Genomic DNA, 115343 nt, shown 5'->3' with positions numbered 1-115343 from the left:
GCGTCTGGCGAACCGAAATCCGGTGAAGGCACTGACGGGACTGTTCGTCGTGCAGACGCTGGTGCTCATGCTTTTCGGCATGACGGCCGTCTCGCCCTGGCTGGCTATCCCGACATTGGCGGCGCTCGGCTTCCTCTCCTTCGCCAATGTTCCGGGCTTGCAGCTCTACGTGGTGCAGCTCGCCCGCCAGTTTCGTCCCGCGGCGGTTGACGTCGCTTCGGCTCTCAATATCGCAGCTTTCAATCTTGGCATCGCGGCCGGTGCCTGGGTCGGAGGGATAGTGGTCGACTCCTCGCTCGGCCTTGGCGCAACGCCGTGGGTCGGAGCCATTCTGGTCTTTGTCGCCCTGATCCTCACCCTTTGGAGCGGTGTGCTGGATCGCCGCTCCGTTGCCGTGGCCCAGCCGGCCTGAGTACGCGAAATCTCTGTTTGAAAGGAAAGACAATGCAATTTGTCAACGCCAACGGCGCGTCCATTCCGGCAATCGGCTTCGGTACATTCCGTATGTCTGGAGCCGATACGGAGCGGATGGTCAGTTGCGTTTTGAAGCATGGTTACCGCCATATCGATACCGCCCAGATCCACGGGAATGAGACCGAGGTCGGCGAAGGTCTCGTCCGGTCCGGCGCGGCTCGCGGTGATATCTTCCTGACCACGAAGGTCTGGATCGACAATAATCGCCACGATTCCTTCGTCGCATCGGTGGATGAAAGCCTGAAGAAGCTGAAGACGGATTATGTCGATCTGCTCCTGTTGCACTGGCCGAGTGGAGCGGTGCCGCTTGCGGAACAGGTGGGCGCGCTCAACGCGGTGCGCGCAGCCGGCAAGGTGCGCCACATCGGTGTTTCCAACTTCAATACGGCGCTCATGAATGAGGCGACGAAGCTGAGTGCTGCTCCGCTTGTCACGAACCAGGTCGAATATCATCCCTACCTCGACCAGACGCCGGTCATCGCAGCCGCAAGAGCTGCGGCATGGCAGTGACATCCTACTATGCGATGGCTGACGGGAAGGTTCTTGGCGATCCGGTCCTTAAGGATATCGCAGCGCATAGCGCCAAGACGGTCGCGCAGATCGTGCTCAGATGGTCATGCAGCAGGGCGGCTCGATTGTTCTCTCGAAGACCATATCGGAGGCGCGCGCCGCGGAAAATCTGGGGATTTTCGATTTCGAGCTTTCGGCCGATGAAATGGCGGCGATCCATGCGCTGGCAAGACCCAGCGGCCGCCTTGTCAGCCCGGATGGACTTGCGCCTGTTTGGGAAGACACAGGAAAAAATTGAGCGGCCGACGGAGCGGCATCATGCGATGCCGCTCGTCTTCCTTTTTTCGGTTTTTTCAGTTGCCAGCGGCAGTGGCTCCAAATGCAGTACGCGCGGCGCCAGAATTTCGAGATAGACCTCGGAGCGCCCGATATAGATCATCGCTGCATCCGGCAGGTCAGTCAGGACTTCCGCCAGTGTCCTCTGGGATTCCGGCTCCAGGCCTTCGAGCACCTCGTCGAAGACGATCCAGCGCGGTTTGGCGAGCAGCAGATGGGCAAAGGCGACGGCTTTCTGTTCATCGCCATCGAGAATCCTGTCCCATCTTGTCCGTGTATCGAGTTTCTCCTTCAGACGACCAAGGCCGACCTTTTCCAGGGCCGTTTCCGTGTCTGCGTCGCTATAGGCGCTGGCATCTTCCGGAAACGCGAGCGCCTGGCGCAGCGTACCGCCTGGCACGTAGGGGAGCTGCGCCATGAAGTGCATACCATCCTCCTCCGGCAGACCGATCGTGCCGCCGCCGCAGGGCCAGAGACCGGCAAGCGCCTGGAAGAGCAGCTTCCGATTCACGCCGTGATCCCCGTTGATCATCACGCGATCGCCGGCACGGATCGTGACATTGGTTTCGCGCAGCCGGAACCCGCCTTCGGACAGAACTTCGCCGGGCTTCACCGAAATCATGACATCCTTCAGGGTCAGCGTGTCGTCAGGCGTTTCTTCGTAGGAAATCGTGTCCGTGGAGCTAATCTCGTCTTCCATCTCCAGCAGCGCCTGGCGGAAATCCGTGACGCGCTGGAGGGTCGCCTTCCATTCCGCGATGGGACCAAAATTGGCGACGTACCAGCGCAGCGCCGTATTCACCTGGTTGAAGGCACCGACCGACATCATCAGTTCGCCGAAGGTCAGACCGCCTGAAAAATAGGCGGGAGCGGCGACCAGGATAGGAACGATCAATACCAGCCAGCCGTATCCGGCGGAGACCCAGGTAAGATTGGTATTGGCTATCGCCAAACGGCGAATGACGGCAAGGACCGAGCTGATGTCCGTGTTGATATGCCGCCGTTCGTTCTCCTCCCCTCGTGCGACGGTAATGGACGCCATGTTTTCATTGGCGTGCATGAGGGAAAAGCGAAGTTCCGCTTCCTTTGAAAAGCGGTCGGCATTCAGTTTCACCAGCTTCTGTCCGACGACCTGGCTCAACACAGAGGCGGAGCCGGCATAGAGTATGGCAGCCCACACCATATAGCCGGGAATGGAGAAGCTCCTTCCGCTGAATTCAAACACAAACCCGCTCGAGAGTTCCCAGAGCACGCCAATGAAGCTGACGAGCAGGATCGTCGCCTGCAACAGGCCGAGGACAAGCCCAGTGGTGCTTTCAGCAAGATTGCGGGCATCCTCATGCAGCCGCTGGTCCGGATTGACACCGATGAGTCCTGACGAAGCAAGCCTGAGCGCGCGCCTGTGCTTCAGCCATTGATCGACAAGATCTCTGGTCAGTCCCTCGCGCATGTAGAGCGCTGCCATCTGATTCAACCACGCCTGAACGACGTTCAGCAGGAGCAGCGCCCCGGCAATGATCCCGAAGATCTTAAGCTGGTAGAAGAACTCGGCGAGATCTCGTCTCTCCAGTGAATCGTAGAAAGGGGCATTCCACTGGTTCAGGACAACCTGCGCATAGGCCGTCGCCAGAATAACGAAGAGCAATGTAATTGCGAGTACGACGACCTTGCTTCGTACATCCGAGCCCCAGAATGCACTGAACATCATCCTGAGGCGGTAGCCCAGGCTTAGATCATATCCGACGCGATCCTGTTGGATGGCCGGCTTTGCCTGCAAGTCATCTGCCATCAACACCTTCCTATGCCATCAATAGCCTCTGATAACATGGTGATCCAGCTTGTCCATCGGCAGATTCAGCCAGTCATAAAAGCGTGATAGCCTTTTTATGGCCGCGATTTGCGAATCCGACGTTGATTCGATCAATAACCAGCGCTATTTAGTGCTTTCCGTGGTGATTTGGCCGGCCGGCTTGCAGCCACGTTAAAAAAGTCGCTAAAGGGCCGCGTGCGGACCGGTAGCGATTTTTCGCCGCCGGTTTTTTTGTTTTGATCGAGTGAATATCATGCCCATCAGGATCCCCGACACGCTGCCCGCCTTCGAGACGCTCGTCAACGAAGGTGTGCGGGTCATGACCGAAACCGTGGCAATCCGCCAGGACATTCGTCCACTGCAGATCGGGCTTCTCAACCTCATGCCGAACAAGATCAAGACGGAAGTGCAGATGGCGCGCCTGGTTGGCGCCTCGCCGCTGCAGGTCGAGCTATCGCTTATCCGCATCGGCGGCCATAAGGCCAAGAACACCTCCGAAGAACACCTCCTCTCCTTCTATCAGACCTGGGAAGAGGTGAAGCAGCGCAAGTTCGACGGCTTCATCATTACCGGTGCGCCTGTCGAAAAGCTTGCGTACGAGGAGGTGACCTATTGGGATGAGTTGCAGCAGATATTCGATTGGACGGCAACGAACGTCCATTCGACGATGAATGTCTGCTGGGGCGCCATGGCGGCGATCTATCATTTCCATAGCGTGCCGAAATACGACCTGAAGGAAAAGGCTTTCGGCGTCTACCGACATCAGAACCTCAAGCCTTCCTCCGTCTATCTCAACGGCTTTTCGGATGACTTTGCCGTGCCGGTGTCACGCTGGACGGAAGTTCGCCGCACGGATATCGCAAGGGTGCCGGGCCTGGAAATCCTGATGGATTCAAACGAAATGGGCGTATGTCTGGTGCACGAGCAGAAATCCAATCGTCTCTACATGTTCAACCATGTCGAATATGATTCCACATCACTTTCGGACGAGTATTTTCGCGACGTGAATGCCGGAATACCGATAAAACTGCCGCAGAATTATTTCCCGCATAACGATCCGGCGCTGCCGCCGCAAAACCGTTGGCGCAGCCATGCGCATCTGCTCTTCGGCAACTGGATCAATGAGATCTACCAGACGACGCCCTATGATCTGGAGGAGATCGGGGAGGTCTGACGTCATCATAGTGTCGCGGTGCTGGGGCTTGATCGACAGGAAGGCATTGTATCGCTGGCCGATTGCGGTTTTCGGCGAATGCGGGCAGTGTCCGCCTTGATCACGATGATTTTGGGTAGAATCAACCCAAAATCATCGTGATCTATACTAATAGGTTAGAGCGGGATGAGGAAAACCGCATACACTTTTCCTCATCCCGCTCAGGATTCAAACAGTGAGCAGGTGATGGCTATGGCGCAAGACACTTCGAAGCGTGAAGTATTCGGGCATACGGCGGCGGGTGAGCCTGTCTATCGTGTCGAGATCAAAGGCGGTGGGCTAACCGCCAAGGTCATGAGCTGGGGCGCGGTCATTCAGGACCTGCGTCTGGAAGGCCATGATGCGCCGCTTCTGCTGGGCTTCGACGATTTCGCGAGCTATCCATCCCATTCCTCTTATTTCGGCGCTACGCCGGGCCGATGTGCCAATCGCATCGGAGACGGGCGCTTTACACTCGACGGAAAGGACTATCAGCTCGAACTGAACGAGAAAGGTGTCACTCATCTTCACGGCGGCAGCGACAATATAGCCAAGCGCAACTGGACGATCGTCGAGCATGCGGACGACTACGTGGTGCTGAAAATCGTCGACCCGGACGGCCGTGCCGGATATCCGGGCAATTGCACGGTCCAGGTAACCTATCGAGTGCACGATAACGGCGTGCTTTCCGTCATCTATGAGACGACCACCGATCAACCCACGCTCGCGAACGTGTGCCAGCACGCCTACTTCAATCTCGATGGGCGCGAGAACGCGCTCGATCACGACATCATGATCGCCGCAGACCACTATCTTCCGACCAACGAGAAGCAGGTTCCGAGCGGTGAGGTGCGATCGGTTGCCGGTACATCGTTTGATTTCCGCGAGATGGCGCCGATGAAGCGCTTCGAAGGCGGCGAGCAGGTACTGTACGACCATAATTTTTGCTTTTCGACCGAGCGAGTCGCAAAGCGCTCGGTTGCGATCGCCCGCAGCCTCAATTCCGGCGTCTCCTTGGAGGTCCGGACCACCGAGCCTGGCGTACAGTTCTATACCGGCTTCAAGCTGAATGTGCCTGTACCTGGTCACGGCGGGCGCAAATACGGAGCTTTCGCGGGCTTCTGCCTGGAAACCCAGGTCTGGCCCGATGCGATCAACCATGACGGTTTCCCCAATGCGGTTCTGCGTCCCGGCGAGGTACTGCGGCAGGAAACGGATTATATTTTCACGAAAAGTTGAGCAGCAAACGTTTGCTGATCGCGTGATTTGAGACCTCGAAAGCTCGGCTCTTGAGGTCTTTTTGTTTGCCCCGGTAAATTTCCTTGCGAATGGTTCCAAATAGGTTCTATTATTAGAGCATGGATAGAACCAGTTTGATCGCGGAACTGAAGGGGCGGGCATTGAGCGACGGCGCAATGTCGGGGCCGCTGTACAAGCGACTTGCAACGGCGCTCACTGGACTGGTCAATGAAGGCTTGCTGAAACCGGGAGCCGCCCTGCCGGGGGAACGCGATCTCGCGGAAGCCTTGCAGGTCGGACGCGTTACCGTGCGCACCGCCTACCGCGAACTGATGACGGCAGGTGTCCTTGAATCGCGGCATGGCAGCGGCACCTTCGTATCGCAGAAGGTCGAGCGCATCGAGCAATCGCTCTGGCGGCTCTCCTCCTTCTCTGCCGATATGCGCTCGCGGGGGCGCTCGCCCGCCGCACGAATACTGTCGAGAACCGTCAACCAGCCGTCACCCGAGGAGGCTTTCCTTCTTGGCCTCGGACTGGATGAGCCCGTGCTGCGGCTCGACCGTCTGCGTCTTGCCGACGGCTTGCCGCTTGCCATCGAGCGGGCCGTCATTCCTGTCAAATTTGTGGGCGAGAATGCCGCCGGAGAAGGTTCGCTTTATGATGCTCTGGCTGAAAAAGGATTCCGGCCCGTGCGCGCGCTGCAGCGCCTGACGGCTGTCACGCTCGACCCGACGTCCGCATCGATGCTGGATGTCAAAGCCGGCGCTCCCGCGCTGCTCATCGAGCGGATTTCGCGCCTCGAAGACCAGCGTGTGGTCGAATACACCCGCTCGCATTATCGCGGCGATGCCTATGATTTCGTGGCCGAATTAAGAATTGGAGATGATCTATGAGTGAGAACCAATCCCTGATGCTGAAGGAAGCCGGCGAAGCGCCTGCGGTGGTTGCGACCCTCCTCGAAAAGGAAAAGCCGGTCTTTGTTGAAATCGCGAAACTATTCTCCTCAAGTCGGCCCGCGGTCGTGACCACCGCGGCGCGCGGTTCTTCCGACCACGCGGCGACGTTCTTCAAATATCTCTTCGAAATTTCCCATGGCATTCCGGTTGCGTCGATCGGACCGTCAATCGCCTCGGTCTATGGTTCGCCACTCAGCCTCAAGGGCGGCATCCATTTCACCGTTTCGCAGTCCGGTGCGAGCCCAGATATCGTGGCGCTGCAGGATGCGGCCAAACGCGGCGGCGCAGTTAGCATCGCGGTCGTCAACGTCACCGACAGCCCGCTTGCCAAGGAGGCAGACATCGTTCTCGGCCTTAACGCCGGACCGGAGAAGAGTGTGGCCGCAACAAAATCCTTCATTGCATCCGTTGCCGCTCTTTCCGGCGTGACGGCTGCCGTGACAGGCAAGGCGGCCTTGCAGTCGGCGCTTGAAAAGCTGCCCGAGGCTCTGGCAGAGACAGCGGGCATCGACGGTTCGGCGGCCGAAGACGTGCTCTTCAAGGCCGCCTCGCTCTATACGGCGGGTCGCGGTCCGTCTCTCGCAATCGCGCTGGAAGCGGCGTTAAAGGCAAAAGAGACTTCTGGTCTGCATGCCGAAGCCTTCTCGCTTGCCGAACTTATGCACGGGCCGATGCGCCTCGTTCAGCCTGGCTTTCCGATCGTCGCCTTCGTACCTAATGACGCGGCTTTCGCAAATAACGTGCAGGCGTTGGAGCGCCTGCAGAAACTGGGTGCGACGGTCGTTCCTTTCTCGGCAACGCCGGTTGCGGGTATCAATCTACGCATGCCGAGCACGGGCAACGGCCTGCTCGATCCGCTGGTGTCGTTGCTCTGCTACTATCGACTGATCGAATCGGTGACGCGCCGCAAGGGCTTCGATCCGGACAAGCCGGCTAACCTTCTGAAGGTGACGGAGACGATCTGATGAAATACGAGGTCTTCACCGGCGCACGGATTTTCGACGGCGAACGTTTCCATGAGGACAGCGCGCTCGTCACCGGCAATGGCCGGGTGCAGGCGATCGTCGGGCGGAACAGTATTCCTGACAAGGCTACGGTCATGGCTCTTGAGGGCGGGGTGCTGTCTGCGGGCTTCATCGATGCCCAGGTAAATGGCGGTGGCGGCCGCATGCTGAATGACGAACCCTCCGCGACCTCGATGTATATGATCGCGGAAGGGCATCGCCCCTACGGCACGACCGCGCTGCTCCCGACCTTGATCACCGATACGGCGGCTGCCACTGCGGCGGCCATTGAGGCCGCCGTCGAAGCGGTCAAGGCCAACAGGGGTGTTGCAGGCCTCCATCTCGAGGGTCCGCACCTCGCACCTGCTCGAAAGGGTGCGCATCTCGCTGAACTCATGCGTCCGGTGGAAGACGGCGACGTCAAGGCTTTCATCCGTGCCAAGGAAGCAATCGGGACGCTTCTCGTCACGATCGCGGCAGAGCAGGTGACTGCCCGTCAGGTGCAGGCATTGAGCGAGGCCGGCGTGATCGTTAGCATCGGCCATTCCGACTGCACGAGCGAAGCGGCAGAAGCGCTTTTCGATGCCGGTGCGCGTGGTGTCACCCATCTTTTCAATGCAATGAGCCAGCTCGGCCACCGTTCACCCGGTCTCGTCGGCGCCGCGATAGACCATCCTTTAACCTGGTGCGGCATCATTGCCGACGGCCACCATGTCGATCCCAAGGCGCTGCGAACGGCGCTCAGGGCCAAGCGCGGCGAGGGGCGGCTGTTCTTCGTGACCGATGCCATGTCGCTTGTCGGTTCGGATCAGGACACGTTCACATTGAACGGCCGCACCGTGCGCCGGGAAAGGGGCGGGTTCTGTTCGAAACTGGTTCTTGCCGATGGCACGCTTGCCGGTTCCGACGTCGATATGGCCTCGACGATCCGCTACGGCGTCACCTATCTGGAACTGACACTTGCGGAGGCATTGCGCATGGCGACGTCCTATCCTGCGCGCTTCCTTCGGCTTTCAGATCGCGGGCATCTTTCGCCTGGCGCACGCGCAGATCTCGTGCATCTGAACGACGCCATCGAGGTCACCACCACATGGATCGGCGGGCAACCGTCCGCGTAAACTTACACAACAGGAAACTTCGGGCATGACCGCGATCACCGATGCCTATTTCTCCGATCTCATCAGCCGGCTTGGCACTCTGAAGCAATCGCTTGCCGAACCGATGGCTAAGGCGGCTGCGACAATCTGCGAGGCGGCGAGGCAGGATCGGCGCGTCTATGTCTTTGGAACCGGGCATTCGCATATGCTGGCAGAAGAGGTCCACTATCGCGCCGGCGGTCTAGCGATCACCATCCCGGTGCTGGTGGGCTCGGCTATGTTGCATGAAGGGGCGGTGATCAGTTCTGTCTATGAGCGCACAGAGGGGCTGATCCGTCCGGTCTTCGAACGCTATGGCATACAGCCCGGTGACGTGCTGATCATTGCCTCCAATTCGGGGGTCAACGCCGCCCCGATCGAGGCTGCGGATTACGGGCGTGAGATCGGGGCGACGGTCATAGCAATCACTTCGATCGCCTATTCCACCGCGATCGCGAATGGCCGTAGACGGCTTGCGGACATCGCCGATATCGTTCTCGACAACGGTCTTCCGCCGGGCGATGCGGTGATCGATCTGCCGGGAAGCGGACTGAAGGTGGGACCGGTTTCGACAGCAATCGGCGCGACGGTGCTGAATGCGATCTTCGCCGAGGTCGCCGCCGAACTCGCCAAGGCCGGCGATCCGCCGGTCTATCTCAGCGCCAATATGCCGGGCGCAAAGGAGATCAACCAGAAGCTCGTGAAGAAATACCGTCCGCGCAATCCTCATCTTTGACGCGCAACGCACAGACATGAAAAAGGCCGGTCGCACCGGCCTTTTTGACTGAAACTGTGGTGGCAAGTCAGTCCTTGGCGCGCTCGACGTAGGAACCATCTTCCGTCATGATCACGACACGGGTGCCGGCCGTGATATGCGGCGGAACCATGGTGCGCACGCCGTTGGAAAGCATTGCCGGCTTATAGGAGGAGGATGCCGTCTGGCCCTTGACGACCGGCTCGGTCTCGGTGATCTCCAGCGTTACGTGACGCGGCAGCTCGATGGCCAATGGAACGCCTTCATGGATCGAGAGGATGGCTTCCATGCCTTCCTGGAGATAGGCCTTCTGGTCGCCCATGGTGTCGACATCGACGACGACCTGGTCATAGGTGGCCGGGTTCATGAAGTGGAAGCCTTCGCTGTCCTCGTAAAGGTACTGGAAGGTGGTGTCTTCGACGAAGGCGCGCTCGACCTGTTCCGTGGTGCGCCAGCGCTCGGAGACCTTCACGCCGTCGACGATGCGGCGCATGTCAACCTGGGTAACGGGCGTGCCCTTGCCGGGGTGAAAGTTCTGGGCGGTGAGAACGACATAAAGCTTGCCGTCGACGTCGACGACATTGCCCTTGCGGAGCGAAGAGGCGATGACCTTGACCATAAGACTTCCTTGTCACTTGACTTCCTGCGTCGTAGAGGACTGTCGATCTGCTCCTGAACGCACGCAATGCTTTTCTTGGGGCGCAACTATCCTAAAATTGCGGAAATAGCCACCCCCACCCGGCTGTTCCCCAAAGAAAGCCTTGAATGAAACCGAAGAGCAGCAAAGCATCTCCCTGGTGGACGCCCATAGTCCATGCCGACCGGCGGCCTTTTCTGCTCGGACGAAGCGCGATCCAGGCGACGCTCCGGGGCTTCTTCACGCAGGAGGATTTCATCGAGGTTGATACCGCCACACTGCAGGTGTCACCCGGTAACGAGGCGCATCTGCATGCTTTTCGCACGGAAGCAATTTCCACGGATGGGCGGACCGCACCCTTCTATCTCCATACATCGCCGGAATTTGCCTGCAAGAAGCTGCTGGCCGCCGGCGAGAGACGCATTGCCTGCTTCGCGCATGTCTATCGCAATCGGGAACGGGGACCGCTGCATCATCCTGAATTCACGATGCTGGAATGGTATAGGGCCGGCGAGACCTATGAAAGTCTGATGGCGGATTGCGTACGGATGCTGGCCTTGGCCGCCGAGACGGTCAAGGCGAAGAAATTCACTTATCGAAGCGCCGAAGTGGATCCCTTCGCCGGAGCCGAGCGGATCAGCGTCGCCGAAGCCTTCGAACGCTATGCCGATATCGATCTGCTCTCATCCGTAGCGAGCGACGGCACGACGGACCGCGACCATCTTGCAGCCGCGTTGAAGCGGGTCGGGATACGGGTTGCGGAAGACGATAGCTGGGCGGATCTTTTCAGCCGTGTCCTGGTTGAGAAGATCGAGCCGCATCTCGGCCATGGCCGGGCGACGATCCTTGACGAGTATCCGGTTTCGGAAGCAGCGCTCGCCCGGCCTTCGGCCGCCGATCCCCGCGTTGCGGAGCGTTTCGAACTCTATGCCTGCGGCGTCGAGCTTGCCAATGCCTTCGGCGAACTTACCAACGCGGTCGAGCAGCGCCGCCGCTTCGAAATCGAGATGGCGGAGAAGGCGCGCATCTATGGCGAAACCTATCCGCTTGACGAGGATTTTCTCGATGCCCTGGCACTGATGCCGGAAGCGAGCGGCATCGCACTCGGCTTCGACCGACTCGTGATGCTTGCGACCGGTGCTTCGCGGATCGAACAGGTGCTTTGGGCGCCCGTGGCGGAGTTTGGCCAATGAGCATCGCTCGCCCCATCAAATCCATCGAAGACCTGGCGAAGGCCGGATTGGTCGACGAGGCCGTGCGTTCCAGCCTGGAGGCCGTTGCGGAGCGCTACGCGATCGGATTGACGCCGCAAATCGTTAAGCTGATAAATCCAGCCGATCCTGCCGACCCCATTCGTCGACAGTTCATACCGGATGCCGCAGAACTCGTGGTCACGCCCGAGGAACGCGCCGATCCGATCGGCGATCACACCCATAGCCCGGTTGCAGGTATCGTGCACCGCTATCCTGACCGTGTGCTACTGAAGGCAGTCCATGTCTGTCCAGTCTATTGCCGTTTCTGTTTCCGACGCGAAATGGTTGGTCCGCATGGACTGGGCACGCTCGATTCCGCCGAGCTGAAAGCGGCGCTTGCCTATATTCGCGAGCATGACGAGATATGGGAAGTCATTCTGACCGGCGGCGATCCGCTTGTGCTGTCGCCGCGGCGGCTGGCGGAAATCGTCGAGGGTCTTGCTGAGATCGATCATGTGAAGATCGTGCGCTTCCACACGCGCGTGCCGGTCGTCGATCCGGCAAAGATCGATGGAGACCTGATCTCAGCCCTGAAGGCGAGCGGCAAGACGGTCTACATCGCGTTGCACGCGAATCATCCCCGCGAGATGACCGACGAGGCACGGGCTGCCTGCGCGCGCCTCGTCGATGCCGGCGTTGTCATGATCAGCCAGTCCGTATTGCTGAGGGGCGTCAATGACGATCCCGAAATCCTGGCCGCCCTGATGCGGGCTTTCGTCGAAACACGCATCAAGCCCTATTACCTGCATCATCCCGATCTCGCGCCGGGCACGAGCCATTTCCGGCTGTCGATCGCGGAAGGACAAAGAATTGTGGCGGCGTTGCGTGGCCGCATCTCCGGTCTCTGCCAGCCGACCTATATACTCGACATCCCGGGGGGCCATGGCAAGGCGCCGATAGGCGCAAGTGCCATTCGCGATAATGGTGAAGGTTGCTACTTGGTCTCCGACTATCGCGGCAACGATCATGTATATCCGCCGGGCAAATGAGACAGAGCCAGTATAGGTAAATTTTGACGCTCGCCGGTTAGTTATATTTAACTAAAACGGTTAGCGGAATGTTCTGCTTTCATCGTTACAAGACGATCCACGATAAGGCGATGCGGCCTGTCAGGATCATGAAAATCTTGGAGGGTGAAGGGATGAATCAAACAATCCGCGGTCTGGTGGCGAAGTTCGGCGGCCTTTCGATCGATGTCGGCCAGATTGCCGACGATGCCGATCTCTATGCGACAGGCCTCTCGTCTTTCGCATCGGTGCAGCTGATGCTGGCGCTCGAAGAGGCGTTCGATATTGAGTTTCCGGACAATCTCCTCAATCGCAAGTCCTTCGCGAGCATCGCCGCGATCGAGAAAACGCTGAACGTGATCGTGGAAGCCAGAAAGGTCGCCTGATGAACATGTCGGTGACAATCACGCAGGACAGCCTTGCGGCAAGAGCTGCCCGTGTGGCCCTGGTAGCCGCGAAGCACGCGGATGCCGTGGACGCCGAGGCTCGTTTCCCGCAGGAGGCAGTCGACGCGATGAAGGCCGAAAAGCTGATGGCAATCCAGGTCCCGCGGCATCTTGGAGGCGAGGGTGCCTCGCTGACCGAGATCGCGGAGCTATGCTCTATCCTGGCACAATCCTGTGCAGCGAGCGCCATGGTCTTCGCGATGCATCAAATCAAGCTTTCAAGCCTGGTTACGCACGGCGTCGAGAGCGAATGGCATTGCGGCTTCATGCGCCTCATCGTCGATGAGCAATTGCTGCTGGCTTCGGCTACGACCGAAGGCGGGATCGGTGGAAATCTCAGGAACAGCATTTGCGCGATCGAGAGCGATGGCGATATCTGCCGTCTGGAAAAGGATGCGACCGTCATCTCCTATGGCGCCCATGCGGACGCTATCCTGATCACATCGCGCAGCCACGCCGAGGCGGTTTCCTCCGACCAGGTGCTGACGGTCTTTCTCAAGGATCAGTACAGGCTCGAGCGGACCCAGGTGTGGGATACGCTCGGGATGCGCGGAACCTGCTCCGACGGCTTTTTGTTCAAGGGTGAGGCGCCGGCGGTGCAGATCCTGCCGAAGCCCTTCGTCGAGATTGCCGCGCAGTCGATGCTCGCGACCTCGCATCTGCTCTGGAGTGGAGTCTGGTATGGCATTGCCGCCGATGCGGTTGGCCGCGCTCAGGCATTCGTGCGTGCTGCAGCCCGCAAGGCTCCCGGTGCGACGCCGCCCGGCGCCTTGCGTCTCGCAGAGGTGTCTAATCTGCTGCAGATGGTCAAATCCAATGTCATTGCAGGCCTCAAGGCGTATGAGGAAGCAAAAGCCGACGCAGACAAGCTCTCTTCGATGGGTTTTGCCGTCGCCATGAACAATGTGAAGATCGCCTCGTCCGAGATGATCCTGCCGATCATAAATCACGCGATGCTGATCTGCGGCATCCAGGGTTACAAGAACGGCACGCCCTATAGCCTCGGCCGCCATCTGCGTGACGCGCATTCGGCGCAACTGATGATCTCGAATGACCGCATTCTCGGCAACACGTCGAGCATGCTCCTCGTCCATAAACAAGATACCAGCCTATTGGGGTGACAATCGTGGATATGCAGACCTCGTTTCTGGATCGGCTCTTTGAGGCCGGCCTGCTGATCGATACGGGTGTTGACGGGCTTTATGGCCGCAGCGGCCAGTTCGAAGATGTGATTGCAGCGTTCGAGCGCCTGATCGACAGATTTGGCGGGAAGGATGGCGCCGAAGCCATGCGTTTTCCGCCCGGCATGAACCGCCTCTTTTTCGAAAAGAGCGGCTATATGAAGAGCTTTCCGCAACTTGCCGGCACGGTTCACAGCTTTTGCGGCGGCGAGCTCGACCATATGAGCCTGCTCAAATGCATGGAGGTCGGGGAGGACTGGACGAAAGGTCAGGAAGCAACCGATATCGTGCTGACGCCGGCAGCCTGCTATCCGCTCTATCCGACGGTCGCCAAGCGTGGGCGCTTGCCCGCCGGAGGCGGTCTTTTCGATCTGCAGTCCTATTGCTTCCGCCATGAGCCGTCGAAGGATCCAGCGCGCCAGCAGCTTTTCCGCATGCGTGAATATGTCTGCATGGGCACCGAGCAGCATGTGACCGATTTCCGCCAGAGCTGGATGGACCGGGGCTTGAAGATGATGGAGGCCGTTGGCCTGGACGTCACCATCGATGTCGCCAACGACCCGTTCTTTGGCCGCGCCGGCAAGATGCTGGCTAACAATCAACGCGATCAGAACCTGAAATTCGAGCTCCTGATTCCAATCACTTCGACTGCAAAGCCGACTGCCTGCATGAGCTTCAACTATCATCAGGATGCCTTCGGCACGAAATGGGGCCTCCATCTCGAAGACGGCGGCATTGCGCATACCGCCTGCGTCGGCTTCGGCCTGGAGCGCATCGCGCTCGCCCTCTTCCATCACCACGGGCTTGACGTGAAGGAATGGCCGCAAAGGGTTCGCGAGGCGCTTTGGGGCTGAGCGGATCGATGACATCGGTATTCCCGGCGATCGATCCGGCGAGCTACCGGCCACATGCCCTGCATTCCAGCGAGCGCATGTGGCCGGAGACCAACTGCTATGTGGATCTGTGGATCGAGGTGCTGAACAGCCTTGGGGTTCCGCCTGAAGCCATGCTCGGCTTCACGTTGACACAGGATTTCGAAGGCGATCAGTTTACCTTTTTCAAGGTGCCGCTCGAAGATCTTGAGGCGCTCTACGGCATCCGCTGCACGGAACTTGCAATCTACGACCGGGTCGAACGGCACGTTGCCGAGCAGATCGGGCGTGGCCGGCTTTGTCTCGTGGAGATGGATTCCTACTTCATGCCCGACACCCAGGGTGTGGGCTACCGGCGCGAACATGGCAAGACGACCATCGCCATCAACCGGTTGGATATGGAAAAGCGCGAGCTCGACTATTTCCACAATGCCGGCTTCTTCCGTCTTTCCGGTGAAGATTTCGAGGGGCTTTTCCAGCTTCATCTGACGGAAGAAGATCTGCCCTTCCTGCCCTATACGGAATTCGCGAAATTTCCGGAGGAAACGGCCACGGACGAACATCTCGATGCCACCGGCCGCCGTCTGCTGGCGTTTCATTTCGCCCGGCGCCCGTCCGCCAATCCCATCCGGGCCTTTGCCAGGGTTTTTCCGGCACAGGTGGAGACCATAGCCGAGCGGCCCTTCGGCTTCTTCCACAAATATGCCTTCAACACGCTGAGGCAGATCGGCGCCAATTTCGAGCTGGCCGGCAGCCATCTCGATTGGCTGTCGCCGGATTTTGCCGAGCCTGCCGCGCAGGCGCGCCGCATTTCGGAAGTGGCGAAATCGGTGCAGTTCCAGCTCGCCCGCGCTATCAGCAGGCGGAAGTTCGAGCCATTGCAGACAGTACTTGATCCGGCGGCAGATGCATGGGATTTCATGATCGGGCTGCTGCAACGACGAATCTGAACCGGGGACCATCTATGGGGGGACGTTTAGCGAGCATCGGGGCCGCAGAGACGCTGCTGACCGAGGGGTGGAACCTTGTCCTGACCGAGGCGGATGCATGCGCACTGCCGTCGGATGTTGCCTTTTCCGCTCAATTCATTCCGGCGCAGGTTCCGGGAACCGTCGCGCAAACACTCGAAAGAGCGGGCCTGTTCGATCGTGAAAAACCCCATCCGCTCAACACCAGGGATGCCTGGTATCTTTGCCGACTCGTCGACGAGGAGGCTGGCGATGCGGTTCTACGCTTCCAGGGGCTCGCCACCCTATGTGATGTTTTCCTGAACGGAGAGAAGATCCTTTCTTCGGAAAGCATGTTTGAAACGCATGACGTTCCGGTCAACCTGTTTGGCAGCGACGAATTGGCGCTCTGTTTCCGGGCACTTGAGCCGCGATTTGCCGAGCCCGGTCCGCGCGCGCGGTGGCGGCCGCAGATGATCACGCCACAGGAATTGCGCAGCTGGCGCACGACGCTGCTTGGCTATATGCCCGGCTGGTGCCCTGAGGTCCATGCCGTCGGTCCGTGGCGACCGATCTCTCTGTTGCGCCCCGGCGCAGTCGTGGTCCGCGATCTTTCGGTCCGGTCGCATCTGACGGAGGAGAAGGAGGGCCGGCTCTATGCCTCCATGAGCATCCAGGGCGAGGTGGCCGATGTCGTGCTTCGCTGCGGCGAGGTGGAACAGGCATTCGAAAGAGACAATGGCGGACATTTCACGGCTATCCTGAAAATGCCGGAGGTCCGGCCCTGGTGGCCACATACACATGGCGCACCGCACCTCTACGATATGGCAATCGTCGTCAACGGGGTCGAATATTCGCTTGGTCGCACGGGATTTCGAAGCATAGCCGTCGATACCGGCGCCGACGGCCGAAATTTCTCTGTTGTGGTCAACGGTGAGCCTGTCTTTTGCCGCGGAGCGGTCTGGACCACTGCGGATATCGTGTCTCTGTCCGGCACCCAAGAGGATTATCTGCCTTGGCTGCGCCTTGCAGCAGACGCCGGCATGAACATGATCCGCATTGGCGGGACCATGGCTTACGAGACGGCAGATTTCTTCCGGCTGTGCGACGAGCTCGGAATTCTCGTCTGGCAGGACTTCATGCTCGCCAATTTCGACTATCCGAAGGCTGACAAGGCTTTCGCGACGCATGTCGAGGCAGAGGTCGCCCAATTGCTGGTGGCGACGCGAACCTCACCATCGCTTGCTCTTCTTTGCGGGGGCAGCGAGATGTATCAGCAGGCTGCGATGTTCGGCCTTCCGGAGCGCTTCTGGTCAAATCCGATCACGGAGGAGATTATTCCCGCCCTCGTTAGCCGGATTCGGCCGGATGTACCATACATCCCGAATTCGCCGCATGGCGGGGCCATGCCGTTTTCGCCGAATGCGGGCGTGACGCATTATTATGGTGTCGGCGCCTATTGCCGACCGCTTGAAGATGCACGTCGCGCCGATGTGCGTTTCGCCGCCGAAAGTCTCGCCTTTGCAAATGTGCCGCAACAGAAGCTGCTGGACAGGCGTCTTGCCGTCCCGGCAGTGCATAGCCCGCTCTGGAAAGAGCGGATACCACGCGATCGCGGCGCCTCCTGGGATTTCGAGGACATCCGCGATCATTATCTCGAAGTACTGTATGGCGCCGATCCGGCCCGGCTGCGGCGCGAAGATCCGGTGCGCTACCTCGATCTCTCGCGGGCCGTTACCGGCGAGGTAATCGAAATGGTCTTTGCAGAGTGGCGTCGCAAGGGTTCGGGGTGCAACGGCGCACTTGTCTGGACGCTGCAGGATCTCCTGCCGGGAGCAGGATGGGGCGTTATCGATTCCACGCGTGAACCGAAGCCCGTGTGGTATGCCGCGCGAAGGGCTTTCCGGCCGGTTCAGGTTTTCTTCAGCGACGAAGGCACGAACGGGCTCGATGCGCACGTCATCAACGAACTCGCGGATCCTCTGGAGCTCGAACTGGAGGTGCTCTGCTTCCGCAATGGCCAAAACGTCGTCGTGAGCGGCAGGCGCGAGTTTTCCCTTCCGCCCCGAGCGAAGGAGAGTTTCGCCTGCACGGATCTTTTCGGCGCATTCTTCGATACGGCCTATGCTTTCCGCTTCGGCCCCCCATCTCACGATGTTACGGTTGCACGGCTACGTTCTCTCCAGACCCACAGCGTCATTGCCGACTCTTTCCATTTTCCGCTCGGTCGGAGCGAGGCTTTCCACGATGCGGCCTTGGAAGCCGTGCTGTCGAATGAAGGCAGGGGATGGTTTCTCGATCTCGAGACGGACAGGCTTGCTCAATCCGTTCACATCGACGTCGAGGGGTACCGCCCTGAGGACGATTGGTTTCATCTCGCGCCGGGCGCAATTAAACGTATCGCCCTTATTCCACGTCAGGATACCGCGCCGGATGCCGTCCCCACGGGCGAAATCCAGATGGCCGGCAACTCGCGCACCGCTCATTTTTAAAATCAGATCCTTGCGACGTTCAGGCTTTTGGCGGAAACCGCAGCGCCATGGTTCTGACCGCCTCATGAAAGACCTGTCTGGCCTCAGGCGGTGTCAGATTGTGATCGGCGTCGGCAATCATCGTCAGCGTCGCATTGGGATAGTGCTTCAACCCGGCGCCATCGGCGCCAAAGTGATGGGAGAAATGCTGCAGTCCTACGTCGCTCTCCGAATAGATCAGTGACAGCGGAACTTTTCGCGCCTTGAGCTGGGCAAAGGACCTTTGAACCTCGCGAAACTCCTCCGGCATGAAAGGGAAATATTTCAAAATCGGCGAGACCTTCGCGATCGCTTTCTTGGAAAGCGCCTTGCCGATGTTGATGACGGCGTTCTTCAGCTTGATGTCGCCCTTCGCGATTCTTCTCCAGGTCTCGAGCCGCATCGCCTTCGGGCCGTAGCTGACGAGCGATTGCGGGACGAATTTCAAAAGGCTCTCGACCGATTGCCTGCCATCGAAATAAAAGGCGAAGGGATTGACGAGAACGGCCGCCTTGAATTCCTTGTTCAATACGGCGCTGCGGAACGCAAGAAAACCACCGCTGCAGCGGCCGACGGCAATCATGCCCTCATGTCCTTGGCGCTTCAAAAAGTCGAGCGCGTCCTTCACATCGAGGTTCTGCCATTCCGAATAGAGAACCTGCTCGGGGGCATCCGGCAGGGGAGGGCTGTCGGCAACATTGGCGTTGTCAAAGCGCAGCGAAGCAATGCCCGAGGAGGCCATATCGCGAGCAAGGTGGGTCATCAGCCGGCCCCAGCTCGCATGGCGTTCGTAGGCCGTCGTCATCATGACGAGGGTCGCTCCCTTGCGTTGGGCGAGCGGTTCACAGAGGACACCGAAGAGCCTGTCGTTTTCGCCGAAGCGAACCGGAGTTTCGCGAAAGCCGTTGCCGATGAGCGGCTCCGCCGAGGGAATGGCGGCGGGCGCGGAAATTTTCTCCGGCAGTCCACTGTTCGCCTTCACCCAGTCGACGATCCTCGCAATGGTATCCATCGGCGGCTTGGCATAGGTGACGTTCGAAATCATTTGTTCGAAGCCGTCGAAGGGGTACCGCTCCACGTGAGCGCCGCAGCTTTCGAGAGCCGCTGCAAATTCCGAATCTCCGGATCGTGCCGGCGACGAAAGAAGAAGGCACTTGACAGGTGGGGCTTCCCGGTAATCCGCGATATTGATCTTTTTGACGGCGGCAGCAACGGCCTCCGGCATTTTGAGGCCCGCGATCGAGATGCCGGTCATGTCGCGCTGCTCCTCTCGCAGACCGAGATTGTCGTCGATCATTCGCGACCAGATCGACAGCTCGCGCAGATAGGCACGGCCGGAAATGACCGGCGCCAGGAGCCCTAGACCGGCTACATCATGAAGCCTCTTGCAGGCTTCGAGCCCCAGCGGGACGCCGAGCCCTTCCGCCAGGACGATCAGCCGCGTGCAGCCTGAAAGCGTGCGCAGGCGCTCTGCGGCCGTCACGATGCGATTCTGCCAAAGGGTGAGCCCACCACTGAAATCCATGTCGTCGAGCGCATCGCCGGTGCCGGGATAATCGAAGCGCAGGCTCGCAATGCCCGCGAGCGCAAGATCATCGGCGATGATGCGCCAGAACTTCCGCGTGCACATCTCCTCGAAGCCCCATGATCCGACGATCAAGACACCGGTCGTCGAAGCCTGCGTCTGCGCGTCGGCCGGCATAAAGAGGCCCACCGTGCCAGCAAATGTCAACGGAATGGCCGCTGAGCGTATTGCAGCGTGTCGATCCGTATGATCCGCTATTCGGCGTGGTTCCATATTCATCGTCATTCCGGCAGTTCGGTCGCGAATTCAGGTGGTAACAAGGGCAAAGACCCGCTTTGCCTGCCGGCTCATCCGGCGCGGGAGCCGATCCATGATCGGCTCGATCATCGCGAAATCGGCCCTGGGCACGGCACGTACGAGCCTCAGGCAGATCGCGTAGACGACGGCGCCAGATGCTATGGCGACGATCAGCCCCATTATGCCTCCGATTTCATTACCAATAAGATAAGCGGTGGCGGCGCAGGCGAGCGCTGCGGCCGAGATCCTCAGGATCGACCAGTACATCGGCGCGAGCGAACCCTCGAAATCCATTCGGCGGACCATGAGAACGCTCATGAAAAGACCGACGACGATCCTCGTGATCGCTGCGCCTTCTCCGCCAAGGGCTGGGACAAGGACGATGCAGCCCACGACCATGACGATGGCCCCCAGCGCGCCGATCGTGGTGCGCTGCTTCTCGAGATCCGTGGCGAACATGTATTTTGTGCTGACGGAAGTGAAAACGGCAAGCGGTGCGCTCAACGCGAGCAGGGCGACGATTCCGGCTGCCGGCCGGAATGGTTCGCCGAAGATTGCCACGACAAGCTCCGGGGAAATGGCGGCTAGTCCGAAGCTCATCGGCATGGTGATGTAGGCGAGACTGCGCATGACGCCTGCAAAGAAGTGGACCGGCAATCGCCTGCTGCCCCGCGCCTGAAGCTGTTCCGTATAGTAGGGGACGAGGCTGCCCGTCGCCTGGACGGGAAGCTGCAGAGCGAGATTGGCGAGAGACAGCCCAATGGCATAGAAGCCGACGGACTCCACATTCAAAAATCTCTGCAGAAAGAGCAGCTCGATACGATTGAGGAAGATTGCCTCGATGAATATCTGCAGCGAGATGATGACCGACATTCTCGCGAGATAGGCCGGGCGGAGGCCGCAGGAATCCGCCCGCGTTCTCAAAAGATTGAGGGTGTAGAGGAAGAAAGCCGCCTGACCCAGGATATAGCCGATGAGGGCACCTTCGATGCTGTACAGGGAAGCTCCGGCAAAAACCGTTACCAGCTGAAGGATACAGGACAGCAGCGTCAGGCGAAAGAAAGTTTCGAGCCGTTGCTCTGCGATCAGAAAATTGATCGAGAGCATGCCGATAGCCTGGACGAAAAAGAGGATGCCGGTAACGAGCGCGACGCCAGGAGCAGACGGAGCCCAATGCAACCGCTCCGATTCCCAAAAACTCAGGATGTAAAGGCAAAGCAGGATGACGACTGCGGCGATGACGGCGCGGGCAAAATAAGCCGCAAACCCACGGCGGCGCGCATCCGCCATGCCCTGTGTCTTCAATTGCGGCAGAACACGGGGCAGGATGACATCGGCGCCCAAGCCGGCGATCAATGTGCCGCTCGTTGTCAGCCAATAGGAGAAGGCAATGACTCCGTTCGCTTCCGGCCCGAGAAGCCGCGCTGCGGCGATCGCGCTGACAAAGCCGGTGAGCAGCATGGTCATACCCGCGGCGGCATTCAGCGCCGAATTCGCCATGATGCTTTTCGCCATGGGAAGTCCGTTTCATTCAAGGCTGCGCCGGTGCAGCCGTAGCCCCTGAAGCTTCGTCTTCTATGCCAGAAATCTTAAGGTTTTTACTTATTTGGCGGTGCAAAATTTGTGATTCGATACTTTGCTGAGCCGGCTTTACGGGTTCTTAAACGGTAAGGAGCAATAGTCCGACAGCCTTCCCGCCTGTCACATTGGTGCGTCTTGGATATTGTTCTTCTTGTCACTTCGGCGCAGGGTGAAATGTGCGGCGTCGCAGACTATACGGCCCGGCTCGCCGCAGCATTTGACGCCATCGGCGCCAAAGCCACGGTGGAATTTCTCGACCAATGGTCATTTTCACGAATCCTCGAGATAAGGCGCCGATATCGCACCGACGGGCCAACGATATTCCACATGCAGTATCCTTCCCTGCGCTTGGGTTACTCGATCTCGCCGGGCTTTCTGCCGATTCTCTTGCCGAACACCTTCGTAACGCTGCACGAGTTCCGGCTTTTCAATATTCTACGGAAGCTGATCTTTTTCGCGCCGAGCTTTCTGTCCCGGAAGGTCATCTTTTCGAACGATGAGGAAAAGGCGCTCTTTCAGCGATATTTTCCCCATTCGGCAAAGCGTTTGACGGTCGTTCCGATTGGCAACAACATCGCCAATGTTTCGCCGCGGCCCGATGCGGCCCGGTCGGAACGGATCATCTATTTCGGTCAGATCTCGCATAACAAGGGTATCGAATTCTTTATCGAGACCATCGCCCTTCTGCGCGCACGGAAGGTAGAGATCGAAGCGGAGCTGATCGGTGCCCTTGTCGAGACGGATGTTGCCTTCATCGACTTCGTGAAAAGGTCCACCGAGCAGTATGACATCCGGCTGCGGCTGAATCTGCCGCCTGAGAAGGTATCCGAGGCTCTCAATGCGGCCACCATCGCGCTGCTGCCATTTCCCGACGGTATTTCGAACAAGCGCGGCTCGGCCCTTGCCTGCCTCGATCACGGTGTCAGCGTTCTGACGACGCATTCGCATCTCACCCCAGAATGGCTCGCCCAGGTCACGCATCCAATCTCTTCACCGGAAGATGCGGCAGGTCTTGTCTCAAGAATCATGTCGGGCGATGTAGCCCGAAGTCGGGCTGCCGATATTCTCGCCCGCGAGATGCACGCCCGTGACTGGAAGGAAATTGCCCGCGAACATCTGCGAATCTATCGGGCCGTTCCGGAGCGCGGCTGAGGTCGCGCGTTCAAGCGAACGCGCGATGGTACGCTCATCGGTGCTCCGCAAGCATCGTCCTATAGACATCGACATAGCGGTCAGCGACGGTGTTCCAGGAGTAGGGCTCCACCTCGCGCCTGATTGCTTCGCGAAGGTCGTCTCCATTGGCGAGGAGCGATTCGTAGGCGGCAGTTACTGCGTCCGCAGCAAGGCTTGGCGATGCAAAGTCCGCAAGCTTCACCGTCCTGTGACGCGAAGCCAAGCTGCGATAGGCGTCATTAGGATGCAGAATCGGCAGCAATCCCGCGCTCATCGCTTCGACAGCCACCAAGCCGAAACCTTCGTATTCGGAGGCGGAGGCGAATAGCGACCCACCGCCGATAATGCTGCGGATAGCGGCATTTTCGGGCGACACATGCAGCGACACGTGGTTGACCAGCCCGCGCTTTCCGACTTCCTGCCGGAGTGCGGCTTCATCGAGATCGTAGGCTGATCCGATAATATCCAAATGCCAGGCGGGATCACGCGCCGTCACGACCCTCATCATGTCGAGCATGCGGTCGAGACGCTTGTTGACGGAGAAGCGACCGATCGTGACGATCCTGCGTGCGGCCCCGGGCGAGGCGCCGCCGGCAAACTTTTCGGTATCGACACCGTTTTCGACGAGGATTGCACGATCGCCCGCAATTCCGGAAAACAGCTTGAAGTCGGGTTCGCTGCAGCAGATGAGGCGTCCGTAACCCATGGCAGAGAGCCGGGTGATCGATCGGAACCAGATCTTCTTGATGGCTGCATAATTGGGCGTGTGAAAGAAGCCACCATGCGTCGTCGCCACCATCGGCCGCCGATGCAGCATTCTTCCCCAGGCCAAGGCGTCGAAAAAGAAGTCGATGGCGTGCACGTGGATGAGATCGGCATCGCGAACATGCGCGAAAATCTGCGGCGCCAACGGATAGCGGCTGCTTCCGGACCAGGGTATGCGGACGATCTCAATGCCCTCCAGCGTCTCCCGCGATGGAAGTTTCCGGTCGGGGGCGGAAAACAGCCGGTCACAGGTGACGACACGCACGCGATAGCCGCGATCGAGCAGCTGCCGCGAAAGATTGCCGATCACGTCCTCGAAGCCACCTCGATTAGGCCAGAACTGGCGCACCACCTGGACGATCAGCGGTCGCGAACCAGCCTGCATCTTCAAAGATCCCATCGGCAGCCTTCGGCTTTCCAAAAATGGAAGACAGGCCCATCCCGTCCGGTCCATGCACAGGCCGGAACAGATCATTGCGCGAGTTAAAATGCGGTTTATGCAAGGCCTTCGATTCAGAAGGGCGTCAATACGAGGTTAATGACGTCCTCGTTCAGAATGCCCTGAACGTCAGGGTCGTCAGCGAGCGTACGATGCCGGGGATATTGGCGATGTTGTCGTTGATGAACTTGCCGATATCCTGACCTTCCTCCAGGTAGATTTTCAGAAGCAGATCGTAATCACCGCTGGTGGAATAGAGTTCGGACACCAGCTCTGTCTGGTATATCGCGTCGGCAACCTCATAGGTCTTGCCGGGTGCGCACTGGAGCTGAACAAAGATGGGCTTCATGGAGGTTACCTGTCGAAAATTTCGAGTAGGCGCATAATGGTCGAAAGCGACACCTGGATGCAAGCCGCCTCTCGAATGAACGCTTGAGACCACTGCCGGGGCACTTTTCGCCGGACCATCGTGGCGCTAAGTTGAGGGGCCTGCAATTCGATCGATTGGAATGTTTTCGATGCTGAACGATCCGCGTTCCCATGGTCTTTGGGAGAAGACTGCGCCCCCAGCGCCACAGAGCAACCCGCTTAAGGGCGCCGCTTCAGCGGATGTCGTCATCGTCGGAGGCGGCTATACGGGGCTTTCATCGGCCTTGCACCTCGCCGAGGCTGGCGCGCGTGTCATCCTTTTGGAAGCGAGAGAGATCGGTTTCGGCGGTGCGGGGCGTAATGTCGGCCTCATCAATGCGGGCATGTGGGTGATGCCTAACGATCTGCCCGGCGTGTTGGGGCCGGTTTACGGGGAGAGGCTGCTCGATCTCCTTGGGAATGCACCGAAACTGGTCATGGCGCTGATCGACAAGCATGCCATTGCCTGCGAACTGGAAAGAAACGGTACGTTGCATTGTGCGGCCGGCAGCGAAGGCTTGAAGGAAATCGAGGAGCGCGCGGCGCAATGGTCCGCGCGGGGAGCTCCCGTGAGCCTCCTCGATGCAGCGGAGACGGCACGTCGTGTCGGAAGCAGCGCTTATGCGGGTTCCTTGCTGGACATGCGCGCCGGAACATTGCAACCGCTTGCCTATGCACGCGGGCTCGCCGATGCGGTAATCAAGGCTGGGGTCGCGATCCATACCGGCAGCCCAGTTATCTCCACCGAACGCAGCGGTAATCGCTGGGCTGTCAGGACTGCAAACGGGCATGCAACGGCCGACTGGATCGTCGTTGCGACTGACGCCTATAGCATCGGTCCTTGGGAAGAAGTCCGGAAAGAGCAGGTTCATCTGCCCTATTTCAACTTTGCCACAGTGCCGCTCGGCGACAATCTCCGCAAGTCAATATTGCCCGGGCGCGAGGGGGCCTGGGATACCAAGGAGATTCTTTCCTCCTTCCGTATGGATCAGGCAGGGCGGCTGGTCTTCGGCAGCGTCGGGGCTCTGCGCAATACCGGTCACGCTGTTCACAAGGCATGGGCAAAGCGTTCGCTGAAGAAGCTCTTTCCGCAGCTGAGCGAGATTGAATTCGAATATGAATGGTACGGCAAGATCGGCATGACCGACAACGCGCTGCCGCGCTTCCATAAATTCGCGCCGAATGTCGTCGGCTTTTCAGGGTACAACGGGCGCGGCATAGCGCCGGGTACCGTTTTCGGAAAAACGCTTGCCGACCACATCCTCGGGACGCTGCCGGAAGCCGAGCTGCCATTGCCACTGACCGTTCCGAACGAGCCCGCCTTCCGTGCCGTCAAGGAAGTATGGTACGAAGCCGGGGCGCAGCTTGCCCATTTCGCCGATGCGCGATTCTGATTGCGCTGAGACAACGATAACGCAGGAAAGACGACGATGACCATCGCCACCCTCGATCTCGCTACCGAAACCAAGAAACTGCTGACGGAGCTCGGTGTCGCCTCCGACCGCTATACCAGCGGCACGCTGGTCGTGACCTCACCCGTGACAGGAGCCGAGATCGCCCGTGTGAAGGAGCATTCGGCCTCCGATGCGAAGGCGGCGATCGAGAAGGCACACGAGGCTTTCCTGCAATGGCGGCTCATTCCGGCGCCAAAGCGCGGTGAGTTGATCCGACTTCTCGGCGAGGAGCTGCGTGCCTCCAAGGCTGCCCTCGGACGCCTTGTTTCCATTGAAGTCGGCAAGATCACGTCCGAAGGGCTCGGTGAAGTGCAGGAAATGATCGACATCTGCGATTTCGCGGTCGGGCTGTCGCGCCAGCTTTACGGGCTGACGATTGCCACAGAGCGGTCCGACCATCGCATGATGGAAAGCTGGCATCCGCTCGGCGCCGTCGGCATCGTCTCCGCCTTCAACTTTCCGGTTGCCGTCTGGTCGTGGAATGCTGCACTTGCCATCGTCTGCGGCAATGCGACCGTCTGGAAGCCGTCCGAGAAAACGCCGCTGACGGCCCTGGCAACACAGGCTCTGTTTGAGAAGGCGCTGAAACGCTATGTCGCCGAAGGCGGCGCGGCGCCCACGAATCTCTCGACGCTGCTGATCGGCGGTCGCGATGTCGGCGAAGTGCTGGTCGACCATCCGAAGGTGCCACTGGTCTCGGCCACCGGCTCCACGGCGATGGGACGCGCCGTCGGTCCGCGGCTCGCTAGTCGTTTTGCCCGCGCCATCCTCGAGCTCGGCGGCAATAACGGCGCGATTGTCTGCCCGACGGCCGATCTCGACCTAACACTGCGCGGCGTCGCCTTTGCCGCCATGGGTACTGCCGGACAACGTTGCACCACGCTGCGCCGTCTGTTCGTGCATGAAAGTGTCTATGATCAGCTCGTGCCGCGCTTGCAGAAGGCCTACGGCTCCGTCACCATCGGCAATCCGCTCGAAAGCGGTACGCTCGTCGGCCCATTGATCGACCGGGCAGCCTTCGAGAAGATGCAGCATGCACTTGATGCGGCGAAGTCGGAGGGCGGCAAGGTAACGGGCGGCGAGCGTGTCGACCTGGCGAATGCCGACAACGCCTATTACGTTCGACCGGCCTTGGTGGAAATGCCGTCACAGACGGGGCCAGTGGTTGAGGAGACCTTTGCCCCGATCCTCTACGTCATCAAGTACAGTGATTTCGATAAGGTGCTGGAGCTGCACAATGCGGTGCCGCAGGGCCTCTCGTCCTCCATCTTCACCAATGACATGCGAGAGGCGGAAACCTTCGTCTCGGCGCGCGGGTCGGATTGCGGTATCGCCAACATCAATATCGGTCCCTCGGGTGCTGAAATCGGCGGAGCATTCGGTGGCGAGAAGGAAACCGGCGGCGGCCGCGAATCCGGTTCGGATGCTTGGAAGGCCTATATGCGGCGCTCGACCAATACCATCAATTACGGCAAGACGCTGCCGCTTGCGCAAGGCGTGAAATTCGACGTCGAGTGACCGGCTCCAAATTTTGCGGTTTCAGAGGGTGGCAGATCATTTTGCCACCCATTGATATATAAGCGCTTTCTTCAACTTTCTGTTACCGCTGATATTATAAACTTGAAACCGCCACTCCAGAAAAATATAGGGCTGCTATCGCCTGGCGAATCAGGCGAAACGCCATGGAGGGCCTTATGAAAAATTCCCTTAATCGTCTTTCCGGCGCGCTTGTGCTTGCCGCCTCGCTTTTCGCCGCGACGTCGCTGGCAACCAGTCTCGCCAGCGCACAGGAACCCGAAGGCATCGTTGTCTACAACGCACAGCACGAAAGCCTCGGCCGCGCCTGGATCGACGCCTTCACCAAGGCGACGGGCATCAAGGTCACGATGCGTCAGGGAAGCGACATGCAGTTCGCCAACCAGATCATTCAGGAAGGCGCTGCCTCTCCGGCCGACGTCTTCCTTACCGAGAACTCCCCTGCCATGACGCTTGTCGACGCGGCCGGTCTTTTCGCTCCTGTGAATGCGGACACGTTGGCGCAGGTGCCGGAAAGCTACCGCCCGGCTGATGGCAAGTGGATCGGTATTGCGGCGCGCACAACCGTTTTTGCCTACGACAAGACCAAGCTGACGGAAGATAAGCTGCCGAAATCCATGCTCGATCTCGCCGACCCCGCCTGGAAGGGGCGCTGGGGCGCGGCACCGGCAGGCGCGGACTTCCAGGCGATCGTCAGCGCGCTTCTGCAGCTGAAGGGCGAGGAAGCGACCGCCGCCTGGCTGAAGGGGCTGAAAGAGAACGCAACCCCCTACAAGGGCAACAGCGTCGCCATGAAGGCGGTGAATGCCGGCGAAGTTGAAGGCGCAATCATCTATCACTACTACTGGTTCGGCGATCAGGCGAAGACCGGCGAAAACAGCAAGAACGTTTCGCTGCACTATTTCAAAAACGAGGACCCGGGCGCTTTCGTCAGCGTTTCGGGCGGCGGCATCCTTGCCTCCAGCCAGCACCAGAAGGAAGCCCAAGCCTTCCTGAAGTGGCTCACCAGCAAGGAGGGCCAGCAGATCCTCAAGGACGGCGACTCCTATGAATATGCCGTCGGCAAGGACTCCGAGTCCAATGCGAAGCTCGTCCCGCTTGCCGATCTTCATGCGCCGAAGGTGGAGGCTTCGCAGCTCAACAGCAAGAAGGTCGTCGAGCTGATGACCGCCGTGGGTCTTCTCTAGAGCCGGATGATTTCAGGTCGATGCGACCTGAAATCTGAATCCGCCTCTACATCAAAAAGTTAGAGCGGGATGTCGCCCGAAAACCGCGCAAAGTCTTCGGCATCCCGCTCTAAGACGTTTCTGTCGCAAGCCTATCAAGCTAAAACTATTGCTTTTGGCTCAAGAAAACCTTAGGCCATTGCGCAACTCGGTGATGGCCTTTGGGCGGTCGCCTCCTGTTCCGGCGTGTAAAAGGCGGTTTCGGCCTTGCTGCAGAAAAGTACGTTTGCTGCATCCAATCGTAATGTTCCGGGCTTGAAACGGGCATTGAGGACCAGTCCCCTGGGGCGCCGGATTCCACACGCTTCCGTCGTCGCCGTCGCAAGCATGGTTTCGATCCTCAGCCTTGTACCGCTCGGCTTCATCGTCTGGATCACGTTCGATGTCGGCTGGGATACCGTCAGGACACTGGTTTTCCGGCCGCGTGTCGGGGAACTGCTGGTCAACACAGTGCTTCTCGAAGTCTGCACGATCCCCCTTTCCATTTTGTTGGCGACATCTCTTGCCTGGCTGACCGAGCGCAGCGACATTCCGGGCGCGCGCCTCTGGTCCTGGCTCGCCATCGCGCCGCTCGCCGTTCCCGCCTTCGTGCACAGCTACGCCTGGGTCAGCCTCTGGCCGGGAATGCGCGGACTTGCGAGCGGCGTCTTCGTTTCGGTGCTTGCCTACTATCCTTTTCTCTATCTGCCGATAGCCGTGACGTTTCGTCGGCTCGATCCCGCGATTGAAGATGCTGCCGCTTCGCTTGGTCTCGGTCCGTGGGCCGTGTTCTTCCGTGCGATCCTGCCGCAACTGCGTCTGGCAATCTGCGGAGGCTCGCTGCTGATCGCGCTTCATCTCCTGGCCGAATACGGCCTGTTTGTCATGATTCGTTTCGATACGTTCGCAACGGCGATCGTCGACCAATTCCAATCGGCCTATAACAGCCCGGCGGCCAACATGCTCGGCGGTGTGCTCGTCATCTGCTGCCTGTTCCTTCTCGGATTGGAAGTCCTGGTTCGCGGCAACGAGCGTTACGCCCGTGTGGGTTCCGGTGCCGCACGTCCCGCCGAGCCGCGGTCTCTCGGCTGGATGACCATTCCGGCTCTTCTTCTGCCGATCGCGACGGCGGTACTGACGCTCGGCGTGCCTTTCATGACGCTGACGCGATGGCTCGTGCTCGGCGGCGCGGGCATATGGCGAGTGGATACGGTCGGAAACGCTTTCCTTCAGACGATCGTTCTCGCCGTCGCCGGCGGCGTTCTCGCGACCATCGCCGCTGCCCCGATGGCGTGGCTGTCTGTGCGGGCGCCGGGCCGTTTCCAGCGGATCCTGGAGGCCTGTCATTACTATGTCGGCTCGCTGCCAGGCGTCGTGGTGGCGCTGGCGCTCGTGACGATAACCGTTCGTCTCGTTCTGCCCCTTTACCAGACCTTTGCGACGCTGCTGGTCGCCTATGTGCTGCTCTTCCTGCCGCGTGCAATGGTCGGGCTGCGGGCGAGCATCGCGCAGGCTCCGGTCGAACTGGAAAGGGCGGCCATGGCGCTCGGACGCACACCGGGACAGGCTGTCCGCCAGATCACGATGCGGCTTGCAGCACCGGGTGCCGCGGCAAGCGTTGCGCTCGCGGCGCTCGGCATCACCAATGAACTGACCGCCACGCTGATGCTCTCGCCGAACGGGGTCGACACATTGGCAACGAAGTTCTGGTCGCTGACGAGCGAGATCGATTATGTCGCCGCTGCGCCCTATGCCTTGATGATGGTGGTGCTGTCCTTGCCGCTTACCCTTCTCCTCTATGCCCAATCCAGACGGACCGCCGGCCAATGACATTCCTGAAGATCGAAAATATCAGCAAGCGCTATGGACCGGTGCAAGCGCTCGATGACATCAATCTCGACATTGCTCTGGGCAGCCGTACGGCCGTGGTTGGCCCCTCCGGCTCGGGCAAGACAACGCTCCTGCGGATCATTGCCGGCTTCGAACAGCCGGATCAGGGCCTGGTGGCGCTCGACGGCGAGATCCTGGCGGATGGTCCAATGGCGATCCCGGCCCATAAGCGTGGCATCGGCATCGTCTCGCAGGACGGCGCGCTTTTTCCGCATTTGAGTGTCGCCGACAATATCGGTTTCGGGTTCGAGCGCGGTGCTCCGGATCGCGAGAGGCGCATCCTGGAACTGTTGGAGATGGTCGAGCTCGACAGGAGCATGCTCGACAGGCGCCCTCACCAGCTTTCGGGAGGGCAGCAGCAGCGTGTGGCGCTCGCACGTGCGCTGGGACGCAAGCCCCGGCTGATGCTGCTCGATGAGCCGTTTTCGGCACTCGATACCGGATTGCGCGAGAACATGCGCAAGGCCGTGGCGCGGGTCCTGCAGGCGGCTGGCATTACGACGATCCTGGTTACCCACGACCAGGGGGAGGCGCTCTCCTTTGCCGACCACGTAGCGGTCCTTCGCGAGGGCCGGCTGATCCAGGATGGATCGCCGCAGTCGCTCTATCTCGCCCCCCGGGACAGAGAGACCGCTCTTTTTCTTGGTGATGCGATCCTCTTGCCGGCGGATTTAAGTGAAGGCTGGGCCGACTGCATTCTCGGTCGCATCGAAGCGACGGCGACGGGACAGGGACGCCGGGAAATCATGCTGCGCCCCGAGCAGGTGCGACTGATAGCAGAGACGGAGCACGGCGATAGCTTCAGGGCGGCGTGCTACGGCAAGGTGACGGGCGTCGATTTCGGTGGCGCCGTCTGCACGGTTTCCGTCGCTCTGCTCGGAGAAAATGGCGAGGTTCACGAAACGCCGCTGCTGATCAAGAGCTCAAGCGTCGAACTCCCGCCGGTGGGCGGGAGAGTCCGCCTGGCGATCGCCGGCAAGGCGCATGTCCTCGACACGAAGAGCTGAACTACTCTGGAGCACGGCGCACCGGTCCATGCGCCGAGACACATTGCAAGCGACAGCGATCAGGCCCGCTTTCTTTCCGCTACGGCCTCTTCAAGCCAGCCACCCGTGAACCCGGCACGCTCCAGCCCTTGCTTTATAACCGGCGACTGCCGCATCAGACTCCAGATGAAATCGGTGCGAGCGTTTTCGATCATCATGACAAGGAGCCCCTGGTCGATGGCGACGCAGCGGTCGTCTACCCATCCTTCGGGCTTCGCACTCTTGACCGTCGGATTGAAGCCACCCGGGAACCGATCTTCGTAGAGAAGGTTGGGATAGGTGGAAAGAATAGCCTTCAGTCCGTCGAGCGCCGCGGCGCGGTCGAAGGGGAGGCAGGCAAGCGGCGCCCAGGGCGCGATGGTGCCATCGTCCGGGCCGAGCGGCGCACCACGGGCGGCGTAGCTTAGAAAATTGGAACGACGCCCGCCGCGCAGGCGCCGGACGGGGGGTGGACCGTCGGAAGCCGTCAGTCCCCAGATATCGCGACTGTAGCCAATGAAGCGAGCGGGATTTCGCTCCGCGTAGTCGCGCTGGACCTCGATCGCGATCTGCGTGTTTCGGAAGTAATCATGATTCCTCTGCACCATCGGGCCGTCCTGAATCTGACGGAAATCGATCCAGGCGTGACTGAAGAGATGAATGAAAAGCGGGCCGGCATAGAGATAGGGCTGATCCCTGAAGAGCATCCAGGAATAGCTCTCGGTAAAGGCAGCGTAACTCTCTTCCGGAATTGCGTGGGCAGGGGAGGCGAGTGCCAGCACATAGAGGATGATCGCCTCGTCGTATCCCTGCCAGCGCCACCGCAGAAATCCGCTTCCGGGCTTCCAGCCCATCGACACCGTCTTGCCCTTGTTGAGGGCCCAACGCCAGTCGGCACGTTCATAGAGCATGGCCGCGAGTGTCCGGATCTCGGTCTCGGCCTCATCGCTCTCGGTAAAATAGGCGGCCGCCGTCAGCATGCCGGCAAAGAGCAGTGCGCTGTCGATCGTCGAAAGCTCGCTGTTCCAGGCCCGATGGCCGGTATCCATGTGCAGGAAATGGTAATAGAAGCCGCGGTGGCCGGTCGCGTGCCGCTCCCGTCCCTGGCGGCTTTCGGCGAAGAAGCGCAACGTCGTGAGCACGCGCTCGACGGCAAACTGGCGATCGACCCATCCGCGTTCAACTGCTACGGGATAGCTGGAGAGGGCAAAGCCCACCGCCGCGATGCTGCAGTGGCTTCCGCCTATCGACGTGTCGGCAACAAGCCCGTTCTCGGGATTGGTAAAATTCAGAAAATATTCGAATGCGGCGCGCTGCAGGCGGTCGACAAGCGCGACATCCTCATCATCATGGCGTTGTAGCATATGCGGCCCATACCGTTGTTCGTCCCTTATGCATTCCCGTCGCATTTCGAGCGGCGCAAATCAAACATGGGGGTGACGGTCGATTCGCACAAGAGCCCTTTTTGATCAGCTTCCCGATAAGCCGGCCATCACCCCGAAGGAGTGTCTCTTCCTCGATTCGGCGGCAATTGTTCTAGCGGCTCAGCTTTTCGTGGAATGCCGAGCCGCTAAGAGCCTTTGGTGTTACTCAATTCAGAACGGAAAACCGCTTCCCACTTTCCTGGAATTGCTAGACAAAGAACTGGCCGCCGTTGACGGTGATCGTCGATCCGGTGACAAAACCGGCGTCATCAGACGCAAGGAAGACGACGCAACGCGCGACCTCCTCCGGATCTCCCAGCCTGCCGACGGGGATTTGCGGAATGATTCGCTCATTGAGAACTTTTTCAGGCACGGCCAGGACCATCTCAGTGGCGATATATCCCGGGCAGATGGCATTCACGGTGATGTTCTTGGCCGCTCCCTCTTGGGCCAGAGCCTTCGTAAAACCGAGATCCCCGGCCTTCGCCGAGGAATAGTTTACCTGGCCCATCTGGCCTTTCTGGCCGTTGATCGAGGAAATATTGATGACGCGGCCGAAATTGCGCTCGCGCATGCCAGGCCAGACGTGATGTGTCATGTTGAAGAGGCCGGTGAGGTTGGTGTTGACGACCTCGTGCCATTGCTGCGGCGTCATCTTGTGAAACATGGCGTCGCGGGTAATGCCAGCATTGTTGACGAGAATTTCCACCGGTCCAAGATCGGATTCCACCTTGCCGATGCCCTCGCCGCAGGCGACATAGTCGGAGACATCCCATTTATAGACCGAAATTCCCGTAACGCCGTGGAAAGCCTTCGCCTTTTCGTCGTTGCCGGCATAGGTCGCCGCTACCCTGTAGCCGGCATTCCGCAGCGCCATCGAAATTGCAGCGCCTATACCACGCGATCCCCCAGTGACAAGTGCCACTCTGCTCATATTTCGCTCCCCGTGATCTTTCTGTTGGCGGTCTGCCGGTGCCGCCGCTGTTCATTTGCAACATGTATTGCCGACTAATCAAAGCGTCTCGAAGCACATGGCGACGCCCATGCCGCCGCCGATGCAAAGGGTCGCCAATCCCTTCCTTGCGCCGCGTCGCTTCATCTCGAACAGCAGCGTGTTCAGGATGCGCGCTCCGGACGCTCCGATTGGATGGCCGATTGCGATTGCACCACCATTGACGTTGACGATCGCCGGATCCCAGCCAAGGTCCTTGTTGACGGCGCAGGCTTGAGCGGCGAAGGCCTCGTTCGCTTCCACCAGCTCGAGATCGCCGACAGACCAGCCAGCCTTCTCCAGTGCCTTGCGTGAGGCCGGAATCGGGCCGGTGCCCATGATCTGCGGATCGACGCCGGCGGTAGCCCAGGAAACGATGCGGGCGAGGGGCTGTATGCCGCGGCGCGACGCCTCCTCTTCAGTCATCAACACCGCAGCAGCGGCACCGTCATTGATTCCGGAAGCGTTGCCGGCCGTGACTGTGCCCTCCTTGTCGAAGGCGGGACGAAGCTTCGTCATGGCATCGAGTGTTGCTCCATGGCGGATATATTCGTCAGCATCGACGGTTACGTCGCCCTTACGTGTCTGGACCACGTAGGGAACGATCTCATCCTTGAACCGCCCCGCCTTTTGCGCGGCTTCCGCCTTGTTCTGGGAAGCGACCGCAAACTGATCCTGGTCGTCGCGGGAAAGTTGCCATTGCCGGGCAACGTTCTCCGCCGTAGTGCCCATGTGATAACCGTAGAAGGCATCGGTCAGGCCATCCTTGATCATCGTATCGGTCATCTTCATGTCGCCCATCTTCACGCCGCCACGCAAATGGGCTGCATGCGGCGCCATCGACATGGATTCCTGGCCGCCGGCGACAATGATCTTCGCGTCACCGGTCAAAATCTGCTGCATGCCGAGCGCCACGGCGCGCAGGCCTGAACCGCAAAGCTGATTGACGCTCCAGGCGGTCGTTTCCTTGGGAATGCCTGCCTTCATGGCCGCCTGGCGCGCGGGGTTCTGGCCTTCGGCGGCCTGCAGCACCTGACCGAGGATGACTTCGTTCACTTCGGCTGCCTCCACGCCGGCGCGCTCCAGCGCCGCCTTTATGGCGACGGCACCGAGCTCATGAGCGGGAACGGTCGCAAATGCGCCGTTGAAGGATCCAACCGGCGTACGCGCTGCGCTGGCAACGACTATGGATGAGCTGCTCATGAGATGTCTCCTCGTTTTTCAACATCGTTTCAAAGGAAAACTGGCAAAGCTTGTGATGCAAGTCAAACGCCAAGACGCAACCGCCGCATTTCATCTCCATATCGTGCCCGGGATTTCTCCGTTTTTTGAAAGGGTTTGCCGCATCGCACAAAGAGATTGTCACCGCCCTTCTTTTGCGTCTACAGTCTGTGGTGGAGGAGCATCCATAAGAATCAGACGGGGTCAGGGAGACTGATATGGCGAAAAACGAAGGCCAGATTGTCATCAAAAAATATGCCAATCGCCGACTCTACAATACGGGCACCAGCACCTATGTGACGCTGGACGATCTGGCGGAGATGGTGAAGAAGGGGGAGGAATTTACGGTCCAGGATGCGAAGAGTGGCGAGGATATTACGCATTCGGTCTTGACGCAGATCATCTTCGAACAGGAATCGAAGACCGGCAATACGCTGCTGCCGATATCCTTCCTGCGCCAGCTCATCACCTATTACGGCGATCAGATGCAGATGGTCGTGCCGAGCTTCCTCGAACATTCCATGCGCGCCTTTACGGAACAGCAGACCCAGATGCGCGAGCAGATCAATCGCGCCTTCGGAGAGACGCCGCTCGGCAAGAATTTGCAGCTTCCGATGCAAATGATCGAAGATCAGGTGCGCCGCAACACGGAGATGTTCCAGCAGGCGATGCAGATGTTCTCGCCCTTCATGAAACCGCCGGCCAAGGAAACCCGGAAGGCGGAAGCGAAGGACATCGACGAGCTCAAGGAACAGCTTCGTGCGCTGCAGAATAAGCTCGACAATCTCTGAAGCCGATCCTGTGTCGCGCCTATAAACCGATCGACACATCGCGCCCGGCCGAACGGATCGAGACGGCAAAGCCGCCGATGACGTCGATGAAGGCGATGGTCATCAGGATAAAGAAAACTTGCGTGGCCGCATCCTCGACCAGGAGAAACTCCACCAGAAACGCGATGAAGACCAGCATCGACAGCATATGATTCATCAGCGAGCCGGAGCCGCCGGTCGCCTTCAATAGCTCGAAGAAGAGCACGACAAGCGCGACGACGATGAAAAGGTCGCCCAGTGCCATGCTCCAGATCGCGCCGGAAAGCATCGAGAGCACGATGATATCGTTGTTCAGCGCGGCAATCCCGCCATCGCCCATCAGCCCAAGCATTGCGATGTTGTAAAGAGCAAGCGGAATAATCATCAGCGGGAATGCAGCCAGCATCGTCGGCAAATCTCTCACCAATAAATTGAGATTGTATATTAGCCGCGATTCATAGCCGAACTTTTATCGGCTGCAAGTGCTGTACATGTAAAAGGAAAAGGCTCGCAAAAGAAAAAGGCTGGCAAAGCAAAAGGCCGGCGAAACGCCAGCCTTTGCCTATCTTGCCATTGCAATCCCGGATGGAATTATGCGTTTTCCTTCGGCGTCAGGACCTGACGACCGCGGTACATACCGGTCTTGAGGTCGATATGATGCGGACGGCGCAGTTCGCCGGAGTTCTTGTCTTCGACGTAGGTCGGAGCCTTCAGAGCGTCAGCCGAGCGGCGCATACCGCGCTTGGACGGGCTCGTTTTTCTTTTCGGTACAGCCATTTCTCGTACTCCACTTGACAGACAAACATGACCCCGGCCAGACAGGCGGCCGAAACGGACATGTCACGATTTCGGAAATTTTGCGGGCTTATACATGTCTTGCCGGGCTTTGACCAGTCCCCAAGCATATTTTTTGCATTTCCTTAGAGCCGGATGATATCAGGTCGAACCGACCCTGATATCTGAATCCGTCTCTAAATCAAAAAGTCAGAGCGGGATGTCGCCCGAAAACCGGCATCGCGTTCTAGACTTCGTCCTCGGGCACGATCCAGGGCTCCGCGCGGGCTGCCTTTTCCCACTTCTGCCATGCAGGAAGGCTCTTCACGGTCGCCATATAGTCCAGGGTGTCCGCGGCATCGACGAGGTCGTAGACTTCGAACCGGTTGACGACAGGGGCAAACATCGCATCGGCACCGGAGAAGGCGCCGAAAAGAAACGGGCCGCCGGAGCGCTCGCGCATCGTGCGCCAGATCGTCTCGATACGCGCGACATCGGCCGGGACACCGTCATCAAGCGCGATCTTTTCCTTCGGACGGCGAATGTTCATCGGGCAGGCATTGCGCAACGCCCGAAAGCCGGACAGCATTTCCATGGAGACGGAGCGCGCCATGGACCGTTCCTTTGCGGCTTGCGGCCAAAGGCCTGCGTTCGGGAAGAGCTCGGCGGCATATTCGATGATGGCGAGCGATTCCCAGACGCGAAGATCGCCGTGATGCAGCACCGGGACCCGGCCGGTCGGGGAAATTTCCTTGAAGCGCGGATTATCTGCCGGAAAATCGAAAGGGATCAGCACCTCCTCGAATGGTATACCGGCCGCCTCCAGCGCGAGCCATGGTCTTAGCGACCAGGAGGAGTAATTCTTGTTGCCGATATAAAGTGTGAGCTTCTCCACGGAATTTCCTTTGTTCGTTGATCGGGCACGTGATTCAAGAATGCCAGATGATGCGGCAAGCTTCGAACGATATGTTCTGATATCAATCATAAAGGCATTTGATGTATTCGCCGGAACCGGCTGCGCGGCGCTCGTTCACCGTTGCCAACTGTCGCAACCCGCGACGCGGTTTGCTTGCGACGCGGGAAAAGGGATTTGGAAGCGAAACGGCAAGCAGTGCCGCCTGACGACGGGAGAGTTTGGAGGCGGATACGTTGAAGTGATGCTGGGCGGCGGCTTCTATGCCGTAGATGCCAGGCCCCCATTCGGCAATGTTGAGATAAATTTCCATCATGCGCCGCTTCGACCAGACGAAATCAGCCGTCACGGCGAGCGGCAGTTCCAGCGCCTTGCGAACGAAGGAGCGGCTGTTCCAGAGAAACAGGTTCTTGACGGTCTGCATCGGAATCGTGCTGCCGCCCCGCGTCGATTCACCATTGAACGTATCCTGCAGCAGCAGGCGCATTTCTTCCCAATCCACACCGCCATGAAAGCAGAACTGACCATCCTCCGACATCATCACGGATTGGACGAGAACGGGCGATATTCGATCGAGGGAAACCCATTGCCGGTCATATCCCTTAAGCAGAAGGAGATCGCGGATCATCAGCGTCGAGACCGGATGGATGAATGGTGCTGTGTACAGGAAAATCAGCAGATAAGGCAGCAGTAACAGGCCAATGAGGGCAAGGACCATTCGTTGCGGCACGGAGCGGCGGCGCAGCCAGGCTGACTTGCGGCCGGTCAGCATGTCCGTCTCTTCCTCTCTTTCCGGCGATAGATCCAAATTACAGCCCGATTTTTCCTCAGGGCAAAGTCATATCGCCTGCGTGCCCGCATGGCCAGACCACCCGACCTTATCTGTGCAATCTTCGCGATAATTCCGTTGCCAGCCCATCGCGCTCATGCCAAACAGGCGCATATGGACAATCAGCCAACGACATTCGAAGCACGGTTGAAAGCCAGCGCGCAAGAGATCGAGGCGTTGCTGGGCGCTTTGTTGTCGGATGCTGCCACGCATGACGAGACCCTGCGGCCAGGGCATCTACTCGCCGCCATGCGCCACGGAGTGTTGAACGGCGGCAAACGGTTGCGGCCCTTTCTGCTGATCGAGAGCGCGACGCTGCTCGGTGGCGATCGTGAGGCTGCCTTGCGGGTGGCTGCCGCATTGGAATGCGTGCATTGCTATTCGCTCGTGCATGACGATCTTCCTGCAATGGACGATGACGACCTTCGGCGGGGCAAGCCGACTGTTCATATCGCTTTTGACGAGGCGACCGCCATTCTCGCCGGCGACAGTCTTCTGACCTATGCCTTCGATATCATCGCTGCTCCGGAAACCGAGCTGGCTGACGAGCGGAAGGTTGCTCTGGTTCTGGCGCTCTCGCGTGCCGCCGGATTGGGAGGCATGGCAGGCGGCCAGGCCCTGGATCTGGCCGCCGAGAAAAAGGCTCCCGACGAGCAGGGCATCGTGACGCTGCAGGCTATGAAGACCGGAGCACTCATACGCTTTGCCTGCGAAGCAGGGGCAATTCTGGCGGGCGTATCGCCGGATGATCGTGCACGCCTGCGAGCATTCGGCGAAAAGATCGGGCTCGCGTTCCAGGTTGCCGATGATCTGCTGGATCTGACCGCCGATACCGAAACGATGGGAAAGGCGACGGGTAAGGACGCTGCACGCGGCAAGGGCACGCTCGTCGCGCTGCGCGGGATGGCGTGGGCGGAAGCAACGCTCAGCAGGCTGGTGAAAGAGGCAGCCGAGCTGCTTTCACCCTATGGCGAGAAGGCTGCTGTTCTTGTGGAGACCGCCCAATTCGTCGCTAATCGCAAGAGCTAGAGCAATTCCAGGAAAAGTGCGAAGCGGTTTTCCTTCCGGAATTGCGTAAAACAAAAGCTTAGAGCGGTTCTGCGTTTCCATGAAAAGCTGAAACGCTCTAAGCTGCAAAAGGCGGCTTATTCTGCCGCTACGTTTTGGCCGAAGCGCTTCTCGATATAGTCGATGACCAGTGCCTCGAAATCGGAAGCAATGTTCGGGCCACGGAGCGTCATGGCCTTCTTGCCGTCGATGAAGACAGGAGCGGCCGGGCTTTCGCCGGTGCCCGGCAGCGAGATGCCGATATCGGCATGCTTGCTTTCGCCGGGACCGTTGACGATGCAGCCCATGACGGCGACGTTCAGCGCCTCGACGCCCGGATATTTCTCGCGCCAGACCGGCATATTCTTGCGAATGTCATTCTGAATGCTCTGGGCAAGCTCCTGGAAGACGGTCGACGTGGTGCGGCCGCAGCCCGGACAAGCGGCGACCACCGGCACGAACTGGCGGAAGCCCATGACCTGCAGCAGTTCCTGTGCGACCTGCACTTCACGGGTGCGATCACCATTTGGTTCCGGTGTCAGGGAGACACGGATGGTGTCGCCGATACCGTGCTGCAGCACATAGCCCATGGCGGCGGAAGAGGCGACAATGCCCTTGCTGCCCATGCCGGCCTCGGTGAGGCCAAGATGCAGCGCGTGATTGGAGCGGTCGGCAAGCATGGAATAGACGGCGATCAGGTCCTGCACCTGGCTGACCTTGGCGGAAAGGATGATGCGATTGCGCGGCAGGCCCAGCTCTTCGGCGAGATTGGCGGAGATCAGTGCCGACTGCACAATCGCCTCGCGCGTCACCTGACGGGCCGAAAGCGGCGAGCCGGCTGCTGCATTCTGATCCATCAGCGCCGTCAGCAGATCCTGGTCGAGGGAACCCCAGTTGACGCCGATACGAACCGGCTTGTCGTAGCGGATCGCCATCTCGATGATTTCGGCGAACTGTTTGTCCTTCTTGTCCTTGAAACCGACATTGCCCGGATTGATCCGGTATTTGGCAAGCGCCTCGGCACAGGCGGGATGATCGGCGAGAAGCTTGTGCCCGATATAGTGGAAATCGCCGACGAGCGGCACGTCCATGCCAAGCCGCAGCAGCCTCTCGCGGATCTTCGGCACGGCGGCTGCACTTTCGTCGCGGTCGACCGTGATGCGAACGAGTTCCGAACCGGCCTTGAAGAGGGCGGCGACCTGGGCAACCGTCGAGTCGATATCGGCGGTATCCGTGTTTGTCATGGACTGCACGACGACCGGCGCGCCACCTCCCACGATGACGCCACCGACATCGACGGCAACGGAGGCGCGGCGGGGCTTCGGATCAAAATCGGTTGCTGACGACATGGAACGCTCTTGATCGGCTTTGGAATTTGGTGCCTTTCAGGTGGATCATGACTGCTTTCTTGTCAACCGGTTCATGCATTAACTTTTATGCGGTCAGAAACGGATGATTTAGGTCGAATCGACCTGGGATGTTGCCCGAAAACCGCTCACACTTTTCGGCATCCCGCTCTAATGATGGCTGCCTCCGGCGCCGATGCCGTCCGCATAGCGGGCGAGGCGTGAAAACACCAGCACCACAAGCAGCAGCACTGGAAGCGCTTTGAAGACGGCGGAAAAGCCGACATGCTCGGCGGCAAATCCGATCACCGAGGGTGCCACCAGCATGCCGGAATAGCCCATGGTGGTGACGACCGAAATGCCGATCCCGTGGGCAAGGCCCGGTATGTTGCCGGCTGCCGAGAAGGCGATCGGAACCATGTTGGAAATGCCGATGCCGCAGAAGGCGAAACCGATGATCGCAATTCCGGCATTCGGCGCGAAGGCCGCAATCAGCATGCCGGTGATGGCAAAAAGGGTGCAGACGCGCAATGTTTGCACCGCGCCGAAGCGATCGCGGACGACATCACCTGCAAAGCGCATGGTGGCCATGGTCAGCGAGAAGGCGGCAAAGCCGAAGCCGGAAAGGACGACGGAGCCACCGAGCTCTTCGCGCAGGTAAAGCGCGCTCCAATCGAGCACTGCGCCTTCCGGCACCATGCAGAAAAGCGCCATCAGGCCGAGGAGCCACGGCAAGGGCGTAAGCGGCAGGCCCGTCTTACCCTTTTCCTCCTCATGATGCGGCTGATCTCCGAGGATCATCGGCCACGCGACGGCAAGCAGGATGGCTGCAAGCGCGGTCGCGAGCGTGGCATGACCGAGGATGCCGATCTCAGCGATGAGATAGCCGCCCAGACCGGAACCGATAAGCCCCCCGAGGCTCCAGAAAGCGTGGCAGGAGGACATGATTGCGCGACGCATGAACTTTTCGGTCGATACCGCATTGGCGTTCATCGCGACGTCCATCGCGCCGATAAAGCCGCCAAAGAGGAAGAGCGACAGGGCGCCGGTCCATACGTTTTGAACAAGCGTCAGGGCCAGAAGGGACGGAAGAAGAAGCACGGCGGTAGCCTTGGCCACAATCCTGGAACCCCGGCCGGCAATCTGGGCGCCGGCGACAGGCATCATCATCAGCGAGCCGAGCCCGAAGACGAGGATCATCACGCCGAGCTCGAATTTGGTCAGCTGCAGGCGCTCCGCAAATTCAGGGATCTTTGGCGCCCAGCAGCCAACGAGGAAGCCGTTCATGAGAAAGAGCAGGGACACCGCGACCCGCTGTTTTGGAAGAAAGCCCGGTCGGACGATCGCTGCTGCATTCGGATTATGATCCATCATCAAAGTCCCCGAGTTTTTCGGTGCCGCTGCTCGGCGGCAGAGTATTATCGACATCGAGGATGGAAAATTCCCATCCATTATCCGGTCAATCGGACCGACCAGCTATTGTTTTCATGCATGTCGTTGCCGCAAAACCGCTGCACACTTTGCGCGACATGAATTAATCTGCTTTTCCCGCAACCACGACATGGCACCCTCGCAACCTATAGGCGTCGAGCAGATCCCTGTCGATTCCACTTTCGACGACAAGATGGCTGCAGCGTTCCACCGGCACCACGTTATAAGGCGCCGTTGTCCCGAATTTTTCAGCCGTCGCAGCAACCAGTATTTTCCGGCTGCGCGATGCGGCGCAGCGCTTGAGTTCCGCGTCTTCGAAGCCGAAGGTCGTCACGCCGGCCGCAATATCGATCCCACAGGCGCCAAGCAGGCAGAGATCAGGCGACAGCATTTCCAGATCCCGTATGGCTCGCGCTCCGATCGCTCCGCCGGCAAGCCTGTCCATGCGACCGCCGATGAGGATGACCTCAATCCCAGGGTAATCCAGAAGTGCGGTGGCGATCATCGGTGCGTTGGTCACAGCCGTTAAAGCAATGTCGTCGGCAAGAGCATTGGCAATTGCCAGATTGGTACTGCCTGCATCGAAAAACACGACCGAACCGGCCTCGATCTGGGAAAGCGCGGCATGGGCAAGTTCCGCTTTCCGGTCCGGGGCGATCGCTATACGCTGTCTCAGGTTTCCACCGCTTGCCGGCGAAATGAGCAAGGCGCCGCCATAGACACGCTCGCAAAGGCCCGCGGCTGCCATCTCCCGCAGATCTCGCCGGATCGTATCTTCCGAGACGCCGAATTCGCTGGCCAGTTCGCTCGCAAGCACGCGGCCGGAGATCTTCAGCCTTTCGCTTATGGCACCCTGTCGTTCCCTGAGAAGCAAATCCTGAGAGGTCATGCCGGCTCCGTGCAACAACATGCGAAATCTTGCAAGAACGTGCATAAACCGAAACGATCCTGGGTGCAAGCGTCGAGGTCGCAACTTTTGTGACAAGCGATAACATTGACAAAACCGCGCAGGAGGCGGAAATGAGAAAAATATTCGCAAATGCTCGTTTCTTTTGCAGGTTTCTACGCTTTCGCTACTGCATTTTTCTGCGATCTATGCGCCATCAATTGTCCTTTGAAAAGAAACGGAGAGATCATGAGCTGGTTGAAGACTATTGCGGCTGCGGCCCTCGTTCAGACGGCCTTCCTGCTTCCCGCCCACGCCGGTGAAAATCTGGATGCGATCAAGTCGGCCGGTGTGTTGAAGATCGGCACCGAAGGCACTTACGCGCCCTTCACCTATCACGATGAAAGCGGCAAGCTCGTCGGCTTCGACGTCGAGATCGGTGAGGAAGTCGCCAAGCGTCTCGGCGTCAAGCCACAGTTTCTGGAAGGGAAGTGGGATGGCCTGATCGCCGGCCTGGACGCCAACCGTTATGACACCGTCATCAATCAGGTCGGCATTACCGAAGCACGTAAGCAGAAATACGACTTCTCGGAGCCTTACATCGCCTCGAAGGCCGTGCTGATCGTGCGTGCCGACGATGATAGCATAAAGAGCTTCGACGACCTGAAAGGCAAGAAGTCGGCCCAGTCGCTGACCAGCAATTTCGGCAAGCTCGCCGAGAAGTCTGGTGCCGAACTCGTCGGCACCGACGGCTTTGATCAGTCCATCCAGCTCGTGCTTACGGGCCGTGCCGATGCGACGATCAACGACAGCCTTTCCTTCCTCGACTTCAAGAAGCACAAGCCGGATGCCAACGTGAAGATCGCTGCCCAGCAGGAGAATGCCGATTATTCAGGCATCATCATCCGCAAGGGCGAACCGGAACTGCTGGATTCGATCAACAAGGCGCTTGCTGAGATCAAGTCCGACGGTACCTACGCCAAGATCGCCGACAAATATTTCGGGCAGGACGTCTCGAAATAACGGACCCGGCAACTGGTTTCGTCCGGTCCCGCCTTCCAGTATAACTGCAATCGACCAGGCGTTCAGGGTACATCCCTGAACGCATTCTTTTATCGAGAGGCCACCCTTGCCGCACTGGCTACAATTGATGGCGGATTCGCTCGGCCCCCTGCTGTGGGCGGGGCTCATCTTCACAATTCCGCTCACCCTCCTGTCGTTCACCTTCGGCCTGATCCTCGGCCTCGTCACCGCAGTCGCGCGTCTCTTTGCACCTGCGCCGATCGTGGCGATTGCGCGCTTTTACGTCTGGGTGATTCGCGGGACGCCGCTTCTGGTGCAGCTTTTCGTGATCTTCTATGGGCTGCCGAGCATCGGCATCCTGCTCGACGCCTTCCCGGCGGCGCTCATCGGTTTCACGCTCAATATCGGTGCCTATAGTTCGGAAATCATCCGGGCCGTCATCTCATCGGTACCAAAAGGACAATGGGAGGCCGCCTATTCGATCGGCATGAACTGGCGCCAGGCCATGCAGCGCACCATCCTGCCGCAGGCCGGGCGCGTCGCTGTGCCGCCCCTGTCCAATACTTTCATCTCGCTCGTCAAGGACACGTCGCTTGCCGCCGCCATCACGGTGCCGGAGCTGTTTCAGGCGGCGCAGCGGATCGTCGCGACGACCTATGAACCGCTGATCCTCTATATTGAGGCGGCCCTGATCTATCTGGCGCTGAGTTCCGTGCTCTCCGCGTTGCAGGCCCGGCTCGAGCTTCGCTTCGGCCGCTATGGCGGGATGCTGGAGGCAAAGGCATGATCGAACTTTCCCATATTGAAAAACGCTTCGGCGATGCCGTCATCCTCAAAGACATCAGCCTTCAGATTCCCGAAGGCAACGTCACGGCTCTTGTCGGCCCTTCCGGCGGCGGCAAGAGCACGCTGCTTCGCTGCATCAATCTGCTCGAAATCCCGACAGCCGGCTCCATCAGCCTTGGCGGAGAACGATTGACGTTCGAGCCGGGCCATAGGATCTCCTGGCAAGCAATCCAGAAGATCCGTCGTCAGACAGGCATGATCTTCCAGAATTTTCAGCTCTTTCCGCATCAGACGGCGATCGGGAATGTCATGGAGGGGTTGGTGACCGTCCTGAAATGGCCGAAGGAGAGGGCGCATGCGCGCGCCATGGAGTTGCTGACCAAGGTCGGCATGGCGCACAAGGCAGATGCCTGGCCCTCCACGCTTTCCGGCGGCCAGCAGCAGCGTGTTGCAATCGCCCGTGCGCTTGCGCCATCGCCCCGCGTCCTTCTCTGCGACGAGCCGACCTCCGCGCTCGATCCGGAGCTCGCCGCCGAAGTGGTCGACGTGCTCAGCCGGCTTGCAACCGAGGGGACAACCATGGTCATGGCGACACATGATCTGCGTCTGGCTTCAAAGATTGCAAATGACGTTGTTTTCCTGGAAGCGGGCGAGGTCGTCGAAACTGGCTCGGCACGGAGCATCTTCAATACGCCGGTGCGCGAACGAACCAAGCGCTTTGTCTCCACCCTGACTGCCGGTCACACTTACGACATCTGATAGGGCGACATCTGATAGGGCGGCACCTGAAAGGCGGCTTGCCTTGACAGCCGCCTTCTCCGGATGATCCGGTGAAATGATGATCAGGCGCCGTAGACGATCAGGAGGTCCTTGGCGTCAATCTGATCGCCGGCACGGACAAGCACCTCCGCCACGGTCCCGTCCTTCTCTGCATGCAGAGCGGTTTCCATCTTCATCGCCTCGATGGAGAGCAATACGTCGCCGGCTTTGACGCTCTGGCCCGGGCTGACTGCGACCGTCGATATGACCCCCGGCATCGGCGCGCCGACATGGGCGGCATTGCCGCTTTCGGCCTTGCGGCGGACTGCGCTGCCGGCTGCTCCATGGGCGCGATCCGGCACCTTGACGCGACGCGGCTGGCCATTGAGCTCGAAGAAGACCGAGACCATGCCCTTCTCGTCGGTCGCCGTCATCGCCTGATTGACGACGACCAGCGTCTTGCCCTTCTCGATTTCCGCGAAAAGCTCGCCACCTTCCGGCAGGCCGTAGAAATAGGCGGGTGTCGGCAGAACGGAGACCGGCCCGTAAGTGTCGGCGGCCTGGGCGAAGTCGGTGAAGACCTTGGGATACATCAGATAGGACGCGAATTCGAAATCATCGATCTTCCGCTCCAGCTTCGTCTCGATTGCATGGCGCTCGGAATCGAGGTCGGCGTCGGCAAGCAGTGACCCGGGTCGAACCGTATAGGGCTTCTCCCCTTTAAGTGCTTTTTTCTGCAGGCCCTCCGGCCAGCCGCCCGGCGGCTGTCCGAGATCGCCCTTCAGCATGGAGACCACCGATTCCGGAAAGGAGACCTCCTTTTCGGGGTTCAGGACGTCGCCGACAGTCAAATCCTGACTGACCATCATCAAGGCCATGTCACCGACTACCTTGGACGATGGCGTCACCTTGACGATATCGCCGAACATCCGGTTGGCGTCGGCATAGGCCTGGGCGACCTCGTGCCAGCGTGTCTCGAGCCCGAGCGAGCGAGCCTGCTCCTTGAGATTGGTGAACTGGCCGCCCGGCATTTCATGCAGGTAGACTTCCGACGCCGGTCCCTTGAGATCGCTTTCGAAGGCCGCGTATTGATGGCGCACTGCCTCCCAATAGAAGGATATGCGGCGGATCCATTCCGGATCGAGGCCCGGATCGCGCTCGGAACCCGACAGCGCCTCGACGATGGAACCGAGACAGGGCTGCGACGTATTGCCGGAAAGCGCATCCATCGCGGCATCGACCGCATCGACGCCGGCTTCCACAGCCGCAAGCACGGTCGCTGCGGCGATGCCGGACGTATCGTGGGTATGGAAATGGATCGGCAGGCCGGTTGCCTCGCGAAGAGCCTTGAACAGGACTTTCGCCGCGCCCGGCTTCAGAAGACCTGCCATGTCCTTCACCGCAATGATGTGGGCTCCGGCCTTTTCCAGTTCGACGGCGAGATCGGTATAGTATTTCAGATCATATTTCGGACGCGCGGAGTTCAGGATATCGCCGGTATAGCAGATCGCCGCTTCACAGAGCTTGTTCTCCTCGATGACCGCATCCATGGACACCCGCATGTTCTCGATCCAGTTCAGGCAGTCGAAGACACGGAAGAGATCGATACCGCCTTTTGCGGCCTGGCGGACGAAATATTTGACGACGTTATCGGGATAGTTGGTGTAGCCGACGCCATTGGCGCCGCGTAGCAGCATCTGCAGGAGGAGATTGGGTGCGGCCTCCCGGATCAGCGCCAGCCGTTCCCAGGGATCTTCTGTCAGGAAGCGCATGGAGACGTCGAAGGTTGCCCCGCCCCAGCATTCGAGCGACAGAAGCTGCGGCAGCGCGCGCGCATAGGTGCCGGCAACGCGGGCGATGTCGAAGGTGCGCATCCGGGTGGCGAGCAGCGACTGATGCCCATCGCGCATCGTCGTATCGGTCATGAGAACACGGTTCTCGCCGCGCATCCATTCGGCAAATTTCTGCGGACCGAGCATGTCGAGCCGCTGCCTGGTCCCGTCCACTATCGGGCCGTCGATATAGGGCAGCACGGGTTCGGCCGCCTTCGGTGAGGGGGCGGGGCGGCCGCGCGCTTCCGGGTGGCCGTTGACGGTGACGTCGGCAAGATAGGTCAGAAGCTTGGTAGCCCGATCCTGGCGCTTCACCTGCTGGAAGAGCTCAGGCGTCGAATCGATGAAGCGCGTCGTATAGCTGTTGTCCCTGAAGCTCGCATGCCCGATGATGGCCTCGAGAAAGGTGAGGTTCGTCGCAACGCCGCGAATGCGGAATTCCCGCAGCGCGCGATCCATGCGGCTGATCGCTTCGTGTGGCGTCGATGCCCAGGCTGTCACCTTGACCAGCAGCGGATCATAAAAGCGCGTTATGATCGCCCCCGTATAGGCGGTACCGCCATCGAGGCGAATGCCGAAACCGGCAGCCGAGCGATAGCCGGTGATGCGGCCGTAATCCGGAATGAAGTTGTGCTCGGGGTCTTCCGTCGTGATGCGGCACTGCAGGGCATGGCCGTTGAGGCGGATATCCTTCTGCTTCGGGACGCCGGACTCCGGTGTTCCGATGGCGAAGCCATCAAGGATATGGATCTGAGCCTTGACGATATCGATGCCGGTGACGACTTCGGTCACCGTGTGCTCGACCTGGATGCGCGGGTTGACTTCGATGAAGTAGAACTTGCCGGTATCCGCATCCATCAGATATTCAACGGTGCCCGCGCCGATATAGTTGGTCGCCTGCGCAATCTTCAGCGAATAGGAGGCGAGCTCCTGGCGCTGCGCGTCGCTGAGGTAAGGCGCCGGCGCCCGCTCGACGACCTTCTGGTTGCGGCGTTGGATCGAGCAATCGCGCTCGAAGAGATGCACGACATTGCCATGGGTATCGCCGAGGATCTGGCTTTCGACATGGCGCGCGCGCTCAACCAGCTTTTCGAGATAGACCTCGTCCTTTCCAAAGGCGGCCATCGCCTCGCGCTTGGCTTCCGTCACTTCCTTGGCCAGATCCGCCTCGGAACGGATCACCCGCATACCGCGTCCGCCGCCACCCCAGGACGCCTTCAGCATTACCGGATAGCCGATCGCCGCGGCCATCTTCGCTACTTCAGCCATGTCATCAGGCAAAGGCTCGGTTGCCGGCACGACCGGCACGTCGACCGAGATCGCCAGGTTTCGAGCGGCCACCTTGTTGCCGAGCTGCCGCATCGTATCGGCCTTCGGGCCGATGAAGATGATGCCGGCCTGGTCGCAGGCATCCACGAATTCAGGGCTTTCCGAGAGCAGGCCGTAGCCCGGATGGATCGCGTCGGCACCGGAGAGTTTTGCGACGCGGATGATTTCGGAAATGGAGAGATAGCTTTCGATGGGCCCTAGATCGCGGGAAAGGTGCGGCCCGCGACCAACCTGATAACTCTCGTCTGCCTTGAAGCGATGGAGAGCGAGCTTGTCTTCTTCCGCCCATATGGCAACGGTTTTTATTCCGAGCTCATTGGCCGCGCGGAAAACTCGAATTGCGATTTCGGAACGATTGGCGACAAGTATCTTGGAAATGGGCAAAGACGATCTCCTCAGGCGTCAGACGCGGGTATGCTGCACCCGCGAAGGAAATCCTTAACTTCTTGTTAGAGAAAGTTCAATTTCCCGCCCCTAAAACAGATCGAATTTTTGGCCGCTCCCTGAGCATCGGAATCACCAGAGAGCAGAAAACATACTATAATCAGAGAGTTGGAGCGGGCCGAACCCTAGAAGATCAACCCGTGACGGAAGGCGAGGGCGACAACCTGCTGGCGGTTCTTTGCCTTCAGCTTGTCTTGGATGCCGTTCATGTACCAGTCGACCGTGTGGTTGGATATCTTCAACAACTTGCTGATTTCTATCGAGGTCAGGCCATCGGCGAGATAATGCAGGATCTCCATTTCGCGCCGTGTCAGCTGAGCGGCGATGGCAGGCGTCTGCTCAAGCGCCGACGCCTCGCCCCTCAGTTCCAAGATCCGCCAGAAAGCTTTTTTGGCCGCGGCATCGAAAAGGGCGATTTCGACTGGCGAGAGATCCACGACCTCGCCGCCGAGCGTCATGTTTCCCAGGAGGCCGTTGCGGCCGTGAATGGGAAAGATGTAGCCGTCGTGCAGCCCGTGGGCACGCGCGTCGATCATCATCTGCTCCATGCGTCGGCGGTGCGGATCCGTGCGGAAGGCAAGCACGGTGTCACGCCAGCGGAAGGGACGCTGCGCCTGTGCGAGGAAGCGGATGGTCGGATCGATCAGAACGTATTTCTTGGCGATATAGACCTGCGGCCATTTTTCCGGCCAGCGGCCGGCAAGCACGAGGCTCATGGGATCGGCGTTCGGCTTCGGCTGCTTGAGAAGTCCGTAGAAGCTGAACCTGTAGGACTTAACGACCCGTTCAAGCTCGATCACGACGTTCTCGGGCGTCCTACATTCCTCAATAATGACGAGCAACTGGGTTAAAGAATGAACATTCACTGCTGGCCCCCTTGCGATACCTAGGTTCACATCCGCCTGCGTCACTCTCGACCCGGGATGCCGACCGTCTTCGCAAAATTCACGATGTTCCAAATGTTTTATAGCACGCTATACATTGATCTGCGCGGCAACGGCAATTGCCTGACGATACCTGCGGACTTCAATTCACTGCTTCTCCGTCCTGTACTCCCTAACGCTTGTAAATTTGCATCGGCTCTCGGAGCCGCGAACCTGTTAATCGCAGGTTCAGGTAGAGAAATGTAGCATCCGATCATCCCATTCTGCGTAAGTGCACAAGAGGTATCGAAGTGTCGCTTCTCAAAGTTTATGCAAGAGCCCTGAGGTATCTTGCAGTGTACCGACTGCGGGTTTCCCTGGTCGTAATTGCGAACATCGTTCTCGCTGTGATTACAATCGCCGAGCCGATCCTGTTCGGCCGGATCATTGATGCCATTTCCTCCAAAGGCGATGTCAAGTCCATCCTGCTGATGTGGGCTGGTTTCGCGGTGTTCAATACAGTGGCTTTCGTCCTCGTCTCGCGAGAGGCCGACCGTCTGGCGCATGGCCGCCGTGCGACGCTTCTGACCGAGGCCTTCGGCCGGATCATTTCGATGCCGCTCGCTTGGCATCACCAGCGCGGTACGTCTAACGCGCTTCATACGCTGCTGCGCGCCTGCGAATCGCTTTTCGGGCTCTGGCTCGAATTCATGCGCAATCACCTTTCGACAGCTGTCGCTCTCGTTCTGCTGGTGCCGACGGCAATGTCAATGGATTTTCGTCTTTCGGCGGTACTCATCGTGCTCGGCGCGCTGTACTGGCTGATCGGCCGCGTCGTCATGAGCCGTACAAAGGACGGTCAGGCATCGGTGGAAAATCACTATCATACGGTCTTCTCCCACGTTAGTGACTCGATCAGTAACGTTTCAGTGTTGCACAGCTATAACCGCATCGAAGCCGAGACGAAGACTCTGAAGTCCTTCGCGGACCGTCTGCTTGCCGCCCAGTATCCGGTGCTGGACTGGTGGGCGCTCGCAAGTGCGCTCAACCGCATGGCATCGACGATTGCCATGATGATCATTCTCGTCATCGGCACGTTGTTCGTCCAATCCGGAAGCTTGCGCGTCGGCGATGTGATTGCCTTCATCGGCTTTGCCAACCTGCTGATCGCCCGTCTCGACCAGATGCGCAATTTCGCGACCCAGATCTTCGAAGCTCGCTCCAAACTCGAAGACTTCTATACGCTTGAGGATTCCGTCCGCGATCGCGAGGAGCCCGCTGGTCTTGCCGAGATCAAGGACGTCAAGGGTGCGGTGGAATTCCGCAACGTATCCTTCGGCTTTGCCAATACGTCCCAGGGCCTGCACGATGTCTCCTTCTCGGTTCAAGCCGGACAGACCGTCGCTATCGTCGGTCCGACGGGTGCGGGCAAGACGACGCTCGTCAACCTGCTGCAGCGTGTCTATGACCCGCAGCACGGCCAGATCATGGTGGACGGAGCCGACATCACCAAGGTTACCCGCAAGTCGTTGCGGCGTCATATCGCCACCGTCTTCCAGGATGCGGGTCTGCTAAACCGCTCGATCAAGGACAATATCCACCTCGGACGCGAAGATGCGACGGAGGAGGAGATGATCCGGGCGGCCGAGGCCGCTGCTGCCAGCGACTTCATCGAAAACCGTGAGGATCGGTACGATACGACTGTCGGTGAACGCGGCAACAAGCTCTCCGGTGGTGAGCGTCAGCGCATCGCAATCGCTCGCGCCATTCTGAAGGACGCGCCGATCCTGGTTCTTGACGAAGCCACCAGCGCGCTCGATGTCGAAACGGAAGCGCGCGTGAAGAGTGCGATCGACAACCTGCGCCAGAATCGTACGACCTTCATCATCGCTCACCGTCTGTCGACCGTCAGGGAAGCTGATATCGTGCTCTTCCTCGAGAACGGCCGGGTGATCGAAAAGGGTGGGTTCAACGAGCTCAGCCAGAGCAATGGTCGCTTTGCCGCCCTGCTGCGCGCCAGCGGTATTCTGACGGATGACGAGGTCCGCAGGGCTCACACGGCTGGCAACGAAGCGGCGTAACTTGCTTCATTTCCTTTGGACAAAGGCCGGGGCGGCAGTGCCCCGGCCTTTTGCTTTTCCGCGCTTCGGCTCTGAATCAAATAGCTAGAGCCCACCTTTCGGTGCCCCGCTCTTGGTGCAATAACGGCTTTGCCGGATACTGTCCAAATGGAGGATTTGCGATGAAGGTCTTGCGCATCGTCACCAATATCCAAACCGGGGATGTGGCAGCCGCCAGGCGCTTTTACCATGACATCCTCGGCCTTGATCTTCTGATGGATCTCGGCTGGATCACGACTTATGGATCGAAGGCGGAGATGCGTGTTCAGGTGAGCTTTGCTTCCGAAGGCGGCTCCGGCACTCCGGTTCCCGATCTATCGATAGAGGTCGATGATCTCGCGGTCGCGCTTGCGAAGATGCAGGAGGCAGGCGTCCCGATAGAATATGGTCCAGCGGACGAGCCTTGGGGAGTTCGCCGTTTCTACGTGCGGGACCCTTTCGGAAAGCTCGTCAACATTCTCAGCCACATGAACGCCACGCGGCCGTCGGGGGAGCCAAGGACGCCCTAAACTCCTTTTAGAGCGTTTTCGTGGAAACGCAGAACCGCTCTGACCATTTGTTTTTACGCAACTCCGAACGGAAGACCGCTTCGCACTTTTCCTGGAATTGCTCTAACGACTGTCACGATCCATCCGTTTGTGATCATTCACGCGAATGGGGACCGCAACGGCGTCGGCGGGCGTGCCAAACCGAGGTTTGCCGCGGCTCTGCAGGCGTTTCTGCTCCAGATAACTGGCGTAGATGAACTGAGCCAGGATGCCGATCAGGACGTAGAGTGGACCAATGATATGATCTCTGTTGGTGATATAGAGAATGACCTGGCCGGCCATCGCGAGGATGGTACCGGCGACGAAGATGTTTAGGGAATGGCGCCCCAGAATCGTCAGCGGATGATCCGTCGGGCGGCGGCACCAGCGCGAAATAGCCGGTATATTGAGGACCAGATAGGCGAGCGCAAGCACGTGCAGCAGCCGCGGCAGCGACAGGAACGTCTTGTCGAAACCCGTCACCACGGTAGGCAGACCCAGCGCGGCGAGCGTATTTCCGACATCCCAAAGCTGGGCCGTGACCCAGATGAACGAAAACACGACATAGGTAACTGCAAGTACGAAGAGAATGGGATGCTGCGGCAGCTTCCCACCGTTACGCACATGCATGGTCGCGACGATGCCGATCACGAAGAGAAACTGCCAGGAGAGCGGATTAAGGAACCAGTAGCCTTCCAGCAGCATGTTGTGCGGCGCAATTTGATAGATGCCGGCAAATAGCCATACCGTCCCCGAAACGGTCAGCGCCAGGAAAGGGCTGAGCGCTGCCAGGTACAGGATGAGCGGCACCATCAGCATGAGCGCACCGTACATCGGCAATATATTGTTGTAGCCGATCTGATGACCCAGCAGCAGTAGCGCCGGAATGCCATCCTTGAGATTGGTGAGGACCGCAAGAATATTGATCTCACAAAGCAGCCCTGGCCGGTGAAACAGCCACGCGCTGCAGATGAAGAGCGCCAGCGTCATGAAGGTGGTGATCATGTGAGCGAGATAAAGCGTGAATGCCCGCTTCACTGCCTTGCGAGCCTGGGAAAGCCGCTTTCCCAGTCGAAAATGCGCTCCATAGGAGAGCCCTACAGCAATTCCCGAAATCAGCACGAAACCTTCGGCTGCATCCGAGAAGCCAAAATTACGCGTCGTCAGGTACTCGAAAATCTGGCCCGGAACATGATTGATGAAGATTGTGATCAAAGCCAAACCACGCAGGACATCCAGGCGCGTATCGCGTCTCTGCGGGGCGGTCGTTATGGTGCCGCCCTGTGAGACAGCAGAATAACCCGTCGTGCCAGCCATGTATTATGTCTCCGTTCAGTCGTGCAAAACGCGGCTGCGGTCAAAAGGTTCGCTTTTGGCCGCAGCAATCGGAGCAACTCCGGGAGGAGATGATTTCGCTATCCGATCGGATAGCCTTCATCAGAATCTGTGATCGTCGTGCCGTTTATCGAAAGATCATAGCCGGCGATATGGGACCGTTTTGAGACCGAAATGCGGTATTTCTTGCCCGCCAAATCAAGTTCGGTTGAATACCCGTCCCAGTCCCCCGGCAGGGCTGGACGCACGTAAAGCCGGCCGTTCCTGACACGGATGCCGAGAATGCCTTCGATGGCGGCGCGGTAGAGCCAGCCGGCCGAGCCCGTATACCATGTCCAGCCGCCACGACCGGTGAGCGCGCCTTCGCCGTAGACGTCCGCGGCGACCACGTAGGGTTCGACGCGATAAGTCTCCGCTGCAGCGCGGTCGTGCGCATGATTGATCGGGTTGAGGATTTCGAAACACCGCCACGCATCGTCGCCGCGCTGCATCTCGGCCAGCGCCAGGACGACCCAGGTTGCCGCATGCGTATATTGTCCGCCGTTTTCACGCACACCCGGCGGATAGGCCTTGATATAGCCAGGGTCCTTTCTCGATTTCGCGAAAGGCGGCGTGAAGAGGCGGATGATGCGGGCGTTCTCGTCAACAAGCTCCTTGAGAACCGCGTTCATCGCCATGTCTGCATGTGCCGGATCACCCTGGCCGGACAGCACGCTCCAGGATTGCGCGATGGAATCGATCCGGCATTCCGAGCTCTCCTGAGAGCCGAGCGGGCTGCCGTCGTCGAAATATCCGCGCCGGTAATAGGCACCATCCCAGCCAGCGGTCTCTAAGGCCTTCTTCAATCCCGGGAGATGCTTGGACCAGCGCTTGACCCGAGCTTCGTCGCCGCGTTCGCGGGCATAGGGAATGAAGGCAGTCAGGGTCGAGGCGAGCAGCCAGCCGAGCCAGGTGCTCGTGCCGCGGCCGTTGATACCGACGCGGTTCATGCCGTCGTTCCAATCGCCGCCGAGCATCAGTGGCAGACCGTTTTCTCCCGTGCGCTCGATTGCGAGATCGAGAGCGAGCGCCGCATGCTCGTAAATGCTGACCTTCTCTGCCGAAATTTCCGGCTTGAAAAAGGCGTCGTGCTGACCGGGCAGAAGGGCCGCACCCTCTATGATGGCGACCCGTTCGTCGAGCAGCGTCCTGTCACCGGTTGCCGTGCAATACTGGTCGACCGCATAGGCAAGCCATACGACATCGTCTGAAATTCGCGTACGGACGCCTGCGCCGGTGCCGGGCAGCCACCAGTGCTGGACATCCCCTTCCCGGAACTGTCGCGACGCCGCGTTCAGGATCTGTCGACGGGCCAGCGACGGTTCGTGCAGCAGGAAGGCAAGCGTATCCTGTAGCTGGTCACGGAAGCCGAAGGCGCCGCTTGCCTGATAGAAGGCTGAACGCGCCATGATACGGCATCCGAGGCTCTGGTAGGGCAGCCAGGTATTGACCATATGGTTGAGCGCCTGATTCGGCGTCGAGATCTGCAGCCGACCGGTGAAGCCTTCCCAGAAGGCGCTGTTGGCATGGAGGATCCTGTCGAAATCATCCTTGCGAATATCGGTCAGCAATGCCCGGGCTTCTTCCTGCGATCCGGCATCGCCGAGGAAGAAGCAGATATCCCGCTCTTGCCCGGGTTCAATGACGACATCGGTCGCGAGTGCTGCGCAGGGATCGCCATCCAGTTCCACGGAACCGGAAAGGGTGGTCGTGGATACGACCGCGCGCGGCAATTGCACCGTACCGAAGCGACCAATGAATTCCCGCCGGCTGGCCGTAAAGCTCGAAAGAGCCTCGGAGGCGGCAAAGAATGCGACGCGATCGGAATAGTCGATGCTGTACGGGTTGCTTGCAAGCAGAGCGTCCGTCTCTTCATCCCGCAATGGGAGAATGAAGGGTAGGGTGCGCTGTGGGTTATTGCCCAGGATCCATTCCACATAACCGTAGACACGCAACCGCCGCGTCGCAGGTCCATTGTTGCGGATCCGCAAACGCTGAAGCTTGACCGGACGTTCGCGATCCACGGTCTGCGTCAGTTCCAGCGCAAGATTGTCGTGAATGCTGGAGAAGACGGAATAGCCAAGTCCGTGGCGGGCTTCGAATCGGACGTCGGGATGGCGGGAAAGCGCGGCAAAGGGCGTGGCCACCAGACCGCTATCGAGATCCGCCACATAGATCGCCTCGCCGGGCCTGTTGATGACCGGATCATTTGTCCAGGCAGTCAACTGATAGTCGCGCGAATTGCGGCTCCAGGTATATCCAGCCCCTTCGGCCGAAACGTGGAAGCCGAAGGTTTCATTGGAAATTACGTTGATCCAGGGGTGCGGCGTCGCCTGCCCGCCGAAGAGGCGGACCACATATTCCCGGCCATCCTTTGAGAAACCGCCGTAGCCATTCCAGAAATCGAGATCGCCCGCTTCCTCGAAGGGGGTCTCGTAGAAAACGGGCTTTTCGGGATGCAGCGGCACCTGCCGCCGCTCTCCGTTCTGTTCGGCCTGCTTCGATGAGCCGAAGAGGGTGACCGCCCGATTGATCTGGTCAACGATCTTCCCATTGCGTGCATGGAAGATGACACGGGAGACCGCAACCAGCGCCTGGTAGGTCGAGTTCTCCATCAGGTCCTTGCGAACCGCGAAGACGTGCTGGCGCAGTCCGTCCGCCTGGCTGATCCGACGCAGGTTTTCGCACATCGCATCAAGCGCATGCTGCAGGTCCTGCGCGTAGGAGGACGCCCGCTCGTTCAGGATGACGACATCGGCCATGACGCCGCGTGAGCGGAGATACTGCTGTGCACTTAACGCCTCCTTGGCAATTTCGATGTCCAGGTCGTCGTTGATACGCAGTGTGAAGATCGGGAAATCGCCAGAAATCGCCAGTGGCCATAGGGCCGATTGCGACTGCAATCCGGACTGCACCGTCGCGGCATCCGCCCGAAGATGCATGTCGGGATAGACGAGATAGCGTCCGAGATGCTGGAAGGCTGCTGCCTGCTGTGAGGTGACGCCGACATGGCGCATCTGGACCTGGGTGCGTGTCCAGGCATGCACCAGTTCATGGCTGAAGGCGTCCGGATGACGGTAGCGATTGACTGCCTTGTCCATCTCTTCCCGGTTCGGGGCTGCGATCGTCCAGAAGATCACGCTGACCTTCTTTCCGGCGGGCACGCGAACCGTCCGGCGGAGGGAAAGAATCGGGTCGAGCGTAAATCCATCCGTGCCGGAAAGCGTTGCGCCGGGATCGAAGGCGGCGGCTTCCGCAAGGCTGCGGCCACGGCCGAGGAACCTGCGGCGATCGGTTTCGAATTCCGTGGGTCGGTCCGGTCCGGCATTATCCACGACAAGATGGGCAACGCACATGTCCGGTTCGTTCGGATCGCGCTTGTTGCGCTCCGCGCGAATGACGTCGCCGCGGCGTCCAATCTCCGTCTTAACGAACATACGGGCGAAGGCCGGATGCGCATTGTCGACGTCATCGGTTGCAATCACGGGCTCCAGATAGGATGTCACCTCGATGAAACGATCTTCGGTGCCCATGTTGAGCAAGGTAAGACGCCGTGCTTCCGCATCATGCTCACTTGCGACGATGCATTCGACCTCGCTCGTAAGGTCTCCGACGATCTTGGTGAACTCGGCCTTGTCATCACTGAAGGCGACCTTGACCTTCTCCCCTTCGACGCCACGGGGCTCGGTCGTTGCTGACCACCATTGCCCGGTAGCAATATCGCGCAGGAAGATGAAGGTGCCCCAGCGGTCCTCGGTCGGGTCGGGTTTCCAGCGTGAGACGGACTGGCCGTTCCAGCGGGAATAGCCTGCACCGGTCGCCGTCAGCATGATCGAATAGTGACCGTTGGAAAGGAAAACCAGCTCGCGATCGCGTGACGCCGGATCGCTGATCTTGCGGACTTCCGGACGCAGGAGATCGTCCTGGATACTCGCCGGAGCATCGGATTCGTGCTTGGCGCTGACGACCGGGATATCGCGCGGTGCCTTCTCCTGCAGCAGCAGTTCGGCCGCTTCGATCACGGGATCGGAATGGAAAAGCTCCCGCAGATGTCCGTTGAAGGCAACGTTGGCGACCGCGGCAATCGACATGCCGTGATGGTGTGCATAGTAATTATGGACGATCGCACATTTCTTGCCTTCCGGCACGCGCGTCGGCGTGAAATCCACCGCATCGTGGTAGCCGTACATTCCCAGTGCGCCGACCTTTCGCAGGCGCTGGAGATTTTCCAGCGCTGCTTCCGGTTCATATTGGCTTGCCAGAAGAGATGCGTAGGGGGCGATAACGGCATTTTGCCCGAGTCCACGCTTCAGGCCGAGCGATGGCACGCCGAAGTTCGTGTATTGATAGTTGAGCTGATGATCGCGGGCATTGAACGCAGCTTCGGAAATGCCCCACGGGATGCCGCCGAGGCGGCGGGCATAGTTCATCTGCTCCTTCACGACGAGATTGTTCGTCTGGTTCAGGATCCCACCGGTGCGCTCCTGCATGACGAGCGGCGGCATCAGATATTCGAACATCGAACCCGACCAGGAGAGCAGTGCGCCACGCGAGCCGACGGGGACCACCTGACGTCCGAGACGATACCAGTGCTCGGTCGGAAGATCGCCCTTGGCGATGGCAAAGAGGCTGGTCAGGCGAGCTTCCGATGCCAGAAGATCGTAGCAGGCCTGGTCCAGCTCGCCGCTGTCCACGCGATAGCCGATCGACAGGAGGCGCCTTTCAGGGCGGAACAGGAAGCCGAAATCCATCGAGAAGGCGATGTCGCGAGCACGGTCGCGAAGCGCGATCAGACGCTGACGCAGCGCATCGATATTTCCGAGATCAAAGACGCTGTCGGCGATGTGCGCCTCGCAGACCTTGACGAGCGATTCGGCCCAGCGGGTCACTTCACTGCTCTGCGTAGACTTCACTTCATGGTCGAGGTTGGTGGCGAGTTTCTGAATGTCGCGCGCAAGGACGGAAAGGTTGATGATCCGGATCGATGCGAATTCGTGCTCGCGCTTGACTGCGGCGAGCGCATTGCGGAAGCCCAGAATGCGTTCCTCGAGACGACGACGCAGCGGCCGCACGGTTTTGCGATCGTCCGGCAAGGCATCAAGCGTTTCCTCCAGAATGCCGGCCGTGTCGCCCACGCCGTCGAGGCTTCCCTGCATATGCGCGGAAGGCGCTTCCGCCCAGTTGCGGCAGGCAGAGGAAACGGCGATCAAATGGCCAGCGAGATTGCCGCTGTCGACGGCCGATACATAGCGAGGACCCAGGGGAGCCAGCGTGTCCGTATGATACCAGTTCAGCAGGTGGCCGCGGAATTTCTCCATTCGGTCGACGGTCGCGATCGTCTGTTCGAGACGTTCGATGGTTTGCTCGAAACCGATCCAGCCGAATTGGCGTGCCGAGACGACGGAGAGGAGATAGACGCCGACATTGGTCGGCGAGGTTCGGGCGGCGACCGTAAGATGCGGCGTTTCCTGTATATTGTCTGGTGGCAGGAAGTTCTGCTTTTCGACAACGAATACCTCGAAATAGCGCCAGGTCCGTCGCGCGATCTTGCGTAGTTCTTCCGAGACGCTGTCGGGTACGGCCAGCCGGTCTTCGGTTTCGGCAGACTGGCTCACATACCATGCGACCGCTGGTGAGAGAATCCAGAGGATCGCGAAGGGAATGCCGATGAGGAAAGCATTGTCGCCGGGCAGTGCGGCGAAGATGAGAGCCAGAATGGCGAGCACGGGTGCATGCCACATCAGGCGATAATAGCCGAGCACCGTCGTCTGGGCGTTTGCCTGGACACTTGCCGCTGTGCGCCACTGCAGCATCAGCTTGCCGCTGACGAGCAGGCGGTAAAGCGACCGGCCGATGGCATCGGCCATCATATAGGCCGAATCGGCAATGAAGACGATCCGTAGAGCGACCTGAGCGTTTGCAGCGCGGATATCTGACCAGACGGTATGAAGATGCGCACGGGGGACGATATCGCTCGTGCGGGGCACGATACCGGAGATGAGCGACAGGGTTGGTGCCACGAAAAGGCAGAAGATCAACAGAATCTGCCAGACGAGCGCTCCGAGCGGGCCCATGAAATACCAGCCGAGCACCGAGGCGAAGAACCAGGCGATCGGCGTCAGCGAGCGGCGCAGGTTGTCGAACATCTTCCAGCGGCCGAGGCCGGTCACACCGCGCCGCGGGTCGAGGATGTAGGGAAGAAGCTGCCAGTCGCCACGCGCCCAGCGATGCTGACGCGACGTCTCGACTTCGTAGCGGATCGGGAAATCCTCAACGAGCTCCACATCCGTGACGAGCGCACAGCGCGCCATCGAGCCTTCGAGAAGATCATGGCTCAGGACGGAATTCTCCTCGATCCGTCCCTTCAGCGAACTTTCGAAGGCATCGACGTGATAGAGGCCCTTGCCGGTGAAGGTGCCTTCGCCAGCCAGATCCTGGTAGACGTCGGATACGGTGAAGACGTAAGGGTCCAGACCGCGATTGATGGAAAAGACGCGCTGGAAGACCGAAGCATCCTTGCCAGTCGTCAGCGACGGCGTGACGCGCGGCTGCAGTACTCCATAGCCGCTCTCGACACGTCCGCTGTCGGGGTTCAGAACCGGTCGATTGATGGGGTGATAGAGCTTACCGACCAGCTTCGTGACGGTATCGCGCATCAGACGCGTATCGGAATCGAGCGTCATGATATATTGGATATTCGCCGGGACGGCATTGGCGCCCGGCAGGAATGTCGTGTCGCGGTCGCCGCGCAGCAGCATGTTGAGTTCATGCAGCTTGCCGCGCTTGCGCTCCCAGCCCATCCAGACACCCTCGGATGGATTGTAAAGCCGCCGGCGGTGCAGCAGGTAGAAGCGTGTCTTGCCGTCATAGGCGTAGCGTGTGGAAAGCGCTGCGATTTCGCGCCGCGCATAATCCAACACTTCGAGATCGGTCTCGCTTTCCTCGATGTTGCTATCCGGCCAGTCGCTGAGCAAGGCAAAACAGATCTCACCACGCGGATTGGCGAGGTAATGAACCTCGAGATTGCGGACGAGTTCGTCGACGCTGTCGCGGTTCCCGATCAGGCAGGGAACCACCAGCAGCGTGCGGGCATCTTCCGGAATACCTTCCTTGAATTCGTATCCGACCAGCCGTGCCGGCGTGACGAAGAATGTCATCAGCGTGTTAAAGAGGCCCGTCGCACCTTCCGACGCCGGAAGCGAAAACATGATGAGCAGGATTGTGATTTCCGTGGACGCCATTCCGGCATCGGCCATGAAGGATCCGACGACCGCAAGCGCAAGGATCGTCAAAAGGACGACAGGAGCTGCGATCGCGAGCCAGTTGAGCTTTCGGATCATCCGGACTGCGGACTGCACGAAGGTCGGGCGGTATCTGATCGCGCCTTCGAGCCTCTCCCGATAATTGCCGACAAAATAGCCGCCGACATTGGGCTCATGGACTTGCGGTTCTCCGGACCGCTTTGCGGCCTCGGTCATGTCGATGGCGATCTGAGCCACTTCCATTTCGGTCCTTTCGGACCTCTTGGCCAGCTTCTCGATCTGCTTGCGGTAGCTGTTGCGCGAACCGGCGTCGAGCTCGCCATAGTCCGTTTCGTCCCACAGCAGCTTGTCGACATGGCTGACCTGTTCGACCCAGACGGACCATTCGGTGTCGTCGATCTCGCGCAGGCCCCGGATAATGTTTCCCATTGTCACATTGCCGGAGGATAGTCGATTATGCTCCGCCGTCGTCACCGACTCGGCATCGGTCCCTGCCCGCTCCAGGTGCTCATCCAGCCAGGAAATGGCGAGAGCGGATGTCTGCGAGCCATCGCGCAGACGATAGAGAAATTGCGTGGCGAACGTATTGTCGCTGGCTTGGGATTCCAGGGTTTTCAGATATTCGGTGGCCCTGGTCGGATCCTCGAAACGTATCAGTTGGTCGGCGGCTTCGTTCGCCTTGCGGCGCATCCATCGGCTACGCTCGACCCGGCTCGAGATGCGGCGCAGATTCTCTACGAGGACGTAGCGCACCAGCGAAGGAAGCGCCCAAAGTTCGCCGATCTGCAGTGTCTCATAGCTCTGGAAGCCGTCGACGAGCGCCGTCAGGCTGTCGTGGGAGACGGTGCTGTGGGTATGAGCGACATAGAGCCAGGCGAGAATCAAGGTACGGGGTACGGTCAGCCCCTGAATCTCGACCGTCGGCAGCTCGCGATAGAAGTGCCGCGGGAAGTCGCGCCTTACCTCCTGAATCGCCTCTTCGACGATGTAATGGTTGTCGAGCAGCCATTCGGCGGCGGGCGTAATCGTCTCTCCCGCTTCGACGTCGGTTGCCGTCGACCGATAGACACGCAGGATCTCTTTCTCGTTTTCCCGGTGACGCGCAAAGAAATCGAAAGGCTTGAAAGCGGGAAGCGTTTTCACTTCGCCGCGCGCGACTGCCGCACCAATCGCTTTCAAATCTTCGATGCTCAGGTAGGTCGAACGGATCGAATCGTTGTGATCGATCTGTTTGGCTTCAGGATCGCGCGAAGGAGAGGTCGTGATAAGATCTTGCAGTGCCATAGGGTTCGGTTCTGGATCCAAATGGAGTTATGAGCTTTCGCCGTCTATTGCATCGCTCATCATGACTGTTAGATGAACAAACCCTTCTCACCCATTGCGAAGGCTTGAATGGTAATGTGGACGGCGGACAAAACTGGCAGATAGCCTGAATTCTCGGTGCCTCAGCCGGGTTCATGGCGTTTTCTGGGCCACCACCCTCCAAGGTCATGCCGAAAATTTGGGCACTATCAGCATAATTCAAGTCAAGGTCTTAGGAGGCAAATGTAACAGACGGGAAGCGTCGGGTCGATGTCGATGGATGGCCGCAAAGAGAGATCGGAAATAGGAAACGGCGGTCCCAGGGGCCGCCGTCGATATGCTTTTTATGTTACCCTGTTCGCCGCAACAGGCGTGCGACAAGCGAGACCACGAACAGGATCAGGAATAGGAAGAAGAGAACCTGTGCGATCGAGGCTGAGGCACCCGCTATGCCGCCAAATCCGAAGACGCCGGCAATGAGCGCCACAATAAGAAATACAAGAGCATAGTAAAGCATGGCGATCTCCTTGGTCGTTACTGATGGGCTAACCCCACGACCGCGAATTAGTTCCGGGGAGAGGCCGGAAACTTCACTTTCACTAGAAAAGCACGCTGCATAGGATTAACCTATGGCTCTGGACTCGCGATTAACACAAGCGCCCATCCGGGCCGATTTACAAGGTCGGCTACCGATTGCTTCACTTCTGAGAGCAAGTTTGAAAGAGAGTCAGCCTCAGCTGAAAACACCGCATATGAGGGCGACCACGAAAAGAAACGCCGCAGTAAAGAGCGCCGCATGGGTAAACCACTGTATTCGGTGGCGCCATCCAAATTGTGCCATCGGTTTAAACCGGTTGCCGGATACGGAACCACTCAGATGAGTATTCGAAATACCCTGATTTGCCATCCGTTGCCTCCGTTCATTCTGGTGTGGCGCCCCACAAGGGAAGCGAACCCCATCAGTACATATACTCTATTAAGTAGGTAGAGATAAAATTTCTTCCAGAACGCTTAGGAGAGAAAATTCAACCCGCCCTTAATTGTTCCGGAATGTCAGCACAGGATTCGCCATGCCCAGATGAGGGGTCGCTCCGTTCTGCCGTCGCGGGGAAGTGATGCTTCCCTTGATACGAGCAACCGGCGATTTTTCTCTTCCACGGCCTTTGTGCTGGTAGCGACGGCTTCTTCTGCCGGTGCAGGCGGATGAAGATAGCCCATGGTCATGCCACCGAGAAAAAACATCCTTAACCTCCATGATCACGAAAGCTAACCGTCGTTAATAATATGATGACAGATCAGATGTTGCTGTCAATAGTCTATCTCTTTAGTCGTCTTTTAAGGATTCCTTAACTACGGGCGACCGCGACGGCTACGCATTCGCCGGACCTGACCTGTTGTCTCGGCGTGAAACAGGGGCGGTGGATATTAACGGTCGTTTGTCTATCGCAAGTTATTGAAATGGAATGTTTGCGTAGCGCTGGTCACAAAGAGCCGCTGTCGGGAAACCCAATTTCGGCGGCGGGAGATCCGGTCGGCGGATCGTTCGACATGAGGCCGGATCTCCTCCTTAATAATGCAGGCGTGCGGCGCTGGCGATCAGAACCGCTTCCGGCCCTTTTTGTTTTATGCAATTCCCGGAAAAGCGCTCGCACTCTTTTATAGCGTTTCCTTTGCCCAAACGCCCCAGCCTAGCCCTTCGAGCTCCACGAAGGCGACGCCGCCGTTCTCGAAAGCGAGGCGCAACTGGGCTTCGGTGGCGCGATGAATATCGCGGTGTCGTCCTTCATAGTCGCGGATCGTGCTGCGCGAGATGGCAGCCTTGTCAGCGAGATCCGATTGCGTCCAGTCCAGGAGACCGCGTGCGGCCCGACAGAGCGCCGGGGTCAGAATCATAACCTTATTGCCTTGACCCATGATCGAGAACTGCCCATATTGGTCAATATCAATCATATATGTCATGACTTAAATGGAATTACCAGCCGGGGAAAAACGATATGCCGCACGATACGCCTTTGATCTCCACGATCGTTGCAGGTCTCGTGCTGGCCTTCATCCTCGGTGCGATCGCCAACCGTCTTCGGCTGCCGCCGCTGGTCGGCTATCTCGTCGCCGGCATTCTTGCCGGGCCGCATACGCCCGGTTTCGTTGCGGATCAGAGCCTTGCCCCCGAACTTGCTGAAATCGGCGTCATTTTGCTGATGTTCGGCGTCGGCCTACACTTTTCCCTGAAGGATCTGCTGTCCGTACGTGGCATCGCCGTCCCGGGAGCGATCGCGCAGATCGGTTTCGCCACGTTGCTCGGCTGGGCGCTCGGCGCATTCATGGACTGGCCTCTCGGGGGCAGCCTTGTCTTCGGATTGGCGCTTTCGGTTGCCTCCACCGTGGTACTGCTGAAAGCGCTGCAGGAGCGGCGTCTCATTGAAACGGAACGTGGCAAGATAGCCGTTGGGTGGCTGATCGTCGAAGACCTTGCCATGGTCCTGGCGCTGGTGCTCATCCCTGCTGCTGCAAGCATCGGCGATGGACACGGTACGGTCGAGCCGTTGTCTGCAGAGCTCAGCCGGCTCCTTGGTCTCGATCTGGGGATCACCGGCATCATCGCGATGACGCTGCTGAAAGTCGTTGCCTTTGTCGGACTGATGCTGGTGTTCGGCAGGCGGCTCATTCCCTGGACGCTGCACCGAATTGCCCATACGGGCTCGCGCGAGCTGTTCCGCCTTGGTGTCCTGGCGATCGCCCTCGGTGTGGCCTTCGGAGCGGCGAAGCTGTTCGGAGTATCGCTGGCGCTCGGCGCATTCTTTGCCGGCATGATCCTTTCGGAAAGCGAGCTCAGCCATCGCGCCGCGCAGGAAAGCCTGCCTTTGCGCGATGCTTTCGCCGTCCTCTTCTTCGTTTCCGTCGGCATGCTGTTCGATCCGGCGATCCTGATCCGAAATCCGCTGCCGGTCCTTGCGACCGTCTTCATCATTATCGTCGGCAAATCGGTCGCCGCCTTTCTGATCGTGCTCGCCTTCCGCAAATCGATCGGCACCGCGCTAATGATCTCCGCGAGCCTTGCGCAGATCGGCGAATTTTCCTTCATCCTTGCCACTCTCGGTGTTGCTCTTGGGCTATTGCCGGACGAGGGACGCGACTTCATCCTCGCTGGCGCACTCATCTCCATCATTCTCAATCCCGTGGTATTCATCATCTGTGAGCACTTGAAACCGCTGCTCGAAACAAGGCGCGAAGAGGCCGCCCATACAGGCGTCGAGCCGGGAGCCGCGGCAGAGCCGGTTCCTGCAAGCGCCGATGACACATCTGGCGGAGCTCCGCTCGATGCGACGGCATCTACGGAGGACGAAGTATATCCGACGTCACTTAGCGGCCACGTCGTCCTTGTCGGATATGGCCGTGTCGGCAGCATTGTCGGACAGAATCTGAAATCATCGGGCACGCCTTTCCTCGTCATCGAGGATTCCGACAAGCGCGTTGCCGAGCTCAAAGCGCAGGGCATCGAGGCGATCATCGGCAATGCCGCCTCGGCGGAGGTTCTTTCCTTTGCCAATCTCACTGGCGCCCGGAGCCTGGTCATCGCCATTCCGAATGCTTTCGAGGCATGCCGCGTGGCACAACAGGCGCGCGAGGCCAATGCCTCGATCCTGATCGTCGCACGAGCCCATTCGGATGCTGAGGTCGAGGAATTGAAACAGTACGGGGCCGATACGGTGATCATGGGCGAGCGTGAAATCGCCCTCGGCATGGTTGACCGGCTCGCTCAAGTGCATCATGAAGGCGCGCACTATGAAGACGAAGATCAGCCTGTTAGAATGCTTCAGGCTGCATCTGGTCCGGACGGAGAGCCGGCCGAGAAATAAGAGAAGTTAGCGCCTGTGACATCAAACGAGACCTGGATGGTCGAAGACGACGAGACGAACGCGGATGTGCGCGGCTTTGGCGGCCGTGTGCTAGCTTCCATCGTCATCGCCATCGTGGCCTATTTCGGTCTCCTCTTCGGCGGCAACGTCTCCATTGGTCCGACAAGCTCTCTGAATTCCTTTTCCGCCGGCAAGGAATCGCAGCCGCTTCATGTAACAGCGCGCGATGCGGTGCGTGGCATTCTCGTCCCGGACAGGAAGCTCCTTGCAAAGGCAGGCGGCCACGATCCGTCGTCGGCAGCACTTCCGCCTCTGCCTGCCGTATCGGATCTGCCGCGAGCATCCGCTCCGCATGCCGACATGACCGTTGTTCCCATACAGGCTTCGGTGTCGTACGGCTATCGGCCGCGTGGCCCGCCGCCGGAATTTGCCTGATTTCCGATCGCTTTCAGAAAATCGACGACAGCCCTCAGCGAAAACTATCGGCCGCTGATCAGAGCGTCTTGAAGGAAAACTAAGCAATGCGCACTTCACCATGGCTGGTGGCCACCTATACGGTGATCATCCTCCTCGGCATATTAATCGCCCTTCCCAACGTCCTGCCTCAGTCGACGCTGCAGCGTTTGCCGGCGTGGCTTCCGCACAATCAGGTATCCCTTGGTCTCGACCTGCGCGGCGGATCGCATCTCGTCCTTGAAGTCGACGAGTCCGACCTTGTGAAGGAGCGCCTGCAATCGCTGCTCCAGGACGCCCGACGCGTTCTTCGTGAAAAGAATATTCAGACGCGATTGGTCGCCCGAAATCAGGATCAGATCGTCGTGACGCTGGCCGATCCATCGCAGCGCGATGACGCGATCGCCCAGCTCAAGACGCTCGCCAACCCTGTCGGTATCGGTCTCAGCGCCGGCCAGTCGGATCTCAGCGTCACGGCAAGCGGCAACAGTAATATCAATATGAGCTTCTCGCAGGCAGGCATTGCCAACAATGTCAATTCCGCCGTCGAGCAGAGCCTGGAAGTCATCCGTCAGCGCGTCGACCAGGTCGGTGTTGCGGAGCCGACCATTCAGCGCATCGGCAGTAACCGTATTCTGGTCCAGCTCCCGGGTGCACAGGATCCCAGCCGTCTGCGCGAATTGCTCGGCTCAACCGCGAAGATGAGCTTCCATCTTCTCTCGCCCAACAATGCGCCCGGTCCCGGCGTCACGATGCTGAAGGACGACGAGGGCAATACCTTCCCCGTCGAAGATCGCGTCGAGCTCTCGGGCGATCGCCTTTCGGACGCCCGCGTCAGCTTCGATCCCAATACGCACGAACCCGTCGTCACCTTCCGCTTCGATAGTGCCGGTGCGGCCCGTTTCGCTGAAATCACGCGGCAGAATGTCGGCAATCCCTTTGCCATCGTGCTGGATGACAAGGTGCTGAGCGCACCGGTCATTCGCGAACCGATCACCGGCGGTTCGGGCCAGATTTCCGGCAATTTCAACGCCGAAAGCGCAACGACGCTCGCCGCCATGCTGCGTGCCGGCGCGCTGCCGGCAAAGCTTACCGTTATTGAAGAGCGGACCGTCGGTGCCGACCTTGGCGGCGACGCCATCCGTAGCGGCGTCTATACCGGCCTGTTGGGCTTCGTCTTCGTCGCTGCCTTCATCCTTCTGCTCTATGGTCCCTGGGGTCTCCTTGCCAATGCCGCGCTCGCCCTCAACGTTATCCTGACCTTCGCGGGCCTGACGCTGATCGGCGCGACGCTGACGCTTCCGGGTATCGCGGGCGTCGTTCTCGGCATCGGCCTTGCGGTCGACGCGAACGTTCTCATCAACGAGCGCATTCGTGAGGAAACCCGTAAGGGCCGCGGTGCCTTCGCCGCCATCGATGCGGGCTTCAACCGCGCCTATTCGACCATCGTCGACGGCAACATGACGGCGCTCATCGCCGCTGCCATCCTCTTCTGGTTCGGTTCCGGACCAGTTCGTGGCTTCGCGGTCACCATGGGCCTCGGCATCATGATTTCGATGTTCACGGCGGTTGCGATCGTGCGTGTGGTCATGATCTCAATTGCCCGTCGTCGCAAGATGAAGACGATCGAGATCAAGCCGCTCCTGCCGATAAAGCTCATTCCGGACGGAACACAGATCCACTTCATGAAGGCCCGCTTCATCGGTGTTACCGTCTCGGCAATCCTTTCGATTGCCTCGATCATCCTGTTCATCACGCCCGGCCTCAATTACGGCGTTGATTTCCGCGGCGGCATCCAAATGTCAGTCAAGACATCGCAGGCGGCCGACCTCCCCAAATTCCGGGAAGGCCTGAACAGTCTCGATCTCGGCGAGGTGGCGCTGCAATCCTTCGGCGATGCCAACCACCTGCTCGTGCGGGCGCAGCGTCAGCCGGGTGGCGAAGAGGCGCAGACGGCGGCCGTCACCAAGCTGAAGGCCGAGGTCGCCAAGATCGACCCGACGGCGACGGTCGAGGGTACCGACGTGATCGGACCGAAGGTCAGCGGTGAGCTGGCGGTGGCCGGTATTCTCTCGGTCGTGCTCGCAAGCCTTGCGATGCTCGTCTATATCTGGGTGCGGTTCGAATGGCCGTTCGCGGTCGGCGCCATCGTCACCCTAATCCTTGACGTGACCAAGGCGGTTGGCTTCTTTGCGCTGACCGGCCTCGACTTCAACCTGACGGCCATCGCAGCACTTCTGACCCTGGTCGGCTATTCGGTGAACGACAAGGTGGTCGTCTACGACCGCATGCGCGAGAACATGCGGCTCTATAAATCGATGCCGTTGCGCGAGATCATCGACAAGTCGATCAACGAGACGCTGGCGCGAAGCCTCTATACCGGCGCGACCGCCTTCCTGTGCATGCTGCCCATGGCCATCTGGGGCGGCAGTGCGGTGGAAAGCTTCGCCATTCCGATGGTTTTCGGTATCTGCGTGGCCGCGGTTTCCTCGGTCTTCATCGCTGCGCCGATCCTGCTCTTCCTTGGCGACTGGCGGCGTCGCCATCGGGGCGCGGTCGCAGCCGCCGAAGCCGAAAAGGCTGCATCGGAGAGCAAGGGGCCGAAGACACTCGCATCTTGAGACGAGATCTTTTCACAGAAGATATGAAAGCGCCCGGAGAAATCCGGGCGCTTTTTTTGTCATGACATGTTGATATGTGGTCTCTCGACGGCGAAAATTGCGGGCATCACCGTCTGACGTTCGATCATGCGGTGTACCCGCGGTTCGTCAGGCCCGCGGTGCAGCGCCCGGATCTTGTCGCCGATTGCCGCGTCCGCCTGCGTGCGCCGCTGGTTGTGTCGCACATATTCGACCCAGGTCGGCGTATGATAGCTCTCCGTCCAGACCTCCGGATTTTCCAGGTCGCGCATCAGGCTCCAGTGCCCGGCCCCGTCGCGGATACGGACGCGGCGCCGGTCCGACATGACGGCAAGGAATTCGGGTACGTCCTCTTCGGCTATATTGTAGTCGATCATGACAACGATCGGGCCGCTGCGTGGTGTCAGGTCGAGCTTGAGCAACGGCTCGCTGAAGCGGTTGAGCGGATCGAGGTTCATGGATTTTGCTTCGGGCAAAGCCATGCGCAGGCCGATGGCTGCGCCGAGCAGCAGCAGCATGCTCGATCCTGCAAGCGCGAGATCAGGGCCGAATTCCTCTGCCGACAGACCCCATATCCAGCTTCCCCCCGCAATGCCGCCGAAGGTCGTGGTCTGATAGAGCGACAATGCCCGGCCGACGACCCAGCGTGGCGTGGAAAGCTGGACCGTCACATTGAACAGCGAAAGCGCAAGCACCCAGCAGGCTCCCGACAGAAGCAGAACGGCGCTGCTGAGCCAGGCGTTCGTGCTTACCGCCAGGACACCGGCGCTGGCGGCAAATCCCGTGAAGGCGAGCCGGACGATTGCCTCGCTCGTCATGCTTTCCCGCAAGCGGGTGCTGACGAGCGCACCGCCGATCGCGCCGATGCCGAACGAACCGAGCAGGAAGCCGTAGACGAGCGGCCCGCCCTTGACCAGATCGCGTGCCACGAGCGGAAGAAGCGCCAGGATGGCACTGGCCGCAAGTCCGAAGAGGAAGCCGCGGAGGAGAACATTGCCGATATTAGGGGACATGGCGACATAGCGCAGGCCGGCAGAAACCGCGCGGCCGAGCGGCTCACGGGGCAACGCGCTTGGGGCGCGTGTTGGCCGCCATCGTGCCAGGGTGAAGATCAGCGCGAAATAACAGAACACGTTGACGGCGAAAGCGGCGGCTGCCCCCGCAGCAGCGACGATCATGCCGCCGACCGCCGGACCGATGCAGCGCGTAATGTTGAAGCCCATGCTATTGAGGACGACGGCGCCGGGAAGATCGCTGCGGGGGACCATATCGCCGACGGAGGCCTGCCAGGACGGGTTGTTGAGGGCGGTCCCACATCCGATGAGGAAGGTGAAGGTCAAAAGAAGCCAGGGCGTGATCAGTTCGAAATAGGTGGAAACCGTCAGGATCAGCGATACCGTCAGCATGAAACACTGTGCAGTCAGCATCACACGGCGGCGATCGAAATTATCCGCCAGCGCGCCGGAAACGAGTGAGAAGAGCATGATCGGCAGGGCGGTCGATGCCTGCACGAGCGCCACCATGTTCACCGATTCCGAAATCGACGCCATCATCCAGGCAGCGCCGACAGCCTGAATCAGGCCACCGAAGTTGGAAGAAAGGTTGGCAAACCAGATGGCGCGGAACGTCTCGTGCTTGAACGGCGCCAATGGCGATGTATGGTCCGACACCTTTTCTCATCCCCCATTTTGCTCATGCATTCGTCCAATTGCTATAGATGCGGATAGCCATGATCTTGGCAAGCCGGACCGATTCGGTTTTAAATTCGAGGGCAGAAGCGGACAATCATTTGTGGCAGACGGCAGCGCCTTTTCGGCTGTGTGACGGTGGCAGCCGCTGCTGTCATGGGTCGAGCAGTCGCGGTCCTGGCCCTTGCTCGGAAAGTACGTCATAGGGGTTTCGCAGCGGACAACCTTCGACCGAGAGGCAACCGCAGCCGATACAATTGGTGAGTTGATCCCGCAGACCTGTCAGCCGTTTGATGCGTGCGTCGAGATTGTCCTTCCAGGCTAACGAAAGCGCCTTCCAATCCGAAGCCGTGGGTGTTCGGCCCTGCGGCAGCATCTCAAAGGCCGCCTGGATCTCAGCCAGCGGAATGCCGACACGCTGCGCCACCTTGATGATCGCGACCCGGCGCAGCACCTCGCGGGCATAACGCCGCTGATTGCCGCTGGTGCGAAGACTCGAGATAAGCCCTTTCGTTTCGTAGAAATGCAATGCGGAAACCGCAACACCGCTGCGCTCCGCGACTTCCCCCACCGTCAGCAGCCGGTTGAACTCGTCGGCGGAAATTCTGCCCATATTCCTCTTGACCTCAAGTTTAGTTGAGGTTTTATAACGCTCGCTCCTCGACCCGTAAAGCAGGAGCAATGCATGAGAGAATCTCTCCGAGTGGCGATCATCTATGGCAGCACGCGTAAAGGCCGGCTGTGCGACCGCGTGGTCAAATGGGTGGCGGGAGAACTTGACCATTATCCGCTACTCGAAATCGACTTGGTAGATCCGCTCGAATTCGGCCTTCCCGTCCATCATGCCACCGATCATCCCGCTGTTGCGGAGCTATCGGAGCGGCTTGCCCTGGCGGATGCATTCATCGTTGTCACACCCGAGTATAACCACAGCTTCACCGCCTCGTTGAAATCGGTTCTCGACCTGTTCTATACGCCGTGGCATGGGAAGCCGGTCGCTTTTGTCTCCTATGGCGGCATTTCCGGAGGGGTTCGCGCCGTTGAGCAGTTGCGGCTGGTCTTTGCCGAGCTCCACACCGTCACGGTTCGCGATACCGTCAGTTTCGCTAATCCGTGGGGCCGTTTTGCGGCGGATGGCACGCTGGAAAATCCAATCGATGCCCGCAAGTCGCTGACGTTGATGATGGCGCGGCTGCAATGGTGGGCCTACGCGTTGAAAGCCGCCCGAGACATGCGACCCTATCGCGAAATTGCCGCCTGAAAAGGATGCGTATCTTCCCGCAAACCAATTCTTCACTTCCTGGCAGGTGTGAAGAATTGGGGGCGCCCGGACAGATGTTGTCCGGGCGCCTCAGCCGCCGGCTTGCCTCGGAAGTTGTGATGTCCTAACCAACATATAGTGAGAGTTTCGTGGAGGTGAGGATGGGAGGACGGCTGGCCGGTGCCGATTTCATGCGTGCTTTGGCGTGTCTGTTGGTCCTGGTCCATCATCTGGTGCTCAGGCTCGACTTCAACGCAGTCTCCGATGGGATCCGGCCGATGTTCGAACTGGCGCGATTCGGCAATTACGGCGTTTCGATCTTTTTCGTTCTCAGCGGTTTCCTGCTGGCGCGGCCTTTCTGGACCGCGCTTGACAATAAGCAATCCCTGCCACCCCTGAAGGCATATGGGTTGCGCAGGGCTGCACGAGTGCTACCCGGCTTCTGGATTGCCCTGACGGCTGGCTTCGTGCTCAGCTTCACCGTCTACGATTTTCCGCTAAACAGCGAACGCGTCGGGCGCTATCTCGCGGGCTTTTTCCTCATGAGCCAATGGCATTGGCGTACCTTCTTTCCGGTCGACGGCGATGGGCCGCTATGGTCGATTCCTTTTGAAGCGACCTGCTATGTGCTGTTGCCGCTCTGCTTTGTTTTGCTGTCAAGATTTCCAGGAGCTCTGGGGCCCGGAGGAAGGCGTATCGTCTTTCTTATGGTCGCCATGACGGCTCTTTTCGGGCACTGGCTTATCGTTTCGCAAATTCAAATGGATGAGCTGGCACGCGGGTGGAATTTCGGAATGCAGGGAGGTGCGAAGGAATGGATGCCGCGTTTCAATCCAATCGGCTTTTTCGTGATCTTCGCCATTGGTGCTCTTGCCGCCGGCATCCATACCATGCTGCCGGAGCGCCGTTCAATTATCTTCGATGTCGTCGCCTTGATGGCACTCACCTCCGGCGCCATGCAGTTTTTCCGCTCGGTGGGCGGAACATGGGAAGGCTATGGCTGGCTCGGCATACCTTATCGCTTTCCTCTCCTGCCGATGGCGGTGGGCGCAGCGCTCTGCGCGTTGCCACGCTCCGAGTTTCTGGGAGATGCGTTGGACAACAGGGTTGTTCGCCTTATCGCGACGATATCGTTCGGCATCTACATATGGCAGGACATCGTCCTGTCGATGATGGTGAAGGTCGTCCCCGGCAGTTTCGGCGTCGGATCCGCTGATGCCTTGAGTGGCTGGATCGTGTCGAGCCTTATGGCGACTATCCTCATCCTGCTGGCTGCGACAGCAAGCTACACTTTTCTGGAGCGACCAGTCGTGCGCCGGGCCGGCAGTCTGGAAAAAAGCAGATGGCTTCCCGCCGCTCGGTAGAAGCCGGTGGCACGGACAAAAGAGCCGCCCAACGGAAATCCGCAGGACGGCAAGTTGATGGGAAACGGGCGTCCAGACCAAATACGCCGGCGTGGACACCGATACAGTCACAAAAGAGTGGCTTTCAGTCGCTCCTCGTCGAGAGCAACACCGAGGCCGGGAGTCTGCCCCAAATCCAGCCAACCCTTTTCGTGCCTGAGCGGCACTGCCAGCGGATAATCGCGGCGCGCTTCGCTCCAGTCCGGATTGTCATACGGATATTCGAGCCAAGGGGCGTCGCCAACACCCGCGGTCAGATGCGCGTTCGCCAGCACACCAATACCATTGGTCCAAGAGTGCGGCGTAAATAGGACACCGGCTTCACGGGCCTGGTAGACGAGCCTGCGGCAGCCAGTGATGCCGCCGACGAGCGCCACATCCGGCTGAATGACGTCGAGGGCCCGCTCTTCGATGATGTCGCGAAATTCCGAGAGTTCGCGCGTCATCTCGCCGCCAGCGATACGGATGTCGGTTGCTTCCTTCAGGGCCTTCATGCCCTTGCGGTCGGATCGATGAAGGGGCTCCTCCATCCAGTAGACGCCGAGCCGTTCGAGCTCCCTTGCAACGGCCAGGGCATCCTTGAACGTCCAGGGTAGCGTGGTGTCCCAGGGCATGCGCCAGCCCTGATTGCAGTCCACCATCAGTTCCAGTCCGTCGCCGGTCCGCGCTCGGATAGCCTCCAGCGCCTTGACGTCGTCATGCCAGCTTGCCCGTCCGCCGCGTGAGGAGGAAAAGCGAACCTTCATCGCTGCAAAACCTTCCTCGATATAACGCTCCGCCTGATCGGCCATGGCGGCGGGCTCACGCAGAACACCTGAAGACGCGTAGAGGCGGACCCTGTCGGAACGCCCGCCAAGCATGCGCCAGACGGGTTCTCCGGTGATCTTGCCGGCGAGATCCCAGAGGGCGAGATCCAGCGGCCAGCAGCGGCCATAGTGGAAATTGATGTGCGAGAGAACCTCGTAATGCCGCTCCAGATGGCGCGGATCCTCACCGATGAAGAGGTCCTCGTGTCCCTCGAAGCCCTTCATAAGATCGCCGGAACCTATGCCTTCGCGACCCTCGTCATCGCGGACACGGACGATGGTGGCATCGAAATGGTTGCGGGCGCGGCCATCCCAGCTCGCCTTGAATGGCGGGTCCAGGGGAAGGCGGTGATGGGTAATCTCGATCGAAGCCACTCTGCTCATGATACCGCCTCCAGCGCTTATCGCGCTCACTTATTGAATCTACGCAATCCCGGATGGAAAACTGCCTCGCACTTTTCCTGGAATTGCTTTAGCCGAACTGCTGCCAGATCGTCTTGTAGTCACAATATTTGTCGATGGCATGGATGGAACGGTCGCGACCGAAGCCCGATTGCTTGAACCCTCCGAAGGGGGTGGCGAAGCTCGACATGTCATAGGTGTTGATCCAGACCGTTCCGGCATGGATCGCTTCCGAGAAACGGTGGGCGCGTTCCATGTCTCTGGTGAAGACCGCGCCGGCAAGGCCATAGATCGTGTCATTGGCGATCGCCAGCGCTTCCTCTTCCGTATCGAAGGGGATGGCCGCAAGGACAGGCCCGAAGATTTCCTGCCGGGCGAGGCTCATATCATTGGTCATATCGACGAAGACGCCCGGGGAAATATAATAGCCGCCGGTTTCCTCCATCACGCGTTCGGCGCCGAAGGCGCGTCTTGCGCCCTCCTTTTCGCCGGCAGCGACCATCGAAAGCACCTTCTGCATGTGCTCTTCCTCGATCAGCGCGCCGATCTGCGCCGACGGATCGAGCGGATGCCTGAGAACAATGTCGCTTTTCGTCACCGCCTCAATCTCTGCAATCAGCCTGTCCTGCACGGAGCGGTGAACGATGAGCCGTGTCGAGGCGTGGCAGGTCTCGCCGGAATTATAAAAACAGCCCCAGGCGGCGGCACTTGCGGCAGCATCGAGGTCGGCATCCTCGAAGACGACGAGCGGCGACTTGCCGCCGAGTTCAAGTGCCACGCGCTTCACATTCGATTGCGCTGCATAACCCATGATGAGCTTGCCCACCTGCGTCGATCCGGTGAAGGCGATCATATCGACGTCCATATGGAGCGCGAGCGGCCTTCCGGCTTCTTCGCCGTAACCGGTAACGACGTTGAAGACGCCGGCAGGCAAGCCTGCCTCGTAGCCCAGTTCCGCAAGCCGGATGGCCGACAGGGAGGATTGCTCCGCCGGTTTCAGCACGACGGAATTGCCGGCGGCGATGGCGGGACCCAGCTTCCAGGCATCGATGATCATCGGATAGTTCCAAGGTGTGATCGCGCCAACGACCCCGAGCGGCACCTTTCTGACGAGCGCGCGGGCATTTGGCGCGGTCGGCGCAATTTCGTCATAGAGCTTGTCGATCAATTCGCCGTAATACTGAATGCCATCGGCGCAGAGGCGGACATCGACCGTGAGCGACGCCATGACCGGCTTGCCGACGTCAAGCGTTTCCATGATGGCGAGTTCTTCGCCGCGTGCGCGGATGAGCTCCGCCCATCTCAGCATGATCTTCTTTTTTTCGAGCGGCTCCTTGTTTCGCCAGACGCCGCTTTGGAAAGCTGCGCGGGCAGCCGAGACCGCCGCATCGATGTCGTCGCTATTGCCGCGCGCGAGTTCGGCGCCCGGCCTGCCATCCATCGGCCGGATGCGCTTGAAGGTTCTTCCGGAGAGGGAAGCGCAATGCTCGCCGGCGATGAAGTGACGGCCCTCCGGCTTCAGTCCGGAGAGGAGATTTTCCCAATATTTGTGTGTATATTCCGTGGCCATTCTAGATCTCCTTCGGCAACGCCATCATGGCGGCAGCGAACCGATCGATATCGGCGTCTCCGACCTCGCGGATGGTGGAACGGCGCATCGGCTGGTTTTCCGGCGCACGCATCTCCCCGGCCAGATCGGCTGCAGTGAACGTCCCAAAGGCGCTCGGCAGCGCGCGGACAATTCCACAGCGATCCATCCATTCGGAAACAAAGGCGGGCAATGCGGCAGCTTTCGCGACGCCGCAGGCTCGTGCGGCTGCGTGGAGCCCAGGCGCATTGGACTCGACCAGCCAGGCAAGCGTCGCCTCGAAGGCGAGCGCGGTGGCAAGGCCGTGGTGCACCGGGGCGAGTGCCGCCAGCGCGTGGCTGATATTGTGCGCGATCGCCGTGCCGCAATTGTCGATGGCGATACCGGCGAGACAGGAGCCGAGCAGGACATCGCCGCGTGCCTCGATGTTGCCGGGTTCCCTCACGGCGATTTCCAGCGAAGCGGTGATCAACCGTATCGCCTCATGCGCGTATAGCTGAGCGCCCCGATGCGTATTGCGATTCGTTGCCGCTTCGAAGGCATGGACGAAAGCATCCAGTCCGCACCATGCGGTGAGATCTGCCGGCAGCGTCACCGTCAAGGCGGGATCGAGGATAATGAGATCGGCCTTGGTCTCTGGCCCCCAGATCCAGAGCTTCTTGCCTTGCGGCCCCGTGAAGATATTGGTGGCGGAGGCTTCCGACCCGGTTCCGGCGGTCGTCGGCACCATGATCTTCCCGAGCGCTTGCTTCGGCAGCGGATTGGCGGCCAGCGCGTAGTGCATTGGATCCTCACCGGAGGTCGCAATGGACGCGGCGATCTTGGCAATGTCCAGAGCCGAACCGCCGCCGACACCGATCACCAGTTCCACACCCAGGGACATCGAAAGCGCGGCTTGCAAATGCGCGAGTTTCGGTTCACCGGCAAAGTCCGAGAAGACGCGCGTTTCAATGCCTGTATCCTGCAGGACCGACCGGATCTTATCCGCCAGCCCGGCCCGCGCGAGAAAGCCGTCGATGACGAGCAAGGCAGTCTTCATGTCATCGAAGGAGCGGGCCGCCGATGCGAGCTCGGACAAAGCGTCTTCGCCGAAACGAATATCAGGAACGGAAGAGACGGAAAATCGCACCGAAATCACCCCGGAATTGGATGCACTGGACTTCAATATTGATGCATCACAATCTGAACTATTCAAACAAGGGGATTTGTCGGCCATATTGATGATTTGAAGTCATGGAGATCGCATGCTTGACAAGATCCCGCTCGAAGCTTTCCGTGTTTTCGACGCAGCCTGCCGCGCCATGAATTTCTCGCGGGCCGGCCGCGAGCTCAATATCACCCAGGCTGCCGTCAGCCGCCGCATCAAGGGGCTGGAGGATCATCTCGGGGCTCAACTTTTTGTCCGGCGTGGCCGTAACCTCGCATTGACGCCCGATGGCGAACGTCTCTTCCGGCGGGTACGTGCGACGCTTGAATATCTGGAAGAAAGCCTGGAGCCGTTTCGCGGCGGCACGCCCCAGATCATCTCGATCGCCGCCAGCGGATCGGTCTCGCATCTTTGGCTTGGTCAACGGCTCAAGGATTTCGGCAAGGAAAGTCCTGATATCTCCGTACGCCTGCTGACGACCGATACGCCGTCAGAGCTGGCATCGGAGACCAATGATCTCGTCATCCTCTATTCGACCGGGGAGCATCCCCGGTGGAACCTGACCCTGCTGATGCGGGAAGTTCTGGTGCCGGTCGCCTCGCCGGATTACCTTGCACGGCGTGGGCTAACGGCAGATATACTGACGGCGGAGGACATCGCCGGGCTGGACCTTATCGATTACGAGCGCTTCAACGCGCACTGGATTTCCTTCCGACAGTGGTTTGGGCGCATTGCAACGCCGCTCAAAGGAAAGCCGCCGCGGCCGCGCCTTTCGTTCTCCACCTATATCATGGCGATTGAGGCTGCCCTGCGTGGTGAAGGCATTGCGCTCGGCAGCGTGGGGCTCATCGAGGAACATCTGCGCTCCGGCGCCCTTTTGACGGTTGGTCAGGACCGGGTCGAGAGCGGCTTCGGTTATTATCTCGGCACACCAAGTTTCCGCTCGCTCTCTCCGGAAGCCGCGCAGTTACATCAGCAGCTTCTGTTGAATATTTCTCAGCCGCTTTAAAGAATTTTGCCCAACGGGGTAAAGCTATTCCGCCCAGTTTTGGCTATAATGAGGTTAACCAATCGTTAAATATCAGGATGACAAATGTGCCGCGAATCTGTATCGATCGGCCCGCGACATCCAATTTCGTCAAACTAATCCGGTATAATGGCATGAGCGCATCTTATTCGAAGAATAAATATTCTACATATTCTTCCATGCAGGTCGGTGGACCAAGAAAATACGTCGTTGCAAATTCCAATATTGCGGATTCCGGCATGCGTGGAGACTCTCCCAAGCGCAGATCCGCACAGTTGGCGGCAAAAAGGCTGTTTGACGTCGGCGCATCCGCCGTCGCGCTCCTTATTCTTTTGCCGTTCTTCCTTTTCCTCGCATTGCTGATCAAGCTTGACAGTAAAGGGCCAGTCTTCTTCCAGCAGGTGCGTTGGGGCCTCAACGGCCGCAAGATCAAAGTCCTTAAATTCCGTTCGATGCACAGCAATCTCGGCGATCCGACCGGCGTGCGTCAGACCGTCAGGAACGACCCTCGGGTTACGCGGATTGGGGCCATCCTGCGCCGCACCAATCTCGACGAACTGCCGCAGCTTCTGAATGTTATCAGGGGGGACATGTCGCTTATCGGACCCCGTTGCCACGCTGTCGATATGCTGGCGGCGGGCAAACTCTATGAGGATCTCGTTCCGGAGTATCACACGCGTCACGTCATGCGGCCGGGCATTACAGGACTTGCGCAGATGCGTGGCTGGAGAGGGCCTACCGACCGGGCGCGTGAAGCACGCGCGCGCATCGCCTGCGATATCTACTACGTCCAGAATTTCAATCTTTGGCTCGACGTGAAGATTTTCTTTGGGACGCTGGCGTCGGAACTGCGCGGCGGTACCGGCTTTTGAAACGCGGGTCCATTTGAGCGTAACGCGGCATAACGCTGGAGCGATGACTTATCCCGATTACCGGAATAAGGCGCTCCGCCATCGCCGCTGGAATGGGCCTCTGTCCGCTTTCCTGTGATGTGGAGGCATCCGCGCTAGGTACCGCCATTAGATATCTATCGGCCGGGCTTCATGCAGCTCTCACACCGCCCTTTCGTGGAAAGCTTACCTCGCATCAACAAGGACAACTGCGTAGCAACGAAAGCCGCGCTATCGCTTCCCTCAAATGAATAGCCCCGAAAATCGATTCCGATTTTCGGGGCTATGTGATGGGTTTTTTACCGCCTGTTCACACCGCGGAGTCAATCCTCGACGAGACCTTGCAGATGCGTCAGGTCCATGATGAAGTGCTCGAGGCGCGATTTCTGATCGTGATGATGCGCGTCCGCGAGCTCTCTCTTTGCCACATCTATGCGTCGGGTCAGTTCGTCGGCCAGTTCTTCGACGGGAACGGCCGACTCTGCCAGCAGCGTGCAACCCGTGGGCAGGATATCGGCAAAGCCGCCGAAAACCACATAATCCTGTTTGACACCGGAAGCCGAGCGGACGGTGACGATACCTGGCTTGATCGTCGTCATGGTCGGGGCGTGGTGCGCCATAACGGTCATTTCACCCTCGGTCGCGGGAATGACAACTTCCGTCACCATCTCCGACAGAAGCAGGCGCTCCGGGGACACGAGTTCAAAATTGAAACTGTCGGGCATTAGTGACTTACCTTTTCGGTGGCCTTTGCATCTAGCAGTTTGGACCCGCAGAACGGGCAGTGCTGTATTGCCTGATCGAGATAACCAAGCCCATCTTCGGTCTGGATCAATCCCACTACCATCATCAGCACGCCGTCATCGGATCTATAGATCGTCGGTGCCGCCGGAGCGGGAAGTTCTGCTGCGACTTCCCTCAGAGCGTCGCAGCAGAAAATCTCGTCAAGACTATCGGTCATCAAGCAGCAGCGAGCTTCTTGGCCTTCTCGATGGCTTCCTCCATCGAGCCGACCATATAGAAGGCTGCTTCCGGAAGATGGTCGTATTCGCCGTTAACGAGACCCTTGAAGCCCTTGATCGTGTCTTCGAGTGCGACGAGCTTGCCCGGCGAACCGGTGAAGACTTCGGCGACAAAGAACGGCTGGGACAGGAAGCGCTCGATCTTGCGGGCGCGGGCGACGGCGAGCTTGTCTTCTTCGGACAGTTCATCCATGCCCAGGATGGCGATGATATCCTGCAGGGCCTTATAGCGCTGCAGCGTCGACTGAACCTTACGGGCAACCTCATAGTGCTCTTCGCCGACAACCATCGGGTCGAGCATGCGCGAGGTGGAGTCGAGCGGGTCGACAGCCGGGTAGATACCCTTTTCCGCGATCGAACGCGACAGAACCGTCGTTGCGTCCAGGTGGGCGAACGAGGTTGCCGGCGCCGGGTCGGTCAAGTCGTCGGCCGGAACGTAAATGGCCTGAACCGACGTGATCGAGCCGGTGGTCGTGGTGGTGATGCGCTCCTGCATCGTGCCCATGTCTGTTGCGAGCGTCGGCTGATAACCGACGGCCGACGGGATGCGGCCGAGCAGAGCCGACACTTCCGAACCTGCCTGGGTGAAGCGGAAGATGTTATCGACGAAGAACAGAACGTCCTGGCCCTGATCGCGGAAGTGTTCAGCAACGGTCAGACCCGTCAGTGCGACGCGGGCGCGGGCGCCTGGCGGTTCGTTCATCTGGCCGTAAACGAGCGCAGCCTTGGAGCCCTCGCCGCCGCCATGCTTGTTGACGCCGGATTCGATCATTTCGTGATAGAGGTCGTTGCCCTCGCGGGTACGTTCACCCACGCCGGCGAAGACTGAGTAACCACCATGCGCCTTGGCGACGTTGTTGATCAGTTCCATGATGAGAACGGTCTTGCCAACGCCTGCGCCGCCGAAGAGGCCGATCTTGCCGCCCTTTGCATAGGGAGCGAGAAGGTCGACGACCTTGATGCCGGTGACGAGGATCTGGGCTTCCGTCGACTGGTCGACATAGGCCGGGGCGTCCTGGTGGATGGCGCGCTTCGTTGCCGTGTTCAGCGGGCCGGCTTCATCGACCGGTTCGCCGATGACGTTCATGATACGGCCGAGCGTTTCGTCGCCGACCGGAACCGCGATCGGGCTGCCGGTATCGACAACGTTCTGACCGCGGACAAGACCTTCGGTCGAGTCCATGGCAATCGTGCGGACCTCGTTCTCGCCGAGGTGCTGCGCTACTTCCAGAACCAGGCGGTGGCCATGGTTCTCCGTTTCGAGCGCGTTCAAAATCGCCGGCAGTTCGCCTTCGAAAGCAACGTCCACGACGGCGCCGATAACCTGTGTGACCTTGCCGACAGAGCCTGTGGCGGTCGTCTTAGCGGCGGTCTTCGCTGCCGCTTTCGGGGTAGCTGCCCTAGCCATTTTCTTACCCTCTTTCTCTAACCTCAGAGCGCTTCCGCGCCCGAAATGATTTCAATGAGTTCCTTGGTGATCTGCGCCTGACGCTGGCGGTTGTAGTTGAGCGTCAGCTTGTTGATCATCTCACCGGCATTGCGCGTCGCATTGTCCATGGCGCTCATCTTCGCGCCCATTTCGCCGGCGACATTCTCAAGGAGCGCGCGGAAGATCTGTACCGAGATGTTGCGCGGGATCAGATCGTCGAGGATCGCGGCCGGCTCCGGTTCGTATTCGTAAACGGCGTCCGCATGCGCGGCGTCCTGGGTCGAGGCCTCTCCAGCCGCTGCCGGGATGAGCTGCTGGGCGGTTGGAACCTGACTGATGACGGACTTGAATTCGGAATAGAACAGCGTGCAGACGTCGAATGCATCGTCTTCGAACATGTCGATGACGCGCTTTCCAATCTCATCGGCGTTTTCGAAACCGATGCGCTTGACGTCACGCAGCTCCTTGCGCTCGATGATCAGCGACGCGAATTCACGACGCAGAATGTCGTAACCCTTCTTGCCGACCGTAAAGATCTTTACCGTTTTGCCTTCGGCCAGGAGCTTGCGGATATGATCGCGAGCGAAGCGCGCGATTTGCGAATTGAAGCCGCCGCAGAGGCCGCGCTCCGCGGTGCAGACGATGAGCAGATGTACATCGTCCTTGCCGGTGCCGGTCATCAGACGCGGTGCGCCATCAGCTTCGGTCATAGCCTGGGAAATATTCGCCAGAACCGCGCCCATGCGCTGCGAATAGGGCCGGGCGGCCTCGGCCGCCTCCTGCGCACGCCGAAGCTTCGCCGCGGCGACCATTTTCATCGCCTTGGTGATCTTCTGCGTCGCCTTGACGGAGGCGATCCGGTTTTTCAGATCCTTAAGTGAAGGCATCCGTGGTCCGTCCTAGGTAGGAGTCCGATCAGGAGAAAGACTTGGCGAAGGTATCGAGGGCGTTCTTCAGCTTGCCCTTGATATCGTCGCTGATGGCCTTTTCCGTGCGGATCGCATCGAGAATGTCCTTGCCTTCGGAACGGAGGTAGGAAAGCAGACCCTGCTCGAACTTGCCGACCTGGTTGACGGCGAGCTTGTCGAGGTAGCCGTTGACGCCGGCGAAGATTACCGCGACCTGTTCTTCCGTCTTCAGCGGCGAGAACTGCGGCTGCTTCAGGAGCTCGGTCAGGCGGGCACCACGATTCAAGAGGCGCTGCGTCGCAGCGTCGAGGTCGGAACCAAACTGCGCGAAGGCAGCCATTTCGCGATACTGGGCAAGTTCACCCTTGATCGAGCCTGCGACCTGCTTCATCGCCTTGATCTGCGCCGAGGAACCGACGCGGGAAACCGACAGGCCGACGTTAACGGCCGGACGGATGCCCTGATAGAAGAGGTCGGTTTCGAGGAAGATCTGGCCGTCGGTGATCGAGATCACGTTGGTCGGAATGAAGGCGGAAACGTCGTTGCCCTGCGTTTCGATGACCGGCAGGGCCGTCAGCGAACCGGCGCCATTGTCATCATTCATCTTCGCGGCGCGCTCGAGCAGACGCGAGTGCAGGTAGAAAACGTCGCCCGGATAGGCTTCGCGGCCCGGCGGGCGGCGCAGCAGGAGCGACATCTGGCGATAGGCGACAGCCTGCTTCGACAGATCGTCGTAACCGATCAGGGCGTGCATGCCGTTGTCGCGGAAATATTCGCCCATGGTGCAGCCGGCAAACGGGGCGAGGTACTGCATCGGGGCCGGATCGGAGGCTGTTGCAGCGATGACGATCGAGTACTTCAGTGCGCCGCGCTCTTCGAGAACCTTGACGAACTGGGCAACGGTCGAGCGCTTCTGGCCAACGGCAACGTAGACGCAGTAGAGCTTGTCCTGGTCCGGGCCGTTGTCATGGATCGGCTTCTGGTTCAGGAAGGTGTCGAGAATGATCGCGGTCTTGCCGGTCTGGCGGTCGCCGATGACGAGCTCGCGCTGGCCGCGGCCGACCGGAATGAGCGCGTCGATGGCCTTGAGGCCGGTCGACATCGGCTCATGCACGGATTTGCGCGGAATGATGCCCGGAGCCTTGATGTCGACGCGCGCACGTCGGGTCGCGTTGATCGGACCCTTGCCGTCTATCGGGTTGCCGAGCGCGTCGACGACGCGGCCGAGCAGCTCCGGACCGACCGGGACGTCAACGATCGCGCCGGTGCGCTTGACGGTGTCGCCTTCCTTGATGTCACGGTCGGAGCCGAAGATAACGACGCCGACATTGTCGGATTCGAGGTTCAGCGCCATGCCGCGCACACCGCCCGGAAACTCGACCATCTCGCCGGCCTGGACATTGTCCAGACCGTAGACGCGAGCGATACCGTCGCCGACCGAAAGCACCTGGCCGACTTCCGTGACCTCAGCTTCTTTGCCGAAATTTTTGATTTGATCTTTGAGAATTGCGGAAATTTCCGCGGCGCGGATATCCATCAGCCAACCTCTTTCAGTGCAAGCTTAAGGGTAGAAAGTTTGGTGCGAAGAGACGTATCGATCTGGCGGGACCCGACCTTGACGATCAGGCCGCCGAGGATCGACGGGTCAACGGAGACGGCGATTGCCACCTCCTTGCCGGTCACGCCCTTCAGCGCCACCTTCAGTTCATCTTCCTGCGCCGGCGTCAGCGCATGGGCCGAGGTGATCTCGGCGGAAATTTCGCCGCGATGACGGGAGGCAATGTCCCGGAAAGCGCGGATCATGCCCGGAAGGGCGAAGAGGCGGCGGTTATCCGCCACAACCTTGAGGAAATTCGCGACGAAGCCGCCGATGCCCGCTTTGTCGCAGAGTGCGACGATTGCATTGATGCGATCTTCTGCGGAAAAAACGGGGCTGGCCACGAAGCGCTTCAAATCGTCGCTCTCATCGAGCATGGCCTGGAAACGGTCGAGATCGGCGGAAACGCTCTCTACGGCGCCTTCTTCGAGGGCAAGTTCGAAAAGCGACGAGGCATATCGTTCTGCAACACCAGAGGTAGGCTGGGATGTGTCTGCCACGGGCACAAATTTCCCTGATTTAAGTTCAAGAAGCCGACTTCCAGCGAGCGGTCGCCCTATCTTCCTGAATTCGTTTTGATTTTCCCCCAGAAATCGCAGGAATGCGCTCCTGCTGCTTCCGAATTTCGGGGTCCGTCTAACATAGGATGTTGAGACTCGCAACAAGCGTATTGGTCGATTACCGCATTCCCGTGAAAATCTGATGGCAAAAACGGCCTAAACCGCCGCGACGCAATCGATTATGTAGGATTGCCTCGTCGTTTTCGAGTTCAGGTAAAGCCGAAAAAATACGAAAGCGGAAGCGCGGCCAAAATGATCTGCGCAACCAAAAGTAAATAGTTGACTATTGCACTCCCCTTATCAGACATAATGGAGACAATCCGCGCGAAGGCTGCAAGCGCATAGGAGGCCCCGAGGGCGAGATAGAGCATGGGCTGAGCCAGGAAAATGGCCGACAGTCCGAAGCCGAGATAGAAGCCGCCCATAGTGGAACGCCCTTCGGCAAAGGCCCCAGCCCTGCCGTCTCTCGCTTGGAGCCCGAAGAGCCGGAAGCCGTATCCCGGCGCAAACATCATGAACAGGCCGAACAGCGCCGTAAAGGCGGCTGCGCCGAAGGCAAGCTGTTCTCCAAGTTCGGTCGGAAAGTAGAATTCCATCAGTGGCCCCAAATCACGCGATAAAGCAGCCCCTTATGACATGAAGCGCCGAGCGAGGGAATCCCGAGAACGCCAGAGTGGAAGCTCGGCCTATCTGAGACAAGCGGAGCCGCTTACGGCCTCACAGGAAGCTCTGCGGATCGACATCGAGCTGGACATTGATCGAGCCCCGTTCCTTCGGCCCTTGCGAGAGCATGGCTCGGAGGAAGCCCTGCATATCGGAATTGCGCCTGCCATGCACCAGAAGCCGAAAGCGATGGCGCCCGCGCACCAACGCAAGCGGCGCTTCGGCCGGCCCCAGCACGGAAATTCCCTGGACCTGAGGAGCTGCCTGGCGCATGCCGCGCGCATGCGTCTCGGCATCATGGCGCGTCTCGGCTGAAACGATGATGGAGGCTAGCCGTCCGAAAGGCGGCAGCACGGCCCGTTCCCGTTCCAATATCTCGCGCTCGTAGAAGGCGCCCGCATCGCCGGAAACGATTGCCTGCATGACCGGATGCTGCGGCTGGTAGGTTTGCAGCAGGCCATGGCTCTTGAGGCCGGTCCGGCCGGCGCGGCCGGTGACCTGCGATAGGAGCTGGAAGGTGCGTTCGGCTGCGCGCGGATCGCCATTGGCAAGGCCGAGATCGGCATCGACGATACCAACCAGCGTCATCAAAGGGAAATTATGCCCCTTGGCGACGAGTTGGGTCCCAATGACGATATTCGCCTCGCCCTTGGCGATCGCCTCCAATTCAAGCCGCAGCCGCTTGACGCCGCCCATGATGTCCGAGGACAGCACAATCGTGCGCGCCTCCGGAAAATGCCGCTCCACCTCCTCGGCAATTCTCTCGACGCCGGGGCCGCAGGCGACCAGATGATCCAATGTGCCGCATTCCGGGCAGGCCTCCGGCGTCCGCTCCGCATAGCCGCACTGGTGGCACTGGATCTGTCCCCGGAATCGGTGTTCCACCAGCCAGCTCGAACACTGCGGGCATTGAAAGCGATGGCCGCAGACCCTGCAGAGGGTCAGCGGCGCATAGCCGCGGCGGTTGAGGAAGAGCAGCGCCTGCTCGCCGCGTTCGACGGTCTTTGCGATGGCGCGGATCAGGATCGGCGACAGGAAGCCGCCGCGTTCCGGCGGGTGGCGGCGCATATCGACGAGGTGCAGATCCGGCAGAGCCGCGTCGCCGAAGCGGGTGGGGAGATGGATGGTGGTGTAGCGGCCGCTCTGTCCGTTAACCTGGCTTTCGACGGACGGTGTCGCCGACACCAGGACCACCGGAAAATTACCGATCCTGCCGCGGACGACTGCCATGTCACGGGCATTATAGTAGATGCGGTCTTCCTGCTTATAGGCGGGATCGTGCTCCTCGTCGACAATGATGAGGCCGAGATCCTCAAAGGGGAGGAAGAGCGCCGAGCGCGCCCCGGCGACCACGCGTACCTCTCCCGTCACTGCCTGGCGCCAGACCCTTTCGCGCATGCGGGGAGGCAGATCGGAATGCCATTCAGCAGGCTTGGCTCCGAACCGATCCTGGAAACGTTCGAGGAAGCTGGCCGTCAGGGCAATTTCCGGCAGCAGGATCAATACCTGCTTTCCCTGCCGCAGGGTCTCGGCGATCGCCTCGAAATAGACTTCCGTCTTGCCGGACCCTGTAACGCCATCGATCAAAGAGACCGAAAAATCCTTCGCGCGCACGCTCGCCAGCAGTTCGTCGGCCGCTTCCCGCTGCAGGCCTTCCAGCCGCGAGGAAATGAACTCCGGATCCGGTCTTGCGACGACCGGCGGTGGCGGAAGAAAGACGGTCTCGAAAATTCCCTGAGCAGTCAGGCCGTCGATGACGCTTGATGAAACCCCGGCCGCATGCGCAAGGCCGCTGCGCGTCCAGGAGAAGCCATCGGATGCGACTTCCAGCACCCGCGCTCGTGCGGGGGTCATTCGTTCAGGCTGGCCACCGACAAAGCGCAGTCCTTCGATCATCGGCTCCGGCTCGAAGGCATTCGGCGCCCGCAGCGCCATGCGTGCGACCAGTCCTGGTGGAGAAAGCGTGTAAGCGGCGACCCAGTTGACGAAGTCTCTCATCTCTTTGGAGAGCGGCGGGCAATCGAAGACATGGCTGATGGGGCGCAGTTTCTTCGGATCGACCTCTCCTTCATCGCCGCTGTCCCAGACGACGCCGATCACTTGCCGAGGACCGAGCGGCACCTGCACCACCGAACCAGCTTCGATCGCCATGCCATCCGGCACTGCGTAGGAGTAGGGTTTCGGCGCGGGCATAGGCACCAGGACCGGGACTGTGCGGCGTACGGATGGCGGCTCCAAAAGGGCGCCAAAGAGATCGGACGAATCTTTGCTCATCGCGCCAGACCATGCCCGCAACGGCCGCAAAAGAAAACCCGTGTGCGCATCGATCGCTTGATTGCCGAAGCCCTATTCGTCGTCGGTCAAAAGGTACGTGCGGTCAAGGTTGGAAGCGCTTCGGGCGAAGCCGCCGGCAGAAACTGTGCATCGGCGTTGATGGCCAGATCGAAGACCGTATGTTTCTCGAGAGCTTTCGTCACGTCGTTGATGTCGCCGTCGAGATTTGCCGTCGGAATGAGATTGCCGATGACGAATTCGAAACGGTCTCCGCGTTTATTCAGGAGCTCGTGAAACACGGTCATGTCGCGCAGTTCCGTCGACCATTTTGCGAACCAGTAGAAAAGTCCGGAATTGCGAGCCTTCATATGGACCGGCAGGATCGGCAGATTGTATTTGCGCGCCAGACCCACCGCGGAAGTTTTCCATGGCCGTTCGTTCAGTCGCCCGTTTGCCCAATAGGCGATGCGACCGGAGGGAAAGAGCACCGTCGCCTTGCCGGCATTGACGGCGCGATTGGTAAGCTGCAGTGTTTCGCGCGCCTTCAGCTTGCTCTTATGTTCTTCTCGCCATTCGACCGGAATGATCATTTCCGCGAAGCGCGGGTTGACGCGCACGGCGTCACGGTTGGCAAAGAACATCATGTCCGGGCGCCGGGCTTTCAAAAGATCGAAGACGGCGACACCGTCGGCGATGCCGGTCGGATGATTGCTGACGAGGATGAAGCCGCCGGAGGCGGGGATGCGCTCGCCATTGGTCACCGCAATGTCGAGCTTCAGGCCATTGCTCAGATATTCAAAGGCCTGGAAACCCGGCATGTTGGCGACGGCGTCGGCGAACTCAATCGCCTTGCTGTAGCGTAGCAGCGTGTAGAGGAAAGGCCGCATCAGCGGCCAGACCGGATTGCGCACGATCTTTTGACCGCGTTCGGCAATCAAGGTGTCAACAATGTGGCCAGGTTGGCCGTGAGATACCAGGGCGATGGCTCCTGCGAGCTGTCCGAGAGCGCTCATCGAATCACGGCGTGCCATGAAAATTCCTGCTGGTTGAGTGATGATCTATCGCAGCGTAATATGATCGAAGCATGACAGCAGTCGCAAAACATTAGGGATTCCATAACCCTCGTACTGCAAAGTGGCAGATCGAGTTACAAATTCAAGAGGTCGTCCCTGAGCGAACTGTTGATCATCGCCGATCCGGCACTCATGGCCGAACGCCAGTCCTGGCTGGAAAGCCTCGGACGCGAGCGACGCCTTTCTGGGCACACGCTCGATGCCTATGAGCGCGACACGCGGCAGTTTTTCGCTTTCATGACCGGTCATCTCGGCGGGCCTGTCTCGCTCAAGGATATCGAGGCGCTGCGTCCGGCGGATTTCCGCGCTTTCCTCGCCGCACGCCGAAAGCAAGGATCCGGCGCCCGTTCGCTCGGACGCAACCTGGCCGGTCTTCGCTCGCTTTTGCGCCATCTGGAAAAGAAAGGCATGGTGAATGCCGCCGGTGCGGCTGCCGTGCGTTCCCCGCGGCAGCCGAAGTCGCTTCCCAAGCCGCTATCGGACAAGCAGGCATTGACCGTTGTCGGTGATCAGGCCCAGCTCCAGGACGAACCCTGGATCGCTGTCCGCGATGCTGCGGTCATGACATTGCTTTACGGCTGCGGCCTCCGAATTTCCGAGGCGCTCGACCTGACTGCGGATGCTATCGGACCGGCTGCGACAACGTTGCGCATCACGGGCAAGGGCAACAAGACCCGGCTCGTGCCGCTTCTGCCTGTTGTCATCGAGGCCGTCGACAAATACCGTGCTCTCTGCCCGTATCAGCTGGAAAGAGGAGAGCCGCTTTTCCGCGGCGCGCGCGGCGGAAAACTGCAGGCGGCGATCATCCAGCGCGCCATGCAGAAGCTCAGGAGCGCCTTCGGCCTGCCGGAGACGGCAACGCCGCATGCGCTCCGGCATTCATTCGCGACGCACCTGCTCGCCGGTGGCGGGGATTTGCGTACCATCCAGGAATTGCTCGGTCATGCCAGTCTATCGACAACGCAGGTCTATACCGGCGTTGATGCATCGCGGCTGCTCGAAGTCTATGATCGCGCCCATCCGCGCGCGTAACAGAACGTTAACCGGTCTCTTTAAGGGAATATGCGCGAGCGGGGCGTAGAGCTGATTGGGTGTTTATGATCGAGACATCGAAATGAATATTTCCATCGGCGAGAGAAGCATCTCCCTTGCACGCCCACGGCCGGGTGATATCGCCCTCGGCCTGATTGCCGCCTGTCATCTGCTGCTTGTCGCTGCGCTGCTGGTTGCCCTCTTCTGGTTTTCGCCAGCCGAGGCCGCAGACGATGCGGCGTGCGGAGGCAAGAATCTCCTGACCGACCTGCCGCGCACGGACCCTCAACGCTATGCAGGCATGGTCAGGGAAGCCGATGAGACGCCGAATGGAAAAAGCACCTTCTGGAAGATAGAGAAGCCCGGTCTGAAGCCGTCCTGGCTGCTCGGCACCATGCATGTGACCGATCCACGTGTGCTCACCATGCCCAAGGGGGCGCCGGAGGCCAACGCAAAGGCGGACACGATCATCATCGAATCCGACGAGATCCTGGATGAGAAAAAGGCCGCGCTCGCCCTTCTCGCCAAGCCCGAGCTGACCATGTTCACCGACGGCAAGACGATCAGCGCACTCCTGTCGCCGGAAGACAATGCCCGTCTGGAAACGGGATTGAAACAGCGCGGAATTCCGCTTTCAGCGGTTTCCCGCATGAAGCCGTGGATGATTGCCAGCGTCGTCACCTTGCCTGCCTGCGAGATCGCACGCAAGGCAAAGGGCGCTAAATTCCTTGACCAGAAGATTGCAACCGATGCCGCAGCCGAGGGCAAGCAGGTCAGGGGGCTCGAGACTCTTGCTGAGCAGATTCAGGCGATGGCCGATCTGCCCGTTGAATTCCATGTCAAATCGCTGATCGAAACCCTCGAACTCGGCGATCAGATGAACGACATCATCGAGACCATGACCGAGCTCTATCTCTCCGGCAATATCGGCATGACCATGCCCATGCTGAAGGCCGTGACGCCGGACGGCGAGGGGACGGATGGCGAGTATGCTGCCTTCGAACAGCGCATCATTCTCGACCGCAACAAGATCATGGCCGAACGCGCAGCTCCGATCCTTGCCAACGGCAATGTCTTCATGGCCGTCGGCGCGTTGCATCTGCCCGGCGATTCAGGGCTTGTCGAGCTGCTGCGCCGGCAGGGCTTCAGTGTAACATCCGTCGACTGACGTCAAAAAAAGCCGCGGCAGCGCCGCAGCTTTCGGATTTCTCGCAGATCAGCTTACATATGGATCGGCTTGAAGAAGGTGGCCAAAGCCGCTTCCTTGACCGCTTCCGACATGGTCGGATGTGCATGGCAGGTGCGGCCGAGATCTTCCGAGGAACCGCCGAATTCCATGAGCACGGCGATCTCGTGGATCATCTCGCCTGCGCCGAAGCCGACTATATGACCGCCGAGCACACGGTCGGTCTCCTTGTCCGCCAGGATCTTGACGAAACCATCCGTCGCCAGCATGGCGCGGGCACGGCCGTTCGCCGTGAAGGGGAACTTGCCGACCTTGTAGGCAATGCCCGCGGCCTTCAGCTCTTCCTCGGTCTTGCCGACGGAGGCGATTTCCGGCTGGGTGTAGACGACGCTCGGGATGACATCGTAGTTCACGTGACCGGCCTGGCCGGCAATGATCTCGGCGAGCGCCACGCCCTCGTCTTCCGCCTTGTGGGCCAGCATCGGCCCTTTCACGACGTCGCCGATCGCGTAGATGCCGTCGACATTGGTCTTAAAATGACCGTCGATCTCGACACGGCCACGGTTGTCGAGCTTGACGCCGGCTTCTTCAAGGCCGAGGCCTGCAGTATAGGGCGCGCGACCGGTTGCGATCAGCACGACTTCGGCGTCGAGCGTGACTTTGTCGCCACCTTTGATCGGCTCGAAAGTAACATTGGCGCCATTGCCCGACTTTTCGACGCCGGTGACTTTCGCACCGAGATGAAATTCGATTCCCTGCTTTGCGAGCAGACGCTGGGACTGCTTTGCGACTTCGCCGTCCATGCCGCCGAGAATGGTGTCGAGATATTCAACGACCGTGACCTTGGAGCCGAGACGCGACCAGACCGAGCCCATTTCGAGACCGATGACGCCGCCGCCGACCACGATCATGGTTGCTGGCACCTTTTCCAGCGCGATGCCGCCGGTTGAGGAAATGATCACCTTTTCATCGAAGTCGACCTGGACGCCGGGGATGCCGGCAACATCGGAGCCGGTGGCAATCACGATGTTTCTGCCTTCGATTTCCTGTGCCTCGCCCTTGTCGTTGGTGACGGAAACCTTGCCGGCGGAGACGATCTTGCCGGTGCCATGGAAGGCGTCGATCTTGTTCTTCTTGAACAAGAAGGCGACACCGTCGACATTCGCCTTAACGGTCGCATCCTTGTGCGCCATCATCTTCGAAAGATTCAGCTTCGGTGCCGCAACCTCGACACCGAACGCATCCAGGCCATGGCCGGCCTGATGGAACATCTCGGACGCATGCAGCAGTGCCTTGGACGGGATGCAGCCGATGTTGAGGCAGGTGCCGCCATAGGTCGCGCGCTTTTCGACGACGGCAACCTTGAGCCCGATCTGCGCCGCCTTGATGGCGCAGACATAGCCGCCGGGACCGGTTCCTATGACGATAAGATCGTAAGCCATGTATTTATCCTCTTTGAAAATCCATCAGTCCGCGGCGCGCGACAGAGCGAGACGCAAACCAAATCCAAAAAAGCTGCCGCACTGGCAGCACTCCTCCCGGTCCCGTCATTCTGTGCAGCCCTTAAGGGTCAGCACATCTGAAGGCGCGACGGTCGCCTTTCCTTCTCCCCAGATCGAAGATTTGCGAACGGCTGGACCGAAGTCCGGCAGCACCAGCCGGGTAGCCGCTTCAGCGCCCTCGGGCGGCAGCACATCGGTTTTGCCTGCTTCATCGGAGGCGAAGATCGTTCCCTGCCAGACGGTACAGGCGCTAAGTTCGGCGCCCGTCACATCCCCTCCGGGGCAATTGAACAGGATGATTCCATTCGATTGGGGCGGATCGTCAGATTGCATGACGTAGCCGTCGAGCATCAGGGACGTCTTCTGCACGGCGACCCTGAAGCGATTGCTGGCCGCCGCGGCCTCGGATTCGAGGGGTTCGAACCGCAGTTCGTAGGCGCCGTCGGCATCGCCGTAGATGGCCCGCTCCTGCACACAATCGGCCAGTGCCGGTATCGGAAAAGAAGCACAGGCAATCATCATCCAATGGATAGGACCCAGCCGTCTGGTCGTGCTTTTGATCGCGGTGCTCACTGTTTTTCCGCCTCCTGCTGCCCGTCGGCGTTCCTGGTCGAATGGAAATGCTTGAGCAGCACGAGTGGGCGGTTATCCGCGAAGCGGATGTTGGCGGCGGCAATTGCGCCGAAAGCCTGATCAAGCTTCTCCGGATCGTGGCCCAGCGTGATGCTTCTTTCGAAAGCGGAGCGGTCGAATTGTATGATGGGGGCAGGGCCGATACGCTCGGAGCAAAGCTCTAGATCACTTATGGGAATGGTCCCGGTCAAGCGACGGGAAAGCTCGGCATCATCAAGCGAGGCCAGCCCGAAACCGCTGCTGGCCTTCGCAACATGCCATCCAGCCGCCCGCGCGGAGCAGGGTACATGAATAGCGACGGCGGACACGAGCCCGGCCAGCGCACGCATGTACCACTTCCCCATGAGAGCCGCTCCTCAGAGGTCGAGAACCAGCCGCTCCGGATCTTCAAGGCTTTCCTTGACGCGTACGAGGAAGGTAACGGCTTCCTTGCCATCGACGATGCGGTGGTCGTAAGAGAGCGCCAAATACATCATCGGACGGATGACCACCTGACCGCCGATCGCGACCGGACGTTCCTGAATCTTGTGCATGCCGAGGATGCCCGACTGCGGCGCGTTGAGGATCGGCGAAGACATCAGCGATCCGTAGACACCGCCGTTGGAGATGGTGAACGTACCGCCCTGCATGTCGGCCATGGAAAGCTGCCCGTCGCGGGCGGCCTTGCCGAGGCGGCCGATTTCCTTCTCGATCCCGGCGATCGACATCTGGTCGGCATCACGCACGATCGGGACGACAAGACCCTTGTCGGTGCCGACTGCGACGCCGATGTGGCAGTAATTCTTATAGATGATGTCGGTACCGTCGATCTCGGCGTTGACGGCCGGCAGTTCCTTCAGCGCATGCGTGACCGCCTTGGTGAAGAAGCCCATGAAACCGAGCTTGACGCCGTGCTTCTTCTCGAAGATGTCCTTGTACTTATTGCGCAGGTCCATGACGGCCTTCATGTCCACCTCGTTATAGGTGGTGAGCATGGCAGCGGTGTTCTGCGCGTCCTTGAGGCGCTTGGCGATGGTCTGGCGCAGGCGGGTCATCTTGACGCGCTCCTCGCGGGCTGCGTCCTCGACGGTCGACGGACCGCGCGGCGCAGCCGGGGCGGGGGCAGGTGCAGACGACGGAGCGGAGATGCCTTTTGCGACCGCCGCGATGACGTCGCCCTTCAGAACCTGGCCGCGCTTGCCGCTGCCATCGACCTGCTCGGCGGAAAGATTGTTTTCGGCGAGCATCTTGGAGGCAGCCGGTGCCGGCGGCATCGAAGAGACCGCAGCCGGAGCGGCGGCCGGTGCTGCCGCAGCAGGTGCAGCCGGAGCAGCGGCCACAGTTTCGGGAACCTTTGCAGGTGCTGCGGCCGGAGCAGCTACTGCACCGGCGGCGCCTGCCGCGATCTGGCCGAGAAGTGCGCCGAGCCCGACCGTCTCGCCGGCCTGGGCGACGATTTCGGAGAGGGTGCCGGCAGCAGGAGCCGGAACCTCGATCGTCACCTTGTCGGTTTCAAGCTCGAGAATTGGCTCATCGGCCTTCACGGTGTCGCCGACCTTCTTGAACCAGGTGCCGACGGTTGCCTCGCTGACGGATTCGCCGAGGGTTGGGACGCGGATTTCTGTGGCCATTGTTCAAATCCTGAATTGATAGTTATCGAATTAGACGGCGGTTGCGGCGCCAGATTGCCGGAAGAGCAGTGAGGGCATAGGGGATACTTCATAGCTGAACCCGAGATCCGCGATGGTGACGGGGTCAGCCTCTATAAGTGCCTGAACCGCATCGGCATCGTCGACCTCGACGACAGCCATGCCCCAGGCTCCCCGGGGGTCGAAAACGGGCCCGACGGCGATCGCCGTGCCCGCTTGAGTCTGCCGGAGCCAATAGTCAGCATGTTCTTTCATCGCCGCCATTTCCTCCCCGGTCGCATCATGCGGAAAGCTTGGACGCGGAGGCACGAGTTTCATGTGAAAATATGCCATCCGCTCTTCCTCAGCCTCCGAGCGCATCCTCGAGGAATGCGGCAAGCTGCGCCAGATGTTTGGACATCAGACCGGTCGCGGGAGAGGCGGCTGCCGGACGACCGGTATAGCGCACGCGCTGATACTTGGCGTCGATATGGGCGAGCACCCACTCCAGATACGGATCGATGAACGACCATGCGCCCATGTTCTTCGGCTCTTCCTGGCACCAGACCATTTCGGCGTTGCGGAAGCGCGAAAGCTCGTTGATGAGCGCCTTGGCCGGGAACGGATAGAGCTGCTCGACGCGCAGGATGTAGATGTCGTCGATGCCACGCTTTTCGCGCTCCTCGAGAAGATCGTAATAGACCTTGCCGCTGCAGAGCACGACGCGACGGATCTTGCTGTCCTTCTGCAGCTTGATCGGTCCGTCCTTGATGACCTCGGCATCGTCCCAGAGCAGACGGTGGAACGAGGACTCTCCGGCAAGTTCCGCAAGGCTCGATGTTGCCCGCTTGTGGCGAAGCAGCGATTTCGGTGTCATCAGGATGAGCGGCTTGCGGAAGTCACGCTTCAGCTGACGGCGCAGGATGTGGAAGTAGTTTGCCGGCGTCGTGACGTTGGCGACCTGCATGTTGTCTTCGGCGCAGAGCTGCAGAAAGCGTTCGAGGCGAGCGGACGAGTGTTCCGGGCCCTGGCCCTCATAGCCATGCGGCAGAAGGCAAACGAGGCCCGACATGCGCAGCCACTTGCGTTCACCAGACGAGATGAACTGATCGAAGATGACCTGCGCGCCGTTGGCGAAGTCGCCGAACTGCGCTTCCCAGAGCGTTAGCGCATTCGGACGGGCTAGCGAATAGCCATATTCGAAACCGAGAACGGCCTCTTCCGAAAGCATCGAATTGATGACCTCGTAACGCGCCTGGCTCGGCGAGAGATTGGCGAGCGGAATGTAGCGCTCCTCGGTTTCCTGATCGTAGAGAACCGAATGGCGCTGCGAAAAGGTGCCGCGTTCGCAATCCTGTCCGGAGAGACGGATCTTGTGGCCTTCGACGCAGAGCGAACCGAAGGCCAGCGCTTCCGCCATGGCCCAGTCGATGCCTTCACCGGTCTGAACCATGTTGGCGCGGTTTTCCATGAAGCGCTGGATGGTGCGGTGCGCATGAAAACCGGCCGGGATTTCCGACAGCTTGCGGCCGATATCCTTCAGGGTCTTCATCGGGACGGCCGTCTTTCCGCGGCGCTGCTCGTCGGCATTGTCAGCGGTGCGCAGGCCCGACCATTCGCCGTCCAGCCAATCTGCCTTGTTCGGCTTGTAGGACTGGCCAGCCTCGAATTCCTGTTCGAGATGCGCGCGCCAATCGGCCTTCATCTTCTCGACTTCGCCGTCACTCAGCAGACCTTCAGCCACAAGCCGTTCCGCATAGAGCTGCAACACCGTCTTATGGCTGCGGATGACCCGGTACATCTTCGGCTGCGTGAAGGACGGCTCGTCGCCTTCGTTATGGCCGTAGCGACGATAGCAGAACATGTCGACGACGACGGGCTTGTGGAACTTCATGCGGAATTCGGTGGCAATCTTCGCCGCGTAGACGACGGCTTCCGGATCGTCGCCGTTGACGTGGAAGATCGGCGCCTCGATCATCTTGGCGACGTCGGATGGATAGGGCGACGAACGCGAGAAGGCCGGATTGGTGGTAAAGCCGATCTGGTTGTTGATGATGACGTGCATCGTGCCGGCAACGCGATGGCCGCGCAGGCCGGAAAGGCCGAGAATTTCCGCAACGACGCCCTGGCCTGCGAAGGCCGCGTCGCCGTGGATCAGGAGCGGCATGACCTTGGCGCGCTCGGAAAGCGGAATGATGTCACCGTCCCACACGGTAGCGCTCATGTCCTGCTTGGCGCGGGCCTTCCCCATGACGACCGGGTTGACGATTTCAAGATGCGACGGATTCGCCGTCAGCGAAAGGTGAACCTTGTTGCCGTCGAATTCACGGTCGGAAGAGGCACCGAGATGGTACTTGACGTCGCCCGAGCCTTCGACTTCGTCCGGCGCGTAGGAACCGCCCTTGAACTCATGGAAGATGGCGCGGTGCGGCTTCGCCATGACCTGGGAGAGGACATTCAGGCGGCCGCGATGGGCCATGCCGAAGACGGCTTCCTTAAGGCCGAGATGGCCGCCGCGCTTGAGGATCTGTTCCAGGGCGGGAATAAGCGATTCACCGCCGTCGAGACCGAAGCGCTTCGTACCCTTGAACTTGACGTCGAGAAACTGTTCGTAACCTTCGGCTTCGACCAGCTTGGCGAGGATCGCCTTCTTGCCTTCCGGTGTGAAAGCAACGCCCTTGTCCGGACCTTCGATCCGCTCCTGGATCCAGGCCTTTTCCTCAGGATTGGACATGTGCATGAATTCGACGCCGAGCGTCGAGCAATAGGTGCGCTCGAGGATCTCGATCATCTCGCGGACGGTCGCGTATTCGAGCCCAAGCACGTTGTCGATGAAGATCTTGCGGTCGTAATCCGCCTCGGTGAAACCGTAGGCCTCGGGAGAGAGCTCCTTATAGTCCTCCACGGCTGCGGCGATGCCGAGGGGATCGAGCTTGGCATGCAGATGGCCGCGCATGCGGTAGGCGCGGATCATCATGATGGCGCGGACGGAATCCCGCGTCGCCTGCAGGATCTGAGCCATGTCTACCGGTTTTCCGGTCGCCGCGGCTTCGGCCGTTGCCTTGGCCTTCACCTTGGTCTCGATCGCCTTTTCGACAACAACACCCCAATCGCCGTCGAGGGCGGAGACGAGGTCGCCGTTCGCCTGGATCGGCCAGTTCTTCCGCCGCCAGGACGCGCCCTTCGCCGCCTTCTTCACGTCGTCAGGATTGTCTTCCAGCGCCTTGAAAAAGGCGCTCCACTCGCTGGAGACCGATGCGGGATCGTCTTCGTAGCGCGCATAGAGCTGCTCGATATAGGCAGCATTGGCGCCGTCCAGGAACGAGGTGATCTGAAACTGCTCGTTGGCTTCTTGCCTTGCCATGGTGATGCGCGGACGCTTCCGTCCGCCTCCTGACTTTGATTAGATTGCCGGTCATCTTCATCCGGCTGCCGCATTCACATCTGCCGCCGTCAGCGGCACATCTGCATCAAAACATCAAATGCCGGACGGGAGGCGCAGATGCCGTTCTCCCGTCCGGGCATGTACTATGTTGGTTCAGCCCTTAAGGACTTCAACCAGGGTCTTGCCGAGGCGGGCCGGAGATGGCGACACGCGAATGCCCGCCGATTCCATCGCCGCGATCTTGTCTTCAGCGCCGCCCTTGCCGCCGGAAATTACCGCACCGGCATGGCCCATCGTGCGGCCGGGAGGTGCCGTGCGGCCGGCGATGAAGCCGACCATCGGCTTCTTGCGGCCCTTCTTGGCTTCGTCCTTCAGAAACTGGGCGGCGTCCTCTTCGGCCGAGCCGCCGATTTCGCCGATCATGATGATCGACTTCGTCTCGTCGTCGGCGAGGAACATTTCCAGCATATCGATGAATTCCGTACCCTTGACCGGGTCGCCGCCGATGCCGACGGCCGTCGTCTGGCCGAGACCTTCGTTGGTGGTCTGGAAGACGGCTTCATAGGTGAGCGTGCCGGAACGCGAGAGAACGCCGACGGAACCCTTCTTGAAGATGGAGCCCGGCATGATGCCGATCTTGCATTCGTTCGGGGTCAGCACGCCGGGGCAGTTCGGGCCGATGAGGCGCGACTTTGACTTGTCGAGGCGGGCCTTCACCTTGACCATGTCGGCCACCGGAATGCCTTCCGTGATGCAGACGATCAGCGGGATTTCGGCATCGATGGCTTCGATGATCGCTGCCGCAGCACCTGCCGGCGGGACGTAGATGACCGAAGCGTTGGCACCCGTCGCGTCCTTGCCGTCGGCAACGGATTTGAAGATCGGCAGCTTTTCGCCGCCCTTGCCGGTCCAAGTTTCGCCGCCCTTGGAAGGATGGATGCCGCCGACCATCTTTGTGCCGTGATAGGCGAGCGCCTGCTCGGTGTGGAAGGTGCCGGTCTTGCCGGTCAGGCCCTGAACGAGAACCTTGGTGTCTTTGTTGATGAGAATAGACATGCGAGGCCTTTGTTACGAGAGTTGGGAAGACGGAGCCATGATCGGTCTCAGCCCTTCACGGCCTTGACGATCTTCTGGGCTGCGTCGTCGAGATCGTCTGCCGAGATCACGTTGAGGCCGGACTCGTTGATGATCTTCTTGCCGAGTTCGACGTTCGTGCCTTCGAGGCGGACGACAAGCGGAACCTTGAGGCCGACTTCCTTGACGGCTGCGAGCACGCCTTCGGCGATGACGTCGCATTTCATGATGCCGCCGAAGATGTTGACCAGGATACCCTGGACGGCCGGATCGGCGGTGATGATCTTGAAGGCCGCGGTTACCTTCTCCTTGGAGGCGCCGCCACCGACGTCGAGGAAGTTCGCCGGCTCGGCTCCGTAGAGCTTGATGATGTCCATGGTCGCCATGGCGAGACCTGCGCCGTTGACCATGCAGCCGATGTTGCCGTCGAGGGCGACATAGGCGAGGTCATGCTCGTGGGCGGCAATTTCCTTTTCGTCTTCCTCGGTCGTGTCGCGCAGTGCCTGCACGTCCGCGTGGCGGAAGAGCGCGTTACCGTCGAACGAAACCTTGGCGTCGAGAACGCGCAGATGGCCGTTCGTCATGACGATCAGCGGGTTGACCTCGAGCAGGCTCATGTCCTTTTCGACGAAAGCCTTGTAGAGGGCCGGGAAGAGCTTGTCGGCGTCGGCTCGTGCCGCGCCTTCGAGCTTCAGAGCGTCGGAAAGCTTCGCGATGTCTGCAGCCGTTACGCCGGCATCCGGATTGATCGCGACCGTGATGATCTTCTCAGGTGTATCGTGAGCGACCGTCTCGATGTCCATGCCGCCTTCCGTCGAAACGACGAAGGCAACCTGGCCGACGGACCGGTCAACGAGGATCGAGAGATAGAGTTCGCGATCGATGTCGGCGCCGTCCTCGATATAGAGACGGTTGACCTGCTTGCCGGCCGGACCCGTCTGCTTGGTGACGAGCGTGTGACCAAGCATTTCCTTGGCATTGGAAACGACGTCCGCGACGGACTTGGCAAGGCGGACGCCGCCCTTGGCGTCGGGAGCGAGTTCCTTGAACTTGCCCTTGCCGCGGCCGCCGGCATGGATCTGGCTCTTTACGACGTAGAGGGGCCCAGGAAGCTTCTTTGCCGCAGCCTCGGCTTCGTCGGCGGAGAAGATGGCGATGCCGTCCGCGACGGGGGCTCCGTAGCTCTTCAGCAGAGCCTTGGCCTGATATTCATGGATGTTCATGGGTCTATCCTATTGCAGACGAGACGAATTACTTGAGAGCCGGAGCGATGTTGACGCAGGCTTCGCAGAGCCCGGCGACGGCGCCGACGGACTTGTCGAAGGCTTCCTTCTCGGCCTTGTTGAGGTCGATTTCGATGATGCGCTCGACACCGCCGGCGCCGATGACGGTCGGAACGCCGACATACATGTCCTTGACGCCGTATTGGCCGGAGAGGTGGGCCGCGCAGGGCAGAACGCGCTTCTTGTCCTTGAGGTAGGATTCGGCCATTGCGATTGCCGAAGCAGCCGGTGCGTAGAAGGCGGAGCCCGTCTTCAGGAGGCCGACGATCTCGGCGCCGCCATCACGGGTGCGCTGAATGATTTCTTCGAGACGCTCCTTAGTGACCCAGCCCATGGTGATGAGGTCGGTCAGCGGAATGCCTGCAACAGTCGAGTAACGGGCGAGCGGCACCATCGTGTCGCCATGGCCGCCGAGGACGAAAGCCGTGACGTCTTCGACAGAAACGTTGAATTCCTTGGCAAGGAAAAGGCGGAAGCGCGAAGAGTCGAGAACGCCGGCCATGCCGACGACCTTATTGGTCGGCAGACCGGAAAACTTCTGCAAAGCCCAGACCATGGCGTCGAGCGGGTTGGTGATGCAGATCACGAAAGCGTCAGGGGCATATTTCTTGATGCCGGCGCCGACCTGTTCCATGACCTTGAGATTGATGCCAAGAAGGTCGTCACGGCTCATGCCCGGCTTGCGCGGCACACCGGCGGTGACGATGCAGACATCGGCGCCTTCGATGGCGGAATAGTCGCTGGCACCGGTCAGATTGGCGTCAAATCCTTCGACTGGGGAGGACTGGGCGATGTCGAGACCTTTGCCCTGTGGAATTCCATCCGCAATATCGAACAGGACAATGTCGCCCAGCTCTTTCAGGCCGGCGAGATGTGCCAGCGTGCCACCAATCATACCAGAACCAATGAGTGCGATCTTGTTACGCGCCATTTCGGGTTTCCTTTGCGATCAAAATCCTTGGCAACGCAAACAAGCGCACGCCAATGCAGCCAATCGCATAGACCCTGAGGCCAGAAATGGCAATTGATTATTTTGAGCCAAGGAATTTCAATCGGTTAGATATTAAAAATCTTACGTAAACGTAAGAGTTTCCGTCACGAAAATGTCATTCTGCCGCGCGCCGGCCCTGATGGGCCGCAAGGTAATCGGCACTGCGCATCTCAAAAAGCCGGGAAACGGTTCTGTCGAATTCGAAGCCTTCGGTTCCCCTTCTTTCGATGAGGAGCTCTTCGGGCATCGCCGCCGCAGTGGCGTAAAGTCTTACTCCTTGATCATAAAGCGTATCCACCAAAATGATGAAGCGCTTCGTTTGGTTCCGCTTGGTGGGGCTGAGCAACGGAATGTGATCGAGAAAGATCGTATCGAAGCGTTCGGCGATCGCCAGGAAATCGGCCGCACCAAGCGGCTGATCACAAAGATCCGCAAAGGAAAAGCGCGCCATCCGGTCGGCCGCGAGCGGCACGTGGATCTTGCGACCTTTCATCGCGATATCCATCGGTTGCGCCTTTCGTCCATGCAGCGCGTGCGCCCAGGAGGCATCCATCGCCATGTCGGTACGCCTATCAATCGGCGTCAGGTAGACCGGCTGGCTGTCGAGTTTCTCCATCCGGTAATCCGTCGGCGAATCGAGGGTTACGATGTTGAGATGCCGCTTCAGGAGATCGATGAACGGCAAAAACAGGCCGCGGTTGAGGCCGTCGCGATAAAGATTGTCGGGCTCGACATTGGAGGTCGCGACCAGAACGCAACCTTTGGAAAACAGCTCGGAAAACAGCCGTGACAGGATCATCGCATCGGCGATGTCCGTCACCGTGAATTCATCGAAGCAGAGCAGTTCTGCTTCCGCAAAGAGGTCGGCGGCGACGGGCGGCACCGGGTCGGCCTGTTTGGTTTCGCCGTCCTTCAGCCTTTGCCGGTGGCGGGCGATGCGATTGTGCACATCGGCCATGAATTCGTGGAAATGGGCCCGCCGCTTGCGTTTGCAGGGTGCAAGCGCGAAGAACATGTCCATCAGCATCGTCTTGCCACGTCCGACGCTGCCGTGGATGTAGAGCCCCTTTGTCGTATCGGTCGGCTTCTTCCTGTTTGCAAAGAGCCAGCCGAGGGCGCTCGATTTGGCGGCTGGGCGTCGCTGCTTGAGATCCGCGAGGACCCGGTCGAGATAACCGGCAACCTCCATCTGGGCGGAATCGACCTGAAGCGACCCGGAAACCGTAAGCGACTTCAGCTGTTCGCTGACGCTAAGGGTATAGTCAGGCATGGGCTGCATGGAGGAACTTGCCTGTATGTCGTGAAGGCGGCAAGGCCGCCGGGTCTTTACCTGCTGAGACTGATCGGCTGGCCGGAATTGGTCGAGCCGTCGAAGCGCGCATCGGCCGTCTTGTAGACACGCCCGATCGGATTGCCGGTACGATCCTTCAATATGACCTGCTTGCCGGAAACCTCCCAGGATCCCATCGCCGTCAACTCACCGACACAGCCACGGGTGCCGCCGCGCGAGCCGCTGCCGAGATTGGTGAGCGTCAGGAACATGTCGCAGGTCGTACCGGCGTTGGAGACGCGCCAGCTTCCGACCATCGATTCCTTGGTGACATCCATGGCACTGGCAGCCATCGCGTCGGGGGACTGCGCCGCGGCCGTATTGGTCGCAGTCGTCGGCGCCGCGGGAAATTGAGAGCCGCCCGACGGGGCCGCAAGCTGTCCAGACTGCACCGATGGAACGGGCTGCGCCTGCAGGGGAGGAGGAGAATAAAGGGAATCGTTGTATGCCGTGCGCTGGCAGCCGGCTAGCGACAGAACGATCGCTACACCTGTCGCCGCATATCGTAACCGCATCATCACACTCCTGAATTTCAGCTCTAGCCGCGCGGAATTTGTCGTTGCACAAGTCCCGAATATCTTATGTCGCTTTGGTTAATCAAGTCGCAACGACATAAATCTACTTGACACACCTGATCGACCCAAATCCAGCCCCGCTGGACTACTGCCGGTAAAAGGTGTCAGCAACGTGTCGCGCGCGGCAGTCTCTTTCGGAGGTCTCAGGATCGCGTTCCAATCCGGTCGCGGGAGCAATCATCATCGCTGTCGTGGACAGGACCCCGATGGTCCCAAAGTCACCGTGTCATTCGATCGAGAACTGCACGCGAGCGCCTAGACTCGACGTTCGACCATCATCTTCTTGATCTCGGCGATTGCCTTTGCCGGGTTAAGGCCCTTCGGGCATGTCTGCGCGCAGTTCATGATCGTGTGGCAGCGATAGAGGCGGAACGGATCCTCGAGATCGTCGAGGCGCTCGCCGGTGGCTTCGTCGCGGGAATCGATCAGCCAACGATAGGCCTGCAGGAGGACGGCCGGGCCGAGATAGCGGTCGCCGTTCCACCAGTAACTCGGACAGGAGGTCGAGCAGCAGGCGCAAAGAATGCACTCGTAGAGGCCGTCGAGCTTCAGGCGGTCTTCATGGCTCTGCTTCCATTCCTTGGCCGGCGTCGGCGAAACCGTCTTCAGCCAGGGCTCGATCGAACGATGCTGGGCATAGAAGTTGGTGAGATCCGGGACGAGGTCCTTGACAACAGGCATGTGCGGCAGCGGATAGATCTTCACGGTACCTCTGATCTCGTCCATGCCCTTGGTGCAGGCGAGCGTATTGGTGCCGTCGATGTTCATGGCGCAGGAGCCGCAGATGCCTTCGCGACAGGAACGGCGGAGCGTCAGTGTCGGATCGATCTTGTTCTTGATGTAGAGAAGACCGTCGAGCACCATCGGACCGCAATCGTCGACATCGATATAGAAGGTATCGATACTCGGGTTCTGGCCGTCATCCGGGTTCCAGCGATAGACGCGGAATTCGCGGGTGTTCGTGGCGCCTGCCGGCTTCGGCCAGACCTTGCCTTCACGCATCTGAGAGTTCTTGGGGAGAGCGAGTTCAACCATGTCCAGTTCCTCTCAAAATCAGTAGACGCGTGCCTTCGGCTCGATCTTGTGGGGATCGATGCCCTCGGCAAGAAGGTCCGTATGAACCGGGCGGTAGTCGAGCTTGACCTCACCGGCCTCATTGACCCAGGCCAGCGTATGTTTGCGCCAGTTGACATCGTCGCGGCCGCCATACGGACCGCTGGTATAGTCCTCGCGGGCATGGGAACCGCGGCTTTCCTTACGGGCCTCGGCGCCGTAGACCGTCGCGATGGCATTGGCCATCAGGTTTTGAAGCTCCAGCGTCTCGACAAGATCGGAGTTCCAGATCATCGAGCGGTCGGTCACCTTGATATCCCCGAGCTCTTTCCAGATCTCCGAGAGGCGACGGCATCCCGATTCCAGCGACTCCTGGGTGCGGAACACGGCTGCGTCTTCCTGCATGGCACGCTGCATTTTCTCGCGCAGAACCGCCGTCGGCGTGCCGCCATTGGCATTTCTCAGTCCGTCGAAGCGATCCATGATCCTGTCGCAGGCCGCCGTGTTGAGGGCCGGAATCGGCTCGCCACGGTCGATAACTTCGCCGGCACGGATGGCCGCGGCACGACCGAACACGACCAGGTCGATCAGCGAGTTGGAGCCCAGACGATTGGCGCCGTGCACCGAGGCGCAGCCTGCTTCGCCGACGGCCATCAGGCCGGGCGCGATGCGTTCCGGATTGCTGCCATCCGCATTCAGGACCTCACCCCAATAGTTCGTCGGGATGCCGCCCATGTTGTAGTGGACTGTCGGCAGGACCGGAATCGGTTCGCGGGTCACATCGACGCCCGCGAAGATCTTGGCGCTTTCCGAAATGCCCGGCAGGCGCTCGTGCAGGACCGCCGGATCGAGATGGTCGAGATGCAGGAAGATGTGGTCCTTGTTCCTGCCGACGCCGCGACCTTCGCGGATTTCCAGGGTCATGCAGCGCGAGACGACGTCGCGCGAGGCAAGATCCTTTGCCGAAGGCGCATAGCGCTCCATGAAGCGTTCGCCCTCGGAATTGACGAGATAGCCGCCTTCGCCGCGCGCACCTTCCGTGATGAGACAGCCGGAGCCGTAAATGCCGGTCGGATGGAACTGTACGAATTCCATGTCCTGCAGCGGCAGGCCGGCACGGGCGATCATGCCGCCGCCGTCGCCGGTGCAAGTATGGGCAGATGTTGCGGAGAAATAGGCGCGGCCGTAACCGCCGGTCGCCAGCACGACCATCTTGGCGGCGAAGCGATGAATGGTGCCGTCGTCCAGGCACCAGGCGACGACGCCGGTGCAGCGGCCGTCATCCGACATGATGAGATCGAGCGCGAAATATTCGACGAAGAACTCGGCGTTGTTGCGCAGGGACTGACCATAGAGCGTATGCAGAATGGCATGGCCGGTACGGTCTGCGACAGCGCAGGTGCGCTGCACCGGCGGACCTTCGCCGAAATTCTGCATATGGCCGCCGAACGGCCGCTGGTAGATCTTGCCCTCTTCGTTGCGCGAGAAGGGCACGCCGTAGTGCTCGAGTTCGTAAACGGCCTTCGGTGCTTCCATCACCATGTACTGCATGGCGTCGACATCGCCGAGCCAGTCGGAACCCTTGACGGTGTCGTAGAGGTGCCATTGCCAGCTGTCCGGCGTCATGTTCTGCAGCGAGGCGGCAATCCCGCCCTGGGCCGCAACGGTGTGGGAGCGGGTCGGGAAGACCTTGGTGATGCAGGCGGTGCGGAAGCCCTGTTCGGCCATTCCAAGCGTGGCGCGCAGGCCGGCACCGCCGGCGCCGACGACGATCACGTCATAGGAATGATCGACATACTGGTAGGCTTTCCCATTCTGAGCGGGTGAGCTGATCGATGCCATGATGCAATTATCCCACGAACGCGATTTTCAGAACGGCGAAGAGACAGAGCCCAGCAACGAAAATCGCGAAAAACGTGTTGAGCATCAGAAGAACGATCTTGGCGGCTTCTCCGTGGACATAGTCCTCGATGATGGCCTGCATGCCGAGCCTCATGTGAACGAGGGCGGAAGTGACCATCAGGCCCATGACAACGGCAACGAAGGGATTGGAGAGCGCATGCACAACGTCAGCATAGGGCGCGCCGGCATAAATCATCACGAAGATGACGAAGAAGAGGATGAGCGGAACGTTGGCAACAGCTGTCAGCCGCTGGCGCCAGAAGTGGTCGGTGCCTTCCTTTGCAGAGCCGAGCCCGCGTACCCGACCCAAAGGAGTGCGCATGTCCATGAGAGTACCCCTCAGAAGCGGATGATGAAAGCGATCACCCAGACCAGAACGGTCAGACAGAGCGATCCGATGATGTTGGCGATGGCGAGCTTCGTGGAAAATTCCTTTTCGAAACCGTGGCCAAGATCCCACATGAGGTGGCGAAAGCCGCCGAGCATATGGTGAAGCAGCGCCCAGGTGTAGCCGAGCAGGACGAGCCTGCCGATGATGCTGCCGAAAATCCCGTTGACCCAGTCGAAATAGGCCTGGCCGGTCGCGGCGGCAATAAGCCACCAGGCGACGAGGATCGTGCCGAAATAAAGCGCACCGCCGGTAATGCGGTGAACAATCGACATGACCATGGTGGGAATAGGCTTGTAAATCTGCAGATGCGGCGACAGGGGCCGATTATTTGTCACATTCGCCATCAGAACCTCACGGCGTCTTCATATGAGCCTCGAGCTTCGAGGCATTGCCAGGCAACACACGAATGACAAGATTTTATGTGCGTTGCGTCATTGGCGACGTTTAATCACGGAAATGCGGTACGACAAGCACTATTGCTGTCCGCCTCGAATTTAATCGATTCGGGTTACCAAGAGCTTTGCTGCGGGGCAATAAGAAGTGGAATTCACTCCATTTTACCGCCCGTTCCCAACACAAAGTGGACATTGCGCAGGGTTTGTCGCAATCTGTCGTTAACGTTCTCTTAACGGTCGGATATTCAGGAGCTGTCGCTATGGTTCTGCGTTTGTCGAAGGCAGTTGCGCTTGTCCTTTCGCCGTTGATTGCCTTCCCTGCCATGGCGGACGATTTCCGCGGCGGCCATCGGCCTCTCCGCCATCACGGCGGCATTCAGCGGCATCATTCGATCAGTCTCTTCGATCGTCGACATGATTTCCGACCGAGTCGTATCACACGTTTTGCGGACGGAACTGTTCTGCGCTTCGGTCGGCACGATCGCTTCCAACGTCCACGGCATTTGCCCCGGATGGCCTCGGCCAATAGCTATTCTTCCGGAGTGCGCACCGGTACGGTCTTCGTCGTGAACCCGTCTTACGGCAGCGATCTCGGGGGCAGCTATGCGGGCTCCGGCTATGCTTTTACCGCCGACGGGGGAACCTATGTCGTCGCGGACGGATATTTCAGTTATCCCGGCACCGCTCGCCAAAATCTCGCACCGAAAGCGAAGGTGATTGACGTTTCGAGACATCGCAATCCCTGCTCCTACGAAGCGGGCGTCTGCGTCATCCGTCCGTAACCGCATTACAGCGCCGTGCGTCTTACAAGACGCACAAAGGTCGCTGTAACACTTTGATTGCTGCATGGTTTTGTCCTTAAATCGAATTCGATTTAAGGAACCATGCAGTTGAATTCCCATACCGTCGTCTTCTTGACATCGCTGTCCTCGAGCGCCCGCGTGACGGGGACTGCATAGGTCTGGCGAAATTCTAGATGCTCTTTCGGACAATAGGCGCGGCCGGGATCGCCGACCAGGATCAAGCGTCCCTCTGCCGCAAGGTTCCGGAACCAGGGTATGAGGCGTCCGGCGAAATCACGATCATAGAAGACGTCGCCGGCAAGAAGGACATCGGCCTCAATCGGCTGGCCGACGAGATCTTCGCCGAAGAAGGATATCGAAACATCGTTTTCGGCGGCATTAAGCCGTATCGCCGTCTGCGCCCAGGGATCGATGTCCGCCGCAAGAACCTCGGCGGCTCCCGCGAGGCATGCCGCGATCGCTACAAGACCCGAGCCGCTGGCGAAATCGAGGATCCGTTTTCCCGCGACCGTCTCGGGATGGTCGAGGACATAGCGGGCAAGCCCCTGCCCCCCCGCCCAGGCGAAGGCCCAGAAGGGCGGCGGCAGGCCGATCTCCTCCAGCTCTTCCTCCGTCTTCAGCCAAAGCTCATGCGCTTCGCTCGCCAGATGCAGGCGAATTTCCGGCACATGCGGCGGTGCCATGATGCTGGTATTGGCACGAATGAAGATGTCCGGAGCCGTTTTCACATCATCTGTCTCAGCGCGGCGGATTGTCGAGTTCGCCCATTCGGCAGACTTCGAGATATTCCTCGTCGGTCACCGGCTGGACGGAAAGGCGCATGGACGTGACCAGCGACATCTGCGCGAGCTTCGGATTGGCCTTGATATCCTTCAAAGACACCGGCTTCGGCATGTCGCGCACGGCGCGAATATCGACGCAGTCCCAGCGGTCGTCACCCTTCGCCGTCGAATCCGGATGCGACAGGGCACAGACTTCGACGATGCCGACGATATCCAGACCTTCATTGGAGTGATAGAAGAAGCCCTTGTCGCCGATCTTCATGGCTCGCATGTTGTTGCGGGCCAGATAGTTGCGGACGCCGGTCCACTCCGTTCCCTTTTCACCCGCATCCTTCTGGTTTTGCCATGACCAGGAAGAGGGTTCGGATTTGTAAAGCCAATGTGCCATCGATCACGCCTCAGGATTCTTGAAGGTCCAGTTGAACGGTTTGACGTCGACGCTCTCGAAAAGGCCGGCCTTCGCATAGGGATCGGAATCGGCGATCGCTCTGGCTGCCTCGAGATTTTCGGCGCTGACGACGACGAGGCTGCCGGAGGGCTTGCCTTCGGCGTCAAGGAACGGGCCGGCCATTTTTAGCGTACCTTCCGTGTCGAGCCTGTTGAGGTGTTCGACATGGGCCGGGCGCGTCTCCATGCGCACGTTCAGATGACCGGGCTTATCCTTGCAGAGAAAGGCAAAAAGCATCGTCAGTTCTCCTTTTCAAATCCATCAACCATTCATTCGGTGGTAATCGGCCGCGTCATCAATTGCTCGATGGCGGTCGGGATATCGAGCGCCCCCTCGATGATGGCGGAAACGGCGTCGGTGATCGGCATGCTGACGCCAAGCTCCCGGGCGAGTCGCGAAGCAACGGAGGCGGCGTGCGCACCTTCGACCAACATTCCATCGGTCTGGTTCAAAGCCTCGCCGCGACCGAGCGCGATCCCGAACCGCAGATTGCGCGACTGGTGGCTGGTTCCCGTCAGCACGAGATCGCCGAGGCCGGAAAGCCCGCGCACCGTATCGGCTTGCCCGCCTTTGGCAGCAACGAGCCGCGACATTTCCGCAAGACCGCGGCTGATGAGGGCCGCGCGCGCCGAATCGCCGATGCCGCTGCCTTCGACAATGCCGCAGGCGATTGCCAGGACGTTCTTCAACGCGCCGCCGAGCTGCACGCCGATGCGATCGGAAGACGCGTAAAGGCGGAAGGTGCGGCAGGAAAGGACCTGTGCCAGACGCTCCGCCGTCGTCAAATCGACAGCAGCGACCGCCATCGCCGTCGGCAGGCCTTTTGCGATATCGCGCGCAAATCCAGGGCCGGAAAGAACCGCGACTTCGTGATCCGGCAGTTCACGCTCCAGCACGTCGGTCAGCAGATCGCCCGAGCTCCGGTCGATGCCCTTGGCGCAGGTGACAATGACCGCGTTCTTGGAAATGTAGGGACCGTAATTGCGGGCGGCATCCGACTGCGCCTGCGACGGCATCGCAAAAAGGACGATCGTCGCGCCGGCGACCGCATCGGGCTCGGCGGAAAATTCCAGCGAATCCGGCAGTTGGATCCCGGGCAGCACCGCATCGTGCAGGCGTTCGGTCCTGAGATCGGCGATAAGCGATGGGTTGCGGCCAATCAGCGTCACGTCGCTTTTTCCATCAAGCGCGAGGACGGTGGCAAGCGCCGTTCCGAAAGCGCCGGAACCGATGATCGCAATGCGCGCTCTTGCGCTCATGCCTTCGCTCCTCTCTTGCCGTGTCCGAGCTTTGTTTCCGCATTCGAATCCAGCGGCCAGCGTGACCGCGGGTGCACATCGAGATCATCGGGTGCCGCGCCGGTCGCCATCCGCTCCAGTCCGGCCCATGCGATCATCACTGCATTGTCCGTGCAAAGCCGCAGGGGTGGCGCGATGAAGCGGAAACCGTGCTTATCGCAGAGCTCCTGCAGCGTCTGGCGAAGCTCCAGATTGGCCGCAACACCGCCTGCAACCACCAGCGCAGGCTTGCCCTCGATCTTTGGAAATTCTGTCTTGAAGCGCTGCAATCCACGTCCGATCCGATCCTTTAACGTACGGGAAACCGCCCTTTGAAACGAGGCGCAGATGTCAGATACATCCTGATCCGTCAGCGGCGCGATCTCGGTTGCCGCTTGTCGCACCGCCGTCTTCAATCCGGAGAAGGAAAAGTCCAGTCGCGCTTCGCCGACCAGTGGCCTGGGGAAATCGAAACGGTCGGGATTTCCAGTCCTGGCGGCGTCTTCGACTGCCGGCCCGCCCGGATAGGGCAGACCCAGCAGCTTCGCCGTTTTGTCGAAGGCCTCGCCCAGCGCGTCGTCGATCGTGGTGCCCCAGCGTTCATAGCTGCCGATGCCGCGCACCAGGATCAGTTGCGTGTGGCCGCCGGAAACGAGCAGCATCAGATAGGGAAAGGAAAGCCCGTCCGTCAGTCGCGCCGTCAGCGCATGGCCTTCCAGATGGTTGATGGCGTAAAGCGGCTTGCCGGCGGCCCTTGCGATCGCCTTGCCGGTCATCAGGCCGACGAGCAATCCGCCGATCAGACCCGGACCAGATGTCGCAGCGATCGCATCGATCTCGGAAAGTGATATATTGGCACGTTGGAGGGCTTCCTCGATGAGCGTGTCGAGCGCCTCGACATGGGCGCGCGCCGCAATCTCGGGCACCACGCCGCCATAGGCGCTATGTTCGTCGAGCTGGCTCAACACGACGTCGGAAAGCACGTTCGGGCTGCCGTCCTCCAGGCGCTCGACCACTGCCGCGGCGGTCTCGTCGCAGCTTGTTTCGATGCCGAGGATGCGAAGAAAGGATGCCATGAAACCCGTTCGTTGATTGCGATGAAACTTAAACCCGTTTACGAGGACAGTCGGTAACAACGGAATAAAGCGGATGCAAACAAAACCTTTCCGGATCGGCACGCGCGGCAGTCCGCTTGCGCTTGCGCAGGCCCATGAGGCACGCGACCGCCTGATGGCCGCCCACGGTCTGCCGGAGGAAATGTTCGAGATCGTCGTGCTGACGACGCGCGGCGATCGCATTACCGATCGGTCGCTATCCGAAATCGGCGGAAAAGGCCTCTTTACGGAAGAGCTGGAATCGAAGCTGGTTGCCGGCGAGCTGGATTTTGCCGTGCATTCGGCCAAGGACATGCCGACAATTCTTCCGGAGGGGCTCTATCTTTCCGCCTATCTGCCGCGCGAGGATATTCGCGACGCCTTCATCGGACGTACCGCCCCCAAGCTCATCGAACTGCCCCATGGCGCGACGGTCGGCTCCGCGTCGCTACGTCGGCAGGCGTTGATCCGCCGTTTGCGGCCCGACATCAGTGTTATCACCTTTCGAGGCCAGGTCGACACGCGGCTGCGCAAGCTCCAGGAAGGCCAGGTCGACGCGACATTGCTGGCCCTCGCTGGGCTGAAGCGGCTCGGAAAAGTGAGCGTGATCACCGAGCTTCTCGAACCTGAAGACTTTCCACCGGCCCCGGCGCAGGGCGCCATCTGCCTGGAGAGCCGGATCGGCGATGCCCGGGTCGACGATCTCCTGGCCGCCATCAACGATCCGGTGACATTCGATGCCGTTTCCTGCGAGCGCGCCTTTCTCGCGGCGCTGGATGGCTCCTGCCGCACGCCGATAGCGGGCTATGCAATCTGCGAAGGCGATCGAATCCGCTTTTCCGGCCTAATCGTGACGCCCGACGGCAGCCGCGAACACGGGGTAACGATCGATGGAAACCGCGGGGACGCAGCCGCGCTCGGTCATCTGGCGGGCACGGACGTAAGAAAAAAGGCAGGCAGCGGCTTCTTCGAGGACTGGAGCTGAGAAGCGATGCGCGTGATAGTGACGCGTCCGGAACATTCGGGCGAGCGCACAGCGCAGCGCCTGTCAGAGATGGGCCATGAGCCTATTGGCGTCCCCCTTTCTCGGCCGATGCACACGGCTCAGGCGGCGAAGGATGCGCTCTCCATTCATGCCGGACCGATCGCCATCACCAGCGCGGAAGCGGTTCGCGCGATAGCGGAACTTGGGCCGTTCCTGACGCCGCATCTGACGAAGCCGGTTTTTGCAGTCGGCAAGGCGACAGCGGAAAAAGCAAGGAAGACCGGATTTACCACAATTCACGTCTCGGAAGGGAGCGGCGTCGATCTGGCTGATCTTGTTGCCGGGCATTTCGATAGCGTCAGCAGCGACGCTGTTCTTTATCTTGCTGGCATGCCGAGGGCTGCTGGTTTCGAGACGAGGCTACGAGAGCTCGATATCCCATTCCACGTCATCGAATGCTATCATATGGCCGAGATACAGCATGAGGCCGGTTTTCTCCCTCAACTTTTTAGCGAAAAGCGGCCGCAGGCAGTTCTGCTTTATTCCCGTCGGACCGCAGAGCAATTCTTCCGGCTTGCGAACGTCCGGGCCGGTCCGGACCTGTTGAAGAACCTACGTATTCTTTGCCTCAGCCCGGCGATTGCGGACTTGGTACCTTCCGACTATCGCCAGAATGTCGCTGTCGCCTCGGTGCCGGAAGAGGACAGTCTTCTGACGCTCCTTGACGGGGCGTGACTGCCCAAATTTTATCTAACCTCTTTCCTTAGTGTGCATCACTGACTAGTTTCGTTGCAGTGCAGGAAAACGAGGACAATATGGTATCGGGAAATTCGCCGCGCCATTCGAAGAACAACGATGAGCCGGTCACGCTTGACCTGGAAGCGAATGAGCCTGTTCCGGCTGCCGATCCTGAAAAGTTGATGGAGCAGAATCCGAGCGATCCTGGAACCACCTCTGCAACGGAAGTCGAGGTTCCCTTCGATGCGGAAAGCGAGCCCTTGACAGAGAATGAGAGCGAGCGGGCGACCGATGCTCAGGGCGATTCACCACAAAGTGAACACGAATCCCCATCTCCTCCTCGGGAAGAAAGGCCGGTTCAAAAGACGGCAAATATTTCTGGCCTAATTGCCGCCGGGATTTTTGGCGGGCTCGTCGCGCTCGCAGGTGCCGGTAGCATGCAATATGCGGGTCTCCTTCCTTCCTCCACTGAGCCGCAAACGGAAAACGACGAGGTCGCAGCCTTGGCTGGCGATATCGAAGGCCTGAAGCAGGAGATTGCAAGTCTGGCCGCCGCCCCAGCCGAGCAAAGTTCGACAAATCAGAATACAGAAGCGCTCGAGGCCCGTATCGCCGCGCTCGAAGCCGCTCCGAAGGGCGGTGACGGCAGTGCGCCTGCCGATCCTGCTGCGATAGACGCGCTGAACCGGAAGATCGCCGATCTGAGCAGCCAGATCGAACAGCTCCGCGCAAGCGTCACTCAGACCAGCCAGGACCAGGCATCCGTCGGCGCGGATATCAGCAAGCGCTTGGAGGAGGCCGAAAGGAAGCTCGATGAGCCGCGGGAAGATGTCGCCGTCGCCAAGGCTATTGCCGCTGCGGCGCTGAAGGCCGCGATCGATCGTGGCGGGCCGTTTCTGGCCGAGCTCGACACCTTTGCCGGCGTCGCGCCAGATGATCCGACGGTCGCCGATCTCAGGAGCTTTGCGGCGACGGGCGTGCAGTCGCGCGCCGATCTCATCCGTCAGTCGACTGATGTCGCGACGGCCATCGTCGAAGCCGCAAATCAGCCCGATCCAAACCAGGGCTGGACCGAACGGCTGATGGCGAGTGCGCAATCGCTCGTGAAGGTGCGGCCGGTCGGCAACATCGAAGGCGACAGCGTCGAGGCGATCGCCGCACGCATGGAAGACAAGGTGAAGAATGGCGATCTCCAGGGAGCGGCTGCAGAGTGGAATGATCTGCCGGAAGCCGGCAAGGCGGCATCGGCGGCCTTCAAGCAATCGCTGGAGGCGCGCATTCGTGTCGAGGATCTGGTTGGCGGCGCGCTGTCGAAGGCCGTTGCCGGTGCGGGCAG

98 protein-coding genes, 1 pseudogene and 1 riboswitch (2 of these 100 only partly in view) are annotated in these 115343 nt (G+C 59.7%); of the genes and pseudogenes, 42 read left to right on the top strand and 57 right to left on the bottom strand.

The features are described from left to right. Together AAE029_RS22910 and AAE029_RS22905 are read left to right on the top strand one after the other, a co-directional pair. Window positions 1-412 carry the final stretch of an MFS transporter gene (locus AAE029_RS22910; protein ID WP_371075281.1) on the top strand. Its footprint begins 770 nt before the window's first position, so 412 of the gene's 1182 nt are visible here — the last part of the coding sequence; its start codon lies beyond the left edge, outside the window; the stop codon is at window positions 410-412. Between the two features lie 32 nt (window positions 413-444). Then, a pseudogene (locus AAE029_RS22905) lies at window positions 445-1282 on the top strand (aldo/keto reductase). 18 nt (window positions 1283-1300) lie between these two features. On the opposite strand, the gene AAE029_RS22900 reads toward AAE029_RS22905, so the two are convergent. Continuing rightward, complete coding sequence (locus tag AAE029_RS22900) at window positions 1301-3109, bottom strand: ABC transporter ATP-binding protein/permease (RefSeq protein WP_371075195.1); 1809 nt, start codon at window positions 3107-3109, stop codon at window positions 1301-1303. Between the two features lie 150 nt (window positions 3110-3259). After that, window positions 3260-3337: riboswitch (SAM riboswitch) on the top strand. A 46-nt stretch (window positions 3338-3383) separates the two neighbouring features. Here AAE029_RS22900 and metA point away from each other — a divergent pair. The 6 genes from metA (at window position 3384) to AAE029_RS22870 (ending at window position 9393) form a co-directional block, all read left to right on the top strand. Next, a complete protein-coding gene (gene metA / locus AAE029_RS22895; RefSeq protein WP_371075194.1) occupies window positions 3384-4304 on the top strand; it encodes a homoserine O-succinyltransferase in 921 nt (306 codons plus the stop codon). A gap of 231 nt (window positions 4305-4535) precedes the next feature. Further along, a complete protein-coding gene (locus AAE029_RS22890) occupies window positions 4536-5561 on the top strand; it encodes an aldose epimerase family protein (protein ID WP_371075193.1) in 1026 nt (341 codons plus the stop codon). A 119-nt stretch (window positions 5562-5680) separates the two neighbouring features. Beyond that, window positions 5681-6454, top strand: coding sequence for a GntR family transcriptional regulator (locus AAE029_RS22885; RefSeq protein WP_371075192.1), 774 nt, complete (start codon window positions 5681-5683; stop codon window positions 6452-6454). Beyond that, window positions 6451-7482, top strand: coding sequence for an SIS domain-containing protein (locus tag AAE029_RS22880; protein ID WP_371075191.1), 1032 nt, complete (start codon window positions 6451-6453; stop codon window positions 7480-7482). Before AAE029_RS22885 ends, AAE029_RS22880 begins: the two co-directional genes overlap by 4 nt. Continuing rightward, on the top strand, window positions 7482-8639 hold the full coding sequence (gene nagA, locus AAE029_RS22875) for an N-acetylglucosamine-6-phosphate deacetylase (protein ID WP_371075190.1): 1158 nt from the start codon (window positions 7482-7484) through the stop codon (window positions 8637-8639). The genes AAE029_RS22880 and nagA overlap by 1 nt, the downstream gene beginning before the upstream one ends. A gap of 25 nt (window positions 8640-8664) precedes the next feature. Then, window positions 8665-9393, top strand: coding sequence for an SIS domain-containing protein (locus AAE029_RS22870; RefSeq protein WP_371075189.1), 729 nt, complete (start codon window positions 8665-8667; stop codon window positions 9391-9393). Window positions 9394-9460: 67 nt separating this feature from the next. On the opposite strand, the gene efp is transcribed toward AAE029_RS22870, so the two are convergent. Beyond that, the gene (efp, locus tag AAE029_RS22865; protein ID WP_371075188.1) at window positions 9461-10030 is read right to left on the bottom strand and encodes an elongation factor P; all 570 of its coding nucleotides are present in this window, start codon (window positions 10028-10030) and stop codon (window positions 9461-9463) included. Between the two features lie 146 nt (window positions 10031-10176). On the opposite strand from efp, the gene epmA reads away from it, so the two are divergent. The 7 genes from epmA (at window position 10177) to AAE029_RS22830 (ending at window position 18246) form a co-directional block, all read left to right on the top strand. Further along, window positions 10177-11241: an EF-P lysine aminoacylase EpmA gene (gene epmA, locus AAE029_RS22860; RefSeq protein WP_371075187.1), complete on the top strand. Its 1065-nt coding sequence runs from the start codon at window positions 10177-10179 to the stop codon at window positions 11239-11241. Beyond that, window positions 11238-12290, top strand: a complete 1053-nt coding sequence (locus AAE029_RS22855) for a lysine-2,3-aminomutase-like protein (protein ID WP_371075186.1) — start codon at window positions 11238-11240, stop codon at window positions 12288-12290. Before epmA ends, AAE029_RS22855 begins: the two co-directional genes overlap by 4 nt. 152 nt (window positions 12291-12442) lie before the next feature. Next, window positions 12443-12694: an acyl carrier protein gene (locus AAE029_RS22850; RefSeq protein WP_371075185.1), complete on the top strand. Its 252-nt coding sequence runs from the start codon at window positions 12443-12445 to the stop codon at window positions 12692-12694. Next, complete coding sequence (locus AAE029_RS22845) at window positions 12694-13875, top strand: acyl-CoA dehydrogenase family protein (protein WP_371075184.1); 1182 nt, start codon at window positions 12694-12696, stop codon at window positions 13873-13875. Before AAE029_RS22850 ends, AAE029_RS22845 begins: the two co-directional genes overlap by 1 nt. 5 nt (window positions 13876-13880) lie before the next feature. Further along, window positions 13881-14789 carry an amino acid--[acyl-carrier-protein] ligase gene (locus AAE029_RS22840; RefSeq protein WP_371075183.1) on the top strand — a complete coding sequence of 303 codons (909 nt, stop codon included), beginning with the start codon at window positions 13881-13883 and terminating at the stop codon, window positions 14787-14789. An 8-nt stretch (window positions 14790-14797) separates the two neighbouring features. Then, the gene (locus AAE029_RS22835) at window positions 14798-15757 is read left to right on the top strand and encodes a DUF1839 family protein (RefSeq protein ID WP_371075182.1); all 960 of its coding nucleotides are present in this window, start codon (window positions 14798-14800) and stop codon (window positions 15755-15757) included. 14 nt (window positions 15758-15771) lie between these two features. Then, on the top strand, window positions 15772-18246 hold the full coding sequence (locus AAE029_RS22830; RefSeq protein ID WP_371075181.1) for a glycoside hydrolase family 2 protein: 2475 nt from the start codon (window positions 15772-15774) through the stop codon (window positions 18244-18246). A 19-nt stretch (window positions 18247-18265) separates the two neighbouring features. Here the strand turns inward: AAE029_RS22830 and AAE029_RS22825 are convergent, their stop codons facing one another. Beyond that, window positions 18266-20068 carry an alpha/beta hydrolase gene (locus tag AAE029_RS22825; protein ID WP_371075180.1) on the bottom strand — a complete coding sequence of 601 codons (1803 nt, stop codon included), beginning with the start codon at window positions 20066-20068 and terminating at the stop codon, window positions 18266-18268. A gap of 27 nt (window positions 20069-20095) precedes the next feature. Beyond that, window positions 20096-21601, bottom strand: a complete 1506-nt coding sequence (locus AAE029_RS22820; protein ID WP_371075179.1) for a polysaccharide biosynthesis C-terminal domain-containing protein — start codon at window positions 21599-21601, stop codon at window positions 20096-20098. A 201-nt stretch (window positions 21602-21802) separates the two neighbouring features. Here AAE029_RS22820 and AAE029_RS22815 point away from each other — a divergent pair, with 201 nt between their 5' ends. Continuing rightward, window positions 21803-22819: a glycosyltransferase gene (locus AAE029_RS22815; protein ID WP_371075178.1), complete on the top strand. Its 1017-nt coding sequence runs from the start codon at window positions 21803-21805 to the stop codon at window positions 22817-22819. 34 nt (window positions 22820-22853) lie between these two features. On the opposite strand, the gene AAE029_RS22810 is transcribed toward AAE029_RS22815, so the two are convergent. Then, entirely contained in the window at window positions 22854-24005 is a 1152-nt protein-coding gene (locus tag AAE029_RS22810) for a glycosyltransferase family 4 protein (RefSeq protein WP_371075177.1), read from the bottom strand. Window positions 24006-24156: 151 nt separating this feature from the next. Then, on the bottom strand, window positions 24157-24393 hold the full coding sequence (locus AAE029_RS22805; RefSeq protein ID WP_371075176.1) for an Lrp/AsnC ligand binding domain-containing protein: 237 nt from the start codon (window positions 24391-24393) through the stop codon (window positions 24157-24159). A gap of 169 nt (window positions 24394-24562) precedes the next feature. Between AAE029_RS22805 and AAE029_RS22800 the strand changes: the two genes are divergently transcribed. From AAE029_RS22800 to AAE029_RS22780, 5 genes are all read left to right on the top strand, one after another. Then, window positions 24563-25846 carry an NAD(P)/FAD-dependent oxidoreductase gene (locus AAE029_RS22800; RefSeq protein WP_371075175.1) on the top strand — a complete coding sequence of 428 codons (1284 nt, stop codon included), beginning with the start codon at window positions 24563-24565 and terminating at the stop codon, window positions 25844-25846. A 36-nt stretch (window positions 25847-25882) separates the two neighbouring features. Next, window positions 25883-27424 carry an aldehyde dehydrogenase family protein gene (locus AAE029_RS22795; RefSeq protein WP_371075174.1) on the top strand — a complete coding sequence of 514 codons (1542 nt, stop codon included), beginning with the start codon at window positions 25883-25885 and terminating at the stop codon, window positions 27422-27424. A gap of 176 nt (window positions 27425-27600) precedes the next feature. Beyond that, the gene (locus AAE029_RS22790) at window positions 27601-28629 is read left to right on the top strand and encodes an iron ABC transporter substrate-binding protein (RefSeq protein ID WP_371075173.1); all 1029 of its coding nucleotides are present in this window, start codon (window positions 27601-27603) and stop codon (window positions 28627-28629) included. Between the two features lie 366 nt (window positions 28630-28995). Beyond that, complete coding sequence (locus AAE029_RS22785) at window positions 28996-30477, top strand: ABC transporter permease (protein WP_371075280.1); 1482 nt, start codon at window positions 28996-28998, stop codon at window positions 30475-30477. Continuing rightward, a complete protein-coding gene (locus AAE029_RS22780; RefSeq protein ID WP_371075172.1) occupies window positions 30474-31544 on the top strand; it encodes an ABC transporter ATP-binding protein in 1071 nt (356 codons plus the stop codon). The genes AAE029_RS22785 and AAE029_RS22780 overlap by 4 nt, the downstream gene beginning before the upstream one ends. Before the next feature lie 59 nt (window positions 31545-31603). Here the strand turns inward: AAE029_RS22780 and AAE029_RS22775 are convergent, their stop codons facing one another. From AAE029_RS22775 to AAE029_RS22765, 3 genes are all read right to left on the bottom strand, one after another. Next, window positions 31604-32926: a glucoamylase family protein gene (locus AAE029_RS22775; protein ID WP_371075171.1), complete on the bottom strand. Its 1323-nt coding sequence runs from the start codon at window positions 32924-32926 to the stop codon at window positions 31604-31606. 268 nt (window positions 32927-33194) lie between these two features. Then, on the bottom strand, window positions 33195-33920 hold the full coding sequence (locus tag AAE029_RS22770) for a beta-ketoacyl-ACP reductase (RefSeq protein WP_371075170.1): 726 nt from the start codon (window positions 33918-33920) through the stop codon (window positions 33195-33197). A gap of 78 nt (window positions 33921-33998) precedes the next feature. Next, a complete protein-coding gene (locus tag AAE029_RS22765; protein WP_371075169.1) occupies window positions 33999-35180 on the bottom strand; it encodes an acetyl-CoA C-acetyltransferase in 1182 nt (393 codons plus the stop codon). A 236-nt stretch (window positions 35181-35416) separates the two neighbouring features. Here AAE029_RS22765 and phaR point away from each other — a divergent pair, with 236 nt between their 5' ends. Then, entirely contained in the window at window positions 35417-35989 is a 573-nt protein-coding gene (phaR, locus tag AAE029_RS22760; protein ID WP_371075168.1) for a polyhydroxyalkanoate synthesis repressor PhaR, read from the top strand. Window positions 35990-36008: 19 nt separating this feature from the next. Here phaR and AAE029_RS22755 read toward each other — a convergent pair whose 3' ends face one another. From AAE029_RS22755 to mtgA, 4 genes are all read right to left on the bottom strand, one after another. Then, the gene (locus AAE029_RS22755) at window positions 36009-36413 is read right to left on the bottom strand and encodes a hypothetical protein (protein ID WP_371075167.1); all 405 of its coding nucleotides are present in this window, start codon (window positions 36411-36413) and stop codon (window positions 36009-36011) included. 185 nt (window positions 36414-36598) lie between these two features. After that, complete coding sequence (gene rpmF, locus AAE029_RS22750; RefSeq protein ID WP_026186748.1) at window positions 36599-36784, bottom strand: 50S ribosomal protein L32; 186 nt, start codon at window positions 36782-36784, stop codon at window positions 36599-36601. A 244-nt stretch (window positions 36785-37028) separates the two neighbouring features. Beyond that, on the bottom strand, window positions 37029-37676 hold the full coding sequence (locus AAE029_RS22745; protein ID WP_371075166.1) for a glutathione S-transferase family protein: 648 nt from the start codon (window positions 37674-37676) through the stop codon (window positions 37029-37031). 82 nt (window positions 37677-37758) lie between these two features. Beyond that, a complete protein-coding gene (mtgA, locus tag AAE029_RS22740; RefSeq protein ID WP_371075165.1) occupies window positions 37759-38502 on the bottom strand; it encodes a monofunctional biosynthetic peptidoglycan transglycosylase in 744 nt (247 codons plus the stop codon). Between the two features lie 135 nt (window positions 38503-38637). On the opposite strand from mtgA, the gene AAE029_RS22735 reads away from it, so the two are divergent. After that, a complete protein-coding gene (locus tag AAE029_RS22735; protein ID WP_371075164.1) occupies window positions 38638-39552 on the top strand; it encodes a polyprenyl synthetase family protein in 915 nt (304 codons plus the stop codon). 116 nt (window positions 39553-39668) lie between these two features. Here AAE029_RS22735 and ispG read toward each other — a convergent pair whose 3' ends face one another. The 3 genes from ispG to AAE029_RS22720 all read right to left on the bottom strand — a co-directional run bounded on the left by ispG (window position 39669) and on the right by AAE029_RS22720 (window position 43236). Next, window positions 39669-40919 (bottom strand): flavodoxin-dependent (E)-4-hydroxy-3-methylbut-2-enyl-diphosphate synthase, encoded by a 1251-nt coding sequence (ispG, locus tag AAE029_RS22730; RefSeq protein ID WP_371075163.1) that lies wholly within the window; start codon window positions 40917-40919, stop codon window positions 39669-39671. A gap of 168 nt (window positions 40920-41087) precedes the next feature. Further along, window positions 41088-42287 carry an MFS transporter gene (locus AAE029_RS22725; protein WP_371075279.1) on the bottom strand — a complete coding sequence of 400 codons (1200 nt, stop codon included), beginning with the start codon at window positions 42285-42287 and terminating at the stop codon, window positions 41088-41090. A gap of 163 nt (window positions 42288-42450) precedes the next feature. Then, complete coding sequence (locus AAE029_RS22720) at window positions 42451-43236, bottom strand: DeoR/GlpR family DNA-binding transcription regulator (protein WP_371075162.1); 786 nt, start codon at window positions 43234-43236, stop codon at window positions 42451-42453. A gap of 246 nt (window positions 43237-43482) precedes the next feature. Here AAE029_RS22720 and AAE029_RS22715 point away from each other — a divergent pair, with 246 nt between their 5' ends. The 3 genes from AAE029_RS22715 to AAE029_RS22705 all read left to right on the top strand — a co-directional run bounded on the left by AAE029_RS22715 (window position 43483) and on the right by AAE029_RS22705 (window position 45801). Beyond that, window positions 43483-44256: an amino acid ABC transporter substrate-binding protein gene (locus AAE029_RS22715; protein ID WP_371075161.1), complete on the top strand. Its 774-nt coding sequence runs from the start codon at window positions 43483-43485 to the stop codon at window positions 44254-44256. A gap of 106 nt (window positions 44257-44362) precedes the next feature. Next, on the top strand, window positions 44363-45043 hold the full coding sequence (locus tag AAE029_RS22710) for an amino acid ABC transporter permease (RefSeq protein WP_371075160.1): 681 nt from the start codon (window positions 44363-44365) through the stop codon (window positions 45041-45043). After that, a complete protein-coding gene (locus tag AAE029_RS22705; RefSeq protein ID WP_371075159.1) occupies window positions 45040-45801 on the top strand; it encodes an amino acid ABC transporter ATP-binding protein in 762 nt (253 codons plus the stop codon). Before AAE029_RS22710 ends, AAE029_RS22705 begins: the two co-directional genes overlap by 4 nt. A gap of 83 nt (window positions 45802-45884) precedes the next feature. Here AAE029_RS22705 and pyc read toward each other — a convergent pair whose 3' ends face one another. Both pyc and AAE029_RS22695 read right to left on the bottom strand, forming a co-directional pair. Beyond that, window positions 45885-49346: a pyruvate carboxylase gene (gene pyc / locus AAE029_RS22700; protein ID WP_371075158.1), complete on the bottom strand. Its 3462-nt coding sequence runs from the start codon at window positions 49344-49346 to the stop codon at window positions 45885-45887. A 185-nt stretch (window positions 49347-49531) separates the two neighbouring features. Next, window positions 49532-50272 carry an autoinducer binding domain-containing protein gene (locus tag AAE029_RS22695; protein ID WP_371075157.1) on the bottom strand — a complete coding sequence of 247 codons (741 nt, stop codon included), beginning with the start codon at window positions 50270-50272 and terminating at the stop codon, window positions 49532-49534. A gap of 308 nt (window positions 50273-50580) precedes the next feature. On the opposite strand from AAE029_RS22695, the gene AAE029_RS22690 reads away from it, so the two are divergent. After that, window positions 50581-52350 carry a glucan ABC transporter ATP-binding protein/ permease gene (locus AAE029_RS22690; protein WP_371075156.1) on the top strand — a complete coding sequence of 590 codons (1770 nt, stop codon included), beginning with the start codon at window positions 50581-50583 and terminating at the stop codon, window positions 52348-52350. Between the two features lie 161 nt (window positions 52351-52511). Further along, on the top strand, window positions 52512-52898 hold the full coding sequence (locus tag AAE029_RS22685) for a VOC family protein (RefSeq protein WP_371075155.1): 387 nt from the start codon (window positions 52512-52514) through the stop codon (window positions 52896-52898). 102 nt (window positions 52899-53000) lie between these two features. On the opposite strand, the gene AAE029_RS22680 is transcribed toward AAE029_RS22685, so the two are convergent. The 5 genes from AAE029_RS22680 to AAE029_RS22660 form a co-directional block, all read right to left on the bottom strand. Beyond that, window positions 53001-54233 (bottom strand): OpgC family protein, encoded by a 1233-nt coding sequence (locus AAE029_RS22680; protein WP_371075154.1) that lies wholly within the window; start codon window positions 54231-54233, stop codon window positions 53001-53003. A gap of 98 nt (window positions 54234-54331) precedes the next feature. Next, a complete protein-coding gene (locus tag AAE029_RS22675) occupies window positions 54332-62836 on the bottom strand; it encodes a GH36-type glycosyl hydrolase domain-containing protein (RefSeq protein ID WP_371075153.1) in 8505 nt (2834 codons plus the stop codon). Between the two features lie 367 nt (window positions 62837-63203). Beyond that, the gene (locus AAE029_RS22670) at window positions 63204-63371 is read right to left on the bottom strand and encodes a DUF1328 domain-containing protein (protein ID WP_371075152.1); all 168 of its coding nucleotides are present in this window, start codon (window positions 63369-63371) and stop codon (window positions 63204-63206) included. Window positions 63372-63907: 536 nt separating this feature from the next. Beyond that, a complete protein-coding gene (locus AAE029_RS22665) occupies window positions 63908-64096 on the bottom strand; it encodes a hypothetical protein (RefSeq protein WP_371075151.1) in 189 nt (62 codons plus the stop codon). Between the two features lie 414 nt (window positions 64097-64510). Next, a complete protein-coding gene (locus AAE029_RS22660; RefSeq protein WP_371075150.1) occupies window positions 64511-64813 on the bottom strand; it encodes a helix-turn-helix domain-containing protein in 303 nt (100 codons plus the stop codon). Window positions 64814-64848: 35 nt separating this feature from the next. On the opposite strand from AAE029_RS22660, the gene AAE029_RS22655 reads away from it, so the two are divergent. The 3 genes from AAE029_RS22655 (at window position 64849) to secD (ending at window position 69785) form a co-directional block, all read left to right on the top strand. Continuing rightward, entirely contained in the window at window positions 64849-66711 is a 1863-nt protein-coding gene (locus AAE029_RS22655; RefSeq protein ID WP_371075149.1) for a cation:proton antiporter, read from the top strand. A gap of 15 nt (window positions 66712-66726) precedes the next feature. Beyond that, window positions 66727-67146: a hypothetical protein gene (locus AAE029_RS22650; protein ID WP_371075148.1), complete on the top strand. Its 420-nt coding sequence runs from the start codon at window positions 66727-66729 to the stop codon at window positions 67144-67146. An 86-nt stretch (window positions 67147-67232) separates the two neighbouring features. Continuing rightward, on the top strand, window positions 67233-69785 hold the full coding sequence (gene secD / locus AAE029_RS22645; protein ID WP_371075147.1) for a protein translocase subunit SecD: 2553 nt from the start codon (window positions 67233-67235) through the stop codon (window positions 69783-69785). A gap of 59 nt (window positions 69786-69844) precedes the next feature. On the opposite strand, the gene AAE029_RS22640 is transcribed toward secD, so the two are convergent. Together AAE029_RS22640 and soxR are read right to left on the bottom strand one after the other, a co-directional pair. Further along, window positions 69845-71473, bottom strand: coding sequence for an MFS transporter (locus tag AAE029_RS22640; RefSeq protein ID WP_371075146.1), 1629 nt, complete (start codon window positions 71471-71473; stop codon window positions 69845-69847). A 172-nt stretch (window positions 71474-71645) separates the two neighbouring features. After that, a complete protein-coding gene (gene soxR, locus AAE029_RS22635) occupies window positions 71646-72104 on the bottom strand; it encodes a redox-sensitive transcriptional activator SoxR (protein WP_371075145.1) in 459 nt (152 codons plus the stop codon). A 72-nt stretch (window positions 72105-72176) separates the two neighbouring features. Between soxR and AAE029_RS22630 the strand changes: the two genes are divergently transcribed. Continuing rightward, the gene (locus tag AAE029_RS22630; RefSeq protein ID WP_371075144.1) at window positions 72177-72752 is read left to right on the top strand and encodes an NADPH-dependent FMN reductase; all 576 of its coding nucleotides are present in this window, start codon (window positions 72177-72179) and stop codon (window positions 72750-72752) included. A gap of 155 nt (window positions 72753-72907) precedes the next feature. Beyond that, window positions 72908-74116 carry an acyltransferase family protein gene (locus AAE029_RS22625; RefSeq protein ID WP_371075278.1) on the top strand — a complete coding sequence of 403 codons (1209 nt, stop codon included), beginning with the start codon at window positions 72908-72910 and terminating at the stop codon, window positions 74114-74116. 107 nt (window positions 74117-74223) lie between these two features. Here AAE029_RS22625 and AAE029_RS22620 read toward each other — a convergent pair whose 3' ends face one another. The 3 genes from AAE029_RS22620 to AAE029_RS22610 form a co-directional block, all read right to left on the bottom strand. Next, entirely contained in the window at window positions 74224-75345 is a 1122-nt protein-coding gene (locus AAE029_RS22620; protein WP_371075143.1) for a mandelate racemase/muconate lactonizing enzyme family protein, read from the bottom strand. 88 nt (window positions 75346-75433) lie between these two features. Next, the gene (locus AAE029_RS22615; RefSeq protein ID WP_371075142.1) at window positions 75434-76933 is read right to left on the bottom strand and encodes an aldehyde dehydrogenase; all 1500 of its coding nucleotides are present in this window, start codon (window positions 76931-76933) and stop codon (window positions 75434-75436) included. A 1-nt stretch (window position 76934) separates the two neighbouring features. Further along, entirely contained in the window at window positions 76935-78080 is a 1146-nt protein-coding gene (locus tag AAE029_RS22610; RefSeq protein WP_371075141.1) for an iron-containing alcohol dehydrogenase, read from the bottom strand. Here AAE029_RS22610 and AAE029_RS22605 point away from each other — a divergent pair. From AAE029_RS22605 to AAE029_RS22595, 3 genes are all read left to right on the top strand, one after another. Beyond that, window positions 77989-78180, top strand: a complete 192-nt coding sequence (locus tag AAE029_RS22605) for a hypothetical protein (RefSeq protein ID WP_371075288.1) — start codon at window positions 77989-77991, stop codon at window positions 78178-78180. The genes AAE029_RS22610 and AAE029_RS22605 overlap by 92 nt on opposite strands. Before the next feature lie 15 nt (window positions 78181-78195). Then, the gene (locus tag AAE029_RS22600) at window positions 78196-79107 is read left to right on the top strand and encodes a LysR substrate-binding domain-containing protein (protein ID WP_371075140.1); all 912 of its coding nucleotides are present in this window, start codon (window positions 78196-78198) and stop codon (window positions 79105-79107) included. A 152-nt stretch (window positions 79108-79259) separates the two neighbouring features. Beyond that, the gene (locus AAE029_RS22595) at window positions 79260-79997 is read left to right on the top strand and encodes a sugar transferase (protein ID WP_371075139.1); all 738 of its coding nucleotides are present in this window, start codon (window positions 79260-79262) and stop codon (window positions 79995-79997) included. A gap of 341 nt (window positions 79998-80338) precedes the next feature. Here the strand turns inward: AAE029_RS22595 and AAE029_RS22590 are convergent, their stop codons facing one another. From AAE029_RS22590 to AAE029_RS22550, 9 genes are all read right to left on the bottom strand, one after another. Continuing rightward, window positions 80339-80740, bottom strand: coding sequence for a F0F1 ATP synthase subunit epsilon (locus AAE029_RS22590; RefSeq protein WP_371075138.1), 402 nt, complete (start codon window positions 80738-80740; stop codon window positions 80339-80341). Next, the gene (locus tag AAE029_RS22585) at window positions 80740-80976 is read right to left on the bottom strand and encodes a hypothetical protein (protein WP_371075137.1); all 237 of its coding nucleotides are present in this window, start codon (window positions 80974-80976) and stop codon (window positions 80740-80742) included. The genes AAE029_RS22590 and AAE029_RS22585 overlap by 1 nt, the downstream gene beginning before the upstream one ends. Further along, window positions 80976-82445: a F0F1 ATP synthase subunit beta gene (gene atpD / locus AAE029_RS22580; RefSeq protein WP_371075136.1), complete on the bottom strand. Its 1470-nt coding sequence runs from the start codon at window positions 82443-82445 to the stop codon at window positions 80976-80978. Before atpD ends, AAE029_RS22585 begins: the two co-directional genes overlap by 1 nt. Before the next feature lie 23 nt (window positions 82446-82468). Beyond that, window positions 82469-83353 (bottom strand): F0F1 ATP synthase subunit gamma, encoded by an 885-nt coding sequence (locus tag AAE029_RS22575; protein ID WP_371075135.1) that lies wholly within the window; start codon window positions 83351-83353, stop codon window positions 82469-82471. A gap of 28 nt (window positions 83354-83381) precedes the next feature. After that, complete coding sequence (gene atpA / locus AAE029_RS22570; RefSeq protein WP_371075134.1) at window positions 83382-84911, bottom strand: F0F1 ATP synthase subunit alpha; 1530 nt, start codon at window positions 84909-84911, stop codon at window positions 83382-83384. Continuing rightward, window positions 84911-85477 (bottom strand): F0F1 ATP synthase subunit delta, encoded by a 567-nt coding sequence (locus AAE029_RS22565; protein WP_371075133.1) that lies wholly within the window; start codon window positions 85475-85477, stop codon window positions 84911-84913. Before AAE029_RS22565 ends, atpA begins: the two co-directional genes overlap by 1 nt. A gap of 263 nt (window positions 85478-85740) precedes the next feature. Next, complete coding sequence (locus AAE029_RS22560) at window positions 85741-86127, bottom strand: DUF4345 domain-containing protein (protein ID WP_371075132.1); 387 nt, start codon at window positions 86125-86127, stop codon at window positions 85741-85743. A gap of 121 nt (window positions 86128-86248) precedes the next feature. Beyond that, window positions 86249-88468, bottom strand: a complete 2220-nt coding sequence (locus AAE029_RS22555; RefSeq protein WP_371075131.1) for a primosomal protein N' — start codon at window positions 88466-88468, stop codon at window positions 86249-86251. 86 nt (window positions 88469-88554) lie between these two features. Then, window positions 88555-89499 carry a GNAT family N-acetyltransferase gene (locus AAE029_RS22550; RefSeq protein WP_371075130.1) on the bottom strand — a complete coding sequence of 315 codons (945 nt, stop codon included), beginning with the start codon at window positions 89497-89499 and terminating at the stop codon, window positions 88555-88557. Between the two features lie 138 nt (window positions 89500-89637). On the opposite strand from AAE029_RS22550, the gene AAE029_RS22545 reads away from it, so the two are divergent. Together AAE029_RS22545 and AAE029_RS22540 are read left to right on the top strand one after the other, a co-directional pair. Next, entirely contained in the window at window positions 89638-90573 is a 936-nt protein-coding gene (locus AAE029_RS22545) for a tyrosine recombinase XerC (protein ID WP_371075277.1), read from the top strand. An 82-nt stretch (window positions 90574-90655) separates the two neighbouring features. After that, complete coding sequence (locus AAE029_RS22540) at window positions 90656-91741, top strand: TraB/GumN family protein (RefSeq protein WP_371075129.1); 1086 nt, start codon at window positions 90656-90658, stop codon at window positions 91739-91741. Between the two features lie 53 nt (window positions 91742-91794). Here the strand turns inward: AAE029_RS22540 and lpdA are convergent, their stop codons facing one another. The 15 genes from lpdA to sdhC all read right to left on the bottom strand — a co-directional run bounded on the left by lpdA (window position 91795) and on the right by sdhC (window position 107829). Next, window positions 91795-93201: a dihydrolipoyl dehydrogenase gene (lpdA, locus tag AAE029_RS22535; RefSeq protein WP_371075128.1), complete on the bottom strand. Its 1407-nt coding sequence runs from the start codon at window positions 93199-93201 to the stop codon at window positions 91795-91797. A 105-nt stretch (window positions 93202-93306) separates the two neighbouring features. Next, window positions 93307-93783: a hypothetical protein gene (locus AAE029_RS22530; protein WP_371075276.1), complete on the bottom strand. Its 477-nt coding sequence runs from the start codon at window positions 93781-93783 to the stop codon at window positions 93307-93309. Between the two features lie 47 nt (window positions 93784-93830). Then, a complete protein-coding gene (locus AAE029_RS22525; RefSeq protein WP_371075127.1) occupies window positions 93831-94238 on the bottom strand; it encodes a hypothetical protein in 408 nt (135 codons plus the stop codon). A 12-nt stretch (window positions 94239-94250) separates the two neighbouring features. Then, window positions 94251-95504, bottom strand: coding sequence for a 2-oxoglutarate dehydrogenase complex dihydrolipoyllysine-residue succinyltransferase (odhB, locus tag AAE029_RS22520; RefSeq protein WP_371075126.1), 1254 nt, complete (start codon window positions 95502-95504; stop codon window positions 94251-94253). A 30-nt stretch (window positions 95505-95534) separates the two neighbouring features. Continuing rightward, window positions 95535-95855 (bottom strand): YciI family protein, encoded by a 321-nt coding sequence (locus tag AAE029_RS22515; protein WP_371075125.1) that lies wholly within the window; start codon window positions 95853-95855, stop codon window positions 95535-95537. A gap of 10 nt (window positions 95856-95865) precedes the next feature. After that, window positions 95866-98865, bottom strand: a complete 3000-nt coding sequence (locus tag AAE029_RS22510) for a 2-oxoglutarate dehydrogenase E1 component (protein WP_371075124.1) — start codon at window positions 98863-98865, stop codon at window positions 95866-95868. Between the two features lie 174 nt (window positions 98866-99039). Then, the gene (gene sucD / locus AAE029_RS22505) at window positions 99040-99942 is read right to left on the bottom strand and encodes a succinate--CoA ligase subunit alpha (protein WP_371075123.1); all 903 of its coding nucleotides are present in this window, start codon (window positions 99940-99942) and stop codon (window positions 99040-99042) included. A 47-nt stretch (window positions 99943-99989) separates the two neighbouring features. Then, window positions 99990-101183, bottom strand: coding sequence for an ADP-forming succinate--CoA ligase subunit beta (sucC, locus tag AAE029_RS22500; RefSeq protein WP_371075122.1), 1194 nt, complete (start codon window positions 101181-101183; stop codon window positions 99990-99992). Between the two features lie 28 nt (window positions 101184-101211). Further along, window positions 101212-102174, bottom strand: a complete 963-nt coding sequence (gene mdh / locus AAE029_RS22495; RefSeq protein ID WP_371075121.1) for a malate dehydrogenase — start codon at window positions 102172-102174, stop codon at window positions 101212-101214. A 175-nt stretch (window positions 102175-102349) separates the two neighbouring features. Then, entirely contained in the window at window positions 102350-103513 is a 1164-nt protein-coding gene (gene zapE / locus AAE029_RS22490; protein WP_371075120.1) for a cell division protein ZapE, read from the bottom strand. 47 nt (window positions 103514-103560) lie between these two features. Continuing rightward, complete coding sequence (locus tag AAE029_RS22485) at window positions 103561-104079, bottom strand: protease inhibitor Inh/omp19 family protein (RefSeq protein WP_371075275.1); 519 nt, start codon at window positions 104077-104079, stop codon at window positions 103561-103563. Window positions 104080-104394: 315 nt separating this feature from the next. Beyond that, window positions 104395-105174 (bottom strand): succinate dehydrogenase iron-sulfur subunit, encoded by a 780-nt coding sequence (locus AAE029_RS22480; protein WP_371075119.1) that lies wholly within the window; start codon window positions 105172-105174, stop codon window positions 104395-104397. Between the two features lie 18 nt (window positions 105175-105192). Then, the gene (gene sdhA, locus AAE029_RS22475) at window positions 105193-107034 is read right to left on the bottom strand and encodes a succinate dehydrogenase flavoprotein subunit (RefSeq protein WP_371075118.1); all 1842 of its coding nucleotides are present in this window, start codon (window positions 107032-107034) and stop codon (window positions 105193-105195) included. A gap of 7 nt (window positions 107035-107041) precedes the next feature. Then, window positions 107042-107422 (bottom strand): succinate dehydrogenase, hydrophobic membrane anchor protein, encoded by a 381-nt coding sequence (sdhD, locus tag AAE029_RS22470; protein ID WP_371075117.1) that lies wholly within the window; start codon window positions 107420-107422, stop codon window positions 107042-107044. Between the two features lie 11 nt (window positions 107423-107433). After that, a complete protein-coding gene (sdhC, locus tag AAE029_RS22465) occupies window positions 107434-107829 on the bottom strand; it encodes a succinate dehydrogenase, cytochrome b556 subunit (RefSeq protein WP_371075116.1) in 396 nt (131 codons plus the stop codon). A 311-nt stretch (window positions 107830-108140) separates the two neighbouring features. Here sdhC and AAE029_RS22460 point away from each other — a divergent pair, with 311 nt between their 5' ends. Further along, window positions 108141-108662: a hypothetical protein gene (locus tag AAE029_RS22460; RefSeq protein ID WP_371075115.1), complete on the top strand. Its 522-nt coding sequence runs from the start codon at window positions 108141-108143 to the stop codon at window positions 108660-108662. A gap of 92 nt (window positions 108663-108754) precedes the next feature. Here the strand turns inward: AAE029_RS22460 and AAE029_RS22455 are convergent, their stop codons facing one another. Genes AAE029_RS22455 through tsaD form a run of 5 tightly spaced genes read right to left on the bottom strand, consistent with a single transcriptional unit; the run spans window position 108755 to window position 112266 of the window. Further along, window positions 108755-109411 carry a methyltransferase gene (locus tag AAE029_RS22455; protein WP_371075114.1) on the bottom strand — a complete coding sequence of 219 codons (657 nt, stop codon included), beginning with the start codon at window positions 109409-109411 and terminating at the stop codon, window positions 108755-108757. Window positions 109412-109421: 10 nt separating this feature from the next. Next, entirely contained in the window at window positions 109422-109853 is a 432-nt protein-coding gene (locus AAE029_RS22450; protein ID WP_371075113.1) for an EVE domain-containing protein, read from the bottom strand. Between the two features lie 3 nt (window positions 109854-109856). After that, a complete protein-coding gene (locus AAE029_RS22445) occupies window positions 109857-110150 on the bottom strand; it encodes a YciI-like protein (protein WP_371075112.1) in 294 nt (97 codons plus the stop codon). Between the two features lie 32 nt (window positions 110151-110182). Then, complete coding sequence (locus AAE029_RS22440; protein ID WP_371075111.1) at window positions 110183-111172, bottom strand: NAD(P)H-dependent glycerol-3-phosphate dehydrogenase; 990 nt, start codon at window positions 111170-111172, stop codon at window positions 110183-110185. Continuing rightward, the gene (gene tsaD / locus AAE029_RS22435; RefSeq protein WP_371075110.1) at window positions 111169-112266 is read right to left on the bottom strand and encodes a tRNA (adenosine(37)-N6)-threonylcarbamoyltransferase complex transferase subunit TsaD; all 1098 of its coding nucleotides are present in this window, start codon (window positions 112264-112266) and stop codon (window positions 111169-111171) included. Before tsaD ends, AAE029_RS22440 begins: the two co-directional genes overlap by 4 nt. Before the next feature lie 73 nt (window positions 112267-112339). Between tsaD and hemC the strand changes: the two genes are divergently transcribed. The 3 genes from hemC to AAE029_RS22420 all read left to right on the top strand — a co-directional run. After that, complete coding sequence (hemC, locus tag AAE029_RS22430) at window positions 112340-113269, top strand: hydroxymethylbilane synthase (RefSeq protein WP_371075109.1); 930 nt, start codon at window positions 112340-112342, stop codon at window positions 113267-113269. A gap of 6 nt (window positions 113270-113275) precedes the next feature. Continuing rightward, window positions 113276-114004: a uroporphyrinogen-III synthase gene (locus AAE029_RS22425; protein WP_371075108.1), complete on the top strand. Its 729-nt coding sequence runs from the start codon at window positions 113276-113278 to the stop codon at window positions 114002-114004. An 80-nt stretch (window positions 114005-114084) separates the two neighbouring features. Continuing rightward, window positions 114085-115343, top strand: the 5' portion of a protein-coding gene (locus AAE029_RS22420) for a mitofilin family membrane protein (protein ID WP_371075107.1). The gene runs 10 nt beyond the window's last position; the window shows 1259 of its 1269 coding nt (coding positions 1-1259); it begins with the start codon at window positions 114085-114087; the stop codon falls past the right edge of the window.

Origin of the sequence: Sinorhizobium sp. CB7 (assembly GCF_041357635.1) — a bacterium.
GTDB lineage: Bacteria > Pseudomonadota > Alphaproteobacteria > Rhizobiales > Rhizobiaceae > Rhizobium.
This window is presented reverse-complemented; position numbering and strand designations above follow the sequence as displayed.

Coding starts and splice junctions, on each gene's coding strand:
- AAE029_RS22660 (WP_371075150.1), bottom strand. CDS start 64,813: ATGACATATATGATTGATATTGACCAATATGGGCAGTTCTCGATCATG.
- hemC (WP_371075109.1), top strand. CDS start 112,340: ATGCAAACAAAACCTTTCCGGATCGGCACGCGCGGCAGTCCGCTTGCG.
- AAE029_RS22900 (WP_371075195.1), bottom strand. CDS start 3,109: ATGGCAGATGACTTGCAGGCAAAGCCGGCCATCCAACAGGATCGCGTC.
- AAE029_RS22675 (WP_371075153.1), bottom strand. CDS start 62,836: ATGGCACTGCAAGATCTTATCACGACCTCTCCTTCGCGCGATCCTGAA.
- sdhD (WP_371075117.1), bottom strand. CDS start 107,422: ATGGACATGCGCACTCCTTTGGGTCGGGTACGCGGGCTCGGCTCTGCA.
- sucC (WP_371075122.1), bottom strand. CDS start 101,183: ATGAACATCCATGAATATCAGGCCAAGGCTCTGCTGAAGAGCTACGGA.
- AAE029_RS22845 (WP_371075184.1), top strand. CDS start 12,694: ATGAACATGTCGGTGACAATCACGCAGGACAGCCTTGCGGCAAGAGCT.
- AAE029_RS22530 (WP_371075276.1), bottom strand. CDS start 93,783: ATGATGATTGCCTGTGCTTCTTTTCCGATACCGGCACTGGCCGATTGT.
- AAE029_RS22735 (WP_371075164.1), top strand. CDS start 38,638: ATGGACAATCAGCCAACGACATTCGAAGCACGGTTGAAAGCCAGCGCG.
- AAE029_RS22720 (WP_371075162.1), bottom strand. CDS start 43,236: ATGACCTCTCAGGATTTGCTTCTCAGGGAACGACAGGGTGCCATAAGC.
- AAE029_RS22605 (WP_371075288.1), top strand. CDS start 77,989: ATGTCATCGAAGGAGCGGGCCGCCGATGCGAGCTCGGACAAAGCGTCT.
- AAE029_RS22560 (WP_371075132.1), bottom strand. CDS start 86,127: ATGGAATTCTACTTTCCGACCGAACTTGGAGAACAGCTTGCCTTCGGC.
- AAE029_RS22685 (WP_371075155.1), top strand. CDS start 52,512: ATGAAGGTCTTGCGCATCGTCACCAATATCCAAACCGGGGATGTGGCA.
- AAE029_RS22725 (WP_371075279.1), bottom strand. CDS start 42,287: ATGGATCATAATCCGAATGCAGCAGCGATCGTCCGACCGGGCTTTCTT.
- AAE029_RS22830 (WP_371075181.1), top strand. CDS start 15,772: ATGGGGGGACGTTTAGCGAGCATCGGGGCCGCAGAGACGCTGCTGACC.
- AAE029_RS22795 (WP_371075174.1), top strand. CDS start 25,883: ATGACCATCGCCACCCTCGATCTCGCTACCGAAACCAAGAAACTGCTG.
- AAE029_RS22425 (WP_371075108.1), top strand. CDS start 113,276: ATGCGCGTGATAGTGACGCGTCCGGAACATTCGGGCGAGCGCACAGCG.
- AAE029_RS22600 (WP_371075140.1), top strand. CDS start 78,196: ATGCTTGACAAGATCCCGCTCGAAGCTTTCCGTGTTTTCGACGCAGCC.
- AAE029_RS22855 (WP_371075186.1), top strand. CDS start 11,238: ATGAGCATCGCTCGCCCCATCAAATCCATCGAAGACCTGGCGAAGGCC.
- AAE029_RS22620 (WP_371075143.1), bottom strand. CDS start 75,345: ATGAGCAGAGTGGCTTCGATCGAGATTACCCATCACCGCCTTCCCCTG.
- rpmF (WP_026186748.1), bottom strand. CDS start 36,784: ATGGCTGTACCGAAAAGAAAAACGAGCCCGTCCAAGCGCGGTATGCGC.
- AAE029_RS22770 (WP_371075170.1), bottom strand. CDS start 33,920: ATGAGCAGAGTGGCACTTGTCACTGGGGGATCGCGTGGTATAGGCGCT.
- AAE029_RS22790 (WP_371075173.1), top strand. CDS start 27,601: ATGAAAAATTCCCTTAATCGTCTTTCCGGCGCGCTTGTGCTTGCCGCC.
- AAE029_RS22630 (WP_371075144.1), top strand. CDS start 72,177: ATGAGAGAATCTCTCCGAGTGGCGATCATCTATGGCAGCACGCGTAAA.
- AAE029_RS22670 (WP_371075152.1), bottom strand. CDS start 63,371: ATGCTTTACTATGCTCTTGTATTTCTTATTGTGGCGCTCATTGCCGGC.
- AAE029_RS22485 (WP_371075275.1), bottom strand. CDS start 104,079: ATGCGGTTACGATATGCGGCGACAGGTGTAGCGATCGTTCTGTCGCTA.
- AAE029_RS22850 (WP_371075185.1), top strand. CDS start 12,443: ATGAATCAAACAATCCGCGGTCTGGTGGCGAAGTTCGGCGGCCTTTCG.
- AAE029_RS22870 (WP_371075189.1), top strand. CDS start 8,665: ATGACCGCGATCACCGATGCCTATTTCTCCGATCTCATCAGCCGGCTT.
- AAE029_RS22755 (WP_371075167.1), bottom strand. CDS start 36,413: ATGCTGGCTGCATTCCCGCTGATGATTATTCCGCTTGCTCTTTACAAC.
- AAE029_RS22800 (WP_371075175.1), top strand. CDS start 24,563: ATGCTGAACGATCCGCGTTCCCATGGTCTTTGGGAGAAGACTGCGCCC.
- AAE029_RS22810 (WP_371075177.1), bottom strand. CDS start 24,005: ATGGGATCTTTGAAGATGCAGGCTGGTTCGCGACCGCTGATCGTCCAG.
- AAE029_RS22665 (WP_371075151.1), bottom strand. CDS start 64,096: ATGTTTTTTCTCGGTGGCATGACCATGGGCTATCTTCATCCGCCTGCA.
- AAE029_RS22440 (WP_371075111.1), bottom strand. CDS start 111,172: ATGAGCGCAAGAGCGCGCATTGCGATCATCGGTTCCGGCGCTTTCGGA.
- phaR (WP_371075168.1), top strand. CDS start 35,417: ATGGCGAAAAACGAAGGCCAGATTGTCATCAAAAAATATGCCAATCGC.
- AAE029_RS22585 (WP_371075137.1), bottom strand. CDS start 80,976: ATGACCGATAGTCTTGACGAGATTTTCTGCTGCGACGCTCTGAGGGAA.
- atpA (WP_371075134.1), bottom strand. CDS start 84,911: ATGGATATCCGCGCCGCGGAAATTTCCGCAATTCTCAAAGATCAAATC.
- sdhC (WP_371075116.1), bottom strand. CDS start 107,829: ATGGCGAATGTGACAAATAATCGGCCCCTGTCGCCGCATCTGCAGATT.
- AAE029_RS22680 (WP_371075154.1), bottom strand. CDS start 54,233: ATGGCTGGCACGACGGGTTATTCTGCTGTCTCACAGGGCGGCACCATA.
- AAE029_RS22775 (WP_371075171.1), bottom strand. CDS start 32,926: ATGCTACAACGCCATGATGATGAGGATGTCGCGCTTGTCGACCGCCTG.
- AAE029_RS22555 (WP_371075131.1), bottom strand. CDS start 88,468: ATGAGCAAAGATTCGTCCGATCTCTTTGGCGCCCTTTTGGAGCCGCCA.
- AAE029_RS22655 (WP_371075149.1), top strand. CDS start 64,849: ATGCCGCACGATACGCCTTTGATCTCCACGATCGTTGCAGGTCTCGTG.
- nagA (WP_371075190.1), top strand. CDS start 7,482: ATGAAATACGAGGTCTTCACCGGCGCACGGATTTTCGACGGCGAACGT.
- AAE029_RS22550 (WP_371075130.1), bottom strand. CDS start 89,499: ATGGCACGCCGTGATTCGATGAGCGCTCTCGGACAGCTCGCAGGAGCC.
- epmA (WP_371075187.1), top strand. CDS start 10,177: ATGAAACCGAAGAGCAGCAAAGCATCTCCCTGGTGGACGCCCATAGTC.
- secD (WP_371075147.1), top strand. CDS start 67,233: ATGCGCACTTCACCATGGCTGGTGGCCACCTATACGGTGATCATCCTC.
- AAE029_RS22705 (WP_371075159.1), top strand. CDS start 45,040: ATGATCGAACTTTCCCATATTGAAAAACGCTTCGGCGATGCCGTCATC.
- sucD (WP_371075123.1), bottom strand. CDS start 99,942: ATGTCTATTCTCATCAACAAAGACACCAAGGTTCTCGTTCAGGGCCTG.
- AAE029_RS22450 (WP_371075113.1), bottom strand. CDS start 109,853: ATGGCACATTGGCTTTACAAATCCGAACCCTCTTCCTGGTCATGGCAA.
- lpdA (WP_371075128.1), bottom strand. CDS start 93,201: ATGGCTTACGATCTTATCGTCATAGGAACCGGTCCCGGCGGCTATGTC.
- AAE029_RS22575 (WP_371075135.1), bottom strand. CDS start 83,353: ATGCCTTCACTTAAGGATCTGAAAAACCGGATCGCCTCCGTCAAGGCG.
- mdh (WP_371075121.1), bottom strand. CDS start 102,174: ATGGCGCGTAACAAGATCGCACTCATTGGTTCTGGTATGATTGGTGGC.
- AAE029_RS22880 (WP_371075191.1), top strand. CDS start 6,451: ATGAGTGAGAACCAATCCCTGATGCTGAAGGAAGCCGGCGAAGCGCCT.
- AAE029_RS22825 (WP_371075180.1), bottom strand. CDS start 20,068: ATGAATATGGAACCACGCCGAATAGCGGATCATACGGATCGACACGCT.
- AAE029_RS22885 (WP_371075192.1), top strand. CDS start 5,681: ATGGATAGAACCAGTTTGATCGCGGAACTGAAGGGGCGGGCATTGAGC.
- AAE029_RS22805 (WP_371075176.1), bottom strand. CDS start 24,393: ATGAAGCCCATCTTTGTTCAGCTCCAGTGCGCACCCGGCAAGACCTAT.
- AAE029_RS22480 (WP_371075119.1), bottom strand. CDS start 105,174: ATGGTTGAACTCGCTCTCCCCAAGAACTCTCAGATGCGTGAAGGCAAG.
- AAE029_RS22715 (WP_371075161.1), top strand. CDS start 43,483: ATGAGCTGGTTGAAGACTATTGCGGCTGCGGCCCTCGTTCAGACGGCC.
- AAE029_RS22890 (WP_371075193.1), top strand. CDS start 4,536: ATGGCGCAAGACACTTCGAAGCGTGAAGTATTCGGGCATACGGCGGCG.
- odhB (WP_371075126.1), bottom strand. CDS start 95,504: ATGGCCACAGAAATCCGCGTCCCAACCCTCGGCGAATCCGTCAGCGAG.
- AAE029_RS22515 (WP_371075125.1), bottom strand. CDS start 95,855: ATGGCATATTTTCACATGAAACTCGTGCCTCCGCGTCCAAGCTTTCCG.
- metA (WP_371075194.1), top strand. CDS start 3,384: ATGCCCATCAGGATCCCCGACACGCTGCCCGCCTTCGAGACGCTCGTC.
- AAE029_RS22445 (WP_371075112.1), bottom strand. CDS start 110,150: ATGCTTTTTGCCTTTCTCTGCAAGGATAAGCCCGGTCATCTGAACGTG.
- AAE029_RS22510 (WP_371075124.1), bottom strand. CDS start 98,865: ATGGCAAGGCAAGAAGCCAACGAGCAGTTTCAGATCACCTCGTTCCTG.
- tsaD (WP_371075110.1), bottom strand. CDS start 112,266: ATGGCATCCTTTCTTCGCATCCTCGGCATCGAAACAAGCTGCGACGAG.
- AAE029_RS22595 (WP_371075139.1), top strand. CDS start 79,260: ATGAGCGCATCTTATTCGAAGAATAAATATTCTACATATTCTTCCATG.
- AAE029_RS22525 (WP_371075127.1), bottom strand. CDS start 94,238: ATGGGGAAGTGGTACATGCGTGCGCTGGCCGGGCTCGTGTCCGCCGTC.
- AAE029_RS22820 (WP_371075179.1), bottom strand. CDS start 21,601: ATGGCGAAAAGCATCATGGCGAATTCGGCGCTGAATGCCGCCGCGGGT.
- AAE029_RS22765 (WP_371075169.1), bottom strand. CDS start 35,180: ATGAGCAGCTCATCCATAGTCGTTGCCAGCGCAGCGCGTACGCCGGTT.
- soxR (WP_371075145.1), bottom strand. CDS start 72,104: ATGGGCAGAATTTCCGCCGACGAGTTCAACCGGCTGCTGACGGTGGGG.
- AAE029_RS22615 (WP_371075142.1), bottom strand. CDS start 76,933: ATGGCCACGGAATATACACACAAATATTGGGAAAATCTCCTCTCCGGA.
- AAE029_RS22590 (WP_371075138.1), bottom strand. CDS start 80,740: ATGCCCGACAGTTTCAATTTTGAACTCGTGTCCCCGGAGCGCCTGCTT.
- AAE029_RS22835 (WP_371075182.1), top strand. CDS start 14,798: ATGACATCGGTATTCCCGGCGATCGATCCGGCGAGCTACCGGCCACAT.
- AAE029_RS22540 (WP_371075129.1), top strand. CDS start 90,656: ATGAATATTTCCATCGGCGAGAGAAGCATCTCCCTTGCACGCCCACGG.
- ispG (WP_371075163.1), bottom strand. CDS start 40,919: ATGTCGTCAGCAACCGATTTTGATCCGAAGCCCCGCCGCGCCTCCGTT.
- sdhA (WP_371075118.1), bottom strand. CDS start 107,034: ATGGCATCGATCAGCTCACCCGCTCAGAATGGGAAAGCCTACCAGTAT.
- AAE029_RS22785 (WP_371075280.1), top strand. CDS start 28,996: ATGGTTTCGATCCTCAGCCTTGTACCGCTCGGCTTCATCGTCTGGATC.
- AAE029_RS22460 (WP_371075115.1), top strand. CDS start 108,141: ATGGTTCTGCGTTTGTCGAAGGCAGTTGCGCTTGTCCTTTCGCCGTTG.
- atpD (WP_371075136.1), bottom strand. CDS start 82,445: ATGGCTAGGGCAGCTACCCCGAAAGCGGCAGCGAAGACCGCCGCTAAG.
- efp (WP_371075188.1), bottom strand. CDS start 10,030: ATGGTCAAGGTCATCGCCTCTTCGCTCCGCAAGGGCAATGTCGTCGAC.
- zapE (WP_371075120.1), bottom strand. CDS start 103,513: ATGCAGCCCATGCCTGACTATACCCTTAGCGTCAGCGAACAGCTGAAG.
- AAE029_RS22780 (WP_371075172.1), top strand. CDS start 30,474: ATGACATTCCTGAAGATCGAAAATATCAGCAAGCGCTATGGACCGGTG.